Raw genomic sequence first — 115,343 nt, 5'->3', positions numbered from 1 at the left:
GTACCGGAACACAGCAGTGACGGTCGACCCCTGCGGGAGGGACACAGTGGAGTCTGGCGCAGCGACGCGTGGCAAGAAGGCGCGCGCGAAAGGCGGACAGTCCCCGATCAATCAGGGCAGGGCGCGCAGCGGTACGACCGAGGTGGACACGGCGTCCCTGAACCGGCTGATGGCGGCCCTGGTGTCGATGCGGGACGGGAACTTCCGCAAGCGGCTCACGGTGTCCGGGGACGGCGTGATGGCCGAGATCGCGGCGGTCTTCAACGAGGTGGCCGACCGCAACCTGCATCTGACGGGTGAGCTGTCGCGGGTGCGGCGGATGGTGGGCCGCGAGGGCAAGCTCACCGAGCGGCTGGAGACGGGTGCCTGCGAGGGCTCCTGGGCGACGGCGATCGACAACTCGAACGCCCTGGTGGACGACCTGGTACGGCCGGTTTCCGAGGTGGGCCGGGTGCTGTCCGCGGTGGCGGAGGGTGATCTGTCGCCGCGGATGGAGCTGCGGACGCAGGTGCCGGACGGGAACAGCCAGCCGCTGCGGGGCGAGTTCCTGAAGGTCGGGCGGACCGTCAACAACCTGGTCGACCAGCTGTCGACGTTCACCGACGAGGTCACGCGAGTGGCCAGTGAGGTGGGCACCGAGGGCAAGCTGGGCGGGCAGGCTCGGGTGCGGGGCATGTCGGGTTCGTGGCGGGACCTGACGGACTCCGTCAACACGATGGCGTACCGGCTGACGGCCCAGGTGAGGGACATCGCGCTGGTGACGACGGCGGTCGCCAAGGGCGATCTGTCGCGCAAGGTCACGGTGCAGGTGGCCGGCGAGATGCTGGAGCTGAAGAACACCGTCAACACGATGGTGGACCAGCTCTCGGCGTTCTCCTCCGAGGTGACCCGGGTGGCCCGTGAGGTGGGCACCGAGGGCGCGCTGGGCGGCCAGGCGCAGGTGCCGGGGGTCGACGGCGTGTGGAAGGAACTCACCGATTCGGTGAACACCATGGCCGGGAACCTCACGGCCCAGGTGCGCGGGATCGCGGAAGTGACGACGGCGGTCGCCAACGGTGATCTGTCGCGCAAGGTGACCGTGCCGGCGCGCGGTGAGGTCGCGCAGCTCGCCGACACGATCAACCAGATGACCGAGACGCTGCGGATCTTCGCGGACGAGGTCACGCGCGTGGCCAACGAGGTCGGGGCCGAGGGGCAGCTCGGCGGTCAGGCGAACGTGCCGGGTGCGGCGGGGACGTGGAAGGACCTCACCGATTCGGTGAACACGGTCTTCCGGAACCTGACCACTCAGGTGAGGGACATCGCCGCGGTGACGACGGCGGTGGCCAATGGTGACCTGTCGCAGAAGGTCACGGTCGACGTGGCCGGCGAGATGCTGGAGCTGAAGAACACCGTCAACACGATGGTCGACCAGCTGTCCGCGTTCGGTGCCGAAGTGACGCGTGTGGCGCGGGAGATCGGTGTCGAGGGCGAGCTGGGCGGTCAGGCGCAGGTGCCGGGCGCGGCGGGGACGTGGAAGGACCTGACGGACTCCGTCAACACGGCGTTCCGGAACCTCACCGGTCAGGTGAGGAACATCGCCCAGGTGACGACGGCGGTGGCCAACGGCGACCTCTCGCAGAAGGTCACCGTGGACGTCTCCGGCGAGATGCTCAAGCTGAAGAACACCGTGAACACGATGGTGGACCAGCTGTCGAGCTTCGCCGACCAGGTGACGCGGATGGCTCGGGACGTGGGCACGGAGGGCCGTCTGGGCGGTCAGGCACGGGTCGACGGCGTGTCGGGCACGTGGAAGGAGCTCACCGACTCCGTCAACTCGATGGCCGGGAACCTCACTTCCCAGGTGCGCAATATCGCGCAGGTGACGACGGCGGTGGCCCGGGGTGACCTGTCGCAGAAGATCGACGTGGACGCGCGCGGGGAGATCCTGGAGCTGAAGAACACCATCAACACGATGGTCGACCAGCTCTCGGCCTTCGCCGACCAGGTGACCCGGGTCGCGCGTGAGGTCGGCACGGACGGCCGGCTGGGCGGTCAGGCGCAGGTGCCCGGCGTGGCCGGTGTGTGGCGTGACCTGACGGACTCCGTGAACGGCATGGCGTCCAACCTCACCGGCCAGGTGCGCAACATCGCGCAGGTGGCCACGGCGGTGGCCCGGGGTGACCTGTCGCAGAAGATCACCGTGGACGCCCGCGGCGAGATCCTGGAGCTGAAGAACACCCTGAACACGATGGTGGATCAGCTGTCGTCGTTCGCCGAAGAGGTCACGCGTGTGGCCCGTGAGGTGGGTACCGAGGGCATCCTGGGCGGTCAGGCCGAGGTGCAGGGTGTCTCCGGCACCTGGAAGGACCTCACCCAGTCCGTGAACGGCATGGCGAACAACCTGACCATCCAGGTGCGCAACATCGCCGAGGTCACGACCGCGGTGGCCCGGGGTGATCTGTCGAAGAAGATCACCGTCGACGCCAAGGGCGAGATCCTCGAACTGGTCACGACCGTCAACACGATGGTGGACCAGCTGTCCTCCTTCGCCGAGCAGGTGACCCGGGTGGCCCGTGAGGTGGGCACCGAGGGCATCCTGGGCGGCCAGGCGCACGTGCCGGGTGTCACGGGCATCTGGAAGGACCTGAGCGACAACGTCAACCTGATGGCCAAGAACCTCACCACTCAGGTGCGGAACATCTCCCAGGTCTCGGCGGCGGTCGCCAGCGGTGACCTGACGCGGCAGGTCACCATCGAGGCGCGCGGTGAGGTCGCGCAGCTCGCCGACACCATCAACACGATGGTGAAGACGCTGAGTTCGTTCGCCGAGCAGGTCACCAAGGTGGCCCGTGAGGTGGGCACGGACGGCATCCTGGGCGGCCAGGCGCACGTACCCGGTGTGGCCGGTACGTGGAAGGACCTCACCGAGTCCGTGAACCAGATGGCGTCGAACCTGACCGGTCAGGTGCGCAACATCGCCATGGTGACCACGGCCATCGCCAAGGGTGACCTGACCAAGAAGATCGACATCGACGCGCGCGGCGAGATCCTGGAGCTGAAGACGACCATCAACACGATGGTCGACCAGCTGTCCTCCTTCGCCGAGGAGGTCACCCGGGTCGCCCGCGAGGTGGGCACGGAAGGGCAGCTCGGCGGCCAGGCACGCGTGCGTGACGTCGACGGCACCTGGCGGGACCTGACCGAGTCGGTGAACGAGATGGCCGGGAACCTGACCCGGCAGGTGCGTGCCATCGCACGCGTGGCGACCGCGGTGACCCGCGGCGATCTGAACCTGAAGATCGACGTGGACGCGTCCGGGGAGATCCAGGAGCTCCAGGACTACATCAACAAGATGATCGCCAACCTGCGCGACACCACGATCGCCAACAAGGAGCAGGACTGGCTCAAGGGCAACCTGGCGAGGATCTCGGCGCTGATGCAGGGCCGCCGGGACCTGGAGGACGTGGCCTCGCTGATCATGAGCGAGCTGACGCCGGTGGTGTCCGCGCAGCACGGCGCGTTCTTCGTGGCGATGCCGCTCGTCGACGGCGAGGACATGAACGCCGCGGACGAGGACCAGTACGAGCTGCGCATGCTCGGTTCGTACGGCTACTCGATGGGCTCCATGCCGACGTCGTTCCAGCCGGGTGAGGCGCTGGTCGGGACGGCCGCCGAGGAGAAGCGCACGATCCTGGTGGAGAACGCGCCGAGCGGCTATCTGAAGATCTCCTCGGGGCTCGGTGAGGCGCCGCCCGCACAGGTGATCGTGCTGCCGGTGCTGTTCGAGGGCAGCGTGCTCGGAGTCATCGAGCTGGCGTCCTTCACGCCGTTCACGCAGATCCAGAAGGACTTCCTCAACCAGATCGCCGAGATGATCGCGACGAGCGTCAACACCATCTCCGTCAACACCAAGACCGAGCTGCTGCTGGCACAGTCGCAGGAGCTGACCGAGCAACTGCGCGAGCGCTCGGCCGAGTTGGAGCAGCGGCAGAAGGCGCTCCAGGCGTCCAACGCCGAACTGGAGGAGAAGGCCGAGCTGCTGGCCCAGCAGAACCGCGACATCGAGGTGAAGAACACCGAGATCGAGGAGGCGCGGCAGGTCCTGGAGGAGCGCGCCGAGCAACTCGCGGTGTCGATGCGCTACAAGAGCGAGTTCCTGGCGAACATGTCGCACGAGCTGCGTACGCCGCTGAACTCGCTGCTGATCCTGGCCAAGCTGCTCGCCGACAACGCCGAGGGGAACCTCTCCCCGAAGCAGGTCGAGTTCGCCGAGACGATCCACGGGGCCGGTTCCGACCTGCTCCAGCTCATCAACGACATCCTCGACCTGTCGAAGGTCGAGGCGGGCAAGATGGACGTCTCCCCGACGCGGATCGCGCTGGTCCAGCTCGTGGACTACGTGGAGGCCACCTTCCGGCCGCTGACCGCGGAGAAGGGCCTGGACCTGTCGGTGCGGGTCTCGCCGGAGCTGCCCGCGACGTTGCACACCGACGAGCAGCGGCTGCTGCAGGTGCTGCGCAACCTGCTGTCGAACGCGGTGAAGTTCACCGACTCCGGGTCGGTGGAGCTGGTCATCAGGCCGGCGCGGGACGACGTCCCGCAGAAGATCCGGGAGCAGCTGCTGGAGACCGGGTCACTGACCGATCCGGACGCCGAGCTGATCGCGTTCTCCGTGACCGACACCGGGATCGGGATCGCGTCCAGCAAGATGCGGGTGATCTTCGAGGCGTTCAAGCAGGCCGACGGCACCACCAGCCGCAAGTACGGAGGTACGGGCCTGGGGTTGTCGATCTCGCGGGAGATCGCCCAGTTGCTCGGCGGTGAGATCTACGCGCAGAGCGAGCCCGGGCGTGGCTCGACGTTCACGCTGTACCTGCCGCTGCACCCCAGCGAACTGCCGCCGCAGGGCTACCAGCAGCAGTTGCCCGCCCTGGAGGCCGGTGACCTGGTGGCGTCGACGTCCGAGCTGTCGGACGTGGAGGTCGAGACGCCGGCCGAGGTGACCTCGTACCGCGAGACGCAGAACGGGCCGGCCGCCTTGTTCCGGCGGCGTCGCAGGATGCCGGAGCTGCCGCCGCGCCCCGCGCAGCTGGATCAGTGGACGCCGCCCGAGCAGGAGCGCCCGGCATCGAAGCCGAACCGCGGCATCCGGTTCGGCGGCCAGAAGGTCCTGATCGTCGACGACGACATCCGCAACGTCTTCGCCCTGACCAGTGTCCTGGAGCAGCACGGCCTGTCCGTGCTGTACGCGGAGAACGGCCGTGAGGGCATCGAGGTCCTGGAGCAGCACGACGACGTGGCGGTCGTGCTGATGGACATCATGATGCCGGAGATGGACGGGTACGCGACGACCACCGCGATCCGCAGGATGCCGCAGTTCGCAGGGCTGCCGATCATCGCGCTGACCGCGAAGGCGATGAAGGGCGACCGGGAGAAGGCGATCGAGTCGGGCGCTTCCGACTACGTGACGAAGCCGGTCGACCCCGATCATCTGCTGGCGGTGATGGATCAGTGGATGCGAGGGGAATGAGGGGAACGTTGGGCAGTTGCGCGACCATGACGGGAAGGTTCGGTGTTCACGCGGAGTTGCCGACTCGGTGTGCGCATAGTCGTGTAGAAGTACAAGATCCGGGGAACCTTCTGGTCTCACGCGGCGTTTCTGCTATGTGCACAGTGACATCACGGTGACAGGGTGTGGTGACGGGCGGGGTGCGGCTACGATGACCGGCACAAGGACGGGCGGCGCAAGGGAGTCGTCCCCTGGGGCGGCACCCACCGGTGCTTCCACAGGTCCTGCGGACAGGGGAGGCCCCACGCCGGGGCGAGGAGGGCGGGCCATGGTGCAGAAGGCCAAGATCCTCCTGGTCGATGACCGGCCGGAGAATCTGCTGGCGCTGGAGGCGATCCTCTCCGCGCTCGATCAGACGCTGGTGCGGGCATCGTCCGGGGAGGAAGCGCTCAAAGCGCTGCTCACGGACGACTTCGCGGTCATCCTGCTGGACGTCCAGATGCCGGGCATGGACGGCTTCGAGACGGCGGCGCACATCAAGCGCCGTGAGCGGACCCGGGACATCCCGATCATCTTCCTCACGGCGATCAACCACGGCCCGCACCACACCTTCCGGGGTTACGCGGCGGGTGCGGTGGACTACATCTCCAAGCCGTTCGACCCGTGGGTGCTGCGCGCGAAGGTCTCCGTCTTCGTCGAGCTGTACATGAAGAACTGCCAGCTGCGGGAGCAGGCGTCCCTGCTGCGACTCCAGTTGGAGGGCAACGGCAAGGAGGCGGGCGGCGAGGCCAAGGAGTCGGCCGGGCTGCTCGCGGAGCTCTCCGCGCGGCTGGCCGCCGTCGAGGAGCAGGCCGAAGCGCTGACCAAGCAGCTCAACGACGAGTCGACGGACGCCGCCGCGGTGGCCACGGCGGCTCATCTGGAGCGCAAGCTCACGGGGTTGCGGCGGGCGCTGGACGCGCTGGAGCCGGGCACCGGAAGCGCTTCCTCGGTGTCCTCGCAGAACTGACGCGTGCGCAGGCGGGATTGTTCCCCTGTGACCGCGCGTCAGTTTCGTGCCTCTCCCGGAGCGACACGAACGGGTGAAGCCGTGGACACGCGTGTCCCCTGTCGTCTCCCCCGGTAACCTCACACCCATGGCCTCACGTCCCTCCGCAGCCAGGAAGCCGCCGCCCGCGAAGAAGGCGGCCGCGAAGGCTCCGGCGAAGAAGGCCGCTGCCAAGAAGGCTCCCGCTAAGAAGGCGCCCGCCAGGAAGGCCGCGGCCAAGAAGGTCGCGCCCAGACCGGCACCCAGCCCCACCGGGGGCATCTACCGGCTGGTGCGCGCTGTCTGGCTCGGTGTGGCACACGCTGTCGGCGCCGTGTTCCGCGGCATAGGGCAGGGCGCCAAGAACCTCGACCCGGCTCACCGCAAGGACGGTGTCGCCCTGCTGCTGCTCGGCATCGCGCTGATCGTCGCCGCGGGCACCTGGGCCGACCTCAGGGGCCCCGTGGGCGACCTGGTGGAGATCCTCGTCACCGGTGCCTTCGGCCGCCTCGACCTGCTCGTGCCGATACTCCTCGCCGTCATCGCCGTGCGGTTCATCCGCCACCCGGAGAAGCCCGAGGCCAACGGACGCATCGTCATCGGTCTGTCCGCGCTCGTCATCGGCGTGCTCGGCCAGGTCCACATCGCGTGCGGCTCACCCGCGCGCGACGCCGGTATGCAGGCCATAAGGGACGCCGGCGGCCTCATCGGCTGGGCCATGGCGACGCCGCTGTCCTACGCCATGGGCGATGTGCTCGCCGTGCCGTTGCTGGTGCTGCTGACGGTCTTCGGGCTGCTGGTCGTCACGGCCACCCCGGTCAACGCCATTCCGCAGCGGCTGCGGCTGCTCGGGGTGCGTCTAGGGATCGTCCGCGACCCGGCCGAGGACGCGTTCGTGTTCGTCGAGGACGACGAGCGCTACGAGGAGCAGTGGCGCGAGGCGCTGCCCGCGCGCCCGCGCGGCAGGCGGGGGCAGGCACCCGCGGTGTACGACCCGGACAGTGCCGAGCAGGAGGCGCTCACGCGGCGCCGGGGCCGCCCTCGGCGCTCCGCCGTGCCGCAGCCCGACATGGACCGGCCCAGGGACGCCGTGGACGTCGCCGCTGCGGCCGCCGCCGCGCTCGACGGCGCCGTGCTGCACGGCATGCCGCCCTCACCGATCGTCGCCGACCTCACCCAGGGCGTACGGGCGGGGGACCAGGAGGCGACCACGCCGACCCCCGTCCCGGCCGCCCGCCCCCGGCAGGACGAGCCGCAGCAGGACAAGCCCCGGCAGTCCGAGCCCGAACCGCAGAAGCCGAAGGCCGGCGTCCGCGACCTGACGAAGGCGCCGCCGGCCGAGCCCCGCGAGCTGCCCCCGCGCGCGGAGCAGCTCCAGCTGTCCGGCGACATCACCTACTCCCTGCCGTCGCTCGACCTGCTGGAGCGCGGCGGCCCGGGCAAGGCCCGCAGCGCCGCCAACGACGCCATAGTGGCCGCGCTGACCACCGTCTTCACCGAGTTCAAGGTCGACGCCAGGGTCACCGGCTTCACCCGCGGGCCGACGGTCACGCGCTACGAGGTCGAGCTCGGCCCCGCCGTGAAGGTCGAGCGGATCACCGCGCTGGCGAAGAACATCGCCTACGCCGTCGCCTCCCCGGACGTGCGGATCATCAGCCCGATCCCCGGCAAGTCCGCGGTCGGCATCGAGATCCCGAACACCGACCGGGAGATGGTCAACCTCGGCGACGTACTCCGTCTGGCGGAGTCCGCGGAGGACGACGACCCGATGCTGGTGGCCTTCGGCAAGGACGTCGAGGGCGGCTACGTCATGCACTCGCTGGCGAAGATGCCGCACATGCTGGTCGCCGGCGCCACCGGCTCCGGCAAGTCGTCCTGCATCAACTGCCTGATCACCTCGGTCATGATGCGGGCGACCCCCGAGGACGTCCGGATGATCCTGGTCGACCCCAAGCGGGTCGAGCTGACCGCGTACGAGGGCATCCCGCACCTGATCACGCCGATCATCACCAACCCCAAGCGGGCCGCAGAGGCCCTCCAGTGGGTCGTGCGCGAGATGGACCTGCGCTACGACGACCTGGCGGCCTACGGCTACCGGCACATCGACGACTTCAACAAGGCCGTGCGCGAGGGCAAGGTCAAGCCGCCCGAGGGCAGTGAGCGCGAGCTCCAGCCCTATCCGTACCTGCTGGTCATCGTCGACGAGCTCGCCGACCTGATGATGGTCGCGCCGCGGGACGTCGAGGACGCCATCGTGCGCATCACGCAGCTCGCCCGCGCGGCCGGCATCCACCTGGTGCTCGCCACGCAGCGCCCGTCGGTGGACGTCGTCACGGGCCTCATCAAGGCGAACGTGCCCTCGCGGCTGGCGTTCGCCACCTCCTCGCTGGCCGACTCGCGGGTCATCCTCGACCAGCCGGGCGCCGAGAAGCTCATCGGCAAGGGCGACGGTCTGTTCCTGCCCATGGGGGCCAACAAGCCCACCCGTATGCAGGGCGCCTTCGTCACCGAGGAGGAGATCGCGGGCGTCGTGCGGCACTGCAAGGACCAGATGACGCCCGTCTTCCGGGACGACGTCGTCGTGGGCACCAAGCAGAAGAAGGAGATCGACGAGGACATCGGCGACGACCTCGACCTGCTGTGCCAGGCGGCCGAACTGGTCGTCTCCACGCAGTTCGGCTCGACGTCCATGCTCCAGCGCAAGCTGCGCGTCGGCTTCGCCAAGGCCGGCCGGCTGATGGACCTGATGGAGTCCCGGAACATCGTCGGACCGAGCGAGGGTTCGAAGGCTCGTGACGTTCTTGTGAAGCCTGACGAGCTGGATGGCGTGCTCGCCCTGATCCGGGGGGAGTCTGAAGGGTAGGGAAACGGGACACGGTGGTCGCCTCGCGGGGCGTTACGGCAATTGGGTGTCCTGATCGTGACTCACCCGTAAGGGATCATTGAGCAACCGTTTCCCATCGGCGTACGTCAAGTTGAGGGAAGCGACAAGCAGCGAGCCCACCATCGGAATGTCGGGCCATTCCGATGGCGTACAAAGTGCCACCGCCCGGTTGCCCCACCCTTTTGTACCCCCCCTAGACTGAACTTCCAGCACAGGCGGCCACACGCTCGAAAGGCGCCCCCGTGTCCATCGGCAACTCCCCTGAAGACGAGCGTCCGTTCGAAGACGAGCGCGTCGAAGCAGACCGCGAGGAAGCCCGCCCCTCCATCGGTCGTGTCCTGCAGCAGGCTCGTATCGCCGCCGGGCTGACCGTCGACGACGTCAGTAGCGCCACCCGGGTCCGCATGAACATCGTGCACGCGATCGAGGCGGACGACTTCACCCCCTGCGGTGGGGACGTCTACGCCCGTGGGCACATCAGGACCCTGGCCAAGGCCGTCCACCTCGATCCCGAACCGCTGCTCGCCCAGTACGGCGACGAGCACGGCGGGCGTCCGGCACCGACTCCGGCCGCTCCCCTCTTCGAGGCGGAACGCATCCGTCCGGAGCGGCGGGGCCCCAACTGGACCGCGGCCATGGTCGCCGCGATCGTCGCCGTCATCGGTTTCGTCGGGTTCACGATGTTCCAGGGCGGCGACGACAGCGGCAACGAGTCGAACGTGGCCGAGGGATCCACGCCCGGCGACTCCGCCTCCCCGACCACCAAGACCAAGAAGCCCGCCGACCCCAAGCCGTCCGACAGCGCCATCGCGGCCGCGCCGCAGGACAAGGTGACGGTCCAGGTGGCCGCCGCCGACGGGCGCAGCTGGATCGCCGCCAAGGACCACAACGGCCGGATGATCTTCGACGGCGTCCTCAAGCAGGGCGACTCCAAGACCTTCCAGGACAGCTCGAAGGTCCACCTCGTCCTCGGAGACGCCGGCGCGATCGACCTCTTCGTGAACGGCAAGAAGATCGAGGAGAACTTCCAGCCGGGGTCCGTCGAGCGCCTGACCTACACAAAGGGCGACCCCGAGGCCGGGTGACCGGCCCGAAAGGTCCAGTTGATACGGGGTTGGCCGGGAAACGGCCAACCCCGTCGACATGGGGTGTCAGCGGGACGAAGTAGTCTTGAGCCCATGCCTGAACGCCGTACCGTCGCACTCGTCACCCTTGGCTGCGCCCGTAACGAGGTGGACTCGGAGGAGCTCGCAGGCCGTTTGGAGGCGGACGGCTGGCAGCTCGTGGAGGACGCCGAGGACGCGGACGTCGCCGTCGTGAACACCTGCGGCTTCGTCGAGGCCGCCAAGAAGGACTCCGTCGACGCCCTCCTGGAGGCCAACGACCTCAAGGGGCACGGCAGAACCCAGGCCGTCGTGGCGGTGGGCTGCATGGCCGAGCGGTACGGCAAGGAACTCGCCGAGGCCCTCCCCGAGGCCGACGGCGTGCTCGGCTTCGACGACTACTCGGACATCTCGGACCGCCTCCAGACCATCCTCAACGGCGGCATCCACGCCTCGCACACCCCGCGCGACCGGCGCAAGCTGCTGCCGATCAGCCCGGCGGAGCGACAGGAGTCGGCCGCCGCGGTCGCGCTGCCCGGGCACGCCCCGGCCGACCTTCCGGAAGGCCTCGCCCCCGCCTCCGGCCCGCGCGCACCCCTGCGCCGCCGTCTGGACGGCTCCCCGGTCGCCTCCGTGAAGCTCGCCTCCGGTTGCGACCGGCGCTGCTCCTTCTGCGCCATCCCGTCCTTCCGCGGATCCTTCATCTCCCGCCGCCCGAGCGACGTGCTGAACGAGACCCGCTGGCTGGCCGAGCAGGGCGTGAAGGAGATCATGCTGGTCTCCGAGAACAACACCTCCTACGGCAAGGACCTGGGCGACATCCGCCTGCTGGAGTCACTGCTGCCCGAGCTCGCCGAGGTCGACGGCATCGAGCGCATCCGCGTCAGCTACCTCCAGCCGGCCGAGATGCGGCCCGGCCTCATCGACGTGCTGACCTCGACCCCGAAGGTCGCGCCCTACTTCGATCTCTCCTTCCAGCACTCCGCGCCCGGCGTGCTGCGCGCGATGCGCCGCTTCGGTGACACCGACCGGTTCCTCGAGCTGCTCGACACCATCCGCAGCAAGGCCCCCGAGGCCGGTGTGCGCTCCAACTTCATCGTCGGCTTCCCCGGCGAGAGCGAGGGCGACCTCGCCGAGCTGGAGCGTTTCCTGAACGGCGCCCGGCTGGACGCCATCGGAGTCTTCGGCTACTCCGACGAGGAGGGCACCGAGGCGGCGACCTACGAGAACAAGCTCGACGAGGACGTCGTCGCCGAGCGGCTGGCCCACATCTCGCGGCTGGCCGAGGAACTCGTCTCGCAGCGCGCCGAGGAGCGCGTCGGCCAGACGGTCCAGGTCCTCGTCGAGTCCGTCGACGAGGAGGACGGCGTGTACGGCCGTGCGGAGCACCAGGCGCCCGAGACGGACGGCCAGGTGCTGCTCACGAGCGGCGCGGGGCTGAGCACCGGCCGTATGGTCGAGGCGAAGGTGGTCGGTACGGAAGGTGTCGACCTGGTGGCCGAGCCGCTGCAGGGCTCGCTCACGTCGCCAGCGTGGAGTGAGGAGGCGGGCAGATGACCGGTGTCCCGGCATCCGCGGCGGGAGGCGCCTCAGGCGCGAGGAGGGCAGCGGGCGCTCCGGCCTCCGCGGCGTCCGTGGCCCCCGTGGCCCCGGGGGCGGTGGCCGGGCATGCGGCCACGCGCTCGGCCGATGACGGGACGCCCGGTACGGGGCCCGGTGCCTCGTCCGACGTGGGTCATGGCGGGGCTGCCGCGGCGGCGCCGGGTGCCGATGGGGCGGTCCACGGTGAGGACGCCGACGTCGACGCCCAGGGGGAAGGGAAGACCCCCCGGGGCGGGAAGATCGCCGCAGCGGCCGTCAACCAGGCCAGCGTCTGGAACATCGCCAACCTCCTGACCATGCTCCGGCTGGTCCTCGTCCCGGCCTTCGTCGCGCTGATGCTCACCGACGGCGGTTACGACCCGGCGTGGCGGTCCCTCGCCTGGGCGGCCTTCGCCGTCGCCATGATCACCGACCTGTTCGACGGTCACCTGGCGCGCACCTACAACCTGGTCACGGACTTCGGGAAGATCGCCGACCCCATCGCCGACAAGGCGATCATGGGGGCGGCGCTGATCTGTCTGTCCGCGCTCGGCGATCTGCCCTGGTGGGTGACCGGCATCATCCTCGGCCGGGAACTCGGCATCACCCTGCTGCGGTTCCTGGTCATCCGGTACGGCGTCATCCCCGCCAGCCGCGGCGGCAAGCTGAAGACCCTCATCCAGGGCGTGGCCGTGGGCATGTACGTGCTGGCGCTGACGGGATGGCTGGCCACCCTGAGGTGGTGGGTGATGGCCGCGGCGGTCGTGCTGACCGTGGTGACCGGCCTCGACTATGTGAAACAGGCCATTGTGCTGCGCCGGCAGGGAATCGCCGAGCGCAAGGCCGCGTTGGAGGAGAAGGAAGCGTGAGTTCCACGGCCACCGACGTGGTGCGACTACTCACGGTGAAGGGCGAGACGCTCGCCGTGGCGGAGTCGCTGACCGGTGGCCTCGTTGCGGCGGACCTCACATCCGTCCCCGGGGCGTCCAAGGTCTTCCGGGGCTCCGTGACCGCCTACGCCACCGAACTGAAGCATGACCTGCTCGGTGTCGACGCCACCCTGCTGGCGACACGTGGGGCGGTGGATCCGCAGGTCGCGGCCCAGATGGCAGCGGGCGTACGCAAGGCGCTCGGCACCGACTGGGGCATCGCGACCACCGGCGTCGCGGGTCCTGAGCCGCAGGACGGACAGGCCGTCGGCACGGTCTTCGTCGCGGTGGACGGACCGGGCGGAGCCGATTCCGGTTCTGCCGGCGGCGGAAAAGTGGAGGCTCTGCGGTTGAACGGCGACCGCGCGGAAATTCGTAGAGAGAGTGTACGGAGCGTACTCGCACTGCTCCTGAAGGAGCTTGCGGGCGAACAGACTGGGAATGAGCGGGCACAGGATACGGAACGGAACGGGGGGTTTTGATGTTTGCAGCCCTGAGTGAACACGACATCGCTCCCCGCACGGCCGCGGCGCAAGGCGGTACGGTGGGGCGTAATGGATGCGGCTACGCGGTCCGAGGAGGGAGCCACCGATGATTCTGCTCCGTCGCCTGCTGGGTGACGTGCTGCGTCGGCAGCGCCAGCGCCAGGGCCGTACTCTGCGCGAAGTCTCCTCGTCCGCCCGAGTCTCACTCGGCTATCTCTCCGAGGTGGAGCGGGGGCAGAAGGAGGCTTCCTCCGAGCTGCTCTCCGCCATCTGCGACGCGTTGGACGTACGGATGTCCGAGCTCATGCGGGAAGTGAGCGACGAGCTCGCCCTCGCCGAGCTGGCCCAGTCTGCTGCGGCCACCCCCAGCGAGCCTGTTCCCACGCCGGTTCGCCCGATGCTGGGTTCCGTCTCGGTGACCGGTGTGCCACCGGAACGGGTGACCATCAAGGCGCCTGCCGAAGCGGTGGACGTCGTCGCCGCGTGAGGCTCTGCGCTCACACGGCATGACCAAGGCCCCGGCCGGGCCTCTCCGGAAGATCCGGAGGGGTGCCGCCCGGGGTTTTCGCTTGTTCGGGGCCGACCGCCGCCGTCCTGCCGCCTCTGTGGGCCGTGTCCGGTGTGTGTGCGTTTGCCGGTGGGGCGTGCGGCGGTCATCGTTGAGGTGCGGGGGCAGTCCTCGGAGGTGCGGATGTACGTCGTGAAGAGCCCGTTGTCGGACGCGAACCTGAAGACCGTGTCCGAGGCGCTGCAAGGTGCCCTCGTCGATCTGGTGGACCTCGCCCTCGTGGCGAAGCAGATCCACTGGAACGTGGTGGGGCCGCGCTTCCGTTCCGTCCATCTCCAGCTCGACGAGGTCGTCGACACCGCGCGGAAGTACTCCGACACCGTGGCCGAGCGTGCCGCGGCCCTCGGGATCTCGCCGGACGGGCGGGCCGCGACGGTTGCCGTCGGCAGCGGGATCGGGGTGACCCCCGAAGGGTGGGTCGACGACACGACTGCCGTGAGCGCGCTCGTCGAGGCGCTGGGTGCGGTGATCGCGCGGATGCGGGAGCGGGTCGACACGACCGGTGAGCCGGATCCCGTGAGCCAGGACATCTTCATCGGGATCACGGCGGACCTGGAGAAGCATCACTGGATGTTCCAGGCCGAGAACGGGTGACGGAGAGCGCGGGAGCGAGTGACGGGCCGGGCGTGCGAGATGCCATCGCTCGGCGCGCAGGGGTGCGCGACGTGAGCGGTGTGCGGGTGCGCGGCCCGAGCGGGATGCGCGGTGCGCCCGTGTGCCCGTCGTGCGCCCTGTCCGCGGGCCCGGGCGGCTCCATAGCGTCGAGCCGGGGGTCGCGGCCGTGGCGGGCATAGCGCGCTGGGGGAGCCGGCACTGGGGGGCCCGCGGGGCCGTGCTCGGACTCGGGGCGCTGTGGTGGTGGGCCGTGCTGCGGCTGCTGGCCGCGCCTGAGGCGGGGGTGCTGGAGGCGGCGGTCGCGGCCGGGGGATGGGGGCTGAGCGTCCTGCCCGTGCATTGCGTGCCCAAGGGGAGGGCGCGGGGGGTGGTGGGGGCAGGGCGCTGGCGGAGGGTCCTCGGAGCGGGGAGTCGAGGGATGGTGGAGCGTCGGGGGTGAGGGGCTGGGGGCGACGGCTGGCGTGCGCCGGTGCTGCGGGGCGGGGTTCCAGGGGGCGTGGGGTCTTGTGGATGCCGGTGATGTGGTCGCTGTACGGGGTGCTGCGGCTGTGCGGGCGGGGCCCGGGGGGAGCCGGGGTCGGCGGGCCGGCAGGTGGCCAGGGGGGTGCTGCGGCTGTGCGGGCGGGGTTCCGGGGGGAAGCCGGGGTGGCGGGCCGCAAGGCGGCCAAGGGGGCGCTATGGGGTGCAGACGGGCCGGGCCCGCGTCACCACGGCATCGCCACACCCCCGTTCGGGCGGAGGATCTGGCCCGTCGTGAAGGCTGAAGCGTCGGAGACCAGGTGGAGGACCGCGTGGGCGATGTCCTCGGGCTCGCCGACCCGGCGCAGGGGGGACATGCGGGCCATGGCGGACTCCGTGTGCGTCTGGGACTCACTGTCGTGGCGGTCGGTCATGGGCGTACGGGTCCACCCCGGGGCGACCGCGTTGACGCGGATGCCGTGCCGGCCGACCTCCGTCGCCAGGGTCTTCGTCAGCTGGACCACCGCCGCCTTGGCCGCCCCGTAGCAGAGCAGCCCGGGGCCGCCCGTGTCGACGGCGCCCGATGCCATGGTGACGATGCTGCCCCGGGTGCCGTGGGCGATCATCAGACGGACCGCCTCCTGGCAGGCGTACAGCACCCCCTTGAAATTGACGTTCAGCACCCGGTCGAGGTCCTCGTCGCGGGTTTCCAGCACGGGACTCCGATGCATGATCCCGGCGATCGCGGCCAAGGCGTCCAGGCGTTCGCACGAGGTGAGGGCCTGCCGCAGCAGGGTCCGGTCGGTGACGTCGAGGCTGTGGGTACGGGCTGTGCCGCCTCTGTCCTCGATCAGGGTCGCCGTCTCGCGCAGACCCTCGGTGTCACGGTCCGCGCAGTGCACGGTCGCGCCCGCCTCGGCCAGCAGGAGCGCCGAGGCGCGGCCGATGCCGCTCGCCGCGCCGGTGACGAACGCGGTGCGGCCGGTGAGGTCGTACGCCGTGACGGGCATACGGGGACCGTACGAGCGTTTCTGACGGGTCGTCAATTGGTGCGGCTGCGCCGCCGACCGGGAGAAGCGGCCGGGGCGGGGCCCGGCTGACAGGTGGGGCACCAGTAGGTGGGGCGCTCGCGGGAGCCGTCGCCCTGCTCGGCGACGCGAATCGAGGTGCGGCACCGCAGGCAGGGACGGGGTGCCCGGCCGTAGACGAAGAGGTCCTGGCCGCGGCGGCCCGTCGTGCTGCGGATCGGGCGGTCGCGGTTGGCCTCCAGCAGCTTCTTGGCGAGCCCCGGCAGCTCGGCGGCGCGGTCGGAGGGCAGGGCGCCTGCGGGGAGCCAGGGGGTGACGCCCAGCAGGAAGCAGAGCTCGCTCTTGTAGACATTGCCGATACCGGCGAGGTTGCGCTGGTCGAGCAGGGCCTCGCCGAGCTCGCGGGCGGGATCCTGGAGGACGTTGGCGAGGGCCCGGTCGGGATCCCAGTCGGGGCCCAGGAGGTCGGGGCCCAGATGGCCGACCACGCGGTGTTCGTCGGTGGTGCGCAGGAGTTCCAGGACGGGGAGGCGGTAGCCCACGGCCGTGCGGTCGGTGGTGCCGAGGATCGCGCGGATCTGATGGCCCGGGCCGCCGGTCCAGCGCTGGCCGTTCCCGTACACCTTCCAGGAGCCGTCCATCCGCAGGTGGGAGTGGAGCGTCAGGCCGCCTTCGATGCGGGTGAGGAGGTGCTTGCCGCGCGGCGTGACGTCCCGGACCGTGCGGCCGGTGAGGTCGGCCGTGGCGAAGCGGGGCACCCTGAGGTCGCTGCGGGTCAGCACCTTGCCCGCGAGGGCGTCGTGCAACCGCCTCGCGGCCTGCCAGACCGTGTCACCTTCGGGCATGGGTCAAGAGTGGCACGGCGGACGCGTGCCCGGCCGGAGCGGCTGTGGGCGGATGACCGTCAGGCACGCAGACGCAGTCCTCGGGGCGTCGCGATGAAACCAGCTCCTTCCAGGAGGGTGCCGATGGGGGAGGTCAGGGCCTGGACGCCGTTGACGCGCTCCACGGTGACCGTGCCGAGCGAACCCGCGCGGGCAGCGGCGGCGAGGGCCTCCGCGGCGCTGCGCAGGCGGGGGTCGTCGGCGGGGTCGCCTTCCGGATCGGTCGCCCAGGCCAGCAGGGTCTTGCCGCCGCGCTCCATGTAGAGCGTCAGTTCGCCGTCGACGAGCACCACCAGGGAGCCCGCCTTGCGGCCCGGCTTGTGCCCGGCGCCGGTCGGAGGCTCGGGCCATGCCAGGGCGGCGCCGTACGCGTTCGCCGGGTCGGCGGCGGCGAGGACGACGGCCCGCCAGGCGTCGTCGGGGCGGCCCCGGCGGCCCGGGAACCCCTGGTCGTACGCTGCCCGCCCGCCGTTCTGCCAGGGCGGGGCGTCCTGCCGGGCGTAGTCGCGGGGCGAGACCCACTCGCCCGGCGACGGCTCGGGAACCTCGTAGGGCGAGCCAAGGTCGGGGAAGCCGTCGGGGCCGGGGGCGGTGGTGTGGTCGTGGGAGGGGGCGGAGTCGTCCGGACCGGCGAAGTCATGAGCGGGGAACGGGTCGGGTCCGGAACCGGGGGGCGGGCCGGGCAGGGCCTCACCGCGATCGCGGGCGTTGGACACCGCGCGCAGACGGTCCACCGCACCGTCCATCGCGAACTGCGCCGCACCCAGGCCCTCCACCACGTAGCCGCGACGGGCCTGGCCGCTCTCCTCGAAGACGGACAGGACGCGGTACGTCGCCGAGAAGCCGCCCTCGACGCCCTCCGCCGAGACGGCGCCCCGGGTGACCACGCCGTGCCGGTCGAGGAGCGTGCGGGCGAGGGCGTGGGCCCGCACGGTGGGGTCAGGCTCGTGGGCCGGCAGCAGGGACCAGCGGCCGGCGACCGTCGGCGGGCCGGAGCGGGAGGCGGTGCGGGCCGCCGCCGTCAGGGAGCCGTAGCGGCCGCGCGGGACGCTGCGCTTGGCGCGGTGGGCCGTGGAGCCGGCGGTGCGGCCCGAGCCGAGCAGGGAGCGCATGGGGGTGAGCGTGTCGTTGGTCAGACGGCCGGACCAGGCCAGGTCCCACAGGGCGTCGGCCAGTTGCGGGTCGGTGGCCTCGGGGTGGGTGGTGGCGCGGACCTGGTCGGCGATCTGGCGGAAGAACAGGCCGTAGCCGCCGGAGAGGGTGTCCAGGACCGACTGGTGCAGGGCGGTCAGCTCCAAGGGGTGCGGGGGCGGCAGCAGCAGGGGGGCCGCGTCGGCCAGGTAGAGGGAGACCCAGCCGTCCTTGCCGGGGAGGGAGCCCGCCCCGGCCCAGACGACCTCCCCGGCGGCGGTCAGCTCGTCCAGCATCGCCGGGGTGTAGTTCACGACCCGGGACGGCAGGACCAGCTTCTCCAACGCGGAGGCGGGTACCGACGCGCCCTGCACCTGCTCGATGGCGCGGACCAGCCCGTCGATGCCGCGCAGGGAGTGGCCCTTGCCGATGTGCTGCCACTGCGGAAGGAACTGGGCGAGCGCGGCGGGCGGCACCGGCTCCAGTTCGTGCCGCAGCGCGGCCAGGGAGCGGCGGCGCAGCCGGCGCAGCACGGCAGCGTCGCACCACTCCTGACCGATGCCGGCCGGGTGGAACTCGCCCTGGACGACGCGGCCCGCTGCGGCCAGTCGCTGGAGGGCGCCCTCGGTGACGGCCGCGCCCAGGCCGAAACGGGCGGCAGCCGTGGTCGAGGTGAACGGGCCGTGGGTGCGGGCGTAGCGGGCGAGGAGGTCGCCGAGCGGGTCCTTGACGGGCTCTGTGAAGGCTTCCGGGACGCCGACCGGCAGGGCGGTGCCCAGCGCGTCGCGCAGGCGGCCCGCGTCCTCGATCGCCGCCCAGTGGTCCCTGCCCGCGATCCGGACCCGAATGGCCCGGCGGGTGCCGGCCAGCTCCTTGGCCCACTGCGGGTCGGCGCCCCGCTCGGCCAGTTCCGCGTCCGTGAGCGGGCCGAGGAGACGGAGGAGGTCCGCGACACCCTCGGCGTCCTTGACGCGCCGGTCCTCGGTGCGCCACTGGAGCTCCTGCTCCAGCTCGGCCAGCACCTCGGCGTCGAGCAGCTCGCGCAGCTCCGCCTGTCCCAGCAGCTCGGCCAGCAGCCGCGAGTCCAGCGACAGGGCGGCGGCGCGGCGCTCGGCCAGCGGGGAGTCCCCCTCGTACAGGAACTGGGCGACGTAGCCGAAGAGGAGGGAGCGCGCGAAGGGGGACGGCTCGGCGGTGGTGACCTCGACCAGGCGCACCTTGCGGGACTCCAGGTCACCCATCAGCTCCACGAGCCCCGGCACGTCGAAGACGTCCTGGAGGCACTCCCGGACCGCCTCCAGAACGATCGGGAACGAGCCGAACTCGCTGGCCACCTGCAACAGCTGGGAGGCGCGCTGCCGCTGCTGCCACAGCGGGGTGCGCTTGCCCGGATTGCGGCGCGGCAGCAGCAGCGCGCGGGCGGCGCACTCGCGGAAACGGGAGGCGAACAGGGCCGAGCTGCCCACCTGATCGGTGACGACCTGGTCGACCTCGCCCTTGTCGAAGACGACGTCGGCGGCGCCCACGGGTGCCTGCTCGGCGTCATACTCCCGGCCCATCTTCACGGGCTCCTGGTCCAGCAGGTCCAGACCCATCACGTCGGCGTCCGGCAGGCGCAGCACGATGCCGTCGTCGGCGTGCATGACCTGCGCGTCCATGCCGTACCGCTCGGAGAGCTTCGCGCCGAGCGCGAGCGCCCAGGGGGCGTGCACCTGGGCACCGAAGGGGGAGTGCACGACCACCCGCCAGTCGCCGAGCTCGTCGCGGAAGCGCTCCACGACGATCGTCCGGTCGTCCGGGATGTGGCCGCAGGCCTCGCGCTGCTCGTCCAGGTACGACAGCACGTTGTCCGCCGCCCACGCGTCCAGGCCGGCGGCGAGGAGGCGCAGGCGGGCGTCGTCCTTGGACAGCGAGCCGACCTCGCGCAGGAACGCGCCCACCGCCCGGCCCAGTTCCAGCGGGCGGCCCAGCTGGTCGCCCTTCCAGAAGGGCAGCCGGCCCGGCACGCCCGGGGCCGGGGAGACCAGGACGCGGTCGCGGGTGATGTCCTCGATGCGCCAGGAACTGGTGCCGAGCGTGAAGACGTCGCCGACGCGGGACTCGTAGACCATCTCCTCGTCGAGCTCGCCGACCCGGCCGCCGCCCTTCTTCGGGTCCGCCCCCGCGAGGAAGACACCGAAGAGGCCGCGGTCGGGGATCGTGCCCCCGGAGGTGACGGCGAGCCGCTGTGCGCCGGGACGGCCGGTGATCTCACCGGTGACCCGGTCCCACACCACGCGCGGACGCAGCTCCGCGAACGCGTCGGACGGGTAGCGGCCCGCCAGCATGTCGAGGACGGCGGTGAAGGCCGACTCGGGCAGTGAGGCGAACGGGGCGGCCCGGCGGACGGCCGCGAGGAGGTCGTCGAACTGCCACGTGTCCAGGGCCGTCATGGCGACCACCTGCTGGGCCAGCACGTCCAAGGGGTTGGCGGGCACCTTGAGGGATTCGATGGAACCGGTGCGCATGCGCTCGGTGACCACCGCCGCCTGCACCAGGTCGCCGCGGTACTTCGGGAAGACCACACCGGTGGAGACCGCGCCCACCTGGTGTCCCGCCCGGCCGACGCGCTGCAGGCCGGAGGCGACGGACGGCGGCGACTCCACCTGCACGACCAGGTCCACCGCGCCCATGTCGATGCCCAGTTCGAGACTGGACGTGGCCACGACCGCCGGGAGCCGGCCCGCCTTGAGGTCCTCCTCGACCAGGGCACGCTGCTCCTTGGACACCGAGCCGTGATGGGCACGCGCGATGACCTGCGGGGCGCCCTGGGCCGCTCCCGAACCGCCCATGAGCTCGGCGGGGGAGTGGTGCTCGTCCAGCGTCTCGCCCGTGGCCCGTTCGTACGCGATCTCGTTCAGGCGGTTGCAGAGGCGCTCCGCGAGACGGCGGGAGTTCGCGAAGACGATCGTGGAGCGGTGGGACTGGACGAGGTCGGCGATCCGCTCCTCCACATGCGGCCAGATCGACGGGCGCTCGGCGCCCTCCTGGCCGTCCGCCACCGGGGAGCCCCCCAGCTCGCCCAGGTCCTCGACCGGGACGACCACCGACAGGTCGAACTCCTTGCCCGATTCCGGCTGGACGACCTCCACCTTGCGGCGCGGCGAGAGGAAGCGGGCCACCTCGTCCACCGGCCGGACCGTGGCGGAGAGGCCGATACGGCGGGCGGGCTTGGGGAGGAGGTCGTCCAGACGCTCCAGGGAGAGCGCGAGATGGGCACCGCGCTTGGTGCCGGCGACCGCGTGCACCTCGTCGAGGATCACCGTCTCCACACCCGCCAGCGCGTCGCGCGTGGCCGACGTGAGCATCAGGAACAGCGACTCCGGGGTCGTGATCAGGATGTCCGGCGGGCGGGTCGACAGAGCGCGGCGCTCGGCCGCAGGGGTGTCGCCCGAGCGGATGCCCACCTTGACCTCGGGCTCGGGCAGGCCGAGGCGCACGGACTCCTGGCGGATACCGGTCAGCGGGCTGCGCAGGTTGCGCTCGACGTCCACCGCCAGGGCCTTCAGGGGGGAGACGTACAGGACGCGGCAGCGCTTCTTGGGGTCGGCGGGGGGAGGAGCCGAGGCCAGCTGGTCCAGGGCGGCCAGGAAGGCCGCCAGGGTCTTGCCGGAGCCGGTGGGGGCGACGACCAGCACGTCCGAGCCCTCGCGGATGGCCTGCCACGCACCGGCCTGGGCGGAGGTGGGCGCGGAGAAGGCACCCGTGAACCAGGCGCGGGTCGCGGGGGAGAAGCCGTCCAGGGCTCGGTGCGCATTGCTGGGCATGCGTCCATCGTGCACCTCGGCACTGACATCGGGGCCTCGCCGCCTCGGGGCCCGCCCTGCCGCCGCGGGAGGCGGGCCGGGGCCGCGCCGGTCGTCCACCGCCGCGGACAATGGTCGTATGAACGAGCGCGCACGGCATTGGCAGTACGACGAGCTGCCCGGGGTCGATCTGCTGCGGGCCCGGTATGTGCGCAAGACGTTCGTGCGGCACACACACGAGAACTTCGTGATCGCCGCCATCGCCGACGGGGTGGAGGTGTTCCACCACGGCGGCGGCGATCAGTACGCGGGCGCCGGCGCTCTCGCACTGGTGAACCCCGATACGCCGCACACCGGGCGGGCCGGGGTGCCCGAAGGGTGGCGGTACGGGGCCGTGTACCCACCGGTCGAGGTGGTGGCGGAGATCGCCGCCGAGATGACGGCGCTGCGGGGGACGCCGGGCTTCGTCAGCCCGGTGGTGGACGATCCGTACGCCGCCGGTCTGGTGCACCGGGTGCTGCGGGCCGCCGACGAGGGCAACGCGCTGGCCGCGGACACACTGCTGCGGGTCGCCGTCACCAGGTTGCTGCGGCTGAACGGCGGGCCCATGCCGCGGCGGGAGGTGCGGACGGCGGGGGCCCGCGTCGCGGCACGCGCGCGTGCCGTGCTGGAGGAGCGGATGGCCCGGCCGCCGACACTGCAACAGCTGGCGGCCGGCCTCGGTACCAGCCCGTTCGCCCTGCTGCGGGCCTTCCGGGACGTCTACGGGATGCCGCCGCACGCCTGGCTCACGGACGCGCGGGTACGACGGGCGCGGCGGCTGCTCGACACGGGGACGGCACCCTCCGAGGTCGCCGTGACCGTCGGATTCACCGACCAGCCGCATCTCAACCGGCACTTCAGCCGGATCGTCGGCGTGCCTCCGGGGGCGTACCAGCGGGAGCGCAAGAACGTACAAGACCCGCGATAGCCGAGCCCGTAACGTGCGGGGCGTGGCAGATCGGACTGTTCTCGAAGACATGGACGTAGGCGGGAAGGCGGACCGGGCGGTCGTACGCGACGCCCTGGGTGTCGGGGTGGCCGTGGGGCTCTCCGGGTTCGCCTTCGGAGTGACATCGGCAGGCAGCGGCCTCACGCTGCTCCAGACGTGCGCGCTCAGCCTCCTGGTGTTCACCGGGGCGTCCCAGTTCGCCCTCGTAGGGGCCCTCGCGGCGGGAGGCAGCCCGTTCACCGCCGCCGCCGGGGCCTTCTTCCTGGGCGTGCGGAACGCCTTCTACGGTCTGCGTCTGTCGCAGCTGCTCGCCCTCCCGCGCGCGGTGCGGCCGTTCGCCGCCCAGTGGGTGATCGACGAGACGGCCGCCGTCGCTCTGGCCCAGCCCACCCGGCGCGCCGCACGGCTCGGGTTCGTCGTGACCGGGCTGAGCCTCTACATCCTGTGGAACCTCACCACGCTGCTCGGGGCCCTGGGCGCCGAGGCCATCGGGGACACCGATGCGTGGGGACTGGACGCCGCCGGACCCGCGGTCTTCCTCGCCCTGCTCGCACCGATGCTCAAGAGCCGCACCGAGCAGGCGGTCGCCGGGCTCGCGGTGCTGCTGGGGCTCGGGCTGCTGCCCGTGCTGCCGGCCGGAGTGCCGGTGCTGCTGGCCGCGCTGGCGGCGCCGGTCGTGCTGTGGGCGGAAGGCTGCCGCAAGGGACAGCGCAAGGGGCAGGTGGACGCGCGGTGAACGTCTGGATCGCGATCGGGGTGACCGTCCTCGGGTGCTACGCCGTCAAGCTGGCGGGACTCCTGGTGCCCGCCGGGGCCCTGGAGCGGCCCCTCGTCAAGCGTCTCGCCGCGCTGCTGCCCGTCGCGCTGCTGGCGGCCCTCACCGCCCAGCAGACCTTCGCCGACGGGCAGACACTGGTGCTGGACGCACGGGCCGCCGGCCTGGCGGCCGCGGCCGTGGCGCTGCTGCTCAGGGCCCCGTTCCTGCTCGTCGTCGCCGCGGCCGTGCTGGTGACCGCGGGAGCGCGGGCCATGGGGGCGGGATGAGCGCGGGATGATCAGTCGATGGTGCGGCCGTACGCCCGGAGCACGCGCAGGGCGTCGATCGTCACCACCGGGCGGGCCTCCATGGCGGGCGCCGGGGCCCAGTGGCGCCACCGGACGGGCCAGCCGCCGTCCTCCTGCTGCTGGGCCGCGAGGTGGTCCAGGGAGCGGGTCATCTCGTCGTCCGTGAACCACGCGCGCGCGAGTGAGCGCGGTGTCCGCGCGTAGTCGTACGGGAAGTGGTGCTCGCCCGGCGCGTAGCCGGGGGAGACCGGATACGCGTCCAGACGGCCGGGATCCAGGGCCACGAGGCGGTGTTGGCGGACCAGGCGGCCGAGACGGTCGGCTGCCGCCTGCGCGCGCGGGCGGTCCGGGGCGGCGTCCAGGAAGGCCACGGCGGCCTCGATCTCGTACGGGTGCGACTTGTCCAGCGACTCGACCGCCTGCCAGCAGAAGTCCGTGGCCCGGAACAGCCAGGCGTGCCACACCTCGTTGCGGTGCAGCAGCCCCACCACCGGCCCGGTCGCCAGGAGGTCGCTGGGCGGGTCGTCCAGCACCGTCACGAAGGGAGCCGTGGGGTAGCCGTGCTGGCTGGGGTGGATCGCCGGGAGGGCCCCGTCCGCCGTGGAGACCGCCGTCAGGTAGCGGCAGATGCGCTCCACCCGCTGGCCGGCGCAGCGCCCGACCGCGTCCAGGACGCGCAGGGCGTGCGCGGTGTGCAGCGGCTGGCTGACCGGGCCGCGCAGATCGGGTTCGAGCGCGTGGCCGTACCCGCCGTCCTCATTGCGGTAGGCGTCGAGGGCGGTCTCCACCTGGTCGGCGGAGCCACCCCGGAAATCGTGGGCGAAGCGGTGCTGATCGAGCACGCGCGCGGTGAGCCAGACGAAGCGCTCCGCGCGCGTGACGGGGCTGAGCCGCGGGGGCGTCGGGGGGAGTGTGGAAGCTCCGGTTTCGGCCATGGGTCAGACGGTAGGGCGCGAAGAGGCGCCGGCAGGCGGTCCCGGCTCAGGCCCACCCCCAGGGGCGGGATACTGGAGTCATGCGGTTGACGGTCTTCTGGCAGCGGATGGCGGAGCACTTCGGTCCTGGCTACGCCGAAACCTTCGCGCGCGACCACGTGATGTCGGAGCTGGGCGGACGCACGGTGCACGGGGCGCTGGAGGCCGGCTGGGACGCCAAGGAGGTCTGGCAGGTGGTCTGCACGGTGATGGACGTGCCCCGGGAGAGGCGCTGACCCCTGCCGATGCGCAGCGGAGATCTCCGACCGGACGCCCGGCCCTGGAGCCCTCCGGACAGAGGCGGACCGGCTTCGGAGATCGCGGCCGGTCACGAAGATCGCAGGCGGGCAGACGGTTGTCGGTGGCGTGGGCGAGACTTGGACCGTGGCACCCACTGACGAGTCCGGGCAGGCAGCCCAGCAGCCCCCAGCTTCCGGTACGACGCCGCCCGCCCGGCCCCCCGTCGGCGGGGCCGGCGCGATCGGCCGCATGCCGCGCTGGCTGCCGCGCGCCATGGTGCTCGCGCTCGCCCTCGTCGCCGCGTTCCAGCTGGGCAGCTGGGCCTTCCACCAGCTCACCGGCCTGCTGATCAACATCGTCATCGCGTTCTTCCTGGCACTCGCCATAGAGCCCGCGGTGAGCTGGATGGCCTCACGCGGCATGCGCAGGGGGCTGGCCACGTTCATCGTCTTCATCGGCGTGATGATCGTGTCGGCAGGCTTCGTCACCCTGCTCGGTTCCGTCCTCGCGGACCAGATCATCAAGCTGATCGAGGGCTTCCCCGGCTACCTCGACTCCGTCATCAACTGGATCAACACGCACTTCAAGACCGATCTGAAGCGCGTCGACATCCAGGAGGGCCTGCTCCGCTCCGACTGGCTGCGCAACTACGTCCAGAACAGCGCCACCGGCGTCCTGGACGTGTCCGCCCAGGTGATCGGGGGCCTCTTCCAACTGCTGACGATCGCCCTGTTCTCGTTCTACTTCGCCGCGGACGGTCCGCGACTGCGCCGCGCCATCTGCTCGGTCCTGCCCCCCGCCCGCCAGGCCGAGGTGCTGCGCGCGTGGGAGATCGCCGTGAACAAGACCGGTGGCTACATCTACTCCCGCGGCCTGATGGCGCTGATCTCCGGCGTGGCGCACTTCGTCCTGCTGCAGGCCCTGGACGTGCCCTACGCGCCCGTGCTCGCGGTGTGGGTGGGCCTGGTTTCGCAGTTCATCCCCACCATCGGCACCTATCTCGCGGGCGCCCTGCCCATGCTGATCGCGTTCACCGTGGATCCCTGGTACGCGCTGTGGGTCCTGGTCTTCGTCGTCATCTACCAGCAGTTCGAGAACTACGTGCTGCAGCCCAAGCTGACCTCCAAGACCGTCGACATCCACCCCGCCGTGGCCTTCGGCTCGGTCATCGCCGGCACCGCCCTGCTCGGCGCCGTCGGCGCGCTGATCGCCATCCCCGCCATCGCCACGCTCCAGGCCTTCCTGGGGGCGTATGTGAAGCGCTACGACGTCACGGACGACCCCCGGGTGCACGGGCACCGCCGCGGGGGAGAGGGACCGGCCCTGCTCACGCGCGCGCGAGGGCTGTGGGCACGGCGGCCGGGCGCGGAGCGGCCCAGAGGCGAGGGCTCCGGGAAGAGCTCCTCCTGAGGGGCCCGGGCCCGGCGGGTTCCTACGGCGTCGCGGCCTTCAAGAGGCTCTCTCGCTCGTCGGGTGGGATGAACCCGTCCGGCAGTGTCCGGTCGTCCAGCAGCTCGCGCACCAGTTCGGCATGCTCGGCGAACACGGCCCTGCATCGTGCGCGTTCCGGGTGGTCGTGGTCGCTGCCCAGGAATCGGACCGCCTGCTGGCCGGCGCCGTCGACGGGATGCGAGAGCTCCGCGACGACGAACAGGACCTCGACCAGTTCGGTCCGCACCGGCACCGCCGGATCGGCGGCGAGCCGCAGCAGGAACGGCAGCGCCGCCGGCATGGCCGGGCCCAGTGTGAAGACACCGTCCATCAGGACATTGCAGAGCACCCGCTCGGCCTCGCGAGCCGCGGCCGGGTCCAGCAGACCTCGCAGGAGGGGCGGGACCCCGGCGGGGCACCCGGGGAAGTCCGCCCAGGTGATGTCGTCGCAGCCGCGCAGCGCGGGGTGATCCCGGCCGGACCTCTGCCCTTCTGGGAACTCCTGAAGGAACCGTGTGACGGCGGCTTCCTTGCCCGCCGCGGTGATCCGGCACATCCGTCTCTCCCCCTGTGAGCACGCGCGCCTGCTGTGCAGGACGCACGGTACTCCGGCGCGTGTGCTCCCGGTGTCGGCGCGCACCGCCACACGCGCACGCCTCGGCACGGAACCCGGGCGGGGTGCGGCGTGGTGCGCTTGACACGAAAATCGAACATCCATTCTCATGGAGGCGCCGGCGAGGCTCAACGAGGGGCGTTTCGACGTACTTTGAGTAGAGATGTGCCCGAGTTATCCACAGGCCGGACGTGCGTCGGGGCGCATTGTCAGTGGCAGGCGTTAGCGTCTTTGACGTGAAGCGATCGACTCAAGCAAATCGGGTGGAACCCATGGCAGGAACCGACCGCGAGAAGGCCCTGGAAGCCGCTCTCGCACAGATTGAACGGCAATTCGGCAAGGGCGCGGTCATGCGCATGGGCGACCGGACCAACGAGCCCATCGAGGTGATCTCGACCGGCTCCACCGCCCTGGACGTGGCCCTCGGCGTGGGCGGTCTGCCCCGCGGGCGCGTCGTGGAGATCTACGGACCGGAATCCTCCGGCAAGACCACGCTGACCCTGCACGCGGTGGCGAACGCGCAGAAGGCCGGCGGGCAGGTCGCCTTCGTCGACGCGGAGCACGCCCTCGACCCCGAGTACGCGAAGAAGCTCGGCGTCGACATCGACAACCTCATCCTCTCCCAGCCGGACAACGGCGAGCAGGCCCTGGAGATCGTGGACATGCTGGTCCGCTCCGGTGCCCTCGACCTCATCGTCATCGACTCCGTCGCCGCGCTCGTCCCGCGCGCGGAGATCGAGGGCGAGATGGGCGACAGCCACGTCGGTCTGCAGGCCCGCCTGATGAGCCAGGCCCTGCGAAAGATCACCAGCGCGCTCAACCAGTCCAAGACCACCGCGATCTTCATCAACCAGCTCCGCGAGAAGATCGGCGTGATGTTCGGCTCCCCGGAGACCACGACCGGTGGCCGGGCGCTGAAGTTCTACGCCTCGGTGCGCATCGACATCCGCCGCATCGAGACCCTGAAGGACGGCACGGAGGCGGTCGGTAACCGCACCCGCTGCAAGGTCGTCAAGAACAAGGTCGCGCCGCCCTTCAAGCAGGCCGAGTTCGACATCCTCTACGGCCAGGGCATCAGCCGTGAGGGCGGCCTGATCGACATGGGCGTGGAGCACGGCTTCGTCCGCAAGGCCGGCGCCTGGTACACGTACGAGGGCGACCAGCTGGGCCAGGGCAAGGAGAACGCGCGCAACTTCCTGAAGGACAACCCCGACCTGGCCAACGAGATCGAGAAGAAGATCAAGGAGAAGCTGGGCGTCGGCGTGCGTCCCGAGGAACCGGCCGCCGAGCCGGGCACGGACGCCGCGGTCTCCGCACCGGCCGACGCGACGCCGGCTGTCCCGGCTCCCGCACCGGCCAAGACCGCCAAGTCCAAGGCCGCCGCAGCCAAGAGCTGACCCGTGACACGGCGAACCGAATGGGCGGAGTACGAGTACGCCGCCTCCGGTGTCCCCCGGGGGAGGGGCACCGGAGGCGACACGAGCTCAGCCCCGGACGGGGAAGGCGGCCCCGGGCAGACGCCCCCCGAGGGCGACCGGCAGTACGGCGACGACACCGGGCCGCGCGGGGGCGGCTCACCCGGAGGCGGCTCGCGTGACGGCGGGCCGAGGGGTGGTCGTGGCCGTCGCCGGCGTGGCTCCGGGTTCGGGGAGGCGGCGGCCGATGCCGAGGACGGAGGTGCCCTCTCCTCGTCGAGGGCCGAGCAGGAGGCACCTCCAGGGGACCCGGTCGAGCGGGCTCGGGCGATCTGCCTGCGTCTGCTCACCGGGACCCCGCGCACCCGCAAGCAACTCGCCGACGCCCTGCGCAAACGGCAGATCCCCGACGACGCCGCGGAGGAGGTGCTGTCGCGGTTCGAAGAGGCCGGCCTGATCAACGACAGCGCCTTCGCGGACGCCTGGGTGGAATCCCGCCACCACGGCAGAGGACTGGCCCGGCGTGCGCTCGCCCGGGAGCTGCGGACCAAGGGCGTCGACTCCACGCTGATCGACGAGGCCGTCTCCCAGCTCGACTCGGAGCAGGAAGAGGCAACCGCGCGTGAGCTCGTCGCGCGCAAGCTCCGCTCCACCCGCGGACTCGACCGCGACAAACGCCTCCGCCGCCTCGCGGGCATGCTCGCCCGCAAGGGCTACCCCGAGGGCATGGCCCTGCGGGTCGTCCGCCAGGCGCTGGAGGAAGAGGGCGAGGACACGGAGTTCCTTGAGGAGGAGGGGTTCTGAGGGTGGTGTCCTGACGGGGACGAGATCTGAGGGCGGCTGTCGCCGACCTAGGCTCAGCGCATGAAGATCAGTGTGCGGGCGGCGGCTGAGGCGGACGTGTCAGCGTTGCTGGCTCTGTACGGCGAACTGAATCCGGACGACGCGCCCTTGCCTCAGGCGACCGCGGATGTCATCTGGGCGGCCATATCGAGGCAGCAGGGACGCACGATACTGGTGGCTGATGCAGACGACGCTCTGGCCGGAACGGCGGATTGCATCGTCATGCCGAACCTCACGCGCGGGGGCAGGGCCATCCTGTTCGTGGAGAACGTCGTGGTGGCCGGCGCCTTCCAGCGGCGTGGTGTCGGCCGACGACTGATGGAGGCTGTGGTTCGGCTGGGTGAGTCAGCGGGCTGCTACAAGATCCAGCTGCTCGCGGCGGATGACGAGTACGTCCACACCTTCTACAAGGCGTGCGGTTTCTCAGCCCTCGCGGAGGGTTTCCGCCGCTACCTCCCGTAGAAGGTTCAGCCCTCGAACCGGAGGCTGCCTTCCGGTGCCACAGGCCCACCCGGCGCAGCAAGCGGCTGACAAGCTCACTCCGCCTCACACCACCGGAAACCCCGCCTCCCGCCAAGCCTGGAAGCCCCCGATCAGGTCCGTGGCCCTGTGCAGGCCCAGTTGGTGCAAGGACTGGACAGCCAGGCTGGATGCGTAGCCCTCGTTGCAGAGCACGACGATGCGCAGGGCGTGACTCGTCGCCTCCGGGAGGCGGTGGCTGCCCTGGGGGTCGAGGCGCCATTCCAGTTCGTTGCGCTCGACGACCACGGCGCCCGGGATGAGGCCGTCCCGTTCGCGCAGGGCGGCGTAGCGGATGTCGACCAGCAGTGCGTCGCCGGCCCGGGCCGCCTCGTACGCCTCCCGCGGTTCGATCCGCTCGTAGCCCGCCCGGACACGCTCCAGCAACTCGTCGATGCCGACAGGCGGTTGGGGGTCGCGGCTCGCCGAGCCGGGTGCGGTGCTCACTGCCAGTCCTCCGGGCGCTCGACCTGCTCGAGCCGCAGGATAGGGCCGCTGCGGCTGTAGCGGCGGATCTGCGGCAGGGGCGGGTAGTAGGCGTGGACGGAGATCGCGTGCCGGTCCGTGGACTCGTTGAGCACCTCGTGGACGTGGTGCCGGCCGAAGGCGCGGCCCTGGCCGGCCCGCAGCCGCCGCTCCCGGTCCACGTCCTCGGTGAGTTCGAGGGTCTTCCAGCCGTCGGTGGGCAGCCGCGCGGCGAGCGAGTTCTCCTTGAGCTCACCCGAGGCGGTCAGGAAGGCGCCGACCGAGTCGGCATGGTCGTGCCAGCCGGTGCCCGTGCCCGGCGGCCAGCCGATCAGCCAGGCCTCGCTGCCGCCGGGCCCGTCCAGCCGCACCCAGGTGCGGCCCTCCGGGTCGAGCGGCAGGGAGTCGATCAGCTCGGCGTCGGCGGCCGTGCGCCGGACGAAGTCGTAGAGGTCGGCCTGGGTGGGAGCCGCACCGGAGGAGACAGAGGGGGACGCGGAAGGGGATACAGACACGGGTGCCGTCCTGAAGGTCCTGATGAGAGTTCGCGAGCAAGGCGCGGCAGCCGACGGACAGAGCGCGGCGCGCGCACAAGGAGAAAGGGGAATGCGAAGTCAGCAGGACGGGCGACACACGCAGCCCGCATAGCGGAGGAGGTCCATATGGACCCTCCGCCACAGGCGCACACAGGTGTCGGTCACGCACCGGAGTACACCATGACCGTCCGGGCGGGTCAACTCACTGTCACCATGCGGACGCACCGTGACAGTGAGCACGTCGTCGCGGGGTCGGCGTCAGCGTGAGCCGGCCGAAGCACCGGCCTCTGCCTGCGCTTTCACCGGTCCGCCCACCGCGGCCTCCGCCGCCGCGTACAGGTCGGCCGGGCGTACCCCGCCCAGCGCGGTGACGAGGTGCCCGTCGGGGCGCACCAGAAGCACCGTATGCGCGGCGGCGCCCGGATAGCTCTCGGCGACGAGCAGCTCCGCCGGATGCGGCAGTGCCGTGACCGCCGCCGCGAGCTGCGGCATGATGCCGGCGCCGACCCAGTGCTTGCGCTCCCAGACGCCCGTGCCCGGCGCGATGAGCACCACGAGCAGCGCCCCCCGGCCGAGCCGGTCCCGGAGCCGCACGAAGGTGCCGTCCTCCGCGGTGACCCGTACGTCGGTGACCGGTGCTCCGAGGGGGGTGTCGACCGGCACCTCGCCTTCGAGGCGCTGGGGCGCGAGCGGCGAGTCGGCGTACGCCCCCGGCGCGCCGAGCTGGCCCTGCCCCAGGTGACCCTCCGTGAGCAGGGCGTCGTGGCCGCGGGACGAGCCGGGGACGACCGCGCGCAGGCCTCCGCCGCCGCGCAGCAAGGGCAGTGCCTGGTCGGCGGCGCGGAGCCGGGCGGCGACGACCGCCCGCCGTTCCGTCTGGTAGCTGTCGAGGAGGGCCTCGTGCGGCCCGTGGTGCCAGGCCAGGGCCAGTTTCCAGGCGAGGTTGTCGGCGTCCCGCAGCCCCTCGTCCAGCCCGTGCGTACCGAGCGCGCCGAGCAGATGGGCGGCGTCCCCGGCGAGGAACACCCGGTCGGCGCGCCAGCGGCGGGCCAGCCGGTGGTGGACGGTGTGCACACCGGTGTCCAGCAACTCGTACGGCGGCGTCGTGCCGCCCGCCCAGCCGGCCAGGGTCTCCCGGATGCGGGTGAGCAGCAGTTCGGGGGTGACCAGGTCCTTGCCGGGCGGCAGGAGCCAGTCCAGGCGCCACACGCCGTCCGGAAGAGGGCGGGCGGTGACCTCGCCGGCGGAGGGACCGGACATGCGCCAGGGCGGCTGACGGTGCAGCAACGCCTCGTCGTACCAGGGCAGTTCCGTGCGGAGCGCGGCGACGGCGTGACGTTCCACCGCCGTACGGCCCGGGAAGCGGATGTCCTGGAGCTTGCGGACGGTCGAGCGGGGGCCGTCACAGCCGACCAGGTAACTGCCACGCCACCACGTGGCCTTGGGGCCGCGGGTGTGGGCCGTGACGCCCGAGGGCTCCTGTTCGAGGCCGTCGAGGCGGCTCTCCACCGCGACTTTGACGAGCCGTTCGCCCGAGAGGGCCGCGCGCAGCGCGTTGGTGAGGACGTGCTGGGCGATGTGCAGGGGAGCGGGCTCGCTGCCGTCGAAGACGATCTCGCGCATCACCTGCTTGCGCCGCATCGACCGCCATCCGGCCCAGTGCGCACCGGCCCGGGCGAGGGGCACGCCGGTCAGCCGTTCCATCAGGGCGGCGGTGTCCTCGCGCAGGACGACGGTGCGCGCAGCGCGGGGTTCGTCCTTGCCCGGCCCTTCGTCGAGGACGACGCAGGGCACCTCCTGACGCGCCAGAGCCAGGGCGAGCGTGAGCCCGACGGGCCCCGCTCCGACGATGATCACCGGGTCCACGGCGTGGCGCCCCCTGCCCGCGGTGGTGTCCTGAGAGACGTAGGTGAACACGAAGGTGGAGCAGGGTGCACGATCACAGAACGTATGCAACCCATTGCCGGTGCTTGCGTCAAGTGACCAGGGGCAGTGGCGATCATGCCACTGCCCCTGAGTGTGTCACGCGAGGTGAACGCGTGTCAGACGGTGCCTCCGGCGCCGGTGCCGGCCGTGCCGGCGATCTCCGCGTCATTCGCACCGACGACCGCGCCCGTCGACTTCTTGGCCCGCCGCAGTCGGCGCTCCAGCCAGCTTGCGAACGAGGTGAGGGCGAAGTTGAGCGCGATGAAGATGACGGCCACGACGGTGAAGCTGGCGATGATGTTCGCGCCGTAGTAGCCGCTCATGGTGTTCGCCGAGGAGAGCAGTTCGGAGTAGGTGAGGACGGCGCCGCCGAGTGCGGTGTCCTTCACGATCACGACGAGCTGGCTCACGATGGCCGGGAGCATCGCGGTGACGGCCTGAGGCAGCAGGATCAGGCGCATCAGCTGGCCCTTGCGCAGGCCGATCGCCATCGCCGCTTCGGACTGTCCCTTGGGCAGGGACAGGATGCCCGCCCGGACGATCTCCGCGAGCACGGAGGCGTTGTAGAGCACCAGGCCGGTGACGACCGCATAGAGCGGACGGTCGTCGGAGGTGACGTTGGTGTATTCGGCGAACAGCGCGAGACCGAAGATCATCAGGACCAGCACGGGGATGGACCGGAAGAACTCGACCACGACCGCGGCCGGCACCCGGACCCACACGTGGTCAGACAGGCGGGCGATGCCCAGGACCGCGCCGAGCGGCATCGCGATGATCACCGCGAGGACGGCGGCCTTCAACGTGTTCTGCAGACCCGGCCAGATGTACGTGGACCAGGCCTCGGAGCCGGAGAAGAACGGTTCCCACAGGGCCCATTCCAGCTGGCCCTTGTCCTTGAGGGTCCCGAAGACCCACCAGAGCAGGGCCGCGAGGGCGACCAGGAAGACCACCGTGAGGATGATGTTGCGCCGCTTGGCGCGCGGTCCCTGAGCGTCGTAGAGAACGGAGCTCATCGCTTCACCGCCACCTTCTTGCCCAGCCAGCCGAGGAACAGGCCGGTAGGCAGCGTCAGAACCACGAAACCGAACGCGATGATCGCCGAGATCAGCAGCAGCTGGGCCTCGTTCTCGATCATCTCCTTCATCAGTACCGCCGCTTCGGCGACACCGATGGCGGCGGCCACCGTGGTGTTCTTGATGAGGGCGATCAGCACGTTCGCGAGCGGGACGACGGACGAGCGGAACGCTTGCGGCAGCACGACCAGACCGAGCACCTGGTTGAAGCTCAGACCGATCGCGCGGGCCGCCTCCGCCTGCCCGACCGGCACCGTGTTGATGCCGGAGCGCAGCGCCTCGCACACGAAGGACGAGGTGTAGAGAATCAGGCCCAGGACGGCGAGCCGGAAGTTGATCGTCTCGACGTCGTTCGCGCCGAGGGAGACTCCCAACGTCTGGTTCAGGCCCAGCGACGTGAACAGGATGATGACGGTCAACGGGATGTTCCGCACGATGTTCACGTAAGCGGTCCCGAAACCGCGCATCAGCGGCACCGGTCCGACGCGCATGGCGGCCAGCAGGGTGCCCCAGATCAGGGAGCCGACGGCGGAGAGCACAGCGAGCTGCACTGTCGTCCAGAAGGCTCCCAGCAGGTCGTAATCCTCAAGAAAGTCGAACACGATCTCCCGTGCTTCCGCGTGTAGGGATGCCCACGCCGGTGCGCCGCCCCTTCCGGTGGGCGGCGCACCCTGTCAGGCGTTGCCTCAGCTCTTGATGTCGCCGATCTTCGGCGCCGGCTCGTTCTTGTAGTTGGCCGGGCCGAGGTTCTTGTCCACGGCCTTCTGCCAGGCACCGTCGGCGACCATGTCCTCGAGGGCCTTGTTGATGTCGGCCTTGAGGTCGCTGCCCTTCTTGACGCCGATGCCGTAGTTCTCGTTGGTCAGCTTGAAGCCGCCGAGCTTGAACTTGCCCTTGAACTGCGACTGGGCGGCGTAACCGGCGAGGATCGAGTCGTCCGTGGTCAGCGCGTCGACGGCACCGTTCTGCAGGCCGGGCAGGCACGCGGAGTACGTCGGGTACGGCTGCAGCTGCGCCTTGGGAGCCAGCTTGTCCTTGACGTTCTGGGCAGAGGTGGAGCCGGTGACCGAGCACAGCTTGGCGTTGTTCAGGTCCTTGGGCGACTTGATCTTGTTGTCGTCCGAGCGGACCAGAACGTCCTGGTGCGCCAGAAGGTAGGGGCCGGCGAAGTCGACCTTCTCCTGACGCTCGGGGGTGATCGAGTAGGTCGCCGCGATGAAGTCGACGTCACCACGCTGGAGCATGGTCTCGCGGTCGGCGCTCTTGGCTTCCTTCCACTCGATCTGGTCGGCGTCGTAACCGAGCTTCTTCGCGACGTACGTGGCGACGTCGACGTCGAAGCCGGCGTAGCCCTGCGGCGTCTTCTGGCCGAGGCCGGGCTGGTCGAACTTGATGCCGACCGTGATCGTCTTGCCGTCGCCGGAACCGGAGCCGCCGCCCTCGTTCTTGTCGCCGCCGCAGGCGGTGGCGGTCAGGGCGAGAGCGAAGACGGTGGCCGAGGCGGCGGTGACCTTGCGGAGCTTCATGATGAACATCCTTTGGCTGGTGAAGAGATGCAGGCCCTCAAGGGGTGGGCGACTTGGGGCGCGTCGGACGCGACCCGCGCCGTCAGTGGTGCAGGATCTTCGACAGGAAGTCCTTGGCACGGTCGCTGCGCGGATTGCTGAAGAACTGGTCGGGCGCAGCCTCCTCGACGATTCGGCCATCCGCCATGAACACCACGCGGTTTGCAGCCGATCGTGCGAAACCCATCTCATGGGTGACCACGATCATGGTCATACCGTCGCGGGCGAGCTGCTGCATGACCTCCAGCACCTCGTTGATCATCTCGGGGTCGAGCGCGGAGGTCGGCTCGTCGAAGAGCATCACCTTCGGCTCCATGGCCAGGGCTCGCGCGATCGCGACGCGCTGCTGCTGGCCGCCGGAGAGCTGCGCCGGGTACTTCTCGGCCTGCGCGCCCACGCCGACCCGGTCGAGCAGGGCACGGGCCCGCTCCTCCGCGGCCTTCTTGTCCTTCTTGCGGACCTTGATCTGGCCGAGCATCACGTTCTCGAGCACGGTCTTGTGCGCGAAGAGGTTGAAGGACTGGAAGACCATCCCGACGTCGGCGCGCAGCCTGGCCAGTTCCTTGCCCTCGGCGGGAAGCGGCTTGCCGTCGATCGTGATCGAGCCGGAGTCGGTCGTCTCCAGGCGGTTGATGGTGCGGCACAGGGTGGACTTGCCGGACCCGGAGGGCCCGATGACCACGACGACTTCACCGCGGGCGATCGTCAGGTCGATGTCCTGGAGTACGTGCAACGCGCCGAAGTGCTTGTTGACGCTCTTCAGGACGACCAGTTCTCCGGTCGCGGCCACATCTTCCTTGGCCACCGATACTTCGGTCATCGCTCTCAGGCTCCGTCCTCCTCGGTTTCGGAGGACAGTAGTAACCCTCTACGACCTGCGTCATTACATCTGAGGGAGATCTGAGCATCACGATCCGATAGCAATCGGACACATGTCGTAGCACTGGGGAGCGGCGCTCATACCAGCCGGATAACGGAAGCGGTCCGCAACCGGAACCCTCTTGACGCCGTCCTCATCCATCAGCGTGACTGCACAGGGTGCACGCGCGCGCGTGCACGCGTTTTCGTACACAACCAGATCGTACGACCAGTGAACCGAAGGGGGCCCGGATGAGACTGCTGCTCGTCGAGGACGACAACCACGTCGCCGCCGCCCTGTCGGCGGTTCTGGCGCGGCACGGGTTCGACGTCACGCACGCGCGCAGCGGTGAGGAGGCCCTCCAGGCACTCGTTCCCGAGGGCGACTGCTTCGGCGTCGTCCTGCTCGACCTCGGCCTGCCCGACCAGGACGGATACGAGGTCTGCGGCAAGATCCGCAAGCGCACCAGCACTCCGGTGATCATGGTCACCGCCCGCTCCGACGTGCGTTCCCGCATCCACGGCCTCAATCTGGGCGCCGACGACTACGTGGTGAAGCCCTACGACACGGGGGAGCTGCTCGCCCGCATCCACGCCGTGAGCCGGCGCACCGCGCACGAGGACACCTCCAGCGGCATCGAGACCGAGCTGCGGCTCGGGCCGGTGCACATCGAACTGCCCACGCGCCGGGTCAGTGTGGACGGGTCCGTGATCCAGTTGACCCGCAAGGAGTTCGATCTGCTGGCCCTGCTCGCGCAGCGGCCCGGAGTGGTCTTCCGCCGGGAGCAGATCATCAGCGAGGTGTGGCGGACCAGCTGGGAGGGGACCGGACGCACCCTGGAGGTGCACGTCGCGTCGCTGCGCGCCAAGCTGCGCATGCCGGCCCTCATCGAGACCGTTCGCGGAGTCGGCTACCGGCTCGTCGCGCCTGCCGGGTAGCGGGGCCGGGTGCGCACTCGTCTGCTCCCGCTGCTCATCGTCCTGATGGCGGCCGTACTGCTCGCGCTCGGTGTCCCGCTCGCGGTGAGCCTCGCCGGGGCGCAGCAGCAGAAGGTCGTCGTCGACCGGATCGACGACACGGCTCGCTTCGCCGCCCTCGCCCAGTTCGTCACCGACTCGCCCGACGGCACCGCCGACGCCTTCGAGAACGAGCGCCTCGCCACCCTGAGCAGCGAGCTGACCAGCTACTACGAGGTCTACGGCATCCGGTCCGGGGTCTTCTACCGCAGCGGCAGTGCCATGGCCCACGCCCCGGCCAGGTGGTCGCTGCCGAAGGAGGGCGAGGTACGGGACGCGTTCGACGAGGCGCTGCTCAGCCGCCGCAGCCACGACCCGCAGCAGGTGTGGCCCTGGCAGCGCCGCAATCTCGTGGTCGCCTCGCCGGTCATCCGGGACGGCGATGTCGTCGCGGTCGTCGTCACCGACTCGCCGACCGGGCAGTTGCGCTCGCGCACGCTGCACGGCTGGCTGGTCATCGGTGCGGGCGAGTTCGCCGCGATGCTGCTGGCCGTCGGTGCCGCCCTGCGGCTGACCGGCTGGGTGCTCAAGCCCGTACGGGTCCTGGACGCCACCACCCACGACATCGCCACCGGGCGGCTCAAGTCGCGGGTCGCCGCCGCCGGCGGGCCGCCGGAACTCAGGCGCCTGGCCCGGTCGTTCAACGAGATGGCCGACAACGTCGAGGACGTGCTGGAGCAGCAGCGGGCCTTCGTCGCCGACGCCTCCCACCAGTTGCGCAACCCCCTCGCGGCGCTGCTGCTGCGCATCGAGCTGCTCTCCTTCGAACTGCCCGAGGGCAACAAGGAGATCGCCTCGGTCCAGGCCGAGGGCAAGCGTCTCGCGCAGGTTCTGGACGACCTGCTCGACCTGGCGCTGGCCGAGCACACCGAGGCCGATCTGCGGATCACGGACATCGGCGAGCTGGCCGCCGAACGCCTCGCGGCCTGGGCCCCGACCGCCGAGGCCAAGGGCGTGCGCCTGGTGGGCGACTGCCCGCCGACGACCGCGTGGGCCGACCCCGTCGCCCTCTCCAGCGCGCTGGACGCGGTCATCGACAACGCGGTGAAGTTCACGCCGGAGGACCAGGTCGTCGAGGTGACCGTCGCCTCCAGGGGCGACCTCTCCACCGTCGTCGTCACCGACCACGGCCCGGGCCTCACCGACGAGGAGCTGGCCCGCGTCGGCGACCGCTTCTGGCGCAGTGGCCGGCATCAGAACGTGAAGGGCTCGGGCCTCGGCCTGTCCATCTCGCGGGCGCTGCTCGCGGCGGGCGGCGGTTCGATCGCGTTCGACCGTCACGAGCCGCACGGGCTGAAGGTGACGGTGGCGGTGCCGAGGTCGGCGCCGACGGCTTGACGGCAGGTGACCGCCATAGGCCCGGCGCTACGGCTTGACCGACTGGTAGTAGCGCTGGGCGCCGACGTGCAGTTGCAGCGGGTCGGTGTAGATCGCCGTGCGGACGTCGACCAGCTGGGCGGAGTGGACGGTCGCCCCGATGAGGTCCCGGCTGTCCAGCACCGTACGGGTCAGCCACTCGGTGAGCCGGGGGTCCATGTCGCTGCGGGTGACCAGCAGGTTGGACACCGCGAGGGTCGGTACCGGCTTGCCGCGCTGGATGGTCGGGTAGGCCGACTCCGGCATCTTGGTGGCGCGGTAGTAGCGCGTGGCACCGCCCTGGTCGTGCAGCTCGGCCACGAGCGAGGCGTCGATCGGCACGAACCGGAAGGCCGATGCCGACTTCTTGGCCGGCCGGCTGAGCCCGTCCGTGGGCAGCCCGCCCGACCAGAAGAACGCGTCGAGGCCGTGCCCCAGGCGCTTGGGCCCGGTGTCGATGCCGTCCGAGGACGGCTTGATGTCCTTCTCCGGGTCGATGCCGGCCGCCCTGAGCACACCGTTGGCTATCAGCCGCACGCCGGAGTCGGGCAGCCCTATGGCCACGCGCTTGCCCCGCAGGTCGGCGACGGAGCGGATGTCCGAGTCGGGCGGTACGACGAGCTGGACGTAGTCGTCGTACAGGCGCGCGAGGCCGCGCAGCCGGTCGGCGCCCGGCGCGTTGTCGAGCTTGTACGTGGCGACCGCGTCGGCCGCCGCGATCGCGAAGTCGGCCTTGCCGGTCGCCACGTCGGCGACGTTCTCCTGCGAGCCGGCACTGGTCAGCAGCCGCACCTTCAAGTCGGGCATGTCCTTGTCGATCTCGTTGCGCAGGAGTTCCCCGTACTCGTGGTAGACCCCCGCACGGGTGCCCGTGCTGAACGTGATCGTTCCGGCCGGCGGCTCCTCGGCCCAGGGGCGCAGCCACCACAGCAGCAGGCCGAGGACCACGAGGGAGGCGGCGCCGCCCTGCAGGGCCCGGCTCCTGCCGATACGGGGGAACGTCCTGGACATGCGGGCGATCCTGCCAGCCGGGGTGCCCCGGTGACCAGGGCAGGGGTCACAAGGCGTCCACGGGGGAGTGTCGGTGGCCGCCGCTACAGTCGCCCCCATGAGCTCTTCGCCCGCCGATCTGGTCCGTGAATTCCACCGCGCCTTCGGCCTGGACGCCCGCAGTACGCCGACGGAGGTCTCGCCGGAACTCGCGGCGCACCGCGGTGAACTCCTCGCCGAGGAGGCCGCGGAGGTCGCCGAGGTGTCGGTGCACGGCCCGCTCGACCGGCTCGCCCACGAGCTGGCCGACGTGGTCTACGTCGCGTACGGCACCGCCCTCGTGCACGGCATCGATCTGGATGCGGTGCTCGCCGAGATCCACCGCTCCAACATGACGAAGATCGGCCCCGACGGCTCGGTATCCCGCCGGGAGGACGGCAAGGTCCTCAAGGGCCAGCACTACGAGGCACCGGACGTGCCGGGAGTACTGCGCAAGCAGGGGTGGGTGCCGGGCGGGGGTGCCTGACCGGCGGGTCACGCCCTGGGCCGGTCACGCGCGGATTCGGGCCGCCCGGCCCATTCCCTCCTCAGTCGGCGACCGGTGCCTCGGCCTCTGCCGCCCGGGGCGCGGGCTGCGGGTGGCGGGGCTCGCGGCGCCGTGCCCACCAGGTCGCCACCGGCTCGGTGTAGCGCGCGGTGAGCGGGCCCAGGACCACCAGGATCAGCACGTAGGCCGTGGCCAGGGGGCCGAGGGACGGTTCGATGCCCGCGGACACCGCCAGGCCGGCGATGACGATCGAGAACTCGCCGCGCGCCACCAGCGCGCCGCCCGCCCTCCAGCGCCCCTTGACGGAGATCCCGGCGCGCCGGGCCGCCCAGTACCCGGTGGCGATCTTCGTCAGCGCGGTGAGGAGGGCCAGTCCGAGGGCCGGCAGCAGGACGGGCGGGATGCTCGACGGGTCGGTGTGCAGCCCGAAGAAGACGAAGAAGACCGCCGCGAACAGGTCACGCAAGGGGCTCAGCAGGGTGTGCGCACCCTCGGCGACCTCCCCCGAGAGGGCGATGCCCACCAGGAAGGCCCCCACCGCGGCCGACACCTGGAGCTGCTGTGCGACCCCCGCGACCAGGATGGTCAGGCCCAGCACCACCAGCAGCAGCTTCTCCGGGTCGTCGCTGGAGACGAACCGCGAGATGACCCTGCCGTAGCGCACCGCCAGGAACAGCACGAGCCCGGCCGCGCCCAGCGCGATCGCCAGGGTCACGCTCCCGGCCATCAGCCCGACGCCCGCCACCAGCGCCGTGACGATGGGCAGGTACACCGCCATCGCCAGGTCCTCCAGCACCAGCACGCTGAGGATCACCGGCGTCTCCCGGTTGCCGACCCGGCCCAGGTCGCCCAGCACCTTCGCGATCACGCCGGACGACGAGATCCAGGTGACACCGGCCAGCACGACGGCGGCCACCGGGCCCCAGCCGAGCAGCAGTGCCACGGCCGCCCCGGGCAGCGCGTTGAGGGCGCAGTCGACCAGCCCGGACGGGTAGTGGGTCTTGAGGTTGGAGACCAGATCGCTCGCCGTGTACTCCAGGCCCAGCATCAGCAGCAGCAGGATGACGCCGATCTCCGCGCCCGTGGCGATGAACTCCTCGCTCGCGCCCAGCGGCAGCAGACCGCCCTCGCCGAACGCGAGACCGGCCAGGAGGTACAGGGGTATGGGGGAGAGCCGGAACCGGCCGGCGAACCGGCCGAGCAGGCCGAGGCCGAGAATGATGGAACCGAACTCGATGAGCAGAACCGCGGAGTGCAAAGGCTCACTCCCGCCCGAGTATGGTCGCGGCCGCGTCGACGCCCTCACGGGTCCCGACGACGATCAGCGTGTCACCGCCGGCCAGCCGGAAGTCCGGCACGGGCGACGGGATGGCCTCCGCTCGGCGCAGCACCGCCACCACCGACGCCCCCGTCTCCGTCCGCATCCGCATGTCGCCCAGCACCCGCCCGTTCCAGTGCGAGGTCGCGGCCACCTCGATCCGCTCGGCGACCAGCCCCAGGTCCGTGGTGTACAGCAGGCTCGGGCTGTGGTGGGACGGCTTCAGGGCGTCGATCAGCGAACCCGCCTCCGAGCTGGTGAGCCGCAGGGAGTGCGCGCACGAGTCGGGGTCGTCGGACCGGTAGACGTTCACCGTGCGCGTGCCGTCGCGGTGCGCCACCACCGACAGATGGCGGTGTTCCCGGGTCTCCAGGTCGTACTGGACCCCGATACCCGGTAGCGGCGTCGCCCTCAGGCGCGGAGCTGACACGTTACTTCCCCTTGTTCGTCTCGTTTGTCGTACTTTGTCGGCCTGATGAGCGGTGCCGATCATCGGACGGGTCAAGTCCGCATGCTCCCATCCAGCCGTACGGTGACGACATGGGTGTTGTGACGGATATACGCAACGGCCGGCCGCCGGAGAGGCTGGAGGGGGCGGTGCACCGCGCGAAGGCGGGAAGGAGCGGATCCGGAAGCGTGTCGTTGTTCTGGCGGATCTTCTCCCTCAACGCGGTCGGCCTGGTCGTGGCCACGGCGTTGCTGCTCGGCCCGGTCACCGTGTCCACCCCCGTCCTCGCGGGCGAGGCCCTCGTCCTGCTCGGCGGCCTGGTGCTGCTGCTCGCCGGCAACGCGCTCGTGCTGCGCTTCGGCCTGGTGCCCCTGCAGCGCCTCGACCGGGCCATGGCCACCGCGGATCTGCTGCGACCGGGTTCCCGGCCCGTCGTCGCGGGACCGGCGGAGACGGCCGGGCTGATCACGACGTACAACACGATGCTCGACCGGCTGGAGGCCGAGCGGGCCGCGGGCGCCGCCCGGGCGCTGTCCGCGCAGGAGAGCGAACGGCACCGGATCGCCCGGGAGCTCCACGACGAGGTCGGGCAGACCCTGACCGCCGTCCTCCTCCAGCTCAAGCGCGTCGCCGACCGGGCGCCCGAGGACCTGCGCGAGGAAGTGGGCCAGGCGCAGGAGGCTACCCGGGCCGGCCTGGACGAGATCCGCCGGATCGCCCGGCGCCTGCGCCCCGGCGTGCTGGAGGAACTCGGGCTGGCCAGCGCCCTGCGCTCGCTCGCCGCCGAGTTCACCACCCACGGGCTGACCGTGCGTCACCACGTCACCGGCGAGCTCCCCGGCCTGACCCCCGAATCCGAACTCGTCGTCTACCGCGTCGCCCAGGAGGGCCTGACCAACACCGCCCGGCACGCCGCCGCCGACCTCGCCGAACTCCGCCTCCAGCCGGTCCCCGGCGGTGTCGAACTCCTCGTGCGCGACAACGGCACCGGCCTCGGCGGCGGCCCCGAAGGCTCCGGCATCACGGGCATGCGCGAACGCGCGCTGCTGATCGGGGCCGCCCTGACCCTGGAACCGGCCCCGGGCGCAGGCACCGACGTACGGCTGCGCATACCGCTGACGACGCGTGTACCCGTGACCGAAGGACCCCGCTGATGTCCACCCCGATCCGCGTCCTGCTCGCCGACGACCACACCCTCGTGCGCCGGGGCGTGCGCCTCATCCTGGACGGGGAACCGGACCTGACGGTCGTCGCCGAGGCCGGAGACGGGGCCGAGGCCGTCGCCCGCGCCCGCGAGACCCCCGTCGACCTCGCCGTCCTGGACGTGGCCATGCCCCGGATGACCGGCCTCCAGGCCGCCCGGGAACTCTCCCGCCGGCTGCCCGGCCTGCACATCCTGATCCTGACGATGTACGACAACGAGGAGTACTTCTTCGAGGCGCTCCGGGCCGGGGCCAGCGGCTACGTCCTCAAGTCCGTCGCCGACCGCGACCTGGTCGAGGCCTGCCGGGCGGCCGTGCGCGACGAGCCGTTCATCTACCCGGGCGCCGAACGCGCCCTCGTCCGCTCCTACCTGGAGCGGCTGCACCGCGGCGACGGCCTGCCGGAGAGGGCCATCACCGAACGCGAGGAGGAGATCCTCAAACTGGTCGCCGAGGGCCACACCTCGAAGGAGATCGGCGAACTGCTCTTCATCAGCGCCAAGACCGTCGAACGCCACCGCGCCAACCTCCTCCAGAAACTCGGCATGCGCGACCGCCTGGAGCTGACCCGGTACGCGATCAGGGCGGGACTCATCGAACCCTGAGGCGGATGCGGGGTTGTCCACAGGCGGCCGAGTCACTTTCGCCGACCGCCTACCCTTGTCCCCATGAGCAGCATCGACCGGAGCCAGTCAGTGGGCGGCACGCGCACATACGAGGTACGCACCTACGGGTGCCAGATGAACGTCCACGACTCCGAGCGATTGTCCGGACTGCTGGAGGACGCGGGCTACGTCCGTGCCCCGGAGGGCGCCGACGAGGCGGACGTCGTCGTCTTCAACACCTGCGCGGTGCGTGAGAACGCCGACAACAAGCTGTACGGCAACCTCGGCCACCTCGCTCCCAAGAAGGCGAGCCGCCCCGGCATGCAGATCGCGGTCGGCGGCTGCCTCGCGCAGAAGGACCGCGACACCATCGTGAAGAGGGCGCCCTGGGTGGACGTCGTCTTCGGCACGCACAACATCGGCAAGCTGCCCGTCCTCCTGGAACGCGCGCGCGTGCAGGACGAGGCGCAGGTCGAGATCGCCGAGTCGCTGGAGGCGTTCCCCTCGACGCTGCCCACCCGCCGCGAGAGCGCCTACGCGGCCTGGGTCTCCATCTCCGTCGGCTGCAACAACACCTGCACCTTCTGCATCGTTCCGGCCCTGCGCGGCAAGGAGAAGGACCGCCGCCCCGGCGACATCCTGGCCGAGATCGAGGCCCTGGTCGCCGAGGGCGTCTCCGAGATCACGCTGCTCGGGCAGAACGTGAACGCGTACGGCTCCGACATCGGCGACCGAGAGGCCTTCAGCAAGCTGCTGCGCGCCTGCGGGAAGATCGACGGCCTCGAGCGCGTCCGCTTCACCTCCCCGCACCCGCGGGACTTCACCGACGACGTCATCGCCGCCATGGCCGAGACGCCGAACGTCATGCCGCAACTGCACATGCCGCTCCAGTCCGGCTCGGACCCGGTCCTGAAGGCGATGCGCCGCTCCTACCGTCAGGAGCGCTTCCTCGGAATCATCGAGAAGGTCCGCGCCGCCATCCCGCACGCCGCGATCAGCACGGACATCATCGTGGGCTTCCCCGGCGAGACCGAGGAGGACTTCGAGCAGACGCTGCACGTGGTGCGCGAGGCCCGCTTCGCCCAGGCGTTCACCTTCCAGTACTCCAAGCGCCCCGGCACCCCGGCCGCCGAGATGGACGGCCAGATCCCCAAGAAGGTCGTCCAGGAGCGCTACGAGCGACTCGTCGCCCTCCAGGAGGAGATCTCCTGGCAGGAGAACAAGAAGCAGGTCGGCCGCACCCTGGAGCTGATGGTCGCCGAGGGCGAGGGTCGCAAGGACGACACCACCCACCGGCTGTCCGGCCGTGCCCCCGACAACCGCCTGGTCCACTTCACCAAGCCGGACCAGGAGGTCCGCCCCGGCGACGTGGTCACGGTCGAGATCACCTACGCCGCCCCGCACCACCTCCTCGCCGAGGGCGCCGTGCTGGACGTACGCCGCACCCGTGCGGGCGACGCCTGGGAGAAGCGGAACGCGGCCGAGAAGGCCAAGCCCGTCGGGGTGATGCTGGGCCTGCCCAGGATCGGCGCCCCCGAGCCGCTGCCTGCCGTGGCAAGCGGGTGCGGCTGCGACTGAGCCGGGCCGCCGCCGCCCTGTGCGGTGGCAGCGGCCCCTGAGAGTTACCCTGCCGATCATGCTTGTCGCCGCAGCTGTCTGCCCCTGCCCACCCCTCCTGCTCCCCGAGGTCGCCGCGGGCGCCGCCCCGGAACTGGATGCCGCGCGGGCAGCCTGCACGGACGCGCTGGGCCTGCTCGCCGCGGCCCGGCCGGGCCGACTGGTGGTCGTCGGCCCGGCGGCGGACCGTGCCGGGCCCGAGACGTACCCGGAGGGCACCCGGGGATCCTTCCGGGGTTTCGGTGTCGACCTGGACGTACGGCTGGGAGCGGCCGAAGGCGCGGACCCGGGACCGCGACTGCCGTACGCACTGGCGGTGGCCGCCTGGCTGCTGGAGCGGACCGGGTGGTCCGACGCCCCGGTCGAGGGGCTCGGGGTGGGGGAGTCGTACCCGCCCGAGTCGTGCGTGCGGACCGGCAGGGACATCGCCGCCCGGGACGATCGGGTGGCCCTGCTGGTGATGGGAGACGCCAGCGCGTGCCGGACGCTCAAGGCTCCGGGCTATCTGGACGAACGGGCGGCGCCCTTCGACGCGGAGGTCGCGCGGGCGCTCGGCGCGGCGGACATCGCGGCACTCGCCTCTCTGGACACCGGGCCGGCGCACGAACTGAAGGCGTCCGGCCGGGCCCCCTGGCAGGTGCTGGCGGGCGCGGCCGAGGGCACCGGCCTCGGCGGATCGCTGCTGTACGAGGACGCGCCGTACGGCGTGGGGTACGTCGTCGCCGTCTGGTCCTAGGCGGGACGGCAGGGCGCGCGAGCGCCGGGACACCGGACGAAGGGCGCGGCAAACGGCGGACGGCCGGGGAGCCCCTGAGCTCCCCGGCCGTCCGCCGATGTTCCTCTCCGTGTGCCGATGCGCGCCCGGAACCTTCTGCGCCGATGCGCTCAGGACGTGGGCGGTGGTGCCTCCGGCGGCGGCGGGCCGCCCGCGGTCGGCGGTGGAGTCGTGCCGTTCGCGCCGGACGGCGCCGTCGTGCCGCCCGTGTTCGGTGCGCCGTCGTCCTTGTGCGCGAGCCGGTTCACGGCGCCCTTGGCGCGGCCCGTGCCCGACTGGATCCTGTCGCTGTACTTGCCCTTGGTCCTTTTGTCGACGGCCTGCGCGGCCTTGTCGAGACCGTGGTGGATCGTGCCCTCGTGCCGCTGCGCGAGGTCCGAGACCTTGTCCTTGGCCGGGCCCAGCTTGGCTTTCACGTTGTCGAGGAGGCCCATGGCTCACCTTCCCTCGCGCGGGGCGGTCACGTGCGGGCGCCCTCGCCCGCCTCATTGTCGGCCGCCTTGTCGGTGGACTGCTGCTTGGGGATGTCGACGCCCTCGGTCTCGGTGACCTCCGCGGTGGCCTCGGCAGCCGGCTCGGCCGTTTCCCCCGTTCCGTCGCCGCTCTTCGCCTCCGCGGTCTCGGCCGCCTCCGTCTCGGGCTCGGCCGTCGCCGTGTCCGTCCGAGCCTCGGCCGCAGGCGTCTCCGCCGTGGCCTTCGACCGCCGGAAAAGTCGTGCAAAAACGCCCATATCCACTCCATACGTTACTCGTGCGGGCGAAATCCCGCGTTGCCCGGTGCGTCGGTTTGCGCGGCCCGGGCCACCGCCTCTGCGATCTGGCGGCAGGAACCTCGCAACGGGCAACGACCCCGCGGCCGTCGCGTCACGTAACTCGTTCGAGACCAGGGCGGGAGGTTTGCGAGACTGGGTCGGTGAGCAGTGCACCCCCCGCCCCCCGCGTCATCGCCGTCGTCGGTCCCACCGCGGCCGGAAAGTCCGATCTGGGCGTCTTCCTGGCCCAGCGTCTCGGCGGCGAAGTCGTCAACGCCGACTCCATGCAGCTCTACCGAGGGATGGACATCGGCACCGCCAAGCTGACGCCCGAGGAACGCGGTGGCGTCCCCCACCACCTGCTGGACATCTGGGACGTGACCGTCACGGCGTCCGTGGCCGAGTACCAGCGCCTGGCCCGGGAACGGATCGAGGCGCTGCTCGCCGAGGGCCGCTGGCCGATCCTGGTCGGCGGCTCAGGGCTGTACGTGCGCGGGGCCGTCGACAACCTGGAGTTCCCGGGCACCGACCCCGAGGTCCGCGCCCGTCTGGAGGAGGAACTCGCGCTGCGCGGCTCCGGCGCGCTGCACGCCCGCCTGGCCGCCGCCGACCCCGAGGCCGCTCGGGCGATCCTGCCCAGCAACGGCCGCCGGGTCGTGCGCGCCCTGGAGGTGATCGAGATCACCGGCAGACCCTTCACGGCCAACCTCCCCGGCCACGACTCGGTGTACGACACCCTCCAGATCGGCGTCGACGTGGCCCGCCCCGAGCTCGACGAGCGCATCGCGCGCCGGGTCGACCGGATGTGGGACGCCGGCCTGGTGGACGAGGTGCGCGCACTCCAGGCGCAGGGGTTGCGCGAAGGGCGTACGGCCTCGCGCGCCCTCGGCTACCAGCAGGTGCTCGCGGCGCTCGCCGGGGAGTGCACCCTGGAGGAAGCGCGGACCGAGACCGTCCGTGCCACCAAGCGCTTCGCGCGCCGCCAGGATTCATGGTTCAGGCGCGACCCGCGGGTGCACTGGTTGAGTGGGGCAGCGGCCGATCTGACGGAACTTCCGCAGCTCGCGCTGTCCTTGGTCGAACGACCGGTTACAGCCTGATCACGTCATGGCATCGGGACGCCCAGGCCGTCATCCGGTCCTTCGGCGGCGTGCCATCATCGAGCTTCGATCGACCGAGTTGAGTCCTAGTTGGGAGGGCGCGTGGCGATGGAGGCCGGCCCTCGCGACACCGCACGAAGCACCGATCACATCACCGCCGAGCGGGATGGGGCGGAGCGCGGGGACGCACCCGAGCAGGAAGCGGACCACCTCAGCTCCGACGGGCCCGACGAGACGCAGGGCGTGACGGACGACGGTCCCGAGCCCGGCGAGATGTTCGCCGACGAGGTCGAGGTCGAGCTGCGCCCGCAGCGCCGGCTCCGTATCTGGCAGCTGGCACCCATCGTGAGCCTCGCGGCACTCGGCTCCCTGATGTTCGCGTTCCCGCTCGCCTTCGACTTCGGCGACAGCGGGGCCGTCATCGCCATGCTGGGCCTGCTGATCTGCTCCTGCGCGGCCGGCTGGGGCATGATGGCCGCCCGCCGCGTCGGCTACACCTGGCCGGGCCTGCCCGCCAAGGGCTCCGGCCGCAGACCCGACTGGCGGGTCGCCCTCGCGTACGCCCTCGTCGTGGCCGTGGTCGTGGTCCTCGCCGTGTGGCGCGTGGCGCGGCTGCGCTGATCGCCGTACGGCGCGCCCCCCACGGGGTTCGCCGCCACCGGGGTCTCCGGGGATGCGGGAGCACCGCCGCGGACGCGCCGAGGCGTTGTCGTGGCCACCCCTTACGATCGAGGCATGAGCACGCGGATCGCCTTCCTCAAGGGTCACGGCACGGAGAACGACTTCGTGATCGTCCCGGACCCCGAGAACGCCATCGACCTGCCCCCGGCCGCCGTCGCCGCCCTGTGCGACCGGCGCGCGGGCATCGGCGGTGACGGGCTGCTGCACGTCGTGCGGTCCGCGGCGCACCCGGAGGCCGAGGGCATGGCGGCCGAGGCGGAGTGGTTCATGGACTACCGCAACGGCGACGGCTCGGTCGCGGAGATGTGCGGCAACGGTGTGCGGGTGTTCGCGCGCTACCTCCAGCGCGCCGGTCACGTGACCGAGGGAGACCTCGCGGTCGCCACCCGCGGGGGCGTGAAGACCGTGCACATCGCCAAGGACGGTGACGTGACCGTGGGCATGGGCAAGGCGGTGCTGCCCGACGGCGACGTCACGGTGAGTGTCGGCGAGCGCAGCTGGCCCGCGCGGAACGTCAACATGGGCAACCCGCACGCGGTCGCCTTCGTGGACGACCTGGCGCACGCCGGCGATCTGCACGCCCCGCCGCCCTTCAGTCCGGCCGCCGCCTACCCGGAGGGTGTGAACGTCGAGTTCGTGGTCGACCGCGCCCCCGGGCACGTCGCGCTGCGCGTGCACGAGCGCGGCTCCGGCGAGACCCGCTCGTGCGGCACGGGCGCGTGCGCGGTCGCCGTGGCCGCCGCCCGGCGTGACGGCGCCGATCCGACGGTCACCGGCACCCCCGTGACGTACACCGTGGACGTCCCCGGCGGCACCCTGGTGATCACCGAGCGGCCCGACGGCGAGATCGAGATGACCGGCCCGGCCGTGATCGTGGCCGAGGGCGAGATCGACGCGGACTGGCTGGACGCCGCCCGGTCCGCGTGAGCCGGGGCGGGCCGTCCTGAAACATCCGCGCGCCCTCGGCCGTCCGACCTGAAACCACCGTTGCCAATCGGCCACTTGGCGAGAATCACATCGTGTGGGCCGCGGCGTGCGGGGGTACAAACCTCACATTCGTCCCTCGAATGGGTGATCAGTTTCACGCTCGGCGAGAGGCGGTCAGTCCGGCGTGGTGGGCTCGGTAGCATCAAGCACCGGCCCGGACGGGGGACCGAAGCCGCCCTCTGAGCCGTGTCCGCTCTGGGGCACCCCGTCCGCCGGTTGACGCAGCCGGAGGTGCCCATGAGTGCGGAGGCCACGAATTCCGTGACCCCAGGCCCGATGCCGGGCGCGGTGTCAGGACCGGTGACGCCGACAGCCCCCCGCAGAAAGGCCCGCCCCCGGATCGATCTGCGCCGTCTCGGCCGCGCGGCCCTGCTCGGCCCCGCCGCCCGTGGCCGGCTGCCCGACGCCATCGGCCACGTCGTCGAGGCCCACCGCGCCCACCACCCCGACGCGGATCTCGAGCCCCTGCGCCATGCCTACGTCCTGGCCGAGTCCTCGCACCGCGGCCAGATGCGCAAGAGCGGCGAGCCGTACATCACGCACCCGCTCGCCGTGACCTTGATCCTCGCCGAACTCGGCGCCGAGACCACGACGTTGACGGCGTCACTGCTGCACGACACCGTCGAGGACACGGACGTCACACTCGACCAGGTGCGCGACCAGTTCGGCGAGGAGGTCCGCTACCTCGTCGACGGCGTCACCAAACTGGAGAAGGTCGACTACGGCGCCGCCGCCGAGCCCGAGACCTTCCGCAAGATGCTCGTCGCCACCGGCAACGACGTCCGCGTCATGTCGATCAAACTCGCCGACCGGCTGCACAACATGCGCACCCTCGGCGTCATGCGCCCCGAGAAGCAGGAGCGCATCGCCAAGGTGACACGTGACGTGCTCATCCCGCTCGCCGAACGGCTCGGTGTCCAGGCGCTCAAGACCGAACTGGAAGACCTGGTCTTCGCGATCCTGCATCCCGAGGAGTACGCGCACACCCGGGAGTTGATCGTCCGCAACGCGGCCCGCACGGACGATCCGCTCGCCGAGGTCGCCGACGAGGTACGCGGGGTGCTGCGCGAGGCGGACATCCAGGCCGAGGTCCTCATCCGGCCCCGTCACTTCGTCTCGCTGCACCGCGTCTCCCGCAAACGCGGCCGGCTCCGCGGCTCCGACTTCGGCCGGGTCCTGGTGCTGGTGAACGAGGACGCCGACTGTTACGGCGTGCTGGGTGAACTGCACACCTGTATGACCCCGGTCGTCTCGGAGTTCAAGGACTTCATCGCCGTACCGAAGTTCAACCTCTACCAGTCGCTGCACACGGCCGTGGCGCGCGAGGACGGGCAGGTCGTCGAGGTCCTCATCCGCACGCACCAGATGCACAAGGTCGCCGAGGCCGGCGTCGTCGCCCTCGGCAACCCGTACGCACCCGCCCCCGACGACCCGGCCGACGGCGAGCGCGTCGACCCCACCCGCCCCGGCTGGCTCTCCCGCCTCCTCGACTGGCAGGAGGCGGCCCCGGACCCCGACCACTTCTGGTCGACCCTGCGCGAGGACCTCGCCCAGGACCGCGAGATCACCGTCTTCCGGCCGGACGGCGGCACCATCGGCCTGCCCGAGGGGGCGACCTGCGTGGACGCCGCGTACGCGCAGTACGGCGAGGACGCGCACGCCTGCATCGGTGCCCGGGTGAACGGCCGTCTGGCGACGCTGAGTACCGTCCTGAAGGACGGCGACACCGTCCAGCTGCTCATGGGCCAGGACCCTGCGTCGGAGCCCTCCCGGGAGTGGCTGGAGCACGCCCATACGCCCGCGGCCCGGATCGCCATCCAGCGGTGGCTGGCCGCCCATCCGGCGCAGGCCGAGTCCCAGCGGAACGAGGCGCGGATCGACGAGGACCGGTCAGCGCTCCGGACCGCCGACGTGCCCGAGCCGGTCGCGGCCCCCGAGCAGTCCGCCGGCCGCCCCGCCACCGGCCACGTCCTCGCCGACCTGCCCGGCGCGAGCGTCCGCCTCGCCCGATGCTGCACACCCGTGCCGCCCGACGAGATCACCGGCTTCACCGTGCGCGGGGGCGCGGTCACCGTGCACCGCGTGGAGTGCGCCGTGGTGGCGCGCATGAAGGACGGGGGGCGTGCGGAGGTCGGCGTGCGCTGGGGTGAGGCCGCCGAGTGCCGGGTCACGCTGGTCGCCGAATCGTTCGTCCGTCCCCATCTGCTGGCCGATCTCACCGAAGCCATGGCCTCCGAGGGCGCCGAGATCGTCTCGGCGACCGTCGAGCCCCCCACTCAGCAGCAGGTGCGGCACACGTACACCGTGCAGCTCCCGGACGCGGGCCATCTGCCCGCCCTGATGCGCGCGATGCGTGATGTGGCCGGGGTGTATGACGTCGGCCGGGCGCAGTCCCAGCCGCAACCGCAGAACGGCTGACCGGGCCGGGCCGCGGTCGCGGTCCGCGGAACGGCTGACCGGGCCGAGCCGCGGCCACAGTTCGCAGAACGGCACCAGGCCCGGCCGCCGGACGGTCCTCCGGGCGGCGAGGACGGCACCCGGCGCAGGCCACGGTCCCCGGTTCGGGTGGGACGGAAGCGCGCCGTCCCCGCCGCCCGCCCGCGCGCTGATAGCCGTGAGACATGCTCCTGACCCCCCACAGCCAGGCCACCACCCCCCTCCGCCGCCGGACCGCCGCCGCCCTGCTCACCTCGGCGATCTCCGTCTGCCTCGTCGCCGCCGGCGCCCCCGCCGTCCCGCTCGGCGTCGGCGACCGCCTCTTCCCTCACCTCGGGAACCCCGGATACGACGTGGCGGCGTACGACCTCTCCTTCACCTATCCGGGCAGCAACAGCGAGCCGCTGCGGGCCGTCACCACCATCGACGCCTGGACCACCGCGGACCTGGACCGCGTCAACCTGGACTTCGCCCACGGCACGGTCGAATCGGTCGAGGTCGACGGCGAGCCCGCGCAGTTCCGCACCGCCGACGAGGATCTGGTGATCACGCCCGACGACTCGGTGTCGGACGGCAACTGGATGCGGATCACCGTGCGGCACACCAGTGATCCCGTCCCCGCCACGGGCCGCGAGGGCGGCTGGGTGCGCACCGCGGACGGCCTCGCCATGGCCAACCAGGCCGACGCCGCGCACCTGGTCTTCCCGTGCAACGACCACCCCTCCGACAAGGCGATGTTCACCATCCGTGTCACCGCACCCGACGGCCACACGGCCGTCGCCAACGGCCTGTCCGCCGGAGTCGAGAAGTCCGGCGGTACGACGACGTGGACGTACCGCAGTCAGCACCCCATGGCCACCGAGCTCACCCAGGTCTCCATCGGCCGCTCCACGGTGCTGCACCGCACCGGCCCGCACGCGCTGCCCGTACGGGACGTCGTCCCGACCGAGCACCGCGAGGCCCTCGAACCCTGGCTGGAGAAGACCCCCGGCCAGATCGCCTGGATGGAGAGCAAGGTCGGCCGCTACCCCTTCGAGACGTACGGCCTGCTCATGGCCGACGTCTCCACCGGCTTCGAACTGGAGACCCAGACGCTCTCCCTCTTCGAGCGGGAACTCTTCACCGAGCCGGTCTACCCCCCGTGGTACGTCGAGTCGATCATGGTCCACGAGCTGGCCCACCAGTGGTTCGGCAACAGCGTCAGCCCTCGCACCTGGTCCGATCTGTGGCTCAACGAGGGGCACGCCACCTGGTACGAGGCGCTGTACGCCGAGGAGCAGGCCGACAAGCCGATGCGGGAACGGATGAAGGCCGCCTACGCGGCCTCCGACCGCTGGCGTGCCGCCGGCGGGCCGCCCGCCGCCCCCAAGGCACCCGACCCCGCTCGCAAGACCAGCATCTTCCGGCCCAACGTCTACGACGGCGCGGCCCTCGTCCTGTACGCCCTGCGCCAGGAGATCGGACGCCCGGCGTTCGAGCGCCTCGAACGCGCCTGGGTCACCCGTCATCAGGACGGCACGGCCACGACGGAGGACTTCGTCCGGCTCGCCGCCGAGATCTCCGGGCGCGCCCTGGACGGCTTCTTCCAGGACTGGCTGTACGGCGAGAAGACCCCGCCGATGCCGGGGCACCCGGACTGGACGCCGGAGACGCCGGCGAAACCGCAGGCCCCGGCGGACATGGCCGGGGCGGCCGGGACGCCCACCCGATAACACGATGACGAGACGCCCCGTGCCGTGCGAACATCTTCAGGTCGGCGCGGTGCGGAGCGCCGGGAATCTCCCGGACCGCCCGTGCGTTGCAGACAATGAACGGCTTCCCATCTACGTAAGGATCCAATGACCTCCTCTTCTTCCTTTTCCCAGGACACCAAGCGCTTCGCGCACAGCCACCCCGAGGGTCTTCGGGCCGATGCCCTGATGGAAGAGGACGTCGCCTGGAGCCACGAGATCGACGGAGAGCGGGACGGCGACCAGTTGGACCGCTCCGACCGCGCGGCTCTGCGCCGCGTGGTGGGCCTCTCCACCGAGCTCGAGGACGTCACCGAGGTCGAGTACCGCCAGCTCCGTCTGGAGCGGGTCGTCCTCGTCGGTGTATGGACCTCGGGAACCGTGCAGGACGCGGAGAACTCCCTCGCCGAGCTCGCCGCCCTCGCGGAGACGGCCGGCGCGATGGTGCTCGACGGTGTCACCCAGCGCCGCGACAAGCCCGACGCGGCCACCTACATCGGCTCCGGCAAGGCCGAGGAGCTGCGCGACATCGTCGTCGAGACGGGCGCGGACACCGTCATCTGCGACGGTGAGCTCAGCCCGGGCCAGCTCATCCACCTCGAGGACGTCGTCAAGGTCAAGGTCATCGACCGAACGGCCCTGATCCTGGACATCTTCGCCCAGCACGCCAAGTCCCGAGAGGGCAAGGCCCAGGTCGCACTCGCGCAGATGCAGTACATGCTGCCGCGACTGCGCGGCTGGGGTCAGTCGCTGTCCCGGCAGATGGGCGGCGGCAAGGGCGGCGGCCTCGCCACCCGTGGTCCCGGTGAGACCAAGATCGAGACGGACCGGCGCCGGATCCGCGAGAAGATGGCGAAGATGCGCCGGGAGATCGCGGAGATGAAGACCGGCCGCGAGATCAAGCGCCAGGAGCGCAAGCGCCACAAGGTGCCGTCCGTGGCCATCGCGGGCTACACCAACGCCGGCAAGTCCTCGCTGCTCAACCGCCTCACGGGCGCGGGCGTGCTGGTGGAGAACGCCCTGTTCGCGACCCTCGACCCGACCGTGCGCCGGGCCGAGACGCCGAGCGGACGGCTGTACACGCTGGCCGACACGGTCGGCTTTGTACGCCACCTGCCCCACCACCTGGTCGAGGCGTTCCGCTCCACGATGGAGGAGGTCGGCGAGTCCGACCTGATCCTGCACGTGGTGGACGGTTCGCACCCGTTCCCGGAGGAGCAGCTGGCCGCCGTGCGCGAGGTGATCAGGGACGTCGGCGCCACCGGCGTACCGGAGATCGTCGTGATCAACAAGGCCGACGCGGCCGACCCGCTCACCCTGCAGCGGCTGCTGCGCGTCGAGAAGCGGTCCCTGGCCGTCTCGGCCCGCACCGGCCAGGGCATCGAGGAGCTGCTCGCGCTCATCGACAACGAGCTGCCGCGTCCGTCGGTCGAGATCGAGGCGCTCGTGCCGTACACGCACGGCAAGCTGGTCGCCCGTGCCCACGACGAGGGCGAGGTGATCTCCGAGGAGCACACCCCGGAGGGCACCCTGCTCAAGGTGCGGGTGCACGAGGAACTGGCGGCGGAACTCACGCCGCACGTCCCGGCGCCGGCGCTCTGAGTCTGACCTGAGCGTGCGTCTCGTGTGACGCGAGAAGGCCCGCCCCCTGTCACCGGGGAGCGGGCCTTCAGCATGTGCGGGTCACTGACCGCCGTAGGTCTTGCTCATGTTCTGGTAGAGCGCCTCGGCGTCCCGGCCCAGTTGCGGTCCGGCCAGCCAGGTGTTATCGGCCGGGCCGATCGAGGTGTTGGAGACCAGCAACGACTTGCCGTTCAACACCCGGAACCAGCCGCCACCGGAGGAACCGCCGGTCATGGTGCAGCCGATGCGGTACATCGTCGGCAGGCTCGGACTGAGTGAGAACCGGCCGGGGACGTCGATGCACTTGAACATGTCGAGGCCGTTGTAGGGCGGCGCGGCCGGGTAGCCCCAGGCGCCCATCTTGGCGGCCTCCGCCGCGGACGGGGCGGAGAAGTCCACGTCCAGCGCGGCGCCGACCGTCTCCTCCAGGGACTTGGCGCCCCGCTCCGGCTTCACGTGCAGCACGGCGTAGTCGTACGCCGCTCCGTCACCGCCGGTCTCCGAACCGCCCTGGATCCACTGGTTCGAGGTCGAGACCCAGTTCGCCCACCAGTTGCCGTACGGGGCGATCTCCGTCGGGTTCGCGTTGCTCAGCTCCGCCTCCGACTTACCGAGGTCGTTGTAGGCCGGCACGAAGACGATGTTGCGGTACCAGCCGCCGTTGCCACCGGCGTGCACGCAGTGGCCCGCCGTCCACACCAGGTTGGACCTGCCCGGGTGGTTGACGTCCTTGACGACCGTGCCGGAGCAGACGGCCGGGCCGTCGGGGGAGTCGAAGAAGACCTTGCCGACCGGCGCCGCGTTGCGGTGGTACGGCGTCTTCTCGGCCTGCGCCCTGACCGGTGCCGGATCCGGGTCGCTGACGCCCTGGCCGGCCGCCGCGTCCTTCGTCGTGACCGTCTTGTTGGCCTCCTCGGCGGACTGCATCCGCTCCGGCTTCCAGAGGCCTTCGATCACCGGGTTGACGAAGTCCTTGGCGTCACTGAGCCACTTGTCCTTGTCCCAGTCCTTCCAGCCACCGTCCTTCCAACGGTCGACGTCGATCCCGTGGTCCTTGAGCCTGCCCGCGAGGTCCGCCGGAATCTTGACCTTGCCGCCTCCGTCCGCGGCGGCCTGGGAGGAGGTGGCGTCAGGCTTGTCGCTCGCCGAGCCGGCCGAGCCGCCACAGGCGGTCGCGGTGAGCGCCAGGGCGGTGACGAGCCCGGCGGCGGCGAGAACGGTGCGCCGCCCGCGCCTTGGTGCGGGCGTACGTGTGGAACGCATGGTGCGATGACCCCCGTTGGTGCGTATGTATGTGGTGCGTATGTGCCTGGTGCTGGTGCCGGCTCGTGCAGCGTGCGCATGTCATGAAGGACGGCGTCCTCCTCGGCCGTCGTGTCGCAGGCCGACCGCACCGCCCGCGTGCCCTGCTCGGCGCAGGCGCGCCCGTGCCCCGGCGACACCCCACTATGCACGCGGAGTTGCGGGTGTACCGGGGTGAGGCGGTGAAGGTTCCGAGGGGTGCGCCGGGTGCGCCACTCCACCGACGGCGCTGTTCAGCAGGCCGTCACCGACCGGCGAACTTCTTGCTGACCGAGTCGTACACGCCCTTGGCCACATCGCCCAGACGAGGCCCTGCCAGCCAGCCCGACGTCACCGGGCCGATCGAGGTGTTGGACACCAGCGCCGGGTTGCCGTCCGCACCCGTCGCCACCCAGCCACCACCGGACGATCCACCGGTCATGGTGCAGCCGATGCGGTACATCGTGGGATCCGAAGCGGTGACCGACAGCCGTCCGGGCCGGTCCTGGCACCGGTACAGCTTCTGTCCGTCGTAGGGCCGCGCGGCCGGGTAGCCGATCGCCGTGACGCTCTTCACCCGCGGCACCGCGGGTGCCTTGAAGCCGACCGGCAGCGCGGAACCGACGATCTCCTCCAGCGACTTGCCGCCGCTGCCCTTCTCCGGCGTCACATGGATGACCGCGAAGTCGTACGGCGCGCCGTCGCCGCCCGTCGACCCGCCCTGCTCGATCCACTGGTCCGAGGTCTGCGCCCAGTCGCCCCACCAGACGCCGTAGGGAGCGACGTCCTCGCGGGTGGCGTTCTCCAGCGCCTCCACCGGCTTGCCGTCGTCGTTGTACGACGGCACGAAGGCGATGTTGCGGTACCAGCCGCCCTTCTTGCCCGCGTGCACGCAATGGCCCGCCGTCCACACCAGGTTGGACTTGCCCGGGTGTGCCGGGTCCTTCACCACCGTCGCCGAGCAGACGGCCGAGCCCTCGGGGGAGTCGAAGAACACCTTCCCGGCCGTGGGGGCGTTGGCGTGGTACGACGGCGGTACGGCCTGCGCCTCGACCGGCTCCGGCGTCGGGTCCGTCACGCCCTGGTCACCGGAGAGGTCGCCCGCGTCGACACCCTGGTCGGGCTCCTCGGCCTCCCGCATGCGGTCCGGGTTCCAGAGCCCCTCGATGATCGGGTTGATGTACTCGTTGGCCTCGCGCAGCCAGTCGTCCCGGTCCCAGTTCTTCCAGGCGCCGTTCTTCCACTTGTCGATGTCGATCCCGTGCTCGCGGAGCCGGTCCCTGATGTCGGCCGGGATCCTGAGCTTGCCGTCGTCGGAGGCCGTGGCGGACGCGGAGGCCTCACCGTCCGCCGTGGCGTCGCCCGAATCACAGGCCGTAGCGGTCAGCGTGAGCGCCGAGGCGAGGGCCACGGCGGCCAGCACGGGGGAGTTCCTGCGGCGCGCCCTCCCCCCTCGACTGGCGGTGGACGACGGCCGTGTGGATCGCATGATCTGACTCCCCCTGATGTGGAACGAACGTGGACGAACCGGTGCATGGGTCCCGATTCCCGCTGTCACACGGGGTGTTCGGGCCGCCTCACGGTGTCCGGGAACGGCACCACACACTATGCGGTGGCTGTGGGGGCGTTCCGACGGATCCGCAACAGTTCCGTTACGGAAAGGATCTTGAGGCAACCCGTAACCCGGTAAGTGATCCGCGGTTGGTAGCGGTGGGGGGCCTGCTGTCTGTGCGCGGTCTCCTGTGCCCGTGCCCAGTGGAAGGTCAGGGAAGTCGTGGCGGAATCCACCCATGGGAGTTGTGCGTCAGAGGAGGCCGCTGTGGGGCGTACGCAGGTGAAATCCCCCGGTGGGGCCGGTGACGTCGGGGCCGCCGCGCTCCCCGCGGCACGTGCGGCGCACGAGGGAGTCCTGCGCCGCCAAGCCGCACGCGAATCCGCCGCCCGGACCTACGCCCGGGCCCTGCCGATCGTGCCGGTGCGGGCCCGGGGGCTGACCATCGAGGGCGCGGACGGCCGCCGCTATCTGGACTGCCTCTCCGGCGCCGGCACACTCGCCCTCGGTCACAACCACCCGGTCGTTCTGGAGGCCATCCGCAAGGTCCTCGACTCCGGCGCACCCCTGAGTGCTCTCGACCTGGCGACACCCGTCAAAGACGCCTTCCTCGCCGAACTGTTCCGCACCCTGCCGCCCGGACTCGCCGACCGGGCGCGCGTACGGTTCTGCGGACCGGCCGACAGCGAAGCCGTCGAAACCGCCTTCGCACTGGTCCGCGCGGCGACCGGGCGGAGCGGTCTCCTGGCCTTCACGGGCGCCGGTCGCGGAAGGACCAACGGGGCTCCCGAGGCCGCGTCCGTGCGCACTCGTGAAGCGTGGGCGACCCGCCTGCCCTATCCGCAGGACTACCGCTGCCCCTTCGGCATCGGAGGGGAGCACGGTGCCGAGCTCGCCGCCCGTTGGACCGAATCCCTTCTCGGCGACCCCGGGACCGCAGTGCCGTTGCCCGCAGGGATGATCGTCGAGCCCGTCCAGAACGAGGGCGGAGTGATCCCCGCACCGGACACCTGGCTGCGGCGCATGCGACAGATCACCGCCGACCGGTCCATCCCCCTGATCGCCGACGAGATCCAGACGGGCGTGGGCCGCACCGGCGCCTTCTGGGCAGTGGAGCACAGTGGTGTGACCCCCGACGTGATGGTCCTCTCCAAAGCCATCGGCGGCAGCCTGCCGCTGTCCGTCGTGGTCTACCGCGACGACCTCGACACCGGGGAGCCGGGCATCCCCGCGGACACCTACCAGGGCAATCAACTCGCCATGGCCGCCGGCACGGCGACCCTCGCCCATGTCCGCGAGAACGCCCTCGCCGGACGGGCGGCGACCCTGGGGGCGCGCATGCTGGGACAACTCCAGTGCCTTGTGCGTGAGTTCGCGTATGTGGGAGACGTGCGGGGGAGGGGGCTGATGATCGGGCTTGAGCTGGTGGATCCCGAGCGGCAGCCCGAGGGGCCATGCGCGGATGCGGCCGCAGAAGGAGGCGTGGGGGCGGCGGTGATCCCGGGCAGCGGACCCCTGGCCCTTCCCGCGGCTCCCGGATTCGCCGCCGCGGTCCAGCAGGAGTGCCTGCGGCGCGGCCTCATCGTCGGACTCGGCGGCCGTCACGCGAGCGTCGTGCAACTGCTTCCTCCCCTGACCATCACCGATGAACAAGCGGCCGCCGTGCTGGACCGCTTGGCCGACGCGGTCCATGCAGTCGCCCGCTGCCGTGGCGGTGGCACGGCAGCCGCACCGTGAACACGGTGAGCCTCTCCGGCGTGACAGGCCACGCACGCCGTGAGTATGCGCGCCGGCACCCCTCCGCGCCCAGGCCAGGCCGCCTGCCCACCGGCCTCGCCTGCCTGTGAGGCGTCCAGGTGCCTGAGCGCCATGAGCCCGCACATCACCTCCTTCACACCCCAGCCGCCGAGTGAAGTTCCTCGGCTCGCACCTGCCACCCGCATGATCCGAACCCCCCCTCACGAGGACCTGCCTTGAACGCCACCCCCCGCCCCGACGACCACGCACCGACGCCGGGACAAGGCTCCCTCGGCGCCCGGACCCCGGAGGCGCCACCGCTCCCGGGTGTCCCCCGTCAGCGGCCGGCGGCGCGACCGGCCAGGGGGCCGCGCGCAGGCCAGGGCAACGACCCTCTGGAAGATGCCGATCCGCACACCCTCGCCCAGGCCGCCGGCGTGGAGAACCTGCTCCGCTGCTGGGCGCGTGAGACCGACCATCCCGCCCCGGTCGACGGCGTCCTCCGCATTCCCCTTCCCGCCAGCGACACGGCCCTCCTCGCCCCGGTCCACTACTGGTCCCCGACGGGCTGGCACCGCTTCGGCCCTCCCCGTCTCGCCGGTGCTCCCGCATGCGCCCCACCGGCCGACGCCGTCACGATCGCCGCCCTGCTCGCCAGGGAGACGTCCGCAGGCGGCTCTCACACCAGCCGCGCCCCCGGCTCCGGACCCGGGGACACCACCAACTCGGCCGACGCCGACGTCCGTCACGGTGTGGAACTCGTCGCGGATGTCGCCGACTCGCTGCGACGTGTCGCACGCTTCGTCACCGACCGCCGCCGGGAACGCCCGGGCGACAGCCACGACCTCTTCCTCTCCGCGGAACAGGCACTCGTCCTCGGGCACCCCCTGCACCCCGCCCCGAAGAGCCGCGAGGGTCTCTCCGACGCCGAAGCACTGCTGTACTCGCCCGAGTCACGCGGGTCCTTCCCCCTGCACTGGGTGGCTGTCGCGCCCTCCGTCCTCGCCACCGACTCCTCCTGGACCGAACGCGGCCGCCCTGTCGACGCACCCCGGCTCACCGCCCGCCTGGCCGGGACCGGACCGGCGCTGCCGGACGGGTACGCCCTGCTGCCCCTGCACCCCTGGCAGGCCCACGAGATCCGGCACCGCCCCGAGACCGCTGCCCTGCTCGACAGCGGACTGCTCCATGACCTCGGCACCCATGGCACTCCCTGGCACCCCACCTCCTCCGTACGCACCGTCTACCGCACCCATGCCCCCGCGATGCTCAAGCTCTCGCTGGGCCTGCGCATCACCAACTCCCGCCGCGAGAACCTCCGTAAGGAGCTTCACCGCGGTGTCGAGGTCCACCGCCTGCTGCGCAGCGGGCTCGCCCGGCAGTGGCGGGCCGTGCACCCGGGCTTCGACATCGTCAGGGACCCGGCGTGGCTCGCCGTCGACACCGAGGGAGGCGACCCGATGCCCGGACTGGACGTGGTGATCCGCCACAACCCGTTCAGCCCCTCGGACGATGTCTCCTGCGTCGCCGGACTTGTCTCGCCGCGCCCGCCCTCCCCGGCCACGCCCGAGGACGCGCCGGGGCGCCCTGCTCGGCACGGTCCGACCCTGCGGTCCCGGCTGGCCGAGGTGGTCACGTGTCTCGCCCGCCGCACCGGCCGACCCCGCGGCGCCGTCGCCGCCGAGTGGTTCCTGCGCTACCTCGAACACGTCGTACGCCCCGTCCTGTGGCTGGACGGTGAGGCCGGCATCGCCCTGGAAGCGCACCAGCAGAACACCCTGCTTCTGCTGGACGAGGACGGCTGGCCCACGGGCGGCCGCTACCGAGACAACCAGGGGTACTACTTCCGCGAGTCCCGGCGTGCAGACCTCGATGCCCGGCTGCCCGGCATCGGAGAACGCAGCGATACGTTCGTCAGCGACGAGGTCACCGACGAGCGGCTCGTGTACTACCTGGCGGTCAACAACGTGCTCGGCCTGATCGGAGCGTTCGGCTCCCAGGGGCTGGCCGACGAGCGGCTGCTGCTCGCCGCCTTCCGGCGCTTCCTCGGAAGCGTGGCCTCCGGTCCGGCCCGGCTGCGCACCTCGCTGCCCGCGCGGCTGCTCGACTCACCGGTCCTGCGCTGCAAGGCCAACCTGCTGACCCGGCTGCACGGCCTCGACGAACTCGTCGGCCCGGTCGACAGCCAGTCCGTCTACGTCACCATCGCCAACCCCCTGCACCCCTGATCACTCTGATCGGCCCCCCCGCCCACGACTGACCTCCTTCCTCCCTGAGGACATGCCACCTCCCTTTCCGAGAGGAGCGTTCGGTGCCTCCTGCCGACCCGATCGCCGAGAGCGGATTCGCCGTCCCCGTCATGGCCGACGTGACCCCCGGCTCCGAGTCGCACGCCGCCTCCGACGCCAGGCCGAGCGCCGCATACGAGGCTGAGTCAGGTACCTGGGCCGGTGTCGGTGCGGAGTCCGGCGCATACGCCCTGACCGACTCCGGCGCATACGCCCTGACCGACTCCGGAACCTGCCCCGGAGGCCTCCCCGCTGCCGACGGCTTCGGCCGCGTCGACTCCGACGGCGGAACCCACACGGATCCCGGTGCGCTGCCCGATGAGCGGCCCGGGGCGGGCGGGCACGGCGAGGACACCATGGATCTGAGGATCCCGGACGAGCTCATCGCTCTCGCCGCGGAAGACCCGCTCGACGGTCACGCGGCCCCGAGGCGGGACCAGGGGACGACGCAGCCCGCCGTCTCCACCGCCGCGACCCGTGACCCCTGCCGACCCTCCTTCGTCCCGCGGCACGAGGATCTCCTCGACCGCGTCGCCGACTGGGGCCCGGCCGACACACCAGCGGGCGTGTTCCACCTCGTCCCCGCACGCCTCGAACGCGACCTCCCGCTCGTCAGCCGCTGGATGAACGACCCCGCCGCCGCGGCCTTCTGGGAGCTGTCCGGACCACAGTCCGTGACCGAGGGCCATCTGCGCGCCCAGCTCGCCGGCGACGGGCGCAGCGTGCCGTGCATCGGTGTGCTGGACGGAGCGCCGATGAGTTACTGGGAGATCTACCGGGCGGATCTGGACCCGCTGGCCCGTCACTACCCCGCCCGGCCTCATGACACGGGAGTCCACCTCCTGGTCGGCCCGGTCGCCGACCGCGGGCGCGGTCTCGGCGGTCGGCTGCTGCGGGCCGTGGCCGATCTCGTTCTCGCGCGGCGGCCCTCCTGCGCACGCGTCATCGCCGAACCCGACATTCGCAACACCCCCTCCATCGCCGCTTTCCTGACCGCCGGTTTCCGGTTCTCCGCCGAGGTCGACCTGCCTGCCAAGCGGGCCGGCCTCATGGTGCGAGACCGGTCTCTGCGGCATGTGTTGTAGCTCGTCGTGATCGCACCGTCACTGATCGAACGCGGCCCGCGCCTCCGCAGTTCCCACCCGCCACCCGAATTTCTCCGGCAGCTCCGCCACGGCCTCGCCCAGGCAGCGGTCCGGCCTCCACCACCCCACCCCGCCGAGGAGCCCAGGTCTTGATCCCGTCCCCCGCCCCCGCCTTGATCGCCCGTTTGTCAGTGCAGGGTCGTAGGGTGGTCGCGCTATGACGAAGCCCTCACTCCCCGAACTCCTGCACGCCGCCGTCACCGCCGTCGGCGGTACGGAGCGCCCCGGTCAGGTGGCCATGGCCGAAGCCGTCGAAGAAGCGATCGACGACGGCTCCCACCTGCTGGTCCAGGCCGGCACCGGTACCGGCAAGTCGTTGGGCTACCTGGTGCCCGCGCTCGCGCACGGGGAGCGAGTGGTCGTCGCGACCGCCACCCTGGCCCTGCAGCGTCAGCTGGTGGAGCGCGACCTGCCGAGGACGGTCGAGTCGCTGCACCCGTTGCTGCGCCGCCGCCCGGAGTTCGCGATGCTCAAGGGCCGGTCGAACTACCTGTGTCTGCACCGGCTGCACGAGGGTGTCCCGCAGGACGAGGAAGAGGGCCTCTTCGACCAGTTCGAGGCCGCCGCACCCACCAGCAAGCTGGGGCAGGACCTGCTGCGGGTGCGCGACTGGGCCGACGAGACCGAGACCGGCGACCGTGACGACCTCACGCCCGGCATCTCGGACCGCGCCTGGGCCCAGGTGTCGGTGTCGTCGAGGGAATGCCTGGGTGCCTCGAAGTGCGCGTACGGCGCGGAGTGCTTCGCCGAGATGGCCCGCGAGCGGGCCAAGCTCGCCGAGGTCGTCGTCACCAACCACGCGCTGCTCGCGATCGACGCCATCGAGGGCGCCCCGGTTCTCCCGCAGCACGAGGTGCTCATCGTCGACGAGGCGCACGAACTCGTCTCCCGGGTCACCGGAGTCGCCACGGGCGAGCTCACCCCCGGCCAGGTCAACCGCGCGGTGCGCCGAGCCGCGAAACTCGTCAACGAGAAGGCCGCGGACCAGCTTCAGACCGCCGCCGAAGGTTTCGAGCGATTGATGGAGCTGGCGCTGCCGGGACGCCTCGAGGAGATCCCGGAGGATCTCGGGTACGCCCTCATGGCGCTGCGTGACGCGTGCCGCACCGTCATCTCCGCGATCGGAACGACCCGCGACAAGTCCGTCCAGGACGAGGACGCCGTCCGCAAGCAGGCCCTCGCCTCCGTGGAGAACGTGCACGACGTGGCGGAGCGGATCACGAACGGCTCCGAGTGGGACGTGGTCTGGTACGAGCGCCACGACCGCTTCGGGGCCTCCCTGCGCGTCGCCCCCATGTCCGTCTCCGGGCTGTTGCGGGAGAAACTCTTCGCGGACCGTTCCGTGGTCCTGACGTCCGCGACACTGAAGCTGGGCGGCGACTTCAACGGCGTGGGCGCCTCCCTGGGCCTCGCCCCCGAGGGAACCGAGGGCGACGACGTCCCGAAGTGGAAGGGCATCGACGTCGGCTCACCCTTCGACTACCGCAAGCAGGGCATCCTGTATGTCGCCAAGCACCTGGCCCGCCCGGCGCGGGACGGCGACCGCGCCGACATGCTGGACGAGCTCACAGAACTGATCCAGGCGGCGGGCGGCCGCACCCTCGGCCTGTTCTCGTCGATGCGGGGCGCCCAGCTGGCCGCCGAGGAGCTGCGTTCCCGGATCCCCGAGTTTCCGATCCTCCTCCAGGGCGAGGAGACGCTCGGCGAGCTCATCAAGAACTTCTCCGCCGACCCGAAGACCTGTCTCTTCGGCACCCTGTCGCTCTGGCAGGGCGTGGATGTCCCGGGACCCAGCTGCCAGCTGGTCGTCATGGACAAGATCCCGTTCCCGCGCCCGGACGACCCCCTGATGAGCGCCCGGCAGAAGGCCGTCGAGGACGCGGGCGGCAACGGCTTCATGGCGGTCGCCGCCACGCACGCCGCGCTCCTCATGGCCCAGGGCGCCGGCCGTCTCGTGAGGGCGTCGGGTGACCGCGGTGTGGTCGCCGTACTGGACCAGCGTCTCGCGACGGCCCGGTACGGCAGCTATCTGAAGGCTTCACTGCCCGACTTCTGGTTCACCACGGACCGCAATCAGGTGCGCAAGTCGCTGGCGGCGATCGACGCGGTCGCCAGGCAGACGGAAGACGGATGAGACCCGGGGGGCGGCTCGCGGGGCTGGAGCCCTACGCCGCCCCCTCGCCTGCGTCACCGGCTCGGTTGGCGGGTTCGGCAACCGCCTCACGACAGCGCAGGGCCCCGGAACCGGCGCAGGGGTCCCGGGGCCCGGTCTGAGGGCGGCCTCGAGGGCCGGCCTGACGCGGCGCGCGCTGTCAGACGCGCCGCAGGACGGCCACCACCTTGCCGAGGATGGTCGCGTCGTCGCCGGGGATGGGCTCGTAGGCCGCGTTGTGCGGCAGGAGCCAGACGTGCCCGTCCTCGCGCTTGAAGCGCTTGACGGTGGCTTCGCCGTCGAGCATCGCGGCCACGATGTCGCCGTTCTCAGCGACCGGCTGGCGGCGCACGGTGACCCAGTCGCCGTCGCAGATGGCGGCCTCGATCATCGAGTCACCGACGACCTTCAGAACGAACAGCTCACCGTCGCCCACGAGCTGGCGAGGGAGGGGGAAGACGTCCTCGACGGACTCCTCGGCGAGGATCGGGCCGCCGGCGGCGATCCGGCCGACCAGCGGCACGTACGACGCGGCCGGCTTGCCCGCGGTGTCCGTGGGCTGCACGGACGCCGCCTGGTCGGACCCGCGGACTTCGTAGGCGCGCGGGCGGTGCGGGTCACGGCGCAGGAAACCCTTGCGCTCCAAGGCCATCAGCTGGTGTGCGACGGAGGAGGTGCTGGAGAGGCCGACGGCCTGACCGATCTCCCGCATCGACGGCGGGTAGCCGCGTCGCTGCACGGAGTCCCTGATGACCTCGATCACGCGGCGCTGGCGATCGGTGAGTCCCGAGCTGTCCGCCCGGATGCCGGGAGGTCGGCCCGGCAGGGAGCGCTTGTGCCCCTCAGGGTTCGTGGCTTCGTTCATCGCATGCACCGGCTCCAGTCGGCCCTGGGAGCGGTCCTGGGCAGTAATGGCGGCACTGTCTGCGGTGGTGGTCACGTCGGCCCCTCTCGATGGTCTCCCTGCTGGACAACGGTAGTTGCTTTCGAAAGGTTGCGCCAAACACACGTTCGAGTGAAAAATCGCGAATCACCTGACGCGATCATGTGTCCGGGTGTATTGGCGGCCGCGCCACCTGGCGGGCAAAAGGGCCCATTGCTGTACTCTTCACCGCCGGGGTGATCGCTCGCGGACTGGTGCCCCAGTCTGCCATCCGGCATTCCCCTGGCCCGGGATCAGCCCCCATCTGTGCGGGAGTCCCACGTCCCCTCCTCGCGGCGCCCACGGTATCTCCGCATGTGCCGCGGCGATACGGCTGTGCCGAAACGGATACGGCCGTATCCCCGGTGCAGCCGTTCGCGGCGGTGCCTGCGCGGGTGTGCGGGACCGGTGCGGCTCGGCCTGTTCGTGCGCCACCTGCCCTTACGTGGGCGACACGCGCTAACGGCCTGGATGTATGAGCCAATCCCCACATCTAGTGGTTGGATTGCATCAGCAGCCCAGAAGTTGTGGTCCCCCGGGTCTTGAGGCCCATGGCCATCGCCTATGCTTGGGGCTGCTTCGTGGGGCGCAAGAGGTCCGGCGAGGCTATTGAGTCTGCTGTGAGGAGGGTTGGGAGTTCATGCACTGCCCCTTCTGCAGGCACCCCGACAGTCGTGTCGTCGACAGCCGTACGACCGACGACGGCACATCGATCCGCAGGCGCCGCCAGTGTCCTGACTGCTCCCGTCGTTTCACGACCGTGGAGACGTGCTCGCTCATGGTGGTGAAGCGGTCCGGAGTCACCGAGCCCTTCAGCCGTACGAAGATCATCAATGGTGTGCGCAAGGCGTGCCAGGGACGGCCCGTCACCGAGGACGCGCTGGCTCAGCTCGGCCAGCGGGTCGAGGAGGCGGTGCGGGCCACCGGAAGCGCCGAGCTGACCACCCACGACGTGGGGCTGGCCATACTCGGCCCGTTGCAGGAGCTCGATCTCGTCGCCTACCTGCGGTTCGCCTCGGTCTATCGGGCCTTCGACTCGCTCGACGACTTCGAGGCGGCCATCGAGGAGCTCAGGGCGCAGACGGGGCGACCCGACGCGGATGACGGAGACCGCGAGGACGCGGCTGCGGGGAGCCAGGAAGACGAACGCGGGCGCGGAGCGGCGGACCACGTCCCCGAGCCCGCAGGCGCCGCCGACTGACAGGCGGGCCGGACCCGGAAGGCAGCTCCGGGCCGGCCGGGCGGCGGCGATGCAAAGACCCGTTGCGGGCGACGTGAGTGGGTGCCCGCAACACCAGACAGAACACCGTGCCTCGGGAACAACGGGGCACTTCAGGGCGTTTTCGCCCGTACCAGGGAGGCGGCATGACAGAGACGGCGAGCGGTCCGGCACGGAGTTCCCGCGCCAAGAGCGCCAAGGCGAGCAAGGGCCTGCGTATCGAGCGCATCCACACCACGCCGGGGGTTCACCCCTATGACGAGGTGGCCTGGGAGCGCCGTGACGTCGTCATGACCAACTGGCGCGACGGCTCGGTCAACTTCGAGCAGCGTGGCGTCGAGTTCCCCGACTTCTGGTCGGTGAACGCGGTCAACATCGTCACCAGCAAGTACTTCCGCGGTGCCGTCGGCACCCCGCAGCGCGAGGTGAGCCTCAAGCAGCTCATCGACCGCATCGTGAAGACGTACCGGAAGGCCGGTGAGGACTACAAGTACTTCGCCTCGCCCGCCGACGCCGAGATCTTCGAGCACGAGCTCGCGTACGCCCTCCTGCACCAGATCTTCAGCTTCAACAGCCCCGTCTGGTTCAACGTCGGCACGCCCCAGCCGCAGCAGGTCTCCGCCTGCTTCATCCTGTCCGTCGACGACTCCATGGAGTCGATCCTCGACTGGTACAAGGAAGAGGGCATGATCTTCAAGGGCGGCTCCGGCGCCGGCCTGAACCTCTCCCGGATCCGCTCCTCCAAGGAGCTGCTGTCCTCCGGCGGCAACGCCTCCGGCCCGGTCTCCTTCATGCGCGGCGCCGACGCCTCCGCGGGAACGATCAAGTCCGGTGGCGCCACCCGCCGCGCCGCCAAGATGGTCATCCTCGACGTCGACCACCCCGACATCGAGGACTTCATCGAGACCAAGGTGAAGGAAGAGGAGAAGATCCGCGCCCTGCGTGACGCGGGCTTCGACATGGACCTGGGCGGCGACGACATCACGTCCGTCCAGTACCAGAACGCCAACAACTCGGTCCGTGTGAACGACACGTTCATGAAGGCCGTCGAGCAGGGCGGCAAGTTCGGCCTGACGTCCCGCATGACCGGTGAGGTCATCGAAGAGGTCGACGCCAAGTCCCTGTTCCGCAAGATGGCCGAGGCCGCCTGGGCGTGTGCCGACCCCGGCATCCAGTACGACGACACCATCAACCACTGGCACACCTGCCCGGAGTCCGGCCGTATCAACGGCTCGAACCCCTGCAGCGAGTACATGCACCTGGACAACACGTCCTGCAACCTCGCCTCGCTGAACCTGATGAAGTTCCTGAAGGACGACGGCAAGGGCAACCAGTCCTTCGAGGTCGAGCGTTTCGCCAAGGTCGTCGAGCTCGTCATCACCGCGATGGACATCTCCATCTGCTTCGCGGACTTCCCGACCCAGAAGATCGGCGAGAACACCCGCGCGTTCCGCCAGCTCGGCATCGGCTACGCCAACCTCGGCGCCCTGCTGATGGCGACCGGCCACGCGTACGACTCCGACGGCGGCCGTGCTCTCGCCGGCGCCATCACCTCCCTGATGACCGGCACGTCGTACCGGCGCTCCGCCGAACTCGCCGCGGTCGTCGGCCCGTACGACGGCTACGCCCGCAACGCGCAGCCCCACCTGCGGGTCATGAAGCAGCACTCCGACGCCAACACCGAGGCGGTCCGCATGGACGACCTCGACACGCCGATCTGGGCCGCCGCCACGGAGGCCTGGCAGGACGTGCTGCGCATCGGTGAGAAGAACGGTTTCCGTAACTCGCAGGCGTCTGTCATCGCCCCGACCGGCACCATCGGTCTGGCGATGTCCTGCGACACCACCGGCCTTGAGCCCGACCTCGCCCTGGTCAAGTTCAAGAAGCTGGTCGGCGGCGGCTCGATGCAGATCGTCAACGGCACCGTCCCGCAGGCCCTGCGCCGCCTGGGCTACCAGGAGGAGCAGATCGAGGCGATCGTCGCCCACATCGCCGAGCACGGCAATGTGATCGACGCCCCCGGCCTCAAGCACGAGCACTACGAGGTGTTCGACTGCGCCATGGGCGAGCGTTCCATCTCCGCGATGGGCCACGTCCGCATGATGGCCGCGATCCAGCCGTGGATCTCGGGCGCCCTCTCCAAGACGGTCAACCTGCCGGAGTCGGCGACCGTCGAGGACGTCGAGGAGGTCTACTTCGAGGCCTGGAAGATGGGCGTCAAGGCGCTCGCCATCTACCGCGACAACTGCAAGGTCGGCCAGCCCCTCTCCGCGAAGACCAAGGAGAAGGAGAAGGCCGAGGTCACGGAGAAGGCCGAGGCCACCATCCGTGAGACGGTCGAGAAGGTCGTCGAGTACCGCCCCGTCCGCAAGCGCCTCCCGAAGGGACGTCCCGGCATCACCACGTCCTTCACCGTCGGCGGCGCCGAGGGCTACATGACCGCCAACTCCTACCCGGACGACGGTCTCGGCGAGGTCTTCCTGAAGATGTCCAAGCAGGGCTCGACCCTCGCGGGCATGATGGACGCCTTCTCCATCGCGGTCTCCGTCGGCCTCCAGTACGGCGTGCCGCTGGAGACGTACGTCTCGAAGTTCACCAACATGCGCTTCGAGCCGGCCGGTATGACGGACGACCCGGACGTGCGGATGGCGCAGTCGATCGTCGACTACATCTTCCGCCGCCTGGCGCTGGACTTCCTGCCCTTCGAGACGCGCTCCGCGCTCGGCATCCACTCCGCCGAGGAGCGTCAGCGTCACCTCGAGACCGGTTCCTACGAGCCGTCCGACGACGAGGTCGACGTCGAGGGCCTGGCCCAGTCGGCGCCGCGCGCCCAGGAGCTGAAGGCCGTCGCCACGCCGAAGGCCGAAGTCGAGGCCGCGAAGCCGGCGCCGCAGCAGGCTCACACCAGCGCCGAGCTGGTCGAGATGCAGCTCGGCATCCAGGCCGACGCCCCGCTGTGCTTCTCCTGCGGTACGAAGATGCAGCGCGCCGGTTCCTGCTACATCTGCGAGGGCTGCGGCTCGACCAGCGGTTGCAGCTGACCCCGGGCGCCTGAGCCGATGACGGAGGGGCACCGCCCGCGGGCGGTGCCCCTCTCGTCGTACCTGCCTCGCCGGTGGCGGGTCAGGGGCGCTGTGCCGCGCCCATCGTCCTGGTGAAGTCCACGGGGTCGCCCTCGAATCCACGAAGGCCGGGGCGCAAGACCCAGGGTCCGGATCCGTCTCGCACGAACTCCGCGACCGCCGCGGCCGTTGCCCCGAGGACACCGCCGAAGTCGTCCTCCGCCAGGACGGTGTACCCCTCACGGATGCGCAGTCCGGGATTGCGTACGCTGACGAAGGTGCGCTCCGCCGGGCCCTGCTGTATGACGACACCGACCACCACGCGCGCGTACCGGACGTCGAGCCGGTCGAGTTCCAGTGTCATGACTTCGTCGTAGCCGAAGCCCTGGCCGTCCTTGCTGTCCCGGTTGAGCGTGATGGTGCCGTCGGGGGAGCGGCTGTCGAAGTGCACGACGTACGCGGGGTCGCCGTGCGGATCGTCCGCCGAGTAGGTCGCCGCGACGAGGTCCAGGTCGGTGGACGGCTGCCCCGCCGGGCTGGGATCCCACCGCACCGCGATCTCGACCTTGCGAAGCCCCTTGTTGAGCCCGTCCACCAAAGTCCCCTTCCCCGTACCGAGCCGTCCGTCGGCCTCAACTGCCGGGCCGTCATGACTGTTTGTCCATCCTGCCACGCGCGGGGGTGCGCGCGTGGGGGAGCGGTCCGGCCGACAGTGACCGACGCCACGCTCCAGGGCCTTACCATGGCGCGGTGCTGGTCAAGTGGATTCGCTGCACCGTGGTGGACCGCCGCGGTTTCGAGCGGGGGCAGCGAAAGTGGGCGGGGCTTCTGGGGGAGCCGGGGTTTCGCGGGCAGGGGGGTGGCTGGAGCCGGAGGCGGCCGGAGGTGGCGCACATCTTCGCGTTCTGGGAGAGCCGCGCCTTCTACGACTCCTTCATGGCGCGGTCCCACGACCGGCTCGCGTCGGCACAGGCGGGCACGTTCAAGGACGCGCAGGTCAGGCTCTTCGACTACCGCTTCGACGTGAAGACCGGCTTCGAGCCGCGCTTCACGGACGCCGACCTGCTGCGCGTGGCGCTCTGCCGCATCCACCAGGAGCGGGCAGAGCACTTCGTGCTGATGCAGGAGAAGGTCTGGAACCCGGCGATGGCCGGTTCGCCCGGTATGGTGCGCGGGCTGTTCGGTGAGGCACCCGGGAACGAGTTCCTGGTGCTGTCGATGTGGCGGTCGGCCGCCGAACACGGCAAATACCGCACCGAACGCGTGGAACGGCTCGCCCTGAGGGCCCAGACGGAGGCGGACGTGGCGGCGCTCACCGGGGACGTCGTGGACATGGAACCGAGCTGGACGGTCTGATTCCGTACGGCGTCAGCGGTGTCCCGCATGCGCTGGATCCGGAGGCCATGGCTCCGGGTGGCCCGGAGAGAGTGGTTCCGCTCGGACAAGCGTGCGACGGGTGTGACCTGTGGTGCAGGAATCGTGTGACCTACGCTGTATGAGCGCGGTGGGAGTCCTCGCCAGGCCCTCACCCGATCTAGGGTTTTGGCATGGCACGACCACGGCGCATCGTCCTTGTCCGGCACGGCGAGTCAACGGGCAATGTTGATGACTCCGTCTACGAGCGGGAACCCGACCACGCCCTGGCGCTGACCGAGCGCGGCCGACGGCAGGCGGAGGCGACCGGCGAGCACCTGCGCGAGCTGTTCGGCGACGAGCAGGTCAGCGTGTACGTATCCCCGTACCGCCGCACGCACGAGACCCTGCGCGCGTTCCACCTCGACCCCGGACTCATACGGGTGCGCGAGGAACCCCGGCTGCGCGAGCAGGACTGGGGAAACTGGCAGGACCGGGACGAGGTCCGCCTTCAGAAGGCCTACCGGGACGCCTACGGCCACTTCTTCTACCGTTTCGTCCAGGGCGAGTCCGGTGCCGACGTCTACGACCGGGTCGGCGGCTTCCTGGAGAGCCTGTTCCGCAGCTTCGAGGACCCCGACCACCCGCCGAACGTCCTCATCGTGACCCACGGTCTGGCCATGCGGCTGTTCTGCATGCGGTGGTTCCACTGGACGGTCGCGGAGTTCGAGTCGCTGTCGAACCCGGGGAACGGCGAGGTGCGGATGCTCGTTCTGGGGGACGACGGCAAGTACACGCTTGACCGGCCTTTCGACCGCTGGCGAGATCCCGAGCCGTACGGGATCACCGGATAGAGTGGCAGGGCGATGACCGCTGACTCCTCCCCCGACGTGCGCCTGGAGCGCGCCCTGGCCTGCCTGCGCGGACTGTCCGTCGGGGACGCCCTGGGCTCCCAGTACTTCGTGCCGGTGAACTACCCGCTGCTGAAGCGCCGCGAGGTGCCCTCCGGGCCGTGGCAGTGGACGGACGACACGGAGATGGCCGGCTCGGTCGTCGCCGTCCTGGCCGCCCACCACCGCATCGACCAGGACGCCCTGGCCCACTCCTTCGCCGAGCACCACGACTTCGACCGGGGGTACGGCCCCGCGGTCAATCGCATGCTGCGGCTCGTCCGGGAGGGCGGCGACTGGCGGGAACTCGCCGCCGCGCTCTTCAAGGGCCAGGGGTCCTGGGGCAACGGCGCGGCAATGCGGATCGCCCCGCTGGGCGCCTGGTACGCGGACGATCCCGAGCAGGCCACCCACCAGGCGGAGATCTCGGCCTACACCACCCACCAGCACCGCGAGGCCGTCGTCGGGGCCATGGCCGTCGCCGCGGCCGCCGCGTTCGCCGCCGCGCCCGACGGACCGCCCGGCGCCGAAGCCCTCCTCGACGGGGTCATCGACCTGGTGCCGAAGAGTGCCGTGGGCGCGGGCCTGCGCCGGGCCCGTGACATGCTCGACTACGGCGACCCGGGCACGGTCGCGGCGGTACTGGGGTGCGGACGGCGTACGACCGCCCACGACACGGTGCCCTTCGCCCTCTGGTCGGCAGCGAGAAGCCTCGGCGACTACGAGCAGGCGTTCTGGACGACCGCCCAGGTCGGCGGGGACGTCGACACCACCTGCGCCATCGTCGGCGGCGTGATCGCGTCGGGGAAGGCGGGGGCGCCGCCCGCCGAGTGGATCGAGCGGACGGAACCTCTCCCGGACTGGGTGCCCGCGTCCGCCTGACGGCCGAGGCGTTCGTCCCGCTGGAAACTCTCCGTACGCCTTGGGAACTCTCCGTGACCGGCCGCTCGTTGTCCCGACATCCGCTGTGCGAGCCACCAGGCCGCGCACACGCCGGAGGTCCGTGCCGGAGCGCGCTGAGGGGGCGGTCATGGAGGTTGTGCCGGCTGTTCTGATCCACTGGTGGGGCGCTGTCGCCCAGTTTGTGGGCCGCGCGCGGACGGCCGGAGCGCTGCGCTCGTCGTCCGTCCCCGGTGCGCACCCCGGCCGGCGACCGTCCGTCGCGAACCGGCCCGGCAACCGCCGACGGGCCGCTGCCACACCCGCCGCCGAGCCGCCGGCGCCGGTTCGCGGTGCTCTCGTGTCAGCCGAGCCCCGGTCCGGCCGAGCCGGAGAGTGCCTCCAGATCGCTCTTGCGGACCCGGATCACCAACCAGGCCGTGGCCAGGGCGAGCGCGGCCATCGCGGCAGCCGGGATGAACGCCGTCGAGATGCCCTGGGCCAGCACCTCGTGTCCCCAGGGGGCGGGCAGCTGCTGGGTCCTGGCGAACTCCGCCTTCTGCGCCGCGGACCCCTCGGCCATGAACTGCGGAAGCTGCTTCTCCGCCTCGTTCTTGGTCGCCGTGCCGAAGACCGTCGTCAGGATGGACAGACCCAGCGATCCACCCACCTGCTGTGTCGTATTGAGCAACCCGGAGGCCGCGCCCGCCTCGTGCGGGGCGACCCCCGAGACGGCGGTGAGGGTCAGCGTCACGAAGTTCAGCCCCATGCCGAAGCCGAACACCAGCATCGGGCCGAGGATCCCTCCCACGTACGAACTGTCGGAGCTGATGAGCGCCTGCCAGGCCAGCCCGACCATCGCGAGCGCGGAGCCCAGGAGCATGAAGGGCTTGGGGCCCAGCACCGGCAGGAACCGCTGCGACAGACCCGCGCCGAGTGCGATCACGACCGTGACCGGAAGGAAGGCGAGCCCCGCTTCGATCGGGCTGTAGCCGAGCACGTTCTGCACGAACAGGACGATGTAGAAGAACATCCCGAACATCGCCGCGGCCAGGCTCAGCATGATCACGTACGTGCCCGAGCGATTGCGGTCGGCGAACATCCGCAGCGGGGTGATCGGCTCCTTGGCCCGGGACTCGATGATTCCGAACGCCAGCAGCAGCACCACCGCGGCGACGAAGGACCCGATGGTCAGGCTGTCCCGCCACCCCTCGTCCGCCGCGCGGATGAAGCCGTAGACCAGGGACGCCATGCCCGCGGTCGAGGTCACCGCACCCGCGATGTCGAAGCGGCCGGTGTGTCGTTCGGACTCGCTGATGTAGAGCGGAGTGAGCACGGCTATCAGCACACCGATCGGCACGTTCACGAAGAGCACCCAGCGCCAGTCGAGCCACTCGGTGAGCATGCCGCCCGCCAGCAGGCCGATGGCGCCACCGCCCGCGGAGACCGCGGCGAAGACGCCGAAGGCCCGGTTGCGTTCCGGGCCCTCGGGGAACGTGGTGGTGATGAGCGCCAGCGAGGTGGGCGAGGCGATCGCGCCTCCCGCGCCCTGCAGAACCCGGGCGGCCAGCAACTGCCAGGGCTCCTGGGCGAGCCCGCCGAGCAGCGAGGCGAAGGTGAACAGCAGAATGCCGGTCATGAAGACCCGGCGCCGTCCGAGGATGTCACCGGCGCGGCCGCCGAGGAGCAGCAGGCCGCCGAAGGTGAGTGTGTAGGAGCTGACGACCCAGGTGAGGTCGGTAGTGCTGAACTCGAGCGCGTCTTGAATGTGCGGGAGTGCGATGTTCACAATCGTCGCGTCGAGTACCACCATCAGCTGACAGGCCGCGATGACGGTGAGCGCGATGCCGGGGCGCCCCTCCCGGCGTGCCGCGCCTGGCTTCTGATCTTGGAGCAATGGAGAGGTTGTCACGGTGAGTCCCCCACGAGTGTGTTAGTGAACGCTTGCGTTCACTGCCGCGTCAACGGTAGTGAGTCCGCGACAGTGAACGCAAGCGTTCACTTACGGCGTCGTCGTTCGGCACGTCCCCCTCTGTGGCCGTCCGGCGCCTCCCCCATCCCCGGAACGCCCGCTTCCTCTGTTCGTTGGAGAGAGTCAGATGGTTACCCCCAGCTGGGCGGATGCTCCCGCCCAGACGGCCGCCCGCCGCCGCGGCGCGGTACTCGAACGCGCGATCCTCGAGGCCGCGCTGGAGCAACTCAGTACGGTCGGCTGGAGTGGCCTGACGATGGAGGGCGTAGCCGCCGCCGCCCAGACCGGCAAGGCGGCGGTCTACCGGCGCTGGCCGTCCAAGGAGGATCTGGTCGCCGACGCCCTGCGTGCCGGGCTGCCGCGGTTCGACGCGACCCCGGACGAAGGAGGGCTGCGGGAGGACCTCTTGGCGCTGTGTCTGCGAGCGCGTGACGCCATGTTCTCCCGCCCGGGTCTCGCGCTTCGCTCAGTGATTCACGAATGCGACACGGCGCAGGCCGAACGCTTCCACGGCGTGATCTTCGAGGGAGTCGTGGAGCCCACCATGAAGATGCTGCGGGAGGTCGTCGAACGCGGGATCAAGCGAGGCGAGGTGCGTCCCGAGGCTGCGAACGGCTATGTCCTCGACGCCATGCCGGCGATGATGATGTACCGCTCCAAGATGTGCGGCTGTGAATGGAAGGATCATGAAGTCGCAGAAATGATCGACCAGTTGATGGTTCCGCTGTTGCGGGCCGACGGCGCCTGACGCTCGGGCCGGGGGTGTCCGGCGGTTCGGTCGGGCGGTGCCCGGCGGGGGCCGGCGAGGGTCCCGACGCCGCCGGGGTGGACCGGGGTGTCGCGGGCGGTTCCGGGCGGCGTAATCTAAGGGCGCCATGCCGTACGAACCGCCTACTCACACCGTCGAGCGCTCCCTTCGAGCCACGACCGGAGCGAAGATCGTTGCAGGTGTCGACGAGGTGGGGCGCGGCGCTTGGGCCGGTCCCGTCACCGTCTGCGCGGCGATCACCGGACTGCGCCGGCCGCCCGAGGGGCTCACGGACTCGAAGCTGCTCACCATCAAGCGACGCACCGCCCTCGCCGAGGAACTGCGGACCTGGGTGACGTCGTTCGCCCTGGGGCATGCCTCCCCGGAGGAGATAGACGCTCTGGGGATGACGGCCGCGCTGCGGCTCGCGGCGGGGCGTGCGCTGGACGCCCTCCCGGTCCGTCCCGACGCGGTCATCCTCGACGGCAAGCACGACTACCTCGGTGCGCCCTGGCGGGTCCGTACGGTGATCAAGGGTGACCAGTCCTGCGTGGCGGTCGCCGCGGCCTCGGTGATCGCCAAGGTCCAGCGCGACAAAATGATGGCCGAACTGGGTATCGACCATGCAGACTTCGGTTTTGCGGACAACGCCGGGTATCCATCCCCCGTGCACAAGGCCGCACTGGCGGAGCGGGGCCCCACCCCCTACCACCGGTTGTCGTGGGCGTATCTTGATGCGCTGCCCCAGTGGCGGCACCTCAAGAAGGTCCGCAGCTGGGTGGACGGAAGCGTTCCGGAAATCGAGGGTCAGCTCGGCTTCGATTTCTGACGGTTTCGTTCGCACGCATGCGCCACCCGCCGTCGCGGGCCGTACTAACGTTTGATAAATATCAACTCATGCCTCTCATTCCCGAGGAGCCTCAGATTCACGAGAGCGCCCAGGGTCCCCGCGCTACTCCGGCCAGTGGCCGCACCGCGCCGACCCCCCGTCCTGTACCCGGCCCCCGCCCCGCGGCTTCGTCGCGTCCCGGTCGTCCCGGCCCTCTCCGGCCGGCGCCGCCGGTGCAACGTACGCCGCGCGATGTGGCCACCAAGCCCGCTCCGTCGGGTCCCGCACCCGGTGCCGCCGCTCCGGTCACCCCGCAGATCCAGCTGATCCCGGCCTCCGTGGAAGGCGCGCTCGACTCCGCCGAGGAGGCAGTGGACCTGCTGCTGGACTCCGGTCGTGCACCCGGCGACATCCTGGTGATCACGACCGGTGACCAGCACCCGTGGGCCGCCCACGAGCTGTCCTTCGGTGAGACCTCCTACTGGGCCCAGCACGACGCCGGCGATGACGTCTTCTACACGGACGCCGGTATCGCGGCCCGCGCCGCGTCCCGGCCGGTGGTCGTGGTCGCCGTCAACGGCGGTCCCGAGGCCGCAGCCGTGAGTGCGCTGTCCCTGGCTCACTCCCGAGCAGGCGCCCTGCTGATCGTCTGCGGCGACCCGCAGCGGATCAACTCGGTGCTCGGCGCGGGAGTCTGAGTGGTGCCGTAGCACCCGGCAGAGCGCCGGGGGCTCACTTCAGGAGCCGTGGCCGGGGCTCCGCACGGCGGGTGCGTCACGCTGCCCGGAGGGCGGGAAGCCTCCGTTGCGCGAAGGCTTCACCCGGCTGGGCCGGCACTTCTGTGGCACCGGCACTTCCGCGGCTGTGGCGGACCGCCGTGCCCGTGGCCCGGCCGGGGCGGTGCGGGGTGCTCTTCTCCGGCTGTCCGTCCGGAAAACCTGGTGTGGCGGGCGTGGTCCGGGACCTGTGCGGAACGAGTGTGTCCTGGACTCAGCGTGCCGCCGCTGCGCGGCGCAACACCTCTGAGGCGCCGCCGGTGCGAGGTATGGGCGGCGGCGTCTCCGACGTGGCGAACGGCTCAGGTGCCGAGGCCGAGTGAGGGCGGCGTCCGCCACGCCCCTCTCCGAGGACCTGCCAGCCGTCACGGGTCAGCGTGATGTACGCCCCGCAGCGCAGCCCGTGCAGGGTGCACGCGTCGCGCAGTCCCCACATCCACGCGCCGTCCTCCTCCGTCCAACGCGCGTCGCCCTCACGGCAGTAGAGCAGCACCGCGGTGCGGACCGGCGTGCGGCGGCGCAGATCGTGCGGGATGACCCGGCGCAGCTGTGCGAGCAGCGCGTTGCGGAACATCCAGCCGTCGGCCGGGGCCGAACGGCGCACGAACGAGGCGCTCGCGCACAGCCGCTCGTCCGGGTCGAGCACGGCCACGACAGCGGTCGCCGGCTGCGGGTGGTGCCGGGCGTGCAGTCCGCTGACGATCTCGCGGGGGTTGCGCAGGAGTGGGATCCCGGCGGCGGCCCATTCCGCGGGTTCGAGCAAGCGGTTGGCGGAAGCGGCGGATGTCGACGCCGCTGCCGAGGCCGGAGCGAATCCGAAGGTCACGGTCCTCCCTTCGGCTACGCGCCCACACTGCGGGCGGGGTCGGATTCCTGGGAGCGCGCACCGCAGCGAAGCCCTGCCAAAGCGGCGGACGAGCCGTGCGGGAGCGGACCTCAATTCTTCCTGTCGAACTTGAATGCGGCAACGAGCAATTGAGGCAGCCGACCGTTATCAGATGATGCGCGGCTAATATCCCCACCGTCTGTGTCGCCGGACCACCCATGGGGCGTTCGAGCACGACACGTTCGTACGTCACGAGGGTCTACGGCGTCCAGAGGTGTGCGCCGGAGCGCTCGCCCGATGCCGGATGAGCCGTCAGCCCTGCACGGCCAGTACCAGCGGCAACACCCCCTGCGCGCCGGAGCGTCGGAGCATGCGGGCCGCGACCGCGAGGGTCCAGCCGGTCTCCGTGTAGTCGTCCAGCAGGAGGACCGGGCCTTGTGCTTCGGACAGGGCGGACGCGAGGGCCGGCGGCACGGTCAGGGCGCCGTCGAGTGCCTTCAGCCGCTGGGCGCTGTTGCTCCGGGAACCCGGGTGGGCGTCGCCGGTGTATTCGACGGCGCCCAGCAACGACAGCCGGCCGATCTCCGCGACGCGCGCCGCCAGGGAGTTGATCAGCCGTGGTCGCGTGCGTGAGGCGACGGTGACGACGCCGACCGGGCGCGGCTGGGCCTCCGGCGCCCCCGGGGCCCAGCCGCCGGGGCCTTTCGCCCAGTCGGCCAGCACGTCCACCACGGCCTTCGCCACGTCGTCGGGGACGGGCCCGTCGGGGGCCTGGGGCGACAGCATGGGCCGCAGCCGGTTGCCCCAGCCGATGTCCGATAGACGCCCCAACGCGCGTCCGGACGCGGCCTGTTCGCCGGCCGGGATGCGTCCTTTGAGGTCCACTCCGATCGCCGGCAGGCCGGTGGGCCACATCCGCCGGGGTTCCACCTCGACACCCGCCCGGCCCAGGTCCACGCGCGCGGCGTCGAGCGCCTCCTCGGACGTGTCGGCGGCGAAACGCGGACCGGCGCAGTTGTCGCAGCGACCGCACGGCTTGGCGGCCTCGTCGTCCAGCTGGCGCTGCAGGAACTCCATACGGCAGTCGGTCGTCGACGCGTACGCGCGCATGGCCTGCTGTTCGGCCTCGCGCTGACGCGCCACCCACGCGTACCGCTCGGCGTCGTACGACCACGGCTGTCCGGTGGCGATCCAGCCGCCCTTGACCCGCTTCACCGCCCCGTCCACGTCGAGAACTTTGAGCATGGTCTCGAGGCGTGAGCGGCGCAGCTCCACCAGAGGTTCCAGGGCAGGCAGCGACAGCGGCTTCTCCGCGTGCGCGAGGATGTCGAGCGTGCGGCGCACCAGGTCTTCGGACGGGAAGGCGAGCGACGCGAAGTACTTCCAGATCGCCTCGTCCTCCTTGCCCGGGAGCAGGAGCACCTCGGCGTGTTCCACACCGCGTCCCGCGCGGCCCACCTGCTGGTAGTAGGCGATGGGGGAGGAGGGCGACCCCAGGTGCACCACGAAGCCCAGGTCGGGCTTGTCGAAGCCCATGCCGAGGGCGGAGGTGGCCACCAGTGCCTTCACCTTGTTGGCGAGCAGGTCCTCCTCGGCCTGCTGACGATCGGCGTTCTCCGTCTTGCCCGTGTACGACGCGACCGTGTGCCCGCGCTGCCGGAGAAAGGCGGTGACCTCCTCGGCGGCGGCCACGGTGAGGGTGTAGATGATTCCGGACCCCGGCAGGTCGTCGAGGTGCTCGGCGAGCCAGGCCATCCGGTGCGCGGCGTCCGACAGCCGCAGGACGCTCAGGCTCAGGCTGTCCCGGTCCAGCGGGCCCCGCAGCACGAGGGCGTCCGAGCTGCCGCCGGTGCCGAGCTGTTCCGCGACGTCGGCCGTCACGCGAGCGTTGGCCGTGGCGGTGGTCGCGAGCACCGGCACACCGGGCGGGAGATCGGCCAGCATCGTCCGCAGACGGCGGTAGTCCGGCCGGAAGTCGTGGCCCCAGTCGGAGATGCAGTGCGCTTCGTCCACCACCAGCAGCCCGGTGGCGGCCGCGAGCCGGGGGAGCACCTGGTCCCGGAAATCCGGGTTGTTGAGCCGTTCGGGACTCACCAGCAGGACGTCCACCTCGCCCGCGGCGATCTCGTCCTGGACGGCGTCCCACTCCTCGGTGTTGGAGGAGTTGATGGTCCGGGCCCGGATGCCGGCCCGAGCCGCCGCCTCCACCTGGTTCCGCATGAGCGCGAGCAGCGGGGACACGATCACGGTCGGACCGCTGCCCCGCGCCCGCAGCAACGAGGTCGCCACGAAGTACACCGCGGACTTCCCCCAGCCCGTGCGCTGGACCACGAGGGCACGGCGTCTGTCGGCGACCAGCGCCTCGATCGCCCGCCACTGGTCCTCGCGCAGCCGGGCCTCCCCCGAGACGTCCCCGACGAGACGGGTGAGGACCGCGTCAGCGGCCGCCCGCAGTTCCGCGTTGCTCGTGTGCTCCATGCGTCCCATACAACAGGACGGCACTGACATCCGGAGCCGCGTCCCGAGAGCTGGGGATACACCGGCCTTGGGTGACGTGTCCCTGATCGGACTTATCCACAGGGTCAAGCGGAGGTTTGGGTTCCGCGAGATGGTCCTCGCATGACGAACCACAGCGAAACGACCGGATCCCCGGACAACGGTGACATCACCGGGCCTGAGGCGCAGAGCGGGCGCCAGGCCGGTGCGCAGGAGAACGCGGAGAGCGACGCGTCCGGGCCGCACACCCCCGGCCCCGCGTACGACAGTCACAGCGGCGAGCACCAGGTCACCCTGCGCACCCCGGCCGAGCTCGCCGACGCCCTGCCGTATCTCCTCGGGTACCGCCCCGAGGACAGCATCGTCCTGGTCGCCCTGCACGACAGGGACGGACGAGGGCGGTTCGGAGGCCGGGCCCGGCTGGGTATCCCCGCGAACGCGGACGACTGGCAGTCCGCAGCCCGGCAACTGTCCCACGGCCTCGTGAGGGGCAGCGAGCGCCGAGGGGCCCGCCCGGAGTCGATGGTCGCCTTCCTGTGCCAGGAACCGGAGAAGGGCGAAACCGGCCGCCAGGTGATGGAGCGCCTGAGGCCGCTGGCCCAGAGGCTGCGTGTCGAGTGTGGCTCCCTCGACGTGGTGGTGGTCGAGGCCCTGTGCATCTCGGAGGGCCGCTACTGGTCGTACTGCTGCGACAACGCGGCATGCTGCTCCCCCGAGGGAGCACCCATGGGCCTGCCCGGCACCTCCGTGCTGGCCGCAGCGGCCACCTACGCCGGTATCCAGGTGCGCGGCACACTGCGGGAGCTCAGGGCCAGGCTGCTGCCCTGGGAGAACGCCGCGGCCCTCGAGCAGGAGGCCGCCCTGGACACCGCCAGCATGGCGCTGGTGCCGAAGCTCCTCGACGACGTGGGCCGCGCCGCCGTGACCGACGAAACGCTGGACCTGGCCGGCAGGATTATGGACCGCTTCGCCGACGCACAACCTGTCTCCGGAACGCTCCTGGCGGACCTACGTGACGACGAACTGCTCGAATGCGACGAGGCCGCCCGGCTGATCCTCGGTCTCCAGGACCGAGCGACCCGCGATCGCGCGGCCGAGTGGATGGAGGGCGACGAAGCCGCACGCGCCCTTCGCCTCTGGCGGACGCTTGCCCGCCGCTGCGTCGGGCCCTACGGAGAACATGCCGCGGCGCCGCTCACTCTGGCCGGCTGGGTCGCCTGGTCCACCGGCGATGAGCTGGAGGCCCGGGAAGCCCTCGCCATGGCCCTGGGCGCCGATCCCGACTACCTCTTCGCCCGTCTCCTGCACCAGGCCTGCAACGAGGGCCTCGACCCGGAGTCCATCCGCAGTTGTCTGCGAGCGGAACGCAAAGGCCGTGGGCGCACGGTGGCCGAGCTCTTGAATGCGCCGGCGGACGCTGACGATCCCACCGGGCGCGGTACTACCGCGGCGCCGGACCCCGGGCCGGCCGCCCAGCCCCCACGGGCAGCGATCACGACGGATCCCGAGCCGAGGGACAAGTCCGCGCGGGCAGCGGGCCCGACCGGGTTCGACCCCAGCCCGACCGGGTTCGACCCGTGCGACGGACTCTCGTCGGGTGCGGTGACGACCGAGTCCGGGCCGAGCGGCAAGCCCGCATCGGCAGCCGTGCCGTCACACCGTCGCCGCCGCTTCCGTTCCACTGGCACCACTGGCACCACTGGCACCACCGGCCCTGCCGGCATCACTGGCCCTGCCGGCATCACTGGCCCTGCCGGCACCACCGGCACCACCGGCATCGCCGGCGCCGCGTCCGGCCGTACCGGCGCAAAAGACCGTGACCTGGCCGCACGGACTCCCCGTCGGCGCACACCGGCGGACCCCACGCGCCCTGCCAGTGACACCGGAACCGGTGCGCGCCCGGGCCGTCCGACTCCGGCGGACGCGGCCCGGCCCGGCAGTGTCCGCACGGGCCGCGCACGAGCGCGTGTGGCGAAGAAGGCGGCCATGCCCCGCGGGGGCACGGACCAGGAGAGCAAGCGGCCCGGACATGGCACGGGCGGTGAGGAGTGAGCCTCCGCCGGGCGGGGGCGAGGCGCAGGGGGACGGTCCTCGGGCGTGACTCGGAGGACGCTCACGCCGTTCACCTGAGTGGCGGAACGGCTGGACAGGCTGTGACGCCGCCCCGCCCCTGCCCCGTCGGAGGCCTCCGACACAGGCACCGGCACCGGCGCCCGAACACGAAGAGGCGCACAGAGCGCAGAGGAAGCCTTCCCATGCACCAGCCGACTCCGCCCTCCGCCGCCGACGACCGCCGCCCCGAGGGCGGATCTCCGCCGCCCCTGGGATCAGGCCTCGGCCCGCCCGGCACCGGGGCGCCACCGGCGGGGGACGAGGTTGCCCCTCCGGGACCAGCGGCACGGGGCGACGGCCACGGGCCCGGATTCCCCGGCCGCACCCCGAACGCGTCCACACCCACCGACCCCGACTCGCGCCCGCCGTCGCCACCGGGCCCGGGACGCTCGTCTTCCCGATGGGCGGGTCGGAGCCGTCGCCCCGGTGCGGGTCCCGGGTACGGCCCGACCTCGGCATCCTTCGCTCAGGGGCGGGCTCCGTCCCCGACGGGGTATACGACTCCGCCGCCTCCCCGTGGTGCCACGGTCCCCGGACTGCGCTGGTCCGCCGACCTGCCACCCGCCCACACCGTGATGATCGGTGTCGCCCTCCCCGGCCTCGCCATCTCCACCGAGGAAGGCCAGCTGACCGGCCGTGGACTGGAGGGGTTCTACCGTGGCGGCCGGCGCGTGCTCTCGCGGTGCGAGATCCGCGTGGCCGGACGAGAGCCCCTCGCGGTGCAGGCCCGGATGGCCTCGGCCGACCGCGCCAGGTTCGTGGGGACGCTGCGTACGTCCCCGCAGGCCGGCCCGGATCCGGACGTGATCGTGGAACGCAACCGCTTCGCGGACGGCACGGAGCGGATCACCCTGCACAGCGCGGTACCCCGCCCGCTCCGTCTGCCGGTGGAGATCGTCCTGGGCACCGACCTGGCCGACCTCGGGGCGATCGCCTCCGGCAACGCCGGGCCCGAACTCCAGGCCAGTGTCCACGGCTCCGGACTGCGCTGGTCCTGCGCCACCGGCCACGCGTCCGTCACGGCAGAACCGCCTCCCCTGGACGCCCTGGCCTCGGCCGGGCTCCTGCGGTGGGAGCTCGACCTGCCGCCCGGCGGCAGCAGAACCGTGGAACTGAGAGTGCGGCCGGACGGCGCGGGGCCCCTGCGAGCCGCGGGCCGGGCGGCGACCAGCCCCCTCGCCGCCGCCTGCGCGGAGGGCGACGACCCCAGAGTCCCGGCCCTCCTGCGGACGAGCATCGAGGACCTCCAGGCCCTTCTCCTGCGTGACTCCGCGAACCCCGCCGACACCCACCTCGCGGCGGGGGCACCCTGGCGCTGCGGTCTCGCCCCCGCCGACGCGCTCGTCGCCGCCCGCATGGTGCTGCCACTGGGCACCGGCCTCGCCGCTGGAACGCTGCGGATCCTCGCCCGGACCCAACTCACCGGCCCTTCCGCGCAGTCCGGAATGATCCCCGGTCCCAGAAGGGACGCCGGGCCGCATCTTCCGCCGCAGTGCACCGGTACGGAGGCCACGCTTCTCTTCCCCGCCCTGCTCGCCGAGGCCCGCCGCTGGGGCCTGGCCGAGAGGGAGACGGAAGCGCTGCTGCCCGCCGCCGAGCGCTGTCTGGCCTGGCTGCGGAACGCTGTGGGTGACGGCACGTACCTGCGCGACCTCGGCCCGGGCGGACTCGTCCGCTGCGAGACACAGGCTCACGCCCACCGCGCCGCCCTGCTCGGCGCCGACCTGCTGGACGCCTGCGGCCGGACAGGAGGAGCGGCACTCCGACAGTGGGCGCAGGCCCTGCGGGCCGCCTTCCGCGAGGACTTCTGGGTCGAGGACCGGGGAGGCGGCCGGCCCGCGGCAGCCCGAGCCCAGGACGGCAGCCTGGTGCCCCACCTGGGCGCAGCCGCCGTGCACCTTCTCGACACGGGCCTGCTGGGCGGGGGTGAGTCGGCGCCCGGCTTGCTCGACAAGATCCGCACCGAGAACCTCGCGCGGCTGCTCGGCAGCCCGGTCATGGACTCGGGGTGGGGCCTGCGCGGACTGGGCGCGAAGGAGCCGGGCTTCAATCCGTTCGGCCACCGTGCGGGAGCCGTCCGGATCCAGGAGACGGCGCTCGCCGTGGCGGGACTGGCCGCCGCAGGCTTCGAGAAGGAAGCCGGCTCGCTGCTGCGCGGCGTACTCGCGGCCGCCGAGACCTTCACCCACCGGCTGCCCGAGATGTACGCGGGGGAGCAGCGCACGGAGGGGAGCGCTCCACTCCCGCACCCGGCGGCCTGCCGCCCCGCGGCGACAGCGGCGGCGGGTGGAGTCCTGTTGCTGACCACCCTCGCCGGTATCCGCCCCGACGCACCGGCAGGGACGGTCACGCTGCGCCCCGTGCGTGGCGCACCCCTCGGCGAGGTCGGCTTCACCGGACTGCGCGTGGCGGGCGCCCCGTTCTCCGTGCGGGTCAGCCGCCTGGGGCTCGCCATGGTCGAGGAGGCGGCCGACGGACTACAGCTGGGCGTATGACCTGCAGCGACGTGCCGCTTCAGGATCAAGGGAAGGGACAGTGGAGCCCTTGCCCGACCGAAGTGGATCAGTAAGTGATGTGACCGGTGGAGGGAGTGTTTATCGTCAGGCAGACGACTATGATCGCCGCATGCCCTACGACCCGTCAGCGTTTCCGCCCTTCGCCGTCACCGTGGACCTGGTCGTGCTGACCGTGCGCCGCCATGCCCTGTGCGCGCTGGCGGTACGCAGGGGCGAACCGCCGTTCCAGGGACGCTGGGCGCTGCCCGGCGGCTTCGTACGGGCCGACGAGGACCTGGCTCAGGCCGCGGCACGCGAGCTGGCCGAGGAGACCGGACTGCGCGTCCACGACCCGTCCGTCCCGGCCCAGGACAACGGCGCACACCTGGAGCAGCTGGCCACCTACGGCGACCCCAAGCGGGACCCCAGGATGCGAGTCGTCAGCGTCGCCCATCTCGCCCTCGCCCCCGACCTGCCGGCACCCAGAGCCGGCGGAGACGCCAGCAACGCGCGCTGGGCCCCGGTCGAGGAGCTGTTGCAGCAGGGCGGTTACGGGCGTGACGCCGAGCCGGTCGCGCCGCTCGCCTTCGACCACGCGCAGATCCTGGCGGACGGGGTGGAGCGCGCCCGCTCCAAGATCGAGTACTCGTCGCTGGCCACCGCCTTCTGCCCGCCCGAATTCACGGTGGGGGAACTGCGCCGTGTTTACGAGGCGGTGTGGGGCGTTGCACTGGACCCGCGCAACTTCCACCGCAAGGTGACGGGTACACCCGGCTTCCTCGTCCCGACGGGCGGGACGACCACCCGCCAGGGCGGACGCCCGGCCCAGCTCTTCCGCGCCGGTGGCGCGACGCTGCTCAACCCCCCGATGCTGCGCCCCGAGGTGTGAGCGGCGGGCCGGGCGCGGGCCTCGCCGGGCCCGGAACCCGAGCCGTTCACAGCCCGGCAAGGGGGTTACCGTCCCGCCCGGGGGAGGCCTTGGGATGCCCGGAAAAACGGACATAGCGCGCTATCTTACTGTGAGTGATCCAGGCCTTCGGACTGACCAGCAATCCCCGCAAAGAGCTACCGCCCGCAGCCGACGACGTCTCCTTCGAGGCGCGGGCGGGCCGCATCACCGCGCTGCTCGGAGCACCGGGCGCCGGCAAGACGACGGTTCTCAGACTCATGCTCGAGCTCCAACAGGGCCGCGGCATCACCCACTTCCGGGGCCGCCCCCTGCACCGCATCGCCCATCCCTCGCGGGAGGTCGGTGTGCTGCTGGGCGATGTGCCCGGACATCCCGCCCGTACCGTCCGCGGTCATCTGCGCATGCTGTGCGCCGCCGCAGGGGTTCCGGTCCGGCGTGCCGACGAAGTCCTCGAGGCGGTCGGGCTCGTGAGCCTGCGCGACGAGCGCCTCGGCGCCCTCTCCCGGGGCATGGACCGCCGCCTCGGACTGGCCTGCGTCCTCCTGGCCGACCCGCACACCCTCGTCCTCGACGACCCGGCCGACGGGCTCTCCGCGCGGGAGAGCGCGTGGTTGCACGGCATGCTGCGCGCCCACGCCGCTCAGGGCGGCACGGTCCTGTTCACCACGGCCGACCCCAAGGGGGCCGCGCGGACCGCCGACCGCGTCGTCACCCTGGAACAGGGCAGGCTCGTGGCCGACCAGGAGGCCGCGGAGTTCTCGCGCACCCGCCTGCGTCCCCGTGTCGCCGTACGCAGCCCGCACGCGGCCCGTCTGGCCGCTCTCCTGGCCAAACAGGCGCGCACCTCACAGCGCTCCCTCGAAGTCGTCCGTGAGGGCGGCAACCGCCTGTCCGTGTACGGCGGTACCTGCGCGGACATCGGCGAGATCGCGTTCCGCCACGGCATCGTCATCCACCAACTCGCCGACGAGATCGGAGACATGGGGCCCGGCGCGGGCCTCCATGGGACAAGCGGGCCGGGTGACCGCAGCCCCGCCGAGCCGGGGCACGCAACTGACGCGCGCCGGACGGACTTCGCGCTCCGGCCCGGAGAACAGGGGCTGTCTCTCGACCCGTCGGGACCGGCCGTCACAGACCCCGTGACAGCGGGCGCGACCGAACCGCGCCCCACGCTTGAGCCGCGACCCCTCTCAGATGTGCCGGAGCCGGTCACGGACGGGACGTCGCCCTCCTCCGGGCAGCCGCTGCCCGCCGCCGAGCTCTTGGGTGCCTCCCCGGGCGACCGCACGAGCAACGCTGCCCCGGCGGCGACGGCACCCTCCCCGCTCCGGGTGCCTCACTCCACCGGCGCCCGCACGCCTCGCACACTCGACGCACTGCCCCCTTTGCCGCCCCCCATCTCCGTCCGCCCCGCCCCCAGCCCCCTTCGCCCCCTCCGGTACGAGATCCGCCGTGCCGCCGGGATCGGTACCGGGTTCCTGACCGGGGCCGTCGTGCTCGTCGTGTCCGCGGTGACCGCCGTGGTGCTCGCGCGCATCGGGCACACCCCGCAGCCGCGCCTCCTGGCCGCGTGGCCGCGGGAGCTGCCGCTGCCGCCCGCGGCGCTGGGCGCGGGACTGCTCGGCGCGCTGGCCTTCGGCGACGAGTTCCGCCACCCCGCCCTGGCGGCGGACCGCGGCACCGTGCCCCGCCGGCTGGGGCTGCTGGCCGCCAAACTGCTGGTCTCCTCGGCCACCGCGCTGGTGCTGGCCGCCCTCACCGTCGGCTGCGACGCCGAAGTGCTCTATCTCGTCTACGGACGGGAGCTCGCCCAGATTCCCGCGGACTGGTTCCCGCTGAGTGCGAGTTGGATCGGGCTCGTGGTGGGCTGCGCCTGGGCCGGCGTACTGGCCGCAGGCGTCTTCCGGTCCACCACCGCCGGGCTCGCCGCCGTGGCAGCCGTTCCCCTCCTCGTCGTGCCCGTCGTGCACAGGCTCGTGGAGGGACCGTCCGTGCGAACCGCGGCCGGACTCCCCATGCGTCTGAGAGAGGCCTTCCTGCCGCGATGGCCCTTCGGGGGAGAGCGCTACCTGGAGGCCGTTCTGGCGGTGATCTCCCAACCCGTCGGCGGCGCCCTGACGTTGTCGCTGACCGCGCTGCTCTGCGCGTATCTCCTCACCACGTTGCGCGGCAGGCTCCGGTGACGACTGTCCGTAACCCTTAGTCCGGCCATGCGCACAACTCCCCGCAGACCGCCCATTTCTTTCCGATAAGGCGTCAATTGCGACGGGGTGAGCGATCACCCTTTCGTGTGCTTTTCACCAAAGACCTCAAGGGAGTTGGAAACGGCGCCGACAAAGGATGCGTGAGTACCCTTGCGCACACCATGATGACCGCCGCCCGCTCCGCTGACTCCGGCCTCACGAGCCCGGGCGAACTCGACCGCTACCCGTACGCCGAGGCGCCCGCCGTCGACCGCGTCGGGATCCCTGCCTGGGAGGGCGCGGACCACGAGCTGGGCCGTGTGGGCCGACGCGCCGCGGGCAGCCGCGGGCGCGGGCTGCACGGCCAACTCGTCCAGCAGCTGGGTCAGATGATCGTCTCCGGCGACCTGGGCGCCGACCGCCCGCTGGTGCCCGAGGAGATCGGCCAGCGTTTCGAGGTCTCCCGCACCGTCGTCCGCGAGTCGCTCCGCGTCCTGGAGGCCAAGGGCCTGGTGAGCGCCCGCCCGAACGTCGGCACGCGTGTGCGCCCCGTCAGCGACTGGAACCTCCTCGACCCGGACATCATCGAGTGGCGGGCCTTCGGGCCACAGCGCGACGACCAGCGCCGCGAGCTGTGCGAGCTGCGGTGGACGATCGAGCCGCTCGCCGCCCGCCTCGCTGCCGGGCACGGGCGCGAGGATGTCCAGCAGCGTCTGGCGGACATGGTGGAGATCATGGGGCACGCCATGGCCCAGGGTGATGCGCTCACCTTCTCCCGCGCCGATTCCGAGTTCCACTCCCTCCTCATCCAGGTAGCGGGCAACCGCATGCTGGAGCATCTCTCCGGGATCGTGTCCGCGGCCCTTCAGGTTTCGGGCAACCCGGTCACGGGCTGTGACCGGCCGACCGAGGCCTCGCTGGCGCATCACGGCCGCATCTGTGAGGCCCTCGCCACCGGCGACGGAGGGGCGGCCGAGGCGGCCATGCGCCAACTTCTCATGGTCCACCCCGAGGTGGAACGGGTCGTGCCCGCGCCGCGCGAGCACTGAAACCCGTTCCGCGGGCGGCGCGGCCGGGTGTGCCACCCCCCTCCTGTGGCAGTGCCTGATCGGTGATCCGCCTCCCGTCGGACCCCGTGGGATCCTCGTGATCCTGCGGGGTCCGACGGCGCGAAGGGGTCAGGGCCCGGCGAGACGGCCGGGCTGCCACCACTTATGCCCCCTTCTGGCCGCGTATGACCTTTTTTGTTCGCTTACGGGGTGTGACTCGGGCCACGCGGATTGGGCGTAACGCTCGCGGGAAGAACGCGATGACCTAAGAGGTGACAGCCGCGGAGGGAATACGGACGCCGTTCACGGCGCTGTGCATCTTCCCGGCCCCCGCCCGCGCCGTCGGCCCATCCCCAAGCCGGCGGTCGGCTCCTGTCCTCTGTGGACGGGGCCGGAAGCCGTTTTCCAACGTTCCGAGAGGTTGTTCGTGTCGGCCAGCACATCCCGTACGCTCCCGCCGGAGATCGCCGAGTCCGTCTCTGTCATGGCGCTCATTGAGCGGGGAAAGGCTGAGGGGCAGATCGCCGGCGATGACGTGCGTCGGGCCTTCGAAGCTGACCAGATTCCGGCCACTCAGTGGAAGAACGTACTGCGCAGCCTCAACCAGATCCTCGAGGAAGAGGGTGTGACGCTGATGGTCAGTGCCGCAGAGCCCAAGCGCACCCGAAAGAGCGTCGCAGCGAAGAGTCCCGCCAAGCGCACCGCCACCAAGACGGTCGCGGCCAAGGCGGTGACCACCCGGAAGGCCACCGCCACCGCCACGCCGGCGGCACCCGCCTCCGAGCCCGCCGCCGAGGAGGAGGCGCCCGCCAAGAAGGCGGCTGCCAAGAAGACGACCGCCAAGAAGGCGACCGCCAAGAAGGCCGTCGCCAAGAAGACGGCGGCCAAGAAGACCAGCGCCAAGAAGGACGACGCCGAGATCCTCGAGGAGGAGGTGCTCGAGGAGGCCGCCCCCGGCAAGGCCGGTGATGAGCCCGAGGCCACCGCCGAGAACGCCGGCTTCGTGCTCTCCGACGAGGACGAGGACGACGCGCCCGCGCAGCAGGTCGCCGCCGCCGGTGCCACGGCCGACCCGGTCAAGGACTACCTCAAGCAGATCGGCAAGGTCCCCCTGCTCAACGCCGAGCAGGAGGTCGAGCTCGCCAAGCGCATCGAGGCGGGTCTGTTCGCCGAGGACAAGCTGGCCAACGCCGACAAGCTGGCTCCCAAGCTCAAGCGCGAGCTGGAGATCATCGCCGAGGACGGCCGCCGCGCCAAGAACCACCTGCTGGAGGCCAACCTTCGTCTGGTGGTCTCCCTGGCCAAGCGCTACACCGGCCGCGGCATGCTCTTCCTGGACCTCATCCAGGAGGGCAACCTCGGTCTGATCCGCGCGGTCGAGAAGTTCGACTACACCAAGGGCTACAAGTTCTCCACGTACGCCACCTGGTGGATCCGTCAGGCGATCACCCGCGCCATGGCCGACCAGGCCCGCACCATCCGTATCCCGGTGCACATGGTCGAGGTCATCAACAAGCTCGCGCGCGTGCAGCGCCAGATGCTCCAGGACCTGGGTCGCGAGCCCACCCCGGAGGAGCTGGCCAAGGAGCTCGACATGACCCCGGAGAAGGTCATCGAGGTCCAGAAGTACGGCCGCGAGCCCATTTCGCTGCACACCCCGCTCGGCGAGGACGGCGACAGCGAGTTCGGTGACCTCATCGAGGACTCCGAGGCGGTCGTCCCGGCCGACGCGGTCAGCTTCACGCTCCTGCAGGAGCAGCTGCACTCCGTCCTGGACACCCTGTCCGAGCGCGAGGCGGGCGTCGTCTCGATGCGCTTCGGTCTCACCGACGGTCAGCCGAAGACCCTCGACGAGATCGGCAAGGTCTACGGCGTCACGCGTGAGCGGATCCGTCAGATCGAGTCCAAGACCATGTCGAAGCTGCGCCACCCGTCCCGTTCGCAGGTGCTGCGCGACTACCTCGACTGAGCGCGGTCCCACGACACGCAAGGCCCGGTTCCCCGAGGGGGGCCGGGCCTTCGTGGTGCCGTCCAGCCCGCGGGTGCGGGGCCCCGCGCCGTGGATCACTCTGGGTGTCCCACCGACATCACGGAGTGAGGAGTGCGTATGCGTCGCCGACTGGCACGAGCTCTGGTCCTGCCGCTGGCCCTGGCGGCCGCGGTACCCGCCATATCGATGGGCTCCAGTGCCCCTGTGGCTGCCGACAGCGTGGTCATAGGGGGTTTCCCCGTCGAGGCGTCCCAGAGCCCCTGGACGGTGGCCCTGTCCAGTCGTGACCGGTTCGGGGGTACGCGCGCGGGGCAGTTCTGCGGCGGCGCGGTGGTCGGGCCCACCACTGTGCTCACCGCGGCCCACTGTCTGGACGATGGCGTGCTCGGAGGGCCGCCGGAGCGTGTGCGGGACCTCGGGGTCATAGCGGGGCGCACAGATCTGCAGACGGGCACCGGAGGCCAGGAGATCGCTGTGCGCCGCACCTGGGTGAACCCCGCCTACGACGGTGTCACCAACGCCGGCGACTTCGCCGTGCTCACCCTGGCCGAACCGCTTGCCGGCGACTCGGTCATCCCCATGGCGGCCGGTGGCGACCCCGCCTACGCGGCGGGTGGAGCCGCGACGGTGTACGGGTGGGGCGACACCTCGGGCGCCGGCGAGTATCCGAGCGATCTGCGGGCGGCACGTGTGCGCGTACTCCCCGACGCTCTGTGCGAGGAGGCGTATCCGGGCGGTGCCGACGGCACCTACGACGCCACCGGCATGCTGTGCGCCGGGGAGGCCGAGGGGGGCCGGGACGCCTGCCAGGGGGACAGCGGCGGGCCGCTGGTGGCCCAGGGGCGGTTGATCGGGCTCGTGTCCTGGGGGATCGGCTGTGGCCGGGCCGGCAGCCCCGGGGTGTACACGCGAGTGTCCGACATCATGCGGACGCTCGGCTGGACACGGGCTTCGGAAGGTAGGTGAGGCGTCCGACGGAGCCTGGTGCCGGGTTGGGGGACGAGGACGGGCGGTTGCCTCTGGTGACCAGAGGCAACCGCCCGTTCACCGGCCTGTGCCGGGCTGGCTCGTCGTCGGACGCGAGGTGTCAGCGCTCTTCTTCGGCGGTCGCGGGAGCGGTGGTGAGTCGCTCCGTCTCGTCCTGTATCTCAGCGGCGATCTTCTTGAGTTCCGGCTCGAACTTGCGACCGTGGTGGGCGCAGAAGAGCAGTTCGCCGCCGCTGACCAGGACGACGCGCAGGTACGCCTGGGCGCCGCAGCGGTCGCAGCGATCAGCGGCCGTCAGCGGGCTCGCGGGGGTCAGAACAGTAGTCACGTCGCCTCTTCTCTAGCTCGACGAGCTGTCGTACCAGGGTCAACATCCAACCAGCCCCAAAACGTTCCCGCTCGTGGCTTTTCCTCGAAAGAATCTTTGCGAGGCGGCTGTCTGCTGCCGGTTGGCGGCGAATGTGCCGTATTGCGTGTCTATGTGTCTTACGGGGCTTCGCGTCGTATCGGTGGTCGGTCCTCCCGGCTGGGTTGCCGGTTGTTCATGAGGACGTGCCCGGAGCCTAAATGGTTCATGCCTGGAAGGGAACGTGATGTGTACTTCACTCCATCGAGGGATCGAACGTACATGCGAGTCTGGACTAGGGTGAGTTTCCGACGAGGGTGGCGTTACAACGGCTCTACCAGGCCTCGGTACCCTCTCACCGGTGACTGAAGCCGCGCCCTTACCCATGAGGGCCCCATCTGAAATTCAGCGAGGAGCGAACCGCGTGACCGCCGAGACGTCCGTGCCGTCCACAGCTCTGCTGGCAGGAGCAGACCGGGACGGTTCCAACTACACCGCGCGGCACCTGCTCGTCCTCGAGGGGCTCGAGGCCGTACGCAAGCGCCCGGGTATGTACATCGGGTCGACCGACAGCCGTGGCTTGATGCACTGCGTCTGGGAGATCATCGACAACTCCGTCGACGAGGCCCTGGGCGGGTACTGCGACCACATCGAGGTGATCCTCCACGACGACGGCTCGGTCGAGGTCCGGGACAACGGCCGGGGCATCCCGATCGACGTCGAGCCCAAGACCGGTCTCTCCGGTGTCGAGGTCGTCATGACCAAGCTGCACGCCGGCGGCAAGTTCGGAGGCGGCTCCTATGCCGCCTCCGGCGGTCTGCACGGCGTCGGCGCCTCCGTGGTGAACGCCCTGTCCGCCCGACTCGACGTCGAGGTGGACCGGAACGGGCACACCCACGCCATCAGCTTCCGGCGTGGTGTCCCCGGAGCCTTCGCCGGAAACGGCCCGGAAGCCAAGTTCGATGCCAAGAGCGGCCTGCGCAAGGCCAAGAAGATCCCGAAGAACCGCACCGGCACACGCGTGCGGTACTGGGCCGATCGCCAGATCTTCCTCAAGGACGCCAAGCTCAACCTGGACACGCTGCACCAGCGCGCCCGCCAGACCGCGTTCCTGGTGCCCGGCCTGACCATCGTCGTGCGCGACGAGTACGGGCTCGGCGAGGGCGGCAGCAAGGGCGAGGAGTCCTTCCGCTTCGACGGCGGGATCAGCGAGTTCTGCGAGTACCTGGCGAACGACAAGCCGGTCTGCGATGTCCTCCGCTTCTCCGGGCAGGGCACCTTCAAGGAGACCGTCCCCGTCCTGGACGACCACGGTCAGATGACACCCACCGAGGTCACCCGCGAGCTCGGCGTCGATGTCGCGCTGCGCTGGGGGACGGGCTACGACACGACGCTCCGGTCGTTCGTCAACATCATCGCCACGCCCAAGGGCGGCACCCACGTCGCGGGCTTCGAGCAGGCCGTCGCCAAGACGATGAACGAGGTGCTGCGCGCCAAGAAGATGCTGCGCGTCGCCGAGGACGACATCGTCAAGGACGACGCCCTGGAGGGCCTGACGGCGGTGGTCACCGTGCGTCTCGCCGAGCCGCAGTTCGAGGGCCAGACCAAGGAGGTCCTCGGGACCTCGGCGGCCCGCCGCATCGTGAACAACGTGGTCACGAAGGAACTCAAGGCGTTCCTGACCTCCACGAAGCGGGACGCCGCCCAGCAGGCCCGCGTCGTCATGGAGAAGGCCGTCGCCGCGGCCCGTACGCGCATCGCCGCCCGGCAGCACAAGGACGCGCAGCGCCGCAAGACGGCCCTGGAGTCGTCCTCGCTGCCCGCCAAGCTCGCCGACTGCCGCAGCGACGACGTCGACCGCAGCGAGCTGTTCATCGTCGAGGGCGACTCCGCGCTCGGCACGGCCAAGCTCGCCCGGAACTCCGAGTTCCAGGCGCTGCTGCCGATCCGAGGCAAGATCCTCAACGTGCAGAAGTCGTCCGTGACGGACATGCTGAAGAACGTCGAGTGCGGTGCGATCATCCAAGTCATAGGAGCCGGCTCGGGCCGGACCTTCGACATCGACACCGCCCGCTACGGCAAGATCATCATGATGACCGACGCCGATGTCGACGGCTCGCACATCCGCACCCTGCTGCTGACGCTGTTCCACCGCTACATGCGGCCGATGGTCGAGGCGGGCCGGGTCTTCGCGGCGGTGCCTCCGCTGCACCGCATCGAGATCGTCCAGCCGAAGAAGGGCCAGGACAAGTACGTCTACACGTACTCGGACCGTGAACTGCGCGACACGCTCATGGAGTTCCAGAGCAAGGGCATCCGCTACAAGGACTCGATCCAGCGCTACAAGGGTCTCGGCGAGATGGACGCCGACCAGCTGGCCGAGACGACGATGGACCCGCGCCACCGCACCCTGCGCCGGATCAACCTGTCCGACCTGGAAGCGGCCGAGCAGGTCTTCGACCTGCTGATGGGCAACGACGTGGCGCCGCGCAAGGAGTTCATCTCCAACTCGGCGGCGACGCTCGACCGGTCGCGGATCGACGCGTAGCCGTTCCGGCGGGCTGTGGTCGGATACGGCCGGGGCGTGTGCGCCCCGGCCGTATCCGTACTGGTCCGGTACGCCTCCGGTGCCGCAGGAGACGTGTCGGCGGCACTGCTCGCCCGGGCGTTGTCCCGGAAGACCCACATCGACGCGTTCCCGACCAAGACGGGGACCAAGGACCGTGCACAGGCGGTGCGTTACGCCCACGCGACGGGGCGCGTGCGGCCACCAGCGGTTCCGTCACCTGATGGGGTGAAGAGCGCGGGGAAGAAGAGTCGGGGAACTTCCCGTTCTGTCCATCCTTGGGCATGCAGCCAAGCAAGGGCCGTCCCCGCGACGGCGGGGCCGGTCAGGAGAGTTGGGCCGAACCTCTCGACGGTCATGACCCGGTCCGAGCCGAGGAGGCCGGACAGCCGAGGTACGAGGATCCCTGGTACGACGCCCTCGCCTCCGGCTGGGGCGAGTCGGCCGATGCCGGGGTGCCCGCCCCGGCGGTGATTCCGCCGGCGCGGGCGCAGGGCGAGACGGGGACCGCAGCGGCCGATGTGTATCTGGAAGTGCAGCGCAGTGCGGCCTTCCAGGAGGTGAGGAGGCGGTACCGGAGGTTCGTGGTGCCCGCGTTCGCGGCCTTCTTCGCCTGGTACGTGGGCTACGTCGTGGCTGCCACGACGGCGCCGGAGCTGATGGCGCGGCCCGTGGCGGGAGCGGTGAACGTCGCGATGGTCGCGGGGCTCGGGCAGTTCCTGTCCACGTTCCTGCTCACCTGGGCATACGCACGGCACGCGCGGCTGCGCAGGGACCGGGCAGCGCTCGAACTGCGCTGGGACACACAGGAACTGACGCGTGGCGTGAACGGTGGTGGGTCGTGACGGGGGAACACCAGACGCTGGCGCTGCTGCTCTTCAGCGTGTTCGTCGCGGTCACGCTGGGGATCACGACCTGGGTCAGCCGCAACCGGCGTGGCTCGGCGGAGGAGTTCTACGCGGGTGGGCGGCTCTTCTCACCCATGGAGAATGGTTTTGCCATCGCGGGCGACTACATGTCGGCCGCCTCCTTCCTGGGGGTCACCGGGCTCATCGCGTTGTTCGGCTACGACGGGCTGCTGTATGTCGTCGGGTTCCTCGTGGCGTGGCTGGTGGTGCTGTTCCTGGTCGCCGAACTGGTCCGCAACTGCGGACGGTTCACGCTCGCCGACGTCGTGGCGGCGCGGATGAGGGAGCGGCCGGTGCGGATCGCGGCGGGGACGTCCTCGGTCACCGTGTCCGTCCTGTACCTGGTGGCGCAGATGGTCGGCGCGGGCAGTCTGGTGGCGCTGCTGCTCGGAGGCACGAGCGACGCGGCGCGCGCCTGGACGGTCATCGGGGTCGGCGCGCTCATGGTGATCTACGTCTCGTTGGGAGGGATGCGGGCGACCACCTGGATCCAGATCGTCAAGGCCGTCCTGCTGCTCGGCGGCACCGTCGCGCTGACGGTGCTCGTCCTGCTGCGCTTCCACGGCGACGTGGACCGGCTGCTGTTCACGGCCGCCGAGCGCAGCGGGCACGGGGAGGCGTTCCTGGCGCCCGGGCTGAAGTACGGCGGGGACTGGACCGCCCGTTTCGACTTCATCAGTCTGGGGCTGGCTCTGGTGCTGGGCACGGCCGGGCTGCCGCACATCCTGTCCCGCTTCTACACCGTGCCCACGGCGCGCGCAGCCCGCAGGTCGGTCGTCTGGGCCGTCGGGCTCATCGGCGGCTTCTACTTGATGACGATCGTGCTCGGGTTCGGTGCGGCCGCCATCCTGGGGCCGGACGCGATAAGGGGGTCGAACGCGGCGGGGAACACGGCGGTTCCGCTGCTGGCGCTCGATCTGGGCGGTGGGGCGGGATCCACCGGGGGGACGGTGCTCTTCGCGATCGTCGCCGCGGTCGCCTTCGCCACGATTCTCGCCGTGGTCGCCGGCATCACGCTCGCGTCTTCGGCGTCCGTGGCCCACGACCTGTACGCGTCCCTGCGGCGCCGGGGCGGGAAGCCGCGCAGCGAGGTGACCGTGGCCCGTGTGGCGGCCGTCGGGGTCGGTGCGGTGGCGATCGCGCTGGGCCTGCTGGCGCGGGATCTCAACGTGGCGTTCCTGGTGGGCCTGGCCTTCGCCGTCGCCGCGTCGGCGAACCTGCCGGTGCTGCTGTACTCCCTGTTCTGGCGCGGTTTCACCACGCGGGGCGCCGTGTGGGCCGTCTACGGCGGCCTGGTCCCGGCCGTGGTCCTCGTGGTGCTGTCCCCGGTGGTCTCGGGCAGCCCCGACTCGCTCTTCCCGGGCATCGACCTCCAGTACTTCCCGCTGCAGAACCCGGGCCTGGTCTCCATCCCGCTCGGGTTCCTCGCGGGCTGGCTGGGCACCGTCACCTCGACCGAGGCCCCGGACGAGGCCAAGCACGCGGAGACCGAGGTGCGGTCGCTGACCGGGGCGGGAGCGGCGTAGGGCCGGTGGCTTCTGTCCACGGCCGGGACGGCCCCCGTCGGCCGAGGCCGCACAAAGGCCGAGGGCCGGATGCCCTACCCGCGGGTCGCCCAGACGTAACGGTGTTCCGGGCGGCCCGCGTCGCCGTACTTGAGGGTCAGTCTGGCCCGCCCCGTGCGTTCCAGGAGCTTCAGATAGCGCTGCGCGGTCTGGCGGCTCACCCCGGTCCGCTCGGCGATCTCCAGGGCGGACAGCGGCCCGTCCGCGCTCATCAGGGACTGACGGACCAGCTCGGCGGTGGTGGGGGAGTGACCTTTGGGCAGGTCGGGTTCCGAAGAGGCCGACAGGGCCCCGAAGATGCGGTCCACCTCGGCCTGCTCGGCCTCCCCGCCGCCGTCGAGGGTGCGGCGCAGCTCCGCGTAGGCCTCCAGCTTGGCGCGCAGGCCGGCGAAGGCGAACGGCTTGACCAGGTACTGCAGCGCGCCGTGCCGCATCGCCGCCTGCACGGTGGAGACGTCCCGGGCCGCCGTCACCATGATCACGTCGGCCTGGTGGCCGCGCCGCCGCATCTCCTGCACGACCGTCAGTCCCGTCGCGTCCGGCAGATAGTGGTCCAGGAGCACCAGGTCCAGCCGCGGCGACGTCTCCATCAGGCTCAGTGCTTCCGCGGCGCTGTGGGCCTCCCCGGCCACATGGAAGCCCGGCACCTTCTCGACGTAGGCGGCGTTGACCCGCGCCACCCTCGTGTCGTCGTCCACGACCAGGACCTCGATCATCACGACTCCTCCTCGGCGGTCTGCGGAGCTGGCGGCACGGTCAGCGCGGCCGGTTCGGGACCCGGCTCGGTCAGCGCCTCGGGCAGGACGACGGTGAACTCCGCGCCCCCGCCGTGCGCCTCCCCGACGGTCGCGCTGCCACCCTGCCGCTCGGCCAGCCTGCGCACCAGGGAGAGTCCGATACCCCGCTCCCGGTGGGCCGGAGGCTTCTTCGTGGACCATCCCGTGGTGAAGATCAACTCCCGGTGCTCCGGTGGGATCCCCGGCCCCGTGTCGCGCACCCTGAGGATCGCCGTACGGCCCTCGGCACGCAGTTCGACCTCCACGCGCGCGTGCGGCTTGCCGGCGACGGCGTCGAGGGCGTTGTCCACCAGGTTCCCCACCACGGTGACGAGCCCCTGCGGGTCGACCAGCCGGTCGGGTAGCCGGGTCCGGTCCGACACCCACAGGGCGACGCCCCGCTCGGCCGCGACGGTCGCCTTGCCGACGAGCAGGGCGGCGAGCAGCGGGTCCTCGATCCGCTCGGTGACCTGTTCCGCGGTGGCCCGGTGGTCGCCGACCACCTCGCCGACGAACTCGACGGCGTCGTCGTACATCTCCAGTTCGAGCAGGCCCAGCAGCGTGTGCATGCGGTTGGCGTGCTCGTGGTCCTGGGCGCGCAGGGCGTCGATCAGGCCACGGGTGGAGTCCAGTTCACGGCCCAGCTGCTCCAGCTCGGTGCGGTCGCGCAGGGTGGCCACCGCGCCGCCGTCGTCGGTGGGCATGCGGTTGGCCACCAGTACCCGCTGACCACGCACGGTGAGCAGATCCGTGCCGGTCACGCGTCCGGCCAGCACATCGGCCGTACGGCCCGCGCCGAGCGCCTCGTCGGGGGAACGGCCCACCACCGTTTCGCCGAGTCCCAGCAGGCGCTGTGCCTCGTCGTTCACGAGGCGGATGCGGCCGGTGCGGTCCAGGGCGACGACACCCTCGCGGATGCCGTGCAGCATCGCCTCGCGTTCCGACAGGAGCGCCGCGATGTCCGAGAAGGCCAGGTCCCTCGTCTGCCGCTGGACCCGCCGGGAGATGAGCCACGCGGCCAGCGCGCCCACGGCCAGGGCACCGCCGGCGTACGCGAGCAGCCCCGGGATCGCGTGGATCAACCGGGCCCGGACGCTGTCGTAGGCGATGCCGACCGAAACCGCGCCGACCACGGTGCCGTCGCTGTCGCGCAGCGGCACCTTGCCCCGGGCGGAGCGTCCCAGGGTGCCGCTGTCGATCTCCATGACCTCCTTGCCGGCCAGGGCCCGGCCGGGGTCGGTCGAGACGATGCCGCCGATCTGCCTGCGGTCCGTGTGGGACCAGCGCACGCCCCGCCAGTCCATCACCACGACGTACTCGGCCTTGGTGGCCTTCCTGATCCGCTCCGCCTCCTTCTGCACCGGGCCGTTCGGCAACGGAGGCGTGTCCCGGACCTCTTCCGCCAGCCCGGGCTGCTGCGCCGTCGTCTGCGCGATCGCGAGCGCGCGGCGCATCGCCTGGTCGTCCAACTGGTTGCTGAGAGGCGCGAGGAACAGCCCGGTCGCGAGGACCGCGACTCCCGCGGCGATCGCCACCTGCATCAGCAACACCTGCGAGAACACCCGCCGGGGCAGGCCGAGGCGCAGGCGGCGCGCGGAGGGAGTGGGGCTCATACCCAAGACGGTACGTGCGGCCGGCCGGCTGCCGTAGACGGGTGTGGCGTGGATCTCCAGATGAATGTCCGCTCCGGCGTGATCGATGTCCGGAGCGGCGGCGACGACACCGGGCGAGGCGTCCGCGCCGGACGGTGCGCGCCGCCCGAAGAGGCACGCCGGGCGGTCAGCCGGCCAGCGCCGTCGTCATCCTCACCTCGCGCACCGCCACCACGTCCATCCGCGCGGGTGAGCCCAGGACGGACGCCCCGCAGCTCTCCGCGCGGGGCGGGAGCGCCGCGCCCTGGGCCACCTCGACCTGCCAGCGGCGTCCGTCGGCGTGGGCGACGGTCACCTCCCAGCCGGACGCCGCACCGGCCGTCCGGACGACGCTCAGCGCCTCGGCGGTGTACTCGCCGGTCGCGGTGCGCACGGCCAGTTCGGCCGCCTGACCGGGTCGTTCCCAGGCCGAACCGCCCCGGCAGCCCTCGACGACGATCCGCCCCTCCCGCGCGCCGTGCAGGACCTCCTTGAGGGAGTGCGCCTCGGCCCGGCCATAGGCGTATCCGTACGGCAGCACGAGCACCGTCGGGGAGAAGCGGTGACCACCCAGATGGGTGACCTCCCAGACGCCCTCGACTCCGGACGTCGCCAGTTCGGCCGCGAGGGGCCGGCCGAGGAGGGCGCAACAGCGGTCGCGCTTGCCGTTGGTGCAGACGAGGGCGAGCGGGTCACCGTCGTGGGCCCGGCCGCCGAGCCGCGCGTCGAAGACGCGGTGGTCGCCCCGGCCGAGTGCGGCGAAGTCGAGATCGAGCAGTTCGGCGGGGTCCGAGGTCGAGGCGCTGCGCAGCCACACGTTGCCCGGGACCACGTGGGCGGCGTACACCCGGCGGGCGGCGGGCATGCGGCGGTCCGCGTGGCGCCCGGGGCGGCGGATGAGCGCGATCCGGACGCCCGTGTCCTTCGCGGCCGCCTCCAGGGCACGCCCCAGTGCGGGGTCCAGGTGGCTCGAAGTGAGCGCCTTGGCACCCCACGGACCGGGCTGTTCAAGCAACAGCCAGGTCCTCGCGGTGGCGGCGGTTCCCGAAACGGGCTCGTCGGTGTCCCGGGAGACGCTTGAGCACGTACTCACAGAGGTGAGCCTAACCTGACTTCGGCCGCAGCGACTTTCGGCCCCGCCCTGCTCTACTCCGGCAGTGGCTGCGGCGGCTTCGGACCTGCGTAGAGACCGCTCGGCCGCATCCGCAGCGGGCGTTCGCCGTACTCCTCCAGCGCGTGGGCGATCCAGCCCGCCGTCCGGGCCACGGCGAAGATCGTCTCGCCCGCGGCCGGGGCCATGCCGCAGGACGCGGTGAGGACGGCGAGCGCCAGGTCCACGTTGGCGTGCAGGGGGGCGTGGCGAGTGGTGGTCGCGACGATGTCGCGCGCCGCGAGGAGGGCGGGTTCCGCGCGCGGGATCTGCTCCAGGAGGGCGAACAGGGCACGCGCGCGTGGGTCCTCGCCGGGGTAGAGGCGGTGGCCGAGGCCCGGGATGCGGCGGCCGGCGCGCAGTTCGCCCGCGATCACGGGTGCCGCGTCGCCCTGGTCGAGGACGTCCTGCAGCAGCCGGTGGGCGAGGCCGCTGGCCGCGCCGTGCAGCGGGCCCTCGATCACGCCGAGCCCGGCCGTGACCGCCGCGTAGGCGTGGGCACGGGCCGAGGCGGCGACGCGCACCGCGAGGGTGGAGGCGGCCAGGTCGTGGTCGACCAGGAGGGCGAGGGCGGTGTCCAGGGCGCGCAGGGACGCCTCGTCGGGGTCCTGGTGCACCGACAGCCTGGTCCACAGGCGGTGGGCCAGGGGGCCCTCGTCGCGGCGATGGTGTCCCGCCGGGGGGAGGGCGGCCACGAGCGTGGGGATGAGGGTGCGCGCGGCGCCGAGCACGGCGTGCTCGGACAGGTCGAACCGCAGCGGGTCGGCGGTCGCGGCGGCGATCGTCGCGACCCGCAACTGGTCGGTGGGGGCGGCGTGCCCGGGCAGTGCTTCGACGGCACGGCGTGCGACGGCGACGGAGGCGGCGGGCGCGGTGAAGGTGCCACCCGGCCGCATCCGGCCGGTCCACAGCCACTCGGCCACCTCCTCGTAGGTGTGCCGGGTGGCCAGGTCGACCGCGTCGACGCCGCGGAAGTAGTAGCGGTCGCTCTCGATGAGTGTGATGCGGGTGCGTACGGACAGGTCGCCGCCGGAGCCGGAACCGCTCGCGTTCTCCCGCCGGTTGCGCCGGGCGAGCGCCTCGACCTCCCCGGCGTCGAAGGTGCTGCCCCGGCCGCCGCTCCCCCGACGGCTGCTGAGCTGGCCGCGGCTCACGTACGCGTAGACGGTCTCCGGCTTCACGCCGAGCAGCCCGGCGGCCTCCTTGGTGCTCAGTCGCCGTTCCGCGTCCCTCGGGGCGGGTTCTTGATCGCGCATGGGGGTCACCGTATCCGTCCGCATTCCATTGACTGACATATTGATTCAATCAATATTGACACGCATTGAGTCAATCATGGACAGTCAAAATCAAGTCCAGGGAGGAAGTCATGTCCGTCAACAGGTCAGCAGCCACTCTTGTCGAAGCACCTCGGGGGCTCGCCGGTGTGATCGTCACCGACACCCGGATCGGTGACGTCCGCGGCCTCGAGGGCTTCTACCACTACCGGCAGTACTCGGCCGTCGACCTCGCCCGGACCCGCAGCTTCGAGGACGTCTGGCACCTGCTCGTGCACGGCGAACTGCCGGACGCCGCGCAGGGCGCGGCCTTCACGGCCGAGACCGCCGCACTGCGGCGGCTGCCGGACGAGGTGAGGGCGGCGCTGCCGGCCATCGCGGAGGCCGGCGGGCATTCCGGCCCGCTCGCGGGGATGCGCACGGCACTGTCGCTGCTGGGGGCGGCGAAGGGGTTCCGCCCCGTGTACGACATCGACCCCGACCGGCGGCGGCAGGACACGATCGAGGCGGCCGCGGCCGTGCCCACGCTGCTCACCGCGCTGCACCGGCTGGGGGAGGGGCTCGAACCGGTCGAGCCGCGCGAGGATCTGTCCTACGCGGCGAACTACCTGTACATGCTGACGGGTTCGGTACCGGCCGAGCAGCACGCACGCGCGATAGAGCACTACCTCATCTCAACCATTGATCACGGATTCAACGCATCAACCTTCACGGCCAGGGTCATCGCCTCGACGGGCGCGGATGTGGCGGCGTGCCTCGCCGGTGCCGTTGCGGCGCTGTCGGGGCCGTTGCACGGAGGTGCGCCCAGCCGTGCGCTGGACACCCTGGACGCGATCGGCACCCCGGACCGCATCGACTCCTGGGTGCGCCGGCGAGTGCTGGCCGGTGAGCGCATCATGGGTTTCGGGCACGCGATCTACCGCACGGAGGACCCGCGGTCCCGGATGCTGCGCGAGGTCGCGCAAGGGTTCGGCGGACCGAGGGTGGATTTCGCCGTCGAGGTCGAGCGGCACATCGAGGCGATTCTCGCGGAGCTGAAGCCCGGCCGGGAACTGCACACCAACGTCGAGTACTACGCGGGCGTGGTCATGGAACTCTGCGGCCTGCCCCGCGAGATGTTCACCCCGACCTTCGCCGCCGCCCGGGCGGTGGGCTGGAGCGCCAACATCCTGGAGCAGGCACAGGACACGAAGATCATCAGGCCGGTGGCACGGTACGTGGGCCCGGAGGCGCCGGCGCCGGTACCCGTCTGAGCGAAGGCCTCGCGGGCGCGTGAGGAGGCCCGGCACCGGAAGGTGCCGGGCCTTCGGTGTCCGGCCGGCGGGGGGGCCGGCGGGATCAGGCGTCGGGGATGTCCGCCTTCGCGTCGATGAGGGTCCTGCGGGAGACCACGACGATGCGCTCGTAGTCCGCCCTGGACGCGTCGGCGGGGAGCTTCCCGTCCAGTTCTTCGGTGAGGTCCGTGCCGATCACAGCGAACCTGCCGTCGGACAGCTCGAAGATATCGGGGCAATTGGCACCAGTCGCACTGCCCCGGGCGCTGGGAGGGGTGCCAATCCGACGGATGATGTGGCTCACTGTTCTTGCGTTCCTTCTGATCTCGAGGCGTGTGCGCACTGCGCCTGCGGTGCGATGCGGCCCTGTGGGGCCGCGGCCTCGACAACCGGGCGGCGTGGAGCGGCGGTTCGGCGGTGGTCGACCCGGTTCGCGGGATGCGCAGTAGTCAACCTTGTGGGCACCTGGGGAAACGCGCCGGTTTACGGGTTCGTTACCGCCCAGCCGTGTGATGCGTTCCGGAGAGTGACCCGCGCGGTGCGGTGCTTACGGCCGGAGCGTGGAGCTACTCGCCCGGCGGGTCCCCCACCACCCACCACTCGTCGAGGTCCGTCTCCTCCAGCTGCACGAGAAGATCGTCGACCATGCGTCCGAGCCCGGCCTCGTCGGAGGTGTCGGCGAGAGTCGCCCGGTGTGGGCGGCTGGCGTACCAGTACTCCCTGAAGAGGGGGTTCTGCAGCATGCTCCGGGCGAAGCCGAAGAACTCCTCTCTGGTCATGTTGCCCATGCGGTAGTAGCACAGGGCGTTGGTGTAGAGGGCGTTGGCGAAGAGGAACTGGCGCTGTCTGGCGGGGGAGACGGTGCCGTCGTAGGCGTCGAGCACCTCGGCCAGCTCGGGGTCGTCCATCGCCTTGCTCAGCAACTCCCAGTGCAGACGCTGCTGGTGCGCGAAGTTGGTCCGGCGCTGCGACTGCGCGGCCTCCTCCAGGTGCTCGATCCGGGCACGCAAAGCGTGGAACGCGGGCCATTGCAGGGCCAGGGCGACGGCGGCACCCGCCGCCAGGCCCATCCCTGCCGAGGCGGTGGCCCTCAGCCCTCGAAATCCAAATTTCTGTGTGGCCATGTCAACCCCCGGTTCAGGCGGCCGTCCGCCGGTCGTCGGGGTGCGGGTCGACGGGAGGGGACCGGCGAGCGGTGGGCGGCGCTTGCCGTCTCCCAGAGTGCCGAGCGGCTCTGATCGGCGGGGAGGCGGAGAGGAGGCGCACGGAGGGAAGCGAGGGTCGCACAAACCGGCGCCGTGCCCAACATCTGCCCCGCGAGTGGTGCTAACAATCGTTCACTCAGGTGTGGATCTCACGGCTCGTATCCTGGGTCCGCATCCCCATTTCCCCTGTGTGCCGGGAACGCGAGCCGGTGCACGCGTCGGCGCGAGAGAGGTCGCACGGTGAGCCAGCCGAGTCCGAAACCGCAGCAGATCCCGGTGGCCGTCCTGGCCGGATTCCTCGGCTCGGGAAAGACCACCCTGCTCAATCACCTCCTGCACCGCAGCGGCGGCAGCAGGATCGGCGCCATCGTCAACGACTTCGGGGCGATCGAGATCGACGCGATGGCGGTGGCGGGGGCGCTCGGCGACTCGACGGTCTCCCTCGGCAACGGCTGCCTGTGCTGCGCCGTCGACGCGAGCGAACTGGACCAGTACCTGGAGCGGCTCGCGCAGCCCTCTCTCGGCATCGACGTCATCGTCATCGAGGCCAGCGGCCTCGCCGAGCCGCAGGAACTCGTACGGATGCTGCTCGCCAGCGAGCATCCCGGGGTCGTGTACGGCGGGCTCGTCGAGGTCGTCGACGCCGCCGAGTTCGACGACACCCGGGCCAGGCACCCCGAGATCGACCGGCATCTCGCACTGGCCGACCTCGTCGTGGTCAACAAGCTGGACCGGGCGGCGGACGGCGAACGCGTCCTCGGGCTGGTCCGGTCCCTCGTCGACCGCGCCGCCGTCGTCCCGGCCTCCTACGGCCGGATCGACCCCGAGTTCCTCTTCGACTGCCGGCCCGGCGAGGAGCGCATCGGGCAGCTGTCCTTCGACGACCTGCACGAAGACGACCCCCGCGAGGACGGCCCCCGCGAGGACGACCCCTGCGAAGGCGGCTCCGGCGACCATCCGCACCATCACGCCGGTCACCTGCACGCCGCCTACGACAGTCTGTCGTTCGTCTCGCCGGACCCCCTCGACCCGCGCCGCCTGATGACCTTCCTGGACAGCCGGCCCGAGGGGCTGTATCGGATCAAGGGCTATGTCGACTTCGGGCCCTACGACGTCCGCAACCGCTACGCCGTCCATGCCGTCGGGCGGTTCCTGCGCTTCTACCCGGAGCCCTGGCCGGCCGGCGGTGAACGCCTCACCCAGCTGGTCCTCATCGGCTCCGGGATCGACGCCCCCGCCCTCGGCAAGGAGCTGGAGGCCTGCGCGAGCGAGACCCCACACGCCGACGAACACGGCATGTGGGGCGTCCTGCGGTACGTGCGCGGGCCCGAGGAGGATCTCGCCGATCCGGCCTAGACCGGCCCGGCCACCACCGACACCGTCTTCGCCAGGGACACCCCCGAGCCGTCACGGCGCGGGTCGATGTCCGGGAGCTCGGCCGGCGTGCCGTTCTTCTGCGCGGCGAGGGCCGGGACGGGGCCCGCCCAGGCAAGGGACAGGCAGTCCTCGCCCTTCAGGAACCGCTGGCAGCGGACGCCGCCGGTGGCTCGGCCCTTGCGCGGGTACTGGTCGAACGGCGTCAGCTTGGCCGTGGTCTGGACGGAGTCGTCCAGTGTGCCCCGGGAGCCCGCGACGGTGAAGACGACGGCGTCCACGGCCGGGTCCACCGCCGTGAAGGAGATGACCTTCGCGCCCTCGGCGAGCTTGATGCCCGCCACACCGCCTGCGGGGCGGCCCTGCGGGCGGACCTGGGACGCCTGGAAGCGCAGCAACTGCGCGTCGTCGGTGATGAAGACCAGGTCCTCCTCGCCGGTGCGCAGCTCGACGGCGCCGACGATCCGGTCGCCCTCCTTGAGGGTGATCACCTCGAGCTCTTCCTTGCTGGCCGGATAGTCCGGCACCACGCGCTTGACGACGCCCTGCGCCGTACCGAGCGCCAGGCCCGGCGACGACTCGTCGAGCGTGGTCAGGCAGACCACCGTCTCGTCGTCCTCCAGGGAGACGAACTCCGCCAGCGGGGCGCCCCCCGCGAGGTTCGGCGCCGCCGGGGTCTCCGGGAGCTGGGGCAGGTCGACCACGTTCAGCCGGAGCAGCCGGCCCGCCGAGGTGACCACGCCCACCTCACCGCGGGCGGTGGCCGGCACCGCCGAGACGATCACGTCGTGCTTCACACGCTTGGCGCCGGCGTCCTCCGCGAACGGCTCGCCGTTCGCGGTGCGGGCCAGCAGACCCGTGGAGGACAGCAGCACCCGGCACGGGTCGTCGGCCACCTGGAGCGGCACGGCGGCGACCGGGGCACCGCCCGACTCCAGCAGGACCGTGCGCCGGTCGGTGCCGAACTTCTTGGCCACCGTGGCCAGTTCGTTGGAGACCAGCTTGCGCAGCTCCGTGTCGGAGTCGAGGATCCGGGTGAGCTCCTCGATCTCCGCGTTGAGGCGGTCCTTCTCCGACTCCAGCTCGATGCGGTCGTACTTGGTCAGACGGCGCAGCGGCGTGTCGAGGATGTACTGCGTCTGCACCTCGCTCAGCGAGAACTGCTCCATCAGGCGCTGCTTGGCCTGCGCGGAGTTCTCGCTGGAGCGGATCAGGCGGATGACCTCGTCGATGTCCAGCAGGGCCGTCAGCAGACCCTCGACCAGGTGCAGCCGGTCGCGCTTCTTGCCGCGACGGAACTCCGAGCGCCGCCGTACGACGGTGAAGCGGTGGTCGAGGTAGACCTCCAGGAGCTCCTTCAGCCCCAGCGTGAGCGGCTGGCCGTCGACCAGGGCCACGTTGTTGATGCCGAAGGACTCCTCCATCGGCGTCAGCTTGTAGAGCTGCTCCAGGACCGCCTCCGGCACGAAGCCGTTCTTGATCTCGATGACCAGACGCAGGCCGTGCTCGCGGTCGGTGAGGTCCTTGACGTCGGCGATGCCCTGGAGCTTCTTCGAGCCGACCAGGTCCTTGATCTTGGCGATGACCTTCTCGGGGCCGACCGTGAAGGGCAGCTCCGTGACGACGAGGCCCTTGCGGCGGGCCGTCACCGGCTCCACCGACACCGTCGCCCGGATCTTGAACGTGCCGCGGCCGGACTCGTAGGCGTCCCGGATGCCGGACAGGCCGACGATGCGGCCGCCGGTGGGCAGGTCGGGGCCCGGGACGTGCTTCATCAGGGCGTCGAGATCCGCGTTCGGATACCTGATCAGGTGGCGGGCGGCGGCGATGACCTCGCGCAGGTTGTGCGGCGCCATGTTCGTGGCCATGCCGACCGCGATGCCCGAGGCGCCGTTGACCAGCAGGTTCGGGAAGGCGGCGGGCAGAGCCACCGGTTCGCGCTCCTGGCCGTCGTAGTTGGGGTTGAAGTCGACGGTGTCCTCGTCGATCGACTCCGTCATCAGGCTCGTCGCCTCGGCCATCCGGCACTCGGTGTACCGCATGGCGGCCGGCGGGTCGTCGTTGCCCAGCGAGCCGAAGTTGCCGTGGCCGTCGACCAGGGGGACGCGCATCGAGAAGGGCTGGGCCATGCGCACGAGGGCGTCGTAGATCGACGCGTCGCCGTGCGGGTGCAGCTTGCCCATCACCTCGCCGACGACACGAGCGCACTTGACGTATCCGCGCTCGGGACGCAGCCCCATCTCGTTCATCTGGTAGACGATGCGGCGGTGCACCGGCTTGAGGCCGTCGCGTGCGTCCGGCAGGGCGCGGGAGTAGATCACCGAGTACGCGTACTCGAGGAAGGAGCCCTGCATCTCGTCGACGACGTCGATGTCGAGGATCCGCTCCTCGTACGAGTCGTCGGGCGGCGGGGTCTTCGTGCTGCGGCGGGCCATCGCTGCCGGCTCCTCCTGTTACTGGTCGCTCGCCTGTGGGGCGTTCATGTCGGTGACGCGACGTCGACCGTACTCAGCCCTCCGGGCCTCCGCGCGCTCGCCCTCTCGTCACCGGCCGCCCCTGCGGCTCGCTCATGCTGCTGCGATCCGGATCTGACGCCGACCATTGTGGACCGCCGCACTGACAACCGGGACCAGGGGCCGGTCCAGGACGCCTCTTCGCGCTGTGCGACCCAGGTCGCCGCCGGGAACTTCACCAGGGCTTCGCGCGCTTGCATACAGTGGCAGGACCGGCAGGAATCCGCGGTCTGAACAACCGCTCAGCGATCGAAGGGACGTACATGCCCATGGGTCACACGGCCACAGCCCAGGCAGGCTCCGGAGGCCTGACAGCGACCGAGCACCGCCTGGCCAACGGCCTGCGCGTGGTGCTCTCCGAGGATCACCTGACCCCGGTCGCGGCGGTGTGCCTCTGGTACGACGTCGGCTCACGCCACGAAGTCAAGGGGCGTACCGGCCTGGCTCACCTTTTCGAGCACTTGATGTTCCAGGGATCCGCCCAGGTCAAGGGCAACGGCCACTTCGAGCTGGTGCAGGGCGCGGGCGGCTCGCTGAACGGCACGACCAGCTTCGAGCGGACCAACTACTTCGAGACCATGCCCGCCCACCAGCTGGAGCTCGCCCTCTGGCTGGAGGCCGACCGCATGGGCTCCCTGCTGGCCGCGCTCGACGACGAGTCGATGGAGAACCAGCGGGACGTCGTCAAGAACGAGCGCCGCCAGCGCTACGACAACGTCCCCTACGGCACGGCCTTCGAGAAGCTGACCGCCCTCGCCTACCCGGAGGGCCACCCCTACCACCACACCCCGATCGGCTCGATGGCCGACCTGGACGCGGCGACCCTGGAGGACGCGCGCGCGTTCTTCCGCACCTACTACGCGCCGAACAACGCCGTGCTCTCCGTGGTCGGCGACATCGACCCGGAGCAGACCCTCGCCTGGGTCGAGAAGTACTTCGGCTCCATCCCCGGTCACGACGGCAAGCCCGCCCCGCGCGACGGCTCGCTGCCGGAGACCATCGGCGAGCAGCTGCGCGAGGTCGTCGAGGAGGAGGTCCCCGCGCGTGCGCTGATGGCCGCCTACCGGCTGCCGCACGACGGCACGCGCGCGTGCGACGCGGCCGACCTCGCCCTCACCGTCCTCGGCGGCGGTGAGTCCTCCCGCCTCTACAACCGCCTGGTGCGGCGCGACCGTACGGCCGTGGCGGCGGGCTTCGGCCTGCTGCGGCTCGCCGGGGCGCCCTCCCTGGGCTGGCTGGACGTGAAGACGTCCGGTGACGTGGAGGTTCCGGTCATCGAGACCGCCATCGACGAGGAGCTCGCCCGGTTCGCCGAGGAGGGCCCCACCGCCGAGGAGATGGAACGCGCCCAGGCCCAGCTGGAGCGCGAATGGCTGGACCGGCTCGGCACGGTCGCGGGCCGCGCCGACGAACTGTGCCGGTACGCCGTGCTGTTCGGCGACCCGCAGCTCGCCCTGACCGCCGTCCATCGCGTGCTGGAGATCACGGCGGAGGAGGTCCAGGAGGTCGCCAAGGCCCGCCTGCGCCCCGACAACCGCGCGGTGCTCGTCTACGAGCCCGTCGCCGACGAGACCGACGACGCCGAGGACACCGCAGCCGCGGCCACCGACGAGAACGAGGAGGCGGCCAAGTGACCGAGCTCGCCACGATGGACTTCCACCCCCGGCCGCAGGCGGGCGAGGCCCGGCCCTGGGCCTTCCCGGCCCCCGAGCGGGGCACGCTCGACAACGGCCTGACGGTGCTGCGCTGCCACCGCCCCGGCCAGCAGGTCGTCGCCGTGGAGGTGCTGCTGGACGCTCCCCTGGACGCCGAGCCGGCCGGCCTCGACGGTGTGGCCACGATCATGGCCCGGGCCTTCTCCGAGGGCACCGACAAGCACTCCGCCGAGGAGTTCGCCGCCGAGCTGGAGCGCGCCGGCGCCACCCTCGACGCGCACGCCGACCACCCCGGCGTCCGGCTCAGCCTGGAGGTGCCGGCCTCCCGGCTCGCCAAGGGGCTGGGCCTGATCGCCGACGCCCTGAGGGCGCCCGCGTTCGCCGACAGCGAGGTGGAGCGGCTGGTCCGCAACCGCCTCGACGAGATCCCGCACGAGCTGGCCAACCCCTCCCGCCGCGCCGCCAAGGAGCTCTCCAGGGAGCTGTTCCCGGCGGGCTCGCGCATGTCGCGGCCCCGGCAGGGCACCGAGGAGACGGTCGCCACGATCGACTCCGCGGCCGTACGCGGCTTCTACGAGAAGCACGTCCGCCCCGCCACGGCCACCGCGGTGGTGGTCGGCGACCTCACCGGCATCGACCTCGACGCCCTGCTCGGGGACACCCTGGGGGCGTGGACGGGCTCCTCGGCCGAGCCGCGCCCGGTGCCTCCGGTGACCGCCGACGACACCGGCCGGGTCGTCATCGTGGACCGCCCGGGCGCCGTCCAGACGCAGCTGCTGATCGGCCGGATCGGCCCGGACCGGCACGACCGCGTGTGGCCCGCGCAGGTGCTCGGCACCTACTGCCTCGGCGGCACCCTCACCTCCCGCCTGGACCGCGTCCTGCGCGAGGAGAAGGGCTACACCTACGGCGTGCGGGCGTTCGGCCAGGTCCTCAGGTCCGCTCCGGACGGCACGGGTGCCGCGATGCTCGCCATCAGCGGTTCCGTGGACACGCCCAACACCGGCCCCGCTCTGGAGGATCTCTGGACGGTGCTGCGCACCCTCGCCGCCGAAGGTCTGACCGACGCCGAGCGGGACGTCGCCGTGCAGAACCTGGTCGGCGTGGCGCCGCTGAAGTACGAGACGGCGGCGGCGGTCGCGAGCACGCTGGCCGACCAGGTCGAGCAGCACCTGCCCGACGACTATCAGGCCACCCTGTACCGGCAGCTCGCCGCCACGGGCACCGTGGAGGCCACCGCGGCGGCCGTGAGCGCGTTCCCGGTGGACCGCCTGGTGACCGTCCTCGTCGGCGACGCGGCGCAGATCAAGGCGCCGGTCGAGGCCCTCGGCATCGGCGAAGTCACCGTCGTCGCCGCCGAGTAGCGGCACGCGCGCGCAGGGGCCCTGGTCGCCTTCCCAGGCACCAGGGCCCCTTTATGCCCGAATTGATACGGAGGTTGCCCGTCTGCCCTGTGGGATGCGCTACAAAAGCCGGGATTCGTTTGGGAATTGAAAGTGGCGCCGCTTAGCGTCATCCGGGCTGTTCGTCAGGCAGTGCGCCGCACCCGCGGCACCGGACAGTCATCGCCGAGTCCCCGTACGGCGCGAGCCAGGGGAGCCGGGGACCCATCGCAGTCCCTGGGGTGAATCGGGCGCCCGCGCGAGTCGCGAGGGAGTCCGTAGGAGACCTTCCTGCTCCGAACCCGTCAGCTAACCCGGTAGGCGAGAGGGAAGGAAAGGACCAGCCACCACATGGCGTTCACTCGCGCCACCGGGAAGCACCGTCGTCCCAGCAGGATCCAGCGCGGCACCGCCCGCGCGGCGGGCGTCGCGGCCCTCGCCACCACCGGCGTGATCGGCACCGTGGCGGCCCCCGCGGCCTTCGCCGCCGAGCCCACCGCCGAGCAGACGGGCCTCACCCCGGTCGTCACCATGGGCGACACCGTGGCCCAGCAGATCGACGCCCAGGCCATCGCGCAGCAGCAGGCCGCCGACGAGGCCGCCGCCAAGCAGAAGGCCGAGGAGGCCGCCCGCAAGCGGGCCGCGGAGGCCGCCAAGAAGGCCAAGGAAGCGGCCGAGAAGGCCCGTGAGGCCAAGGAGCGCGCCGCCCGCGAGGCCGAGCGCAAGCGCCTCAACGCCTACGTGGCCCCCATCTCCGGCTCGTACGTCTCCACCGGCTACAAGGCCAGCAGCGGCCTGTGGTCCTCCGGCAGCCACACCGGCGTCGACTTCCACGCCGCCACCGGCACCTCCGTCCACGCGGTCGGCGCGGGCACCGTCGTCGAGGCCGGCTGGGGCGGCTCCTACGGCAACCAGGTCGTGATCAAGATGAACGACGGGACGTACACCCAGTACGGTCACCTGTCCTCCATCGGCGTCTCGGTGGGCCAGCAGGTCACTCCCGGCCAGCAGATCGGCCTGTCCGGCGCGACCGGCAACGTCACCGGCCCGCACCTGCACTTCGAGGCCCGTACGAGCCCCGAGTACGGCTCGGACATCGATCCGGTCGCCTACCTCCGCTCGCACGGCGTGAACGTCTGACCGACACCTGTTCGCCGTCCCCGAAGCCCCGGCTCCCCGAGCCGGGGCTTTCGGCGTTTACGGCGGCCGGCTGTCCAAAAAATATGCATGGATTCCCGCTTGCCGTCGGAAATTCCGGCTCATTGCAATAGAGTCACGGAACACGCGCCGCTCGCCGGCGTTTCACGGGGATTAAGCGGAGGTCGGTCATGCGTATTCCCGCGCACTCGGTGTGCACGGCCATCCGGGACGACATCGTCGCGGGTGTCCACGCGCGCGGCAGCCGGCTCACCGAAGAACTCCTCGCGCGCCGCTACGGGGTCTCGCGGGTCCCCGTCCGCGAGGCGCTGCGCACCCTGGAGGCCGAGGGCTTCGTGGTGACCCGGCGGCACGCGGGCGCGTGCGTGGCCGAACCCACCGAGCAGGAGGCCGCCGACCTGCTGGAGATGCGCATGCTGCTGGAACCGCTCGGCGCGGCCCGGGCGGCCCAGCGCCGCACCGAGGCGCATCTGAAGGTCCTGCGCGGGCTGGTCCGGCTGGGCCAGGAGCGGGCCCGCCGGGGCACCAGCGACGACCTGCGCTCCCTGGGCGGCTGGTTCCACGAGACGCTCGCCCAGGCCTCCGGCAGTCCCGCGCTGGCCTCGATGCTCACCCAGCTCCGCCACAAGATCGCCTGGATGTACGCGGTGGAGGCTCCGCTCAGCCCCGTGGAGTCCTGGACCGAGCACGGCGCGATCGTGGACGCGGTGGCGCGCGGGGACGCCGAGCGTGCGCGGGCGGTCACGGCGCTGCACACCGAGCGCGCGACGGGCGCGCACCGCCTGCGCCTCGCCTCCGCCGGGGAGCGCGCCGAGCGTGTGAGGAACTCGCAACATCCCGTAAACACGCCGAGCCTGCGGCATTAACACGGCAGCCGTATACAAAGAGAGCGACTAATTCGCAGGGGCCTATTCACGCTGCCCTGATCCGTGGAATTCCGGTCGGGGAGCGGAATGGCGAAGGGCCCGCCCGGTGAATTCGGACGAGCCCTTCGCTGAACGCCCGATCGGGCGCCCGGGAAATCAGACGGTCTCGGGAAGTTCCTC

General features: G+C 71.2%; 93 protein-coding genes and 1 riboswitch (1 of these 94 running past the window's edge). Of the genes, 59 read left to right on the top strand and 34 right to left on the bottom strand.

All coding sequences use genetic code 11. The features are described 5' to 3' along the window. The first annotated feature begins 46 nt into the window (after positions 1-46). The 10 genes from ACFY9E_RS07465 (at position 47) to ACFY9E_RS07420 (ending at position 15,122) form a co-directional block, all read left to right on the top strand. Positions 47-5,512: a HAMP domain-containing protein gene (locus ACFY9E_RS07465; protein ID WP_390980208.1), complete on the top strand. Its 5,466-nt coding sequence runs from the start codon at positions 47-49 to the stop codon at positions 5,510-5,512. A 307-nt stretch (positions 5,513-5,819) separates the two neighbouring features. Then, the gene (locus tag ACFY9E_RS07460) at positions 5,820-6,500 is read left to right on the top strand and encodes a two-component system response regulator (protein ID WP_031107851.1); all 681 of its coding nucleotides are present in this window, start codon (positions 5,820-5,822) and stop codon (positions 6,498-6,500) included. 127 nt (positions 6,501-6,627) lie between these two features. Then, positions 6,628-9,381: a DNA translocase FtsK gene (locus tag ACFY9E_RS07455; RefSeq protein ID WP_390980206.1), complete on the top strand. Its 2,754-nt coding sequence runs from the start codon at positions 6,628-6,630 to the stop codon at positions 9,379-9,381. A 263-nt stretch (positions 9,382-9,644) separates the two neighbouring features. Continuing rightward, entirely contained in the window at positions 9,645-10,487 is an 843-nt protein-coding gene (locus ACFY9E_RS07450) for a RodZ domain-containing protein (RefSeq protein ID WP_390980204.1), read from the top strand. A gap of 93 nt (positions 10,488-10,580) precedes the next feature. Continuing rightward, positions 10,581-12,062, top strand: coding sequence for a 30S ribosomal protein S12 methylthiotransferase RimO (gene rimO, locus ACFY9E_RS07445; RefSeq protein ID WP_390980202.1), 1,482 nt, complete (start codon positions 10,581-10,583; stop codon positions 12,060-12,062). Next, positions 12,059-12,955: a CDP-diacylglycerol--glycerol-3-phosphate 3-phosphatidyltransferase gene (gene pgsA / locus ACFY9E_RS07440; RefSeq protein WP_390980200.1), complete on the top strand. Its 897-nt coding sequence runs from the start codon at positions 12,059-12,061 to the stop codon at positions 12,953-12,955. Before rimO ends, pgsA begins: the two co-directional genes overlap by 4 nt. After that, positions 12,952-13,497, top strand: coding sequence for a nicotinamide-nucleotide amidohydrolase family protein (locus tag ACFY9E_RS07435; RefSeq protein WP_390980198.1), 546 nt, complete (start codon positions 12,952-12,954; stop codon positions 13,495-13,497). The genes pgsA and ACFY9E_RS07435 overlap by 4 nt, the downstream gene beginning before the upstream one ends. A gap of 109 nt (positions 13,498-13,606) precedes the next feature. Next, positions 13,607-13,987: a helix-turn-helix domain-containing protein gene (locus ACFY9E_RS07430; RefSeq protein WP_003993396.1), complete on the top strand. Its 381-nt coding sequence runs from the start codon at positions 13,607-13,609 to the stop codon at positions 13,985-13,987. Between the two features lie 204 nt (positions 13,988-14,191). Further along, positions 14,192-14,662, top strand: coding sequence for a ferritin-like domain-containing protein (locus tag ACFY9E_RS07425; RefSeq protein ID WP_390980196.1), 471 nt, complete (start codon positions 14,192-14,194; stop codon positions 14,660-14,662). 187 nt (positions 14,663-14,849) lie between these two features. Further along, the gene (locus tag ACFY9E_RS07420; RefSeq protein ID WP_390980194.1) at positions 14,850-15,122 is read left to right on the top strand and encodes a hypothetical protein; all 273 of its coding nucleotides are present in this window, start codon (positions 14,850-14,852) and stop codon (positions 15,120-15,122) included. A gap of 265 nt (positions 15,123-15,387) precedes the next feature. Here the strand turns inward: ACFY9E_RS07420 and ACFY9E_RS07415 are convergent, their stop codons facing one another. Genes ACFY9E_RS07415 through ACFY9E_RS07405 form a run of 3 tightly spaced genes read right to left on the bottom strand, consistent with a single transcriptional unit; the run spans position 15,388 to position 21,991 of the window. Continuing rightward, positions 15,388-16,152 carry an SDR family oxidoreductase gene (locus tag ACFY9E_RS07415; RefSeq protein ID WP_390980192.1) on the bottom strand — a complete coding sequence of 255 codons (765 nt, stop codon included), beginning with the start codon at positions 16,150-16,152 and terminating at the stop codon, positions 15,388-15,390. Between the two features lie 32 nt (positions 16,153-16,184). Then, entirely contained in the window at positions 16,185-17,015 is an 831-nt protein-coding gene (locus ACFY9E_RS07410) for a DNA-formamidopyrimidine glycosylase family protein (RefSeq protein ID WP_390980190.1), read from the bottom strand. 59 nt (positions 17,016-17,074) lie between these two features. After that, positions 17,075-21,991 carry an ATP-dependent helicase gene (locus tag ACFY9E_RS07405; RefSeq protein ID WP_390980188.1) on the bottom strand — a complete coding sequence of 1,639 codons (4,917 nt, stop codon included), beginning with the start codon at positions 21,989-21,991 and terminating at the stop codon, positions 17,075-17,077. A 118-nt stretch (positions 21,992-22,109) separates the two neighbouring features. Here ACFY9E_RS07405 and ACFY9E_RS07400 point away from each other — a divergent pair, with 118 nt between their 5' ends. Genes ACFY9E_RS07400 through ACFY9E_RS07390 form a run of 3 tightly spaced genes read left to right on the top strand, consistent with a single transcriptional unit; the run spans position 22,110 to position 24,005 of the window. After that, positions 22,110-22,940 carry an AraC family ligand binding domain-containing protein gene (locus ACFY9E_RS07400; protein WP_390980186.1) on the top strand — a complete coding sequence of 277 codons (831 nt, stop codon included), beginning with the start codon at positions 22,110-22,112 and terminating at the stop codon, positions 22,938-22,940. Between the two features lie 49 nt (positions 22,941-22,989). Further along, a complete protein-coding gene (locus ACFY9E_RS07395) occupies positions 22,990-23,697 on the top strand; it encodes an AzlC family ABC transporter permease (protein WP_390980331.1) in 708 nt (235 codons plus the stop codon). Next, on the top strand, positions 23,694-24,005 hold the full coding sequence (locus ACFY9E_RS07390; protein ID WP_386645496.1) for an AzlD domain-containing protein: 312 nt from the start codon (positions 23,694-23,696) through the stop codon (positions 24,003-24,005). Before ACFY9E_RS07395 ends, ACFY9E_RS07390 begins: the two co-directional genes overlap by 4 nt. An 11-nt stretch (positions 24,006-24,016) precedes the next feature. Here ACFY9E_RS07390 and ACFY9E_RS07385 read toward each other — a convergent pair whose 3' ends face one another. After that, the gene (locus tag ACFY9E_RS07385; RefSeq protein ID WP_390980184.1) at positions 24,017-24,961 is read right to left on the bottom strand and encodes a hypothetical protein; all 945 of its coding nucleotides are present in this window, start codon (positions 24,959-24,961) and stop codon (positions 24,017-24,019) included. Positions 24,962-25,041: 80 nt separating this feature from the next. Between ACFY9E_RS07385 and ACFY9E_RS07380 the strand changes: the two genes are divergently transcribed. Both ACFY9E_RS07380 and ACFY9E_RS07375 read left to right on the top strand, forming a co-directional pair. Then, positions 25,042-25,236, top strand: coding sequence for a DUF3046 domain-containing protein (locus ACFY9E_RS07380; protein ID WP_283972776.1), 195 nt, complete (start codon positions 25,042-25,044; stop codon positions 25,234-25,236). 148 nt (positions 25,237-25,384) lie between these two features. Continuing rightward, the gene (locus ACFY9E_RS07375) at positions 25,385-26,650 is read left to right on the top strand and encodes an AI-2E family transporter (RefSeq protein WP_390980182.1); all 1,266 of its coding nucleotides are present in this window, start codon (positions 25,385-25,387) and stop codon (positions 26,648-26,650) included. Positions 26,651-26,672: 22 nt separating this feature from the next. Here ACFY9E_RS07375 and ACFY9E_RS07370 read toward each other — a convergent pair whose 3' ends face one another. After that, on the bottom strand, positions 26,673-27,227 hold the full coding sequence (locus tag ACFY9E_RS07370; RefSeq protein ID WP_390980180.1) for a hypothetical protein: 555 nt from the start codon (positions 27,225-27,227) through the stop codon (positions 26,673-26,675). 329 nt (positions 27,228-27,556) lie between these two features. Between ACFY9E_RS07370 and recA the strand changes: the two genes are divergently transcribed. Genes recA through ACFY9E_RS07355 form a run of 3 tightly spaced genes read left to right on the top strand, consistent with a single transcriptional unit; the run spans position 27,557 to position 30,004 of the window. After that, entirely contained in the window at positions 27,557-28,681 is a 1,125-nt protein-coding gene (gene recA, locus ACFY9E_RS07365; protein ID WP_390980179.1) for a recombinase RecA, read from the top strand. Positions 28,682-28,684: 3 nt separating this feature from the next. Next, a complete protein-coding gene (gene recX, locus ACFY9E_RS07360) occupies positions 28,685-29,503 on the top strand; it encodes a recombination regulator RecX (RefSeq protein ID WP_390980177.1) in 819 nt (272 codons plus the stop codon). Between the two features lie 60 nt (positions 29,504-29,563). Beyond that, positions 29,564-30,004 carry a GNAT family N-acetyltransferase gene (locus ACFY9E_RS07355; RefSeq protein WP_390980175.1) on the top strand — a complete coding sequence of 147 codons (441 nt, stop codon included), beginning with the start codon at positions 29,564-29,566 and terminating at the stop codon, positions 30,002-30,004. Between the two features lie 84 nt (positions 30,005-30,088). Here the strand turns inward: ACFY9E_RS07355 and ACFY9E_RS07350 are convergent, their stop codons facing one another. From ACFY9E_RS07350 to ACFY9E_RS07315, 8 genes are all read right to left on the bottom strand, one after another. Continuing rightward, positions 30,089-30,508 (bottom strand): rhodanese-like domain-containing protein, encoded by a 420-nt coding sequence (locus tag ACFY9E_RS07350; RefSeq protein WP_390980173.1) that lies wholly within the window; start codon positions 30,506-30,508, stop codon positions 30,089-30,091. After that, positions 30,505-31,041: a cysteine dioxygenase gene (locus ACFY9E_RS07345; RefSeq protein WP_390980172.1), complete on the bottom strand. Its 537-nt coding sequence runs from the start codon at positions 31,039-31,041 to the stop codon at positions 30,505-30,507. The genes ACFY9E_RS07350 and ACFY9E_RS07345 overlap by 4 nt, the downstream gene beginning before the upstream one ends. A 99-nt stretch (positions 31,042-31,140) precedes the next feature. Then, a complete protein-coding gene (locus ACFY9E_RS07340; protein ID WP_310851512.1) occupies positions 31,141-31,212 on the bottom strand; it encodes a putative leader peptide in 72 nt (23 codons plus the stop codon). Positions 31,213-31,320: 108 nt separating this feature from the next. Beyond that, positions 31,321-32,928, bottom strand: a complete 1,608-nt coding sequence (locus tag ACFY9E_RS07335) for an FAD-dependent monooxygenase (protein WP_390980329.1) — start codon at positions 32,926-32,928, stop codon at positions 31,321-31,323. A 176-nt stretch (positions 32,929-33,104) separates the two neighbouring features. Beyond that, complete coding sequence (locus ACFY9E_RS07330) at positions 33,105-34,001, bottom strand: ABC transporter permease subunit (RefSeq protein WP_390980170.1); 897 nt, start codon at positions 33,999-34,001, stop codon at positions 33,105-33,107. Beyond that, positions 33,998-34,663 (bottom strand): ABC transporter permease subunit, encoded by a 666-nt coding sequence (locus tag ACFY9E_RS07325; RefSeq protein ID WP_390980168.1) that lies wholly within the window; start codon positions 34,661-34,663, stop codon positions 33,998-34,000. The genes ACFY9E_RS07330 and ACFY9E_RS07325 overlap by 4 nt, the downstream gene beginning before the upstream one ends. An 84-nt stretch (positions 34,664-34,747) precedes the next feature. Next, positions 34,748-35,587 (bottom strand): transporter substrate-binding domain-containing protein, encoded by an 840-nt coding sequence (locus ACFY9E_RS07320; protein WP_390980166.1) that lies wholly within the window; start codon positions 35,585-35,587, stop codon positions 34,748-34,750. 82 nt (positions 35,588-35,669) lie between these two features. Next, positions 35,670-36,446, bottom strand: a complete 777-nt coding sequence (locus tag ACFY9E_RS07315; RefSeq protein ID WP_190054048.1) for an amino acid ABC transporter ATP-binding protein — start codon at positions 36,444-36,446, stop codon at positions 35,670-35,672. Positions 36,447-36,736: 290 nt separating this feature from the next. Here ACFY9E_RS07315 and ACFY9E_RS07310 point away from each other — a divergent pair, with 290 nt between their 5' ends. Both ACFY9E_RS07310 and ACFY9E_RS07305 read left to right on the top strand, forming a co-directional pair. Beyond that, positions 36,737-37,423 carry a response regulator gene (locus tag ACFY9E_RS07310; RefSeq protein ID WP_390980164.1) on the top strand — a complete coding sequence of 229 codons (687 nt, stop codon included), beginning with the start codon at positions 36,737-36,739 and terminating at the stop codon, positions 37,421-37,423. A gap of 9 nt (positions 37,424-37,432) precedes the next feature. Next, positions 37,433-38,839 carry an ATP-binding protein gene (locus ACFY9E_RS07305; RefSeq protein ID WP_390980162.1) on the top strand — a complete coding sequence of 469 codons (1,407 nt, stop codon included), beginning with the start codon at positions 37,433-37,435 and terminating at the stop codon, positions 38,837-38,839. Positions 38,840-38,866: 27 nt separating this feature from the next. On the opposite strand, the gene ACFY9E_RS07300 is transcribed toward ACFY9E_RS07305, so the two are convergent. After that, entirely contained in the window at positions 38,867-39,868 is a 1,002-nt protein-coding gene (locus ACFY9E_RS07300) for a TAXI family TRAP transporter solute-binding subunit (protein ID WP_390980160.1), read from the bottom strand. 97 nt (positions 39,869-39,965) lie between these two features. Here ACFY9E_RS07300 and ACFY9E_RS07295 point away from each other — a divergent pair, with 97 nt between their 5' ends. Beyond that, entirely contained in the window at positions 39,966-40,373 is a 408-nt protein-coding gene (locus tag ACFY9E_RS07295) for a MazG nucleotide pyrophosphohydrolase domain-containing protein (protein ID WP_390980158.1), read from the top strand. Between the two features lie 61 nt (positions 40,374-40,434). Here the strand turns inward: ACFY9E_RS07295 and ACFY9E_RS07290 are convergent, their stop codons facing one another. Together ACFY9E_RS07290 and ACFY9E_RS07285 are read right to left on the bottom strand one after the other, a co-directional pair. Beyond that, on the bottom strand, positions 40,435-41,652 hold the full coding sequence (locus tag ACFY9E_RS07290) for a cation:proton antiporter (protein WP_390980156.1): 1,218 nt from the start codon (positions 41,650-41,652) through the stop codon (positions 40,435-40,437). A 4-nt stretch (positions 41,653-41,656) separates the two neighbouring features. After that, positions 41,657-42,142 (bottom strand): TrkA C-terminal domain-containing protein, encoded by a 486-nt coding sequence (locus tag ACFY9E_RS07285; RefSeq protein WP_390980154.1) that lies wholly within the window; start codon positions 42,140-42,142, stop codon positions 41,657-41,659. Positions 42,143-42,252: 110 nt separating this feature from the next. Between ACFY9E_RS07285 and ACFY9E_RS07280 the strand changes: the two genes are divergently transcribed. From ACFY9E_RS07280 to ACFY9E_RS07265, 4 genes are all read left to right on the top strand, one after another. Next, positions 42,253-43,314 (top strand): histidine kinase, encoded by a 1,062-nt coding sequence (locus tag ACFY9E_RS07280; protein ID WP_390980152.1) that lies wholly within the window; start codon positions 42,253-42,255, stop codon positions 43,312-43,314. Beyond that, the gene (locus tag ACFY9E_RS07275; protein WP_361118681.1) at positions 43,314-43,967 is read left to right on the top strand and encodes a response regulator transcription factor; all 654 of its coding nucleotides are present in this window, start codon (positions 43,314-43,316) and stop codon (positions 43,965-43,967) included. Before ACFY9E_RS07280 ends, ACFY9E_RS07275 begins: the two co-directional genes overlap by 1 nt. Positions 43,968-44,030: 63 nt before the next feature. Further along, entirely contained in the window at positions 44,031-45,545 is a 1,515-nt protein-coding gene (gene miaB / locus ACFY9E_RS07270) for a tRNA (N6-isopentenyl adenosine(37)-C2)-methylthiotransferase MiaB (protein ID WP_390980149.1), read from the top strand. A gap of 58 nt (positions 45,546-45,603) precedes the next feature. After that, a complete protein-coding gene (locus ACFY9E_RS07265) occupies positions 45,604-46,320 on the top strand; it encodes a class III extradiol dioxygenase subunit B-like domain-containing protein (RefSeq protein WP_390980147.1) in 717 nt (238 codons plus the stop codon). 149 nt (positions 46,321-46,469) lie between these two features. Here the strand turns inward: ACFY9E_RS07265 and ACFY9E_RS07260 are convergent, their stop codons facing one another. Beyond that, positions 46,470-46,793, bottom strand: a complete 324-nt coding sequence (locus ACFY9E_RS07260; protein WP_390980145.1) for an Rv0909 family putative TA system antitoxin — start codon at positions 46,791-46,793, stop codon at positions 46,470-46,472. Positions 46,794-46,819: 26 nt separating this feature from the next. Then, complete coding sequence (locus tag ACFY9E_RS07255) at positions 46,820-47,089, bottom strand: hypothetical protein (RefSeq protein WP_390980143.1); 270 nt, start codon at positions 47,087-47,089, stop codon at positions 46,820-46,822. 182 nt (positions 47,090-47,271) lie between these two features. Between ACFY9E_RS07255 and miaA the strand changes: the two genes are divergently transcribed. From miaA to hflX, 6 genes are all read left to right on the top strand, one after another. After that, on the top strand, positions 47,272-48,210 hold the full coding sequence (miaA, locus tag ACFY9E_RS07250) for a tRNA (adenosine(37)-N6)-dimethylallyltransferase MiaA (protein WP_390980141.1): 939 nt from the start codon (positions 47,272-47,274) through the stop codon (positions 48,208-48,210). 108 nt (positions 48,211-48,318) lie between these two features. Beyond that, the gene (locus ACFY9E_RS07245; protein ID WP_390980327.1) at positions 48,319-48,831 is read left to right on the top strand and encodes a hypothetical protein; all 513 of its coding nucleotides are present in this window, start codon (positions 48,319-48,321) and stop codon (positions 48,829-48,831) included. Positions 48,832-48,945: 114 nt separating this feature from the next. Next, positions 48,946-49,818, top strand: coding sequence for a diaminopimelate epimerase (gene dapF, locus ACFY9E_RS07240; RefSeq protein WP_390980139.1), 873 nt, complete (start codon positions 48,946-48,948; stop codon positions 49,816-49,818). A 297-nt stretch (positions 49,819-50,115) separates the two neighbouring features. Continuing rightward, positions 50,116-52,296 carry an HD domain-containing protein gene (locus ACFY9E_RS07235; protein ID WP_390980137.1) on the top strand — a complete coding sequence of 727 codons (2,181 nt, stop codon included), beginning with the start codon at positions 50,116-50,118 and terminating at the stop codon, positions 52,294-52,296. A gap of 203 nt (positions 52,297-52,499) precedes the next feature. Continuing rightward, on the top strand, positions 52,500-54,026 hold the full coding sequence (locus ACFY9E_RS07230) for a M1 family aminopeptidase (protein ID WP_390980135.1): 1,527 nt from the start codon (positions 52,500-52,502) through the stop codon (positions 54,024-54,026). 126 nt (positions 54,027-54,152) lie between these two features. Next, positions 54,153-55,646, top strand: coding sequence for a GTPase HflX (gene hflX, locus ACFY9E_RS07225; RefSeq protein WP_390980133.1), 1,494 nt, complete (start codon positions 54,153-54,155; stop codon positions 55,644-55,646). 81 nt (positions 55,647-55,727) lie between these two features. Here the strand turns inward: hflX and ACFY9E_RS07220 are convergent, their stop codons facing one another. Both ACFY9E_RS07220 and ACFY9E_RS07215 read right to left on the bottom strand, forming a co-directional pair. Continuing rightward, positions 55,728-56,930 (bottom strand): trypsin-like serine peptidase, encoded by a 1,203-nt coding sequence (locus ACFY9E_RS07220; protein WP_390980132.1) that lies wholly within the window; start codon positions 56,928-56,930, stop codon positions 55,728-55,730. 283 nt (positions 56,931-57,213) lie between these two features. Then, positions 57,214-58,437, bottom strand: coding sequence for a trypsin-like serine peptidase (locus ACFY9E_RS07215; protein ID WP_390980130.1), 1,224 nt, complete (start codon positions 58,435-58,437; stop codon positions 57,214-57,216). Positions 58,438-58,767: 330 nt separating this feature from the next. Between ACFY9E_RS07215 and ACFY9E_RS07210 the strand changes: the two genes are divergently transcribed. From ACFY9E_RS07210 to ACFY9E_RS07195, 4 genes are all read left to right on the top strand, one after another. Next, positions 58,768-60,237, top strand: a complete 1,470-nt coding sequence (locus tag ACFY9E_RS07210; protein ID WP_390980128.1) for an aminotransferase class III-fold pyridoxal phosphate-dependent enzyme — start codon at positions 58,768-58,770, stop codon at positions 60,235-60,237. 236 nt (positions 60,238-60,473) lie between these two features. Beyond that, entirely contained in the window at positions 60,474-62,465 is a 1,992-nt protein-coding gene (locus ACFY9E_RS07205) for an IucA/IucC family protein (protein WP_390980126.1), read from the top strand. Positions 62,466-62,881: 416 nt separating this feature from the next. Then, entirely contained in the window at positions 62,882-63,610 is a 729-nt protein-coding gene (locus ACFY9E_RS07200) for a GNAT family N-acetyltransferase (protein WP_390980325.1), read from the top strand. Between the two features lie 217 nt (positions 63,611-63,827). Further along, positions 63,828-65,804, top strand: coding sequence for a helicase C-terminal domain-containing protein (locus ACFY9E_RS07195; protein WP_390980124.1), 1,977 nt, complete (start codon positions 63,828-63,830; stop codon positions 65,802-65,804). Positions 65,805-65,982: 178 nt separating this feature from the next. Here the strand turns inward: ACFY9E_RS07195 and lexA are convergent, their stop codons facing one another. Further along, entirely contained in the window at positions 65,983-66,762 is a 780-nt protein-coding gene (gene lexA, locus ACFY9E_RS07190; RefSeq protein ID WP_030845416.1) for a transcriptional repressor LexA, read from the bottom strand. 622 nt (positions 66,763-67,384) lie between these two features. Here lexA and nrdR point away from each other — a divergent pair. Both nrdR and ACFY9E_RS07180 read left to right on the top strand, forming a co-directional pair. Beyond that, positions 67,385-67,945 (top strand): transcriptional regulator NrdR, encoded by a 561-nt coding sequence (gene nrdR / locus ACFY9E_RS07185; RefSeq protein WP_390980122.1) that lies wholly within the window; start codon positions 67,385-67,387, stop codon positions 67,943-67,945. A 164-nt stretch (positions 67,946-68,109) separates the two neighbouring features. Further along, positions 68,110-71,004, top strand: a complete 2,895-nt coding sequence (locus ACFY9E_RS07180; protein ID WP_390980120.1) for a vitamin B12-dependent ribonucleotide reductase — start codon at positions 68,110-68,112, stop codon at positions 71,002-71,004. 82 nt (positions 71,005-71,086) lie between these two features. Here ACFY9E_RS07180 and ACFY9E_RS07175 read toward each other — a convergent pair whose 3' ends face one another. Then, positions 71,087-71,620 (bottom strand): TerD family protein, encoded by a 534-nt coding sequence (locus ACFY9E_RS07175; RefSeq protein ID WP_390980118.1) that lies wholly within the window; start codon positions 71,618-71,620, stop codon positions 71,087-71,089. A 155-nt stretch (positions 71,621-71,775) separates the two neighbouring features. Between ACFY9E_RS07175 and ACFY9E_RS07170 the strand changes: the two genes are divergently transcribed. The 3 genes from ACFY9E_RS07170 (at position 71,776) to ACFY9E_RS07160 (ending at position 74,150) form a co-directional block, all read left to right on the top strand. Next, positions 71,776-72,381, top strand: coding sequence for a DUF4937 domain-containing protein (locus ACFY9E_RS07170; protein ID WP_390980116.1), 606 nt, complete (start codon positions 71,776-71,778; stop codon positions 72,379-72,381). 191 nt (positions 72,382-72,572) lie between these two features. After that, the gene (locus tag ACFY9E_RS07165) at positions 72,573-73,232 is read left to right on the top strand and encodes a histidine phosphatase family protein (RefSeq protein ID WP_283972814.1); all 660 of its coding nucleotides are present in this window, start codon (positions 72,573-72,575) and stop codon (positions 73,230-73,232) included. Between the two features lie 12 nt (positions 73,233-73,244). Further along, on the top strand, positions 73,245-74,150 hold the full coding sequence (locus ACFY9E_RS07160) for an ADP-ribosylglycohydrolase family protein (RefSeq protein ID WP_390980114.1): 906 nt from the start codon (positions 73,245-73,247) through the stop codon (positions 74,148-74,150). Positions 74,151-74,511: 361 nt separating this feature from the next. Here ACFY9E_RS07160 and ACFY9E_RS07155 read toward each other — a convergent pair whose 3' ends face one another. Continuing rightward, positions 74,512-76,059: a DHA2 family efflux MFS transporter permease subunit gene (locus tag ACFY9E_RS07155; protein WP_390980112.1), complete on the bottom strand. Its 1,548-nt coding sequence runs from the start codon at positions 76,057-76,059 to the stop codon at positions 74,512-74,514. A gap of 187 nt (positions 76,060-76,246) precedes the next feature. Between ACFY9E_RS07155 and ACFY9E_RS07150 the strand changes: the two genes are divergently transcribed. From ACFY9E_RS07150 to ACFY9E_RS07140, 3 genes are all read left to right on the top strand, one after another. Then, positions 76,247-76,867, top strand: a complete 621-nt coding sequence (locus tag ACFY9E_RS07150) for a TetR/AcrR family transcriptional regulator C-terminal ligand-binding domain-containing protein (protein ID WP_390980110.1) — start codon at positions 76,247-76,249, stop codon at positions 76,865-76,867. A 127-nt stretch (positions 76,868-76,994) separates the two neighbouring features. Next, on the top strand, positions 76,995-77,696 hold the full coding sequence (locus ACFY9E_RS07145) for a ribonuclease HII (RefSeq protein WP_390980108.1): 702 nt from the start codon (positions 76,995-76,997) through the stop codon (positions 77,694-77,696). A 68-nt stretch (positions 77,697-77,764) separates the two neighbouring features. Beyond that, positions 77,765-78,394 (top strand): hypothetical protein, encoded by a 630-nt coding sequence (locus ACFY9E_RS07140; RefSeq protein WP_390980106.1) that lies wholly within the window; start codon positions 77,765-77,767, stop codon positions 78,392-78,394. Positions 78,395-78,686: 292 nt separating this feature from the next. On the opposite strand, the gene ACFY9E_RS07135 is transcribed toward ACFY9E_RS07140, so the two are convergent. Further along, on the bottom strand, positions 78,687-79,298 hold the full coding sequence (locus tag ACFY9E_RS07135) for a hypothetical protein (protein WP_390980104.1): 612 nt from the start codon (positions 79,296-79,298) through the stop codon (positions 78,687-78,689). Positions 79,299-79,610: 312 nt separating this feature from the next. Continuing rightward, positions 79,611-81,776 carry a RecQ family ATP-dependent DNA helicase gene (locus ACFY9E_RS07130; protein ID WP_390980102.1) on the bottom strand — a complete coding sequence of 722 codons (2,166 nt, stop codon included), beginning with the start codon at positions 81,774-81,776 and terminating at the stop codon, positions 79,611-79,613. A gap of 141 nt (positions 81,777-81,917) precedes the next feature. Between ACFY9E_RS07130 and ACFY9E_RS07125 the strand changes: the two genes are divergently transcribed. The 7 genes from ACFY9E_RS07125 (at position 81,918) to ACFY9E_RS07095 (ending at position 93,499) form a co-directional block, all read left to right on the top strand. Further along, positions 81,918-83,846, top strand: coding sequence for a DUF4192 family protein (locus ACFY9E_RS07125; protein ID WP_390980100.1), 1,929 nt, complete (start codon positions 81,918-81,920; stop codon positions 83,844-83,846). Between the two features lie 635 nt (positions 83,847-84,481). Further along, positions 84,482-86,401: a glycogen debranching N-terminal domain-containing protein gene (locus ACFY9E_RS07120; protein WP_390980098.1), complete on the top strand. Its 1,920-nt coding sequence runs from the start codon at positions 84,482-84,484 to the stop codon at positions 86,399-86,401. 130 nt (positions 86,402-86,531) lie between these two features. Beyond that, complete coding sequence (locus tag ACFY9E_RS07115) at positions 86,532-87,290, top strand: NUDIX domain-containing protein (RefSeq protein WP_031116901.1); 759 nt, start codon at positions 86,532-86,534, stop codon at positions 87,288-87,290. Positions 87,291-87,424: 134 nt separating this feature from the next. Continuing rightward, entirely contained in the window at positions 87,425-89,494 is a 2,070-nt protein-coding gene (locus tag ACFY9E_RS07110; RefSeq protein ID WP_390980096.1) for an ATP-binding cassette domain-containing protein, read from the top strand. A 161-nt stretch (positions 89,495-89,655) separates the two neighbouring features. Continuing rightward, positions 89,656-90,543, top strand: a complete 888-nt coding sequence (locus ACFY9E_RS07105) for an FCD domain-containing protein (RefSeq protein WP_390980094.1) — start codon at positions 89,656-89,658, stop codon at positions 90,541-90,543. Positions 90,544-90,970: 427 nt separating this feature from the next. Then, a complete protein-coding gene (locus ACFY9E_RS07100) occupies positions 90,971-92,512 on the top strand; it encodes an RNA polymerase sigma factor (protein ID WP_390980092.1) in 1,542 nt (513 codons plus the stop codon). 138 nt (positions 92,513-92,650) lie between these two features. Further along, positions 92,651-93,499 carry a trypsin-like serine protease gene (locus ACFY9E_RS07095; protein WP_390980090.1) on the top strand — a complete coding sequence of 283 codons (849 nt, stop codon included), beginning with the start codon at positions 92,651-92,653 and terminating at the stop codon, positions 93,497-93,499. Between the two features lie 121 nt (positions 93,500-93,620). Here ACFY9E_RS07095 and ACFY9E_RS07090 read toward each other — a convergent pair whose 3' ends face one another. Further along, positions 93,621-93,848, bottom strand: a complete 228-nt coding sequence (locus ACFY9E_RS07090) for a hypothetical protein (protein WP_390980088.1) — start codon at positions 93,846-93,848, stop codon at positions 93,621-93,623. A 442-nt stretch (positions 93,849-94,290) separates the two neighbouring features. On the opposite strand from ACFY9E_RS07090, the gene ACFY9E_RS07085 reads away from it, so the two are divergent. From ACFY9E_RS07085 to ACFY9E_RS07075, 3 genes are all read left to right on the top strand, one after another. Then, a complete protein-coding gene (locus ACFY9E_RS07085; protein WP_390980086.1) occupies positions 94,291-96,414 on the top strand; it encodes a DNA gyrase subunit B in 2,124 nt (707 codons plus the stop codon). Positions 96,415-96,716: 302 nt separating this feature from the next. Further along, positions 96,717-97,277 carry a DUF485 domain-containing protein gene (locus ACFY9E_RS07080; RefSeq protein WP_390980084.1) on the top strand — a complete coding sequence of 187 codons (561 nt, stop codon included), beginning with the start codon at positions 96,717-96,719 and terminating at the stop codon, positions 97,275-97,277. Continuing rightward, positions 97,274-98,866 carry a cation acetate symporter gene (locus ACFY9E_RS07075; RefSeq protein WP_390980082.1) on the top strand — a complete coding sequence of 531 codons (1,593 nt, stop codon included), beginning with the start codon at positions 97,274-97,276 and terminating at the stop codon, positions 98,864-98,866. The genes ACFY9E_RS07080 and ACFY9E_RS07075 overlap by 4 nt, the downstream gene beginning before the upstream one ends. A 74-nt stretch (positions 98,867-98,940) precedes the next feature. Here the strand turns inward: ACFY9E_RS07075 and ACFY9E_RS07070 are convergent, their stop codons facing one another. From ACFY9E_RS07070 to ACFY9E_RS07055, 4 genes are all read right to left on the bottom strand, one after another. After that, positions 98,941-99,621, bottom strand: a complete 681-nt coding sequence (locus ACFY9E_RS07070) for a response regulator (RefSeq protein WP_390980080.1) — start codon at positions 99,619-99,621, stop codon at positions 98,941-98,943. After that, a complete protein-coding gene (locus tag ACFY9E_RS07065; protein WP_390980078.1) occupies positions 99,621-101,294 on the bottom strand; it encodes an ATP-binding protein in 1,674 nt (557 codons plus the stop codon). Before ACFY9E_RS07065 ends, ACFY9E_RS07070 begins: the two co-directional genes overlap by 1 nt. A gap of 166 nt (positions 101,295-101,460) precedes the next feature. Continuing rightward, entirely contained in the window at positions 101,461-102,405 is a 945-nt protein-coding gene (locus ACFY9E_RS07060; RefSeq protein ID WP_390980076.1) for a sucrase ferredoxin, read from the bottom strand. Positions 102,406-102,458: 53 nt separating this feature from the next. Then, positions 102,459-103,718: a citrate/2-methylcitrate synthase gene (locus ACFY9E_RS07055; RefSeq protein WP_390980074.1), complete on the bottom strand. Its 1,260-nt coding sequence runs from the start codon at positions 103,716-103,718 to the stop codon at positions 102,459-102,461. Positions 103,719-103,828: 110 nt separating this feature from the next. On the opposite strand from ACFY9E_RS07055, the gene ACFY9E_RS07050 reads away from it, so the two are divergent. Further along, positions 103,829-104,989, top strand: a complete 1,161-nt coding sequence (locus ACFY9E_RS07050; protein ID WP_390980072.1) for a citrate synthase — start codon at positions 103,829-103,831, stop codon at positions 104,987-104,989. An 85-nt stretch (positions 104,990-105,074) separates the two neighbouring features. Here the strand turns inward: ACFY9E_RS07050 and ACFY9E_RS07045 are convergent, their stop codons facing one another. Both ACFY9E_RS07045 and ACFY9E_RS07040 read right to left on the bottom strand, forming a co-directional pair. Then, a complete protein-coding gene (locus tag ACFY9E_RS07045) occupies positions 105,075-105,302 on the bottom strand; it encodes a hypothetical protein (protein ID WP_365258814.1) in 228 nt (75 codons plus the stop codon). Positions 105,303-105,576: 274 nt separating this feature from the next. After that, complete coding sequence (locus tag ACFY9E_RS07040) at positions 105,577-106,134, bottom strand: DUF6082 family protein (RefSeq protein ID WP_390980070.1); 558 nt, start codon at positions 106,132-106,134, stop codon at positions 105,577-105,579. A gap of 321 nt (positions 106,135-106,455) precedes the next feature. Here ACFY9E_RS07040 and ACFY9E_RS07035 point away from each other — a divergent pair, with 321 nt between their 5' ends. After that, entirely contained in the window at positions 106,456-107,571 is a 1,116-nt protein-coding gene (locus ACFY9E_RS07035) for a GTP-binding protein (protein ID WP_390980068.1), read from the top strand. Here ACFY9E_RS07035 and ACFY9E_RS07030 read toward each other — a convergent pair. Next, positions 107,568-110,024, bottom strand: a complete 2,457-nt coding sequence (locus tag ACFY9E_RS07030) for a DNA topoisomerase (ATP-hydrolyzing) (RefSeq protein WP_390980066.1) — start codon at positions 110,022-110,024, stop codon at positions 107,568-107,570. The two genes, ACFY9E_RS07035 and ACFY9E_RS07030, sit on opposite strands and share 4 nt — an antisense overlap. 341 nt (positions 110,025-110,365) lie before the next feature. Here ACFY9E_RS07030 and ACFY9E_RS07025 point away from each other — a divergent pair, with 341 nt between their 5' ends. The 4 genes from ACFY9E_RS07025 (at position 110,366) to ACFY9E_RS07010 (ending at position 115,163) form a co-directional block, all read left to right on the top strand. Then, positions 110,366-111,736 (top strand): insulinase family protein, encoded by a 1,371-nt coding sequence (locus ACFY9E_RS07025; protein ID WP_390980064.1) that lies wholly within the window; start codon positions 110,366-110,368, stop codon positions 111,734-111,736. Further along, on the top strand, positions 111,733-113,121 hold the full coding sequence (locus tag ACFY9E_RS07020; RefSeq protein ID WP_390980062.1) for an insulinase family protein: 1,389 nt from the start codon (positions 111,733-111,735) through the stop codon (positions 113,119-113,121). The genes ACFY9E_RS07025 and ACFY9E_RS07020 overlap by 4 nt, the downstream gene beginning before the upstream one ends. A gap of 192 nt (positions 113,122-113,313) precedes the next feature. Then, positions 113,314-113,478, top strand: a riboswitch (cyclic di-AMP (ydaO/yuaA leader). A gap of 12 nt (positions 113,479-113,490) precedes the next feature. Further along, positions 113,491-114,279: a peptidoglycan DD-metalloendopeptidase family protein gene (locus tag ACFY9E_RS07015; RefSeq protein WP_390980060.1), complete on the top strand. Its 789-nt coding sequence runs from the start codon at positions 113,491-113,493 to the stop codon at positions 114,277-114,279. Between the two features lie 188 nt (positions 114,280-114,467). After that, positions 114,468-115,163: an FCD domain-containing protein gene (locus ACFY9E_RS07010; RefSeq protein WP_390980058.1), complete on the top strand. Its 696-nt coding sequence runs from the start codon at positions 114,468-114,470 to the stop codon at positions 115,161-115,163. A gap of 156 nt (positions 115,164-115,319) precedes the next feature. On the opposite strand, the gene ACFY9E_RS07005 is transcribed toward ACFY9E_RS07010, so the two are convergent. Then, positions 115,320-115,343: the 3' portion of an HPr family phosphocarrier protein gene (locus tag ACFY9E_RS07005; RefSeq protein WP_033308341.1), read on the bottom strand. It continues 258 nt past the right edge of the window; only the last 24 of its 282 coding nucleotides appear in the window; its start codon lies off the right edge, out of view; the stop codon is at positions 115,320-115,322.

Origin of the sequence: Streptomyces sp. NPDC012466 (genome assembly GCF_042955215.1) — a bacterium.
In the GTDB taxonomy this organism is placed as follows: domain Bacteria; phylum Actinomycetota; class Actinomycetes; order Streptomycetales; family Streptomycetaceae; genus Streptomyces.
Note: the sequence above shows the minus strand (reverse complement) of the source record. Positions and strands in the feature narration are given on the sequence as shown.

Excerpts from the sequence above, each read along its gene's own strand:
- ACFY9E_RS07460 (WP_031107851.1), top strand. The coding sequence starts at position 5,820 with ATGGTGCAGAAGGCCAAGATCCTCCTGGTCGATGACCGGCCGGAGAAT.
- ACFY9E_RS07455 (WP_390980206.1), top strand. The coding sequence starts at position 6,628 with ATGGCCTCACGTCCCTCCGCAGCCAGGAAGCCGCCGCCCGCGAAGAAG.
- rimO (WP_390980202.1), top strand. The coding sequence starts at position 10,581 with ATGCCTGAACGCCGTACCGTCGCACTCGTCACCCTTGGCTGCGCCCGT.
- pgsA (WP_390980200.1), top strand. The coding sequence starts at position 12,059 with ATGACCGGTGTCCCGGCATCCGCGGCGGGAGGCGCCTCAGGCGCGAGG.
- ACFY9E_RS07430 (WP_003993396.1), top strand. The coding sequence starts at position 13,607 with ATGATTCTGCTCCGTCGCCTGCTGGGTGACGTGCTGCGTCGGCAGCGC.
- ACFY9E_RS07425 (WP_390980196.1), top strand. The coding sequence starts at position 14,192 with ATGTACGTCGTGAAGAGCCCGTTGTCGGACGCGAACCTGAAGACCGTG.
- ACFY9E_RS07415 (WP_390980192.1), bottom strand. The coding sequence starts at position 16,152 with ATGCCCGTCACGGCGTACGACCTCACCGGCCGCACCGCGTTCGTCACC.
- ACFY9E_RS07410 (WP_390980190.1), bottom strand. The coding sequence starts at position 17,015 with ATGCCCGAAGGTGACACGGTCTGGCAGGCCGCGAGGCGGTTGCACGAC.
- ACFY9E_RS07405 (WP_390980188.1), bottom strand. The coding sequence starts at position 21,991 with ATGCCCAGCAATGCGCACCGAGCCCTGGACGGCTTCTCCCCCGCGACC.
- ACFY9E_RS07400 (WP_390980186.1), top strand. The coding sequence starts at position 22,110 with ATGAACGAGCGCGCACGGCATTGGCAGTACGACGAGCTGCCCGGGGTC.
- ACFY9E_RS07395 (WP_390980331.1), top strand. The coding sequence starts at position 22,990 with ATGGACGTAGGCGGGAAGGCGGACCGGGCGGTCGTACGCGACGCCCTG.
- ACFY9E_RS07385 (WP_390980184.1), bottom strand. The coding sequence starts at position 24,961 with ATGGCCGAAACCGGAGCTTCCACACTCCCCCCGACGCCCCCGCGGCTC.
- ACFY9E_RS07380 (WP_283972776.1), top strand. The coding sequence starts at position 25,042 with ATGCGGTTGACGGTCTTCTGGCAGCGGATGGCGGAGCACTTCGGTCCT.
- ACFY9E_RS07370 (WP_390980180.1), bottom strand. The coding sequence starts at position 27,227 with ATGTGCCGGATCACCGCGGCGGGCAAGGAAGCCGCCGTCACACGGTTC.
- recA (WP_390980179.1), top strand. The coding sequence starts at position 27,557 with ATGGCAGGAACCGACCGCGAGAAGGCCCTGGAAGCCGCTCTCGCACAG.
- ACFY9E_RS07355 (WP_390980175.1), top strand. The coding sequence starts at position 29,564 with ATGAAGATCAGTGTGCGGGCGGCGGCTGAGGCGGACGTGTCAGCGTTG.
- ACFY9E_RS07330 (WP_390980170.1), bottom strand. The coding sequence starts at position 34,001 with ATGAGCTCCGTTCTCTACGACGCTCAGGGACCGCGCGCCAAGCGGCGC.
- ACFY9E_RS07320 (WP_390980166.1), bottom strand. The coding sequence starts at position 35,587 with ATGAAGCTCCGCAAGGTCACCGCCGCCTCGGCCACCGTCTTCGCTCTC.
- ACFY9E_RS07315 (WP_190054048.1), bottom strand. The coding sequence starts at position 36,446 with ATGACCGAAGTATCGGTGGCCAAGGAAGATGTGGCCGCGACCGGAGAA.
- ACFY9E_RS07310 (WP_390980164.1), top strand. The coding sequence starts at position 36,737 with ATGAGACTGCTGCTCGTCGAGGACGACAACCACGTCGCCGCCGCCCTG.
- ACFY9E_RS07300 (WP_390980160.1), bottom strand. The coding sequence starts at position 39,868 with ATGTCCAGGACGTTCCCCCGTATCGGCAGGAGCCGGGCCCTGCAGGGC.
- ACFY9E_RS07295 (WP_390980158.1), top strand. The coding sequence starts at position 39,966 with ATGAGCTCTTCGCCCGCCGATCTGGTCCGTGAATTCCACCGCGCCTTC.
- ACFY9E_RS07280 (WP_390980152.1), top strand. The coding sequence starts at position 42,253 with ATGGGTGTTGTGACGGATATACGCAACGGCCGGCCGCCGGAGAGGCTG.
- ACFY9E_RS07275 (WP_361118681.1), top strand. The coding sequence starts at position 43,314 with ATGTCCACCCCGATCCGCGTCCTGCTCGCCGACGACCACACCCTCGTG.
- miaB (WP_390980149.1), top strand. The coding sequence starts at position 44,031 with ATGAGCAGCATCGACCGGAGCCAGTCAGTGGGCGGCACGCGCACATAC.
- ACFY9E_RS07265 (WP_390980147.1), top strand. The coding sequence starts at position 45,604 with ATGCTTGTCGCCGCAGCTGTCTGCCCCTGCCCACCCCTCCTGCTCCCC.
- ACFY9E_RS07260 (WP_390980145.1), bottom strand. The coding sequence starts at position 46,793 with ATGGGCCTCCTCGACAACGTGAAAGCCAAGCTGGGCCCGGCCAAGGAC.
- ACFY9E_RS07255 (WP_390980143.1), bottom strand. The coding sequence starts at position 47,089 with ATGGGCGTTTTTGCACGACTTTTCCGGCGGTCGAAGGCCACGGCGGAG.
- ACFY9E_RS07245 (WP_390980327.1), top strand. The coding sequence starts at position 48,319 with ATGGAGGCCGGCCCTCGCGACACCGCACGAAGCACCGATCACATCACC.
- dapF (WP_390980139.1), top strand. The coding sequence starts at position 48,946 with ATGAGCACGCGGATCGCCTTCCTCAAGGGTCACGGCACGGAGAACGAC.
- ACFY9E_RS07235 (WP_390980137.1), top strand. The coding sequence starts at position 50,116 with ATGAGTGCGGAGGCCACGAATTCCGTGACCCCAGGCCCGATGCCGGGC.
- ACFY9E_RS07230 (WP_390980135.1), top strand. The coding sequence starts at position 52,500 with ATGCTCCTGACCCCCCACAGCCAGGCCACCACCCCCCTCCGCCGCCGG.
- hflX (WP_390980133.1), top strand. The coding sequence starts at position 54,153 with ATGACCTCCTCTTCTTCCTTTTCCCAGGACACCAAGCGCTTCGCGCAC.
- ACFY9E_RS07220 (WP_390980132.1), bottom strand. The coding sequence starts at position 56,930 with ATGCGTTCCACACGTACGCCCGCACCAAGGCGCGGGCGGCGCACCGTT.
- ACFY9E_RS07215 (WP_390980130.1), bottom strand. The coding sequence starts at position 58,437 with ATGCGATCCACACGGCCGTCGTCCACCGCCAGTCGAGGGGGGAGGGCG.
- ACFY9E_RS07200 (WP_390980325.1), top strand. The coding sequence starts at position 62,882 with ATGGATCTGAGGATCCCGGACGAGCTCATCGCTCTCGCCGCGGAAGAC.
- ACFY9E_RS07195 (WP_390980124.1), top strand. The coding sequence starts at position 63,828 with ATGACGAAGCCCTCACTCCCCGAACTCCTGCACGCCGCCGTCACCGCC.
- nrdR (WP_390980122.1), top strand. The coding sequence starts at position 67,385 with ATGCACTGCCCCTTCTGCAGGCACCCCGACAGTCGTGTCGTCGACAGC.
- ACFY9E_RS07180 (WP_390980120.1), top strand. The coding sequence starts at position 68,110 with ATGACAGAGACGGCGAGCGGTCCGGCACGGAGTTCCCGCGCCAAGAGC.
- ACFY9E_RS07165 (WP_283972814.1), top strand. The coding sequence starts at position 72,573 with ATGGCACGACCACGGCGCATCGTCCTTGTCCGGCACGGCGAGTCAACG.
- ACFY9E_RS07160 (WP_390980114.1), top strand. The coding sequence starts at position 73,245 with ATGACCGCTGACTCCTCCCCCGACGTGCGCCTGGAGCGCGCCCTGGCC.
- ACFY9E_RS07150 (WP_390980110.1), top strand. The coding sequence starts at position 76,247 with ATGGTTACCCCCAGCTGGGCGGATGCTCCCGCCCAGACGGCCGCCCGC.
- ACFY9E_RS07145 (WP_390980108.1), top strand. The coding sequence starts at position 76,995 with ATGCCGTACGAACCGCCTACTCACACCGTCGAGCGCTCCCTTCGAGCC.
- ACFY9E_RS07140 (WP_390980106.1), top strand. The coding sequence starts at position 77,765 with ATGCCTCTCATTCCCGAGGAGCCTCAGATTCACGAGAGCGCCCAGGGT.
- ACFY9E_RS07130 (WP_390980102.1), bottom strand. The coding sequence starts at position 81,776 with ATGGAGCACACGAGCAACGCGGAACTGCGGGCGGCCGCTGACGCGGTC.
- ACFY9E_RS07125 (WP_390980100.1), top strand. The coding sequence starts at position 81,918 with ATGACGAACCACAGCGAAACGACCGGATCCCCGGACAACGGTGACATC.
- ACFY9E_RS07120 (WP_390980098.1), top strand. The coding sequence starts at position 84,482 with ATGATCGGTGTCGCCCTCCCCGGCCTCGCCATCTCCACCGAGGAAGGC.
- ACFY9E_RS07115 (WP_031116901.1), top strand. The coding sequence starts at position 86,532 with ATGCCCTACGACCCGTCAGCGTTTCCGCCCTTCGCCGTCACCGTGGAC.
- ACFY9E_RS07095 (WP_390980090.1), top strand. The coding sequence starts at position 92,651 with ATGCGTCGCCGACTGGCACGAGCTCTGGTCCTGCCGCTGGCCCTGGCG.
- ACFY9E_RS07080 (WP_390980084.1), top strand. The coding sequence starts at position 96,717 with ATGCAGCCAAGCAAGGGCCGTCCCCGCGACGGCGGGGCCGGTCAGGAG.
- ACFY9E_RS07070 (WP_390980080.1), bottom strand. The coding sequence starts at position 99,621 with ATGATCGAGGTCCTGGTCGTGGACGACGACACGAGGGTGGCGCGGGTC.
- ACFY9E_RS07065 (WP_390980078.1), bottom strand. The coding sequence starts at position 101,294 with ATGAGCCCCACTCCCTCCGCGCGCCGCCTGCGCCTCGGCCTGCCCCGG.
- ACFY9E_RS07055 (WP_390980074.1), bottom strand. The coding sequence starts at position 103,718 with ATGCGCGATCAAGAACCCGCCCCGAGGGACGCGGAACGGCGACTGAGC.
- ACFY9E_RS07050 (WP_390980072.1), top strand. The coding sequence starts at position 103,829 with ATGTCCGTCAACAGGTCAGCAGCCACTCTTGTCGAAGCACCTCGGGGG.
- ACFY9E_RS07040 (WP_390980070.1), bottom strand. The coding sequence starts at position 106,134 with ATGGCCACACAGAAATTTGGATTTCGAGGGCTGAGGGCCACCGCCTCG.
- ACFY9E_RS07030 (WP_390980066.1), bottom strand. The coding sequence starts at position 110,024 with ATGGCCCGCCGCAGCACGAAGACCCCGCCGCCCGACGACTCGTACGAG.
- ACFY9E_RS07025 (WP_390980064.1), top strand. The coding sequence starts at position 110,366 with ATGCCCATGGGTCACACGGCCACAGCCCAGGCAGGCTCCGGAGGCCTG.
- ACFY9E_RS07015 (WP_390980060.1), top strand. The coding sequence starts at position 113,491 with ATGGCGTTCACTCGCGCCACCGGGAAGCACCGTCGTCCCAGCAGGATC.
- ACFY9E_RS07010 (WP_390980058.1), top strand. The coding sequence starts at position 114,468 with ATGCGTATTCCCGCGCACTCGGTGTGCACGGCCATCCGGGACGACATC.